104 protein-coding genes, 1 tRNA gene and 1 riboswitch (2 of these 106 running past the window's edge) are annotated in these 115,343 nt (G+C 48.6%); of the genes, 61 read left to right on the top strand and 44 right to left on the bottom strand.

Annotation, left to right across the window (positions count from 1 at the left end):
- The 3 genes in view from NC981_RS11405 to NC981_RS11395 are tightly spaced (at most 9 nt apart) and all read left to right on the top strand, a layout consistent with a single transcriptional unit that may run on beyond the window.
- Positions 1-95, top strand: partial view of a hypothetical protein gene (locus NC981_RS11405; RefSeq protein WP_348242929.1) — the 3' end only. The gene continues 1,423 nt to the left of window position 1, outside the view; the window shows 95 of its 1,518 coding nt (coding positions 1,424-1,518); the start codon falls outside the window, past its left edge; the stop codon is at positions 93-95.
- Positions 92-3,508, top strand: coding sequence for a TonB-dependent receptor (locus NC981_RS11400; protein ID WP_348242928.1), 3,417 nt, complete (start codon positions 92-94; stop codon positions 3,506-3,508). The genes NC981_RS11405 and NC981_RS11400 overlap by 4 nt, the downstream gene beginning before the upstream one ends.
- A 9-nt stretch (positions 3,509-3,517) precedes the next feature.
- Positions 3,518-5,797, top strand: coding sequence for a DUF11 domain-containing protein (locus tag NC981_RS11395; RefSeq protein WP_348242927.1), 2,280 nt, complete (start codon positions 3,518-3,520; stop codon positions 5,795-5,797).
- Here NC981_RS11395 and NC981_RS11390 read toward each other — a convergent pair.
- Positions 5,794-6,333 carry a DUF456 family protein gene (locus tag NC981_RS11390; protein ID WP_348242926.1) on the bottom strand — a complete coding sequence of 180 codons (540 nt, stop codon included), beginning with the start codon at positions 6,331-6,333 and terminating at the stop codon, positions 5,794-5,796. The genes NC981_RS11395 and NC981_RS11390 overlap by 4 nt on opposite strands.
- 10 nt (positions 6,334-6,343) lie before the next feature.
- Positions 6,344-7,186, bottom strand: a complete 843-nt coding sequence (locus NC981_RS11385) for a M48 family metalloprotease (protein ID WP_348243231.1) — start codon at positions 7,184-7,186, stop codon at positions 6,344-6,346.
- Positions 7,187-7,611: 425 nt separating this feature from the next.
- On the opposite strand from NC981_RS11385, the gene NC981_RS11380 reads away from it, so the two are divergent.
- Together NC981_RS11380 and NC981_RS11375 are read left to right on the top strand one after the other, a co-directional pair.
- Entirely contained in the window at positions 7,612-7,980 is a 369-nt protein-coding gene (locus NC981_RS11380) for a hypothetical protein (protein WP_348242925.1), read from the top strand.
- 27 nt (positions 7,981-8,007) lie between these two features.
- Entirely contained in the window at positions 8,008-8,277 is a 270-nt protein-coding gene (locus tag NC981_RS11375) for a DUF2171 domain-containing protein (RefSeq protein WP_190376663.1), read from the top strand.
- A 44-nt stretch (positions 8,278-8,321) separates the two neighbouring features.
- On the opposite strand, the gene NC981_RS11370 is transcribed toward NC981_RS11375, so the two are convergent.
- Together NC981_RS11370 and malQ are read right to left on the bottom strand one after the other, a co-directional pair.
- On the bottom strand, positions 8,322-10,013 hold the full coding sequence (locus tag NC981_RS11370; RefSeq protein WP_348242924.1) for an ABC transporter ATP-binding protein/permease: 1,692 nt from the start codon (positions 10,011-10,013) through the stop codon (positions 8,322-8,324).
- 87 nt (positions 10,014-10,100) lie between these two features.
- On the bottom strand, positions 10,101-11,591 hold the full coding sequence (malQ, locus tag NC981_RS11365; protein WP_348242923.1) for a 4-alpha-glucanotransferase: 1,491 nt from the start codon (positions 11,589-11,591) through the stop codon (positions 10,101-10,103).
- Positions 11,592-11,771: 180 nt separating this feature from the next.
- Here malQ and treS point away from each other — a divergent pair, with 180 nt between their 5' ends.
- Positions 11,772-15,029, top strand: coding sequence for a maltose alpha-D-glucosyltransferase (gene treS / locus NC981_RS11360; RefSeq protein WP_348243229.1), 3,258 nt, complete (start codon positions 11,772-11,774; stop codon positions 15,027-15,029).
- 204 nt (positions 15,030-15,233) lie between these two features.
- Here treS and NC981_RS11355 read toward each other — a convergent pair whose 3' ends face one another.
- The 7 genes from NC981_RS11355 to NC981_RS11325 all read right to left on the bottom strand — a co-directional run bounded on the left by NC981_RS11355 (position 15,234) and on the right by NC981_RS11325 (position 29,361).
- Positions 15,234-16,592 (bottom strand): glycosyltransferase family 1 protein, encoded by a 1,359-nt coding sequence (locus tag NC981_RS11355; RefSeq protein WP_348242922.1) that lies wholly within the window; start codon positions 16,590-16,592, stop codon positions 15,234-15,236.
- 85 nt (positions 16,593-16,677) lie between these two features.
- Positions 16,678-17,748 (bottom strand): glycosyltransferase family 4 protein, encoded by a 1,071-nt coding sequence (locus tag NC981_RS11350; protein WP_348242921.1) that lies wholly within the window; start codon positions 17,746-17,748, stop codon positions 16,678-16,680.
- Between the two features lie 733 nt (positions 17,749-18,481).
- On the bottom strand, positions 18,482-23,986 hold the full coding sequence (locus NC981_RS11345) for a response regulator (RefSeq protein WP_348242920.1): 5,505 nt from the start codon (positions 23,984-23,986) through the stop codon (positions 18,482-18,484).
- 186 nt (positions 23,987-24,172) lie between these two features.
- The gene (locus NC981_RS11340) at positions 24,173-26,821 is read right to left on the bottom strand and encodes a methyl-accepting chemotaxis protein (protein ID WP_348242919.1); all 2,649 of its coding nucleotides are present in this window, start codon (positions 26,819-26,821) and stop codon (positions 24,173-24,175) included.
- A gap of 258 nt (positions 26,822-27,079) precedes the next feature.
- On the bottom strand, positions 27,080-27,610 hold the full coding sequence (locus NC981_RS11335) for a chemotaxis protein CheW (protein WP_190376656.1): 531 nt from the start codon (positions 27,608-27,610) through the stop codon (positions 27,080-27,082).
- Between the two features lie 12 nt (positions 27,611-27,622).
- Positions 27,623-27,988 (bottom strand): response regulator, encoded by a 366-nt coding sequence (locus tag NC981_RS11330; protein WP_190376655.1) that lies wholly within the window; start codon positions 27,986-27,988, stop codon positions 27,623-27,625.
- Positions 27,989-28,116: 128 nt separating this feature from the next.
- Positions 28,117-29,361, bottom strand: a complete 1,245-nt coding sequence (locus tag NC981_RS11325; RefSeq protein ID WP_190376654.1) for a response regulator — start codon at positions 29,359-29,361, stop codon at positions 28,117-28,119.
- A gap of 230 nt (positions 29,362-29,591) precedes the next feature.
- Here NC981_RS11325 and hmpF point away from each other — a divergent pair, with 230 nt between their 5' ends.
- Positions 29,592-31,301 (top strand): pilus motility taxis protein HmpF, encoded by a 1,710-nt coding sequence (gene hmpF / locus NC981_RS11320; protein WP_348242918.1) that lies wholly within the window; start codon positions 29,592-29,594, stop codon positions 31,299-31,301.
- On the opposite strand, the gene tilS is transcribed toward hmpF, so the two are convergent.
- Genes tilS through ccsB form a run of 3 tightly spaced genes read right to left on the bottom strand, consistent with a single transcriptional unit; the run spans position 31,298 to position 33,701 of the window.
- Positions 31,298-32,263 (bottom strand): tRNA lysidine(34) synthetase TilS, encoded by a 966-nt coding sequence (gene tilS / locus NC981_RS11315; protein ID WP_348242917.1) that lies wholly within the window; start codon positions 32,261-32,263, stop codon positions 31,298-31,300. The two genes, hmpF and tilS, sit on opposite strands and share 4 nt — an antisense overlap.
- 49 nt (positions 32,264-32,312) lie before the next feature.
- Positions 32,313-32,705, bottom strand: coding sequence for a KGK domain-containing protein (locus tag NC981_RS11310; RefSeq protein ID WP_190376651.1), 393 nt, complete (start codon positions 32,703-32,705; stop codon positions 32,313-32,315).
- A 36-nt stretch (positions 32,706-32,741) separates the two neighbouring features.
- Positions 32,742-33,701, bottom strand: coding sequence for a c-type cytochrome biogenesis protein CcsB (gene ccsB / locus NC981_RS11305; protein WP_190376650.1), 960 nt, complete (start codon positions 33,699-33,701; stop codon positions 32,742-32,744).
- 184 nt (positions 33,702-33,885) lie between these two features.
- On the opposite strand from ccsB, the gene NC981_RS11300 reads away from it, so the two are divergent.
- From NC981_RS11300 to fabI, 6 genes are all read left to right on the top strand, one after another.
- Positions 33,886-34,905: an adenosine deaminase gene (locus NC981_RS11300; RefSeq protein ID WP_348242916.1), complete on the top strand. Its 1,020-nt coding sequence runs from the start codon at positions 33,886-33,888 to the stop codon at positions 34,903-34,905.
- Between the two features lie 106 nt (positions 34,906-35,011).
- On the top strand, positions 35,012-35,515 hold the full coding sequence (locus NC981_RS11295) for an SMI1/KNR4 family protein (RefSeq protein WP_348242915.1): 504 nt from the start codon (positions 35,012-35,014) through the stop codon (positions 35,513-35,515).
- 173 nt (positions 35,516-35,688) lie between these two features.
- Positions 35,689-35,916 (top strand): hypothetical protein, encoded by a 228-nt coding sequence (locus NC981_RS11290; RefSeq protein ID WP_348242914.1) that lies wholly within the window; start codon positions 35,689-35,691, stop codon positions 35,914-35,916.
- Positions 35,889-36,377 carry a type II toxin-antitoxin system VapC family toxin gene (locus NC981_RS11285; RefSeq protein ID WP_348242913.1) on the top strand — a complete coding sequence of 163 codons (489 nt, stop codon included), beginning with the start codon at positions 35,889-35,891 and terminating at the stop codon, positions 36,375-36,377. The genes NC981_RS11290 and NC981_RS11285 overlap by 28 nt, the downstream gene beginning before the upstream one ends.
- Positions 36,378-36,495: 118 nt before the next feature.
- Positions 36,496-36,978, top strand: coding sequence for an AAC(3)-I family aminoglycoside N-acetyltransferase (locus NC981_RS11280; protein ID WP_277881354.1), 483 nt, complete (start codon positions 36,496-36,498; stop codon positions 36,976-36,978).
- A 244-nt stretch (positions 36,979-37,222) separates the two neighbouring features.
- Entirely contained in the window at positions 37,223-38,020 is a 798-nt protein-coding gene (fabI, locus tag NC981_RS11275; protein WP_348242912.1) for an enoyl-ACP reductase FabI, read from the top strand.
- A 289-nt stretch (positions 38,021-38,309) separates the two neighbouring features.
- On the opposite strand, the gene NC981_RS11270 is transcribed toward fabI, so the two are convergent.
- The 8 genes from NC981_RS11270 to NC981_RS11235 all read right to left on the bottom strand — a co-directional run bounded on the left by NC981_RS11270 (position 38,310) and on the right by NC981_RS11235 (position 43,159).
- Positions 38,310-38,996 carry an ATP synthase F0 subunit B gene (locus NC981_RS11270; protein WP_348242911.1) on the bottom strand — a complete coding sequence of 229 codons (687 nt, stop codon included), beginning with the start codon at positions 38,994-38,996 and terminating at the stop codon, positions 38,310-38,312.
- Positions 38,918-39,457, bottom strand: coding sequence for a pantetheine-phosphate adenylyltransferase (coaD, locus tag NC981_RS11265; RefSeq protein ID WP_348242910.1), 540 nt, complete (start codon positions 39,455-39,457; stop codon positions 38,918-38,920). Before coaD ends, NC981_RS11270 begins: the two co-directional genes overlap by 79 nt.
- Positions 39,458-39,561: 104 nt before the next feature.
- Entirely contained in the window at positions 39,562-40,734 is a 1,173-nt protein-coding gene (locus NC981_RS11260) for an aldo/keto reductase (protein WP_348242909.1), read from the bottom strand.
- A gap of 31 nt (positions 40,735-40,765) precedes the next feature.
- Positions 40,766-40,948: a hypothetical protein gene (locus NC981_RS11255; RefSeq protein WP_348242908.1), complete on the bottom strand. Its 183-nt coding sequence runs from the start codon at positions 40,946-40,948 to the stop codon at positions 40,766-40,768.
- A 14-nt stretch (positions 40,949-40,962) separates the two neighbouring features.
- Positions 40,963-41,307 carry a DUF5615 family PIN-like protein gene (locus tag NC981_RS11250; RefSeq protein ID WP_348242907.1) on the bottom strand — a complete coding sequence of 115 codons (345 nt, stop codon included), beginning with the start codon at positions 41,305-41,307 and terminating at the stop codon, positions 40,963-40,965.
- Entirely contained in the window at positions 41,304-41,528 is a 225-nt protein-coding gene (locus NC981_RS11245; RefSeq protein ID WP_348242906.1) for a DUF433 domain-containing protein, read from the bottom strand. Before NC981_RS11245 ends, NC981_RS11250 begins: the two co-directional genes overlap by 4 nt.
- Positions 41,529-42,111: 583 nt before the next feature.
- The gene (locus NC981_RS11240; protein WP_348242905.1) at positions 42,112-43,020 is read right to left on the bottom strand and encodes an ROK family protein; all 909 of its coding nucleotides are present in this window, start codon (positions 43,018-43,020) and stop codon (positions 42,112-42,114) included.
- Positions 42,998-43,159: a hypothetical protein gene (locus tag NC981_RS11235; protein ID WP_348242904.1), complete on the bottom strand. Its 162-nt coding sequence runs from the start codon at positions 43,157-43,159 to the stop codon at positions 42,998-43,000. Before NC981_RS11235 ends, NC981_RS11240 begins: the two co-directional genes overlap by 23 nt.
- A 135-nt stretch (positions 43,160-43,294) precedes the next feature.
- On the opposite strand from NC981_RS11235, the gene NC981_RS11230 reads away from it, so the two are divergent.
- Positions 43,295-45,385, top strand: coding sequence for a flavin-dependent dehydrogenase (locus NC981_RS11230; RefSeq protein WP_348242903.1), 2,091 nt, complete (start codon positions 43,295-43,297; stop codon positions 45,383-45,385).
- A gap of 568 nt (positions 45,386-45,953) precedes the next feature.
- Here NC981_RS11230 and NC981_RS11225 read toward each other — a convergent pair.
- Entirely contained in the window at positions 45,954-47,021 is a 1,068-nt protein-coding gene (locus NC981_RS11225) for a glycosyltransferase (RefSeq protein ID WP_348242902.1), read from the bottom strand.
- On the bottom strand, positions 47,014-48,207 hold the full coding sequence (locus NC981_RS11220) for a glycosyltransferase (RefSeq protein ID WP_348242901.1): 1,194 nt from the start codon (positions 48,205-48,207) through the stop codon (positions 47,014-47,016). The genes NC981_RS11225 and NC981_RS11220 overlap by 8 nt, the downstream gene beginning before the upstream one ends.
- 225 nt (positions 48,208-48,432) lie before the next feature.
- On the opposite strand from NC981_RS11220, the gene NC981_RS11215 reads away from it, so the two are divergent.
- The 4 genes from NC981_RS11215 to NC981_RS11200 all read left to right on the top strand — a co-directional run bounded on the left by NC981_RS11215 (position 48,433) and on the right by NC981_RS11200 (position 51,980).
- A complete protein-coding gene (locus NC981_RS11215) occupies positions 48,433-49,467 on the top strand; it encodes a WG repeat-containing protein (RefSeq protein WP_348242900.1) in 1,035 nt (344 codons plus the stop codon).
- 66 nt (positions 49,468-49,533) lie between these two features.
- Complete coding sequence (locus NC981_RS11210) at positions 49,534-50,808, top strand: sodium:proton antiporter (RefSeq protein WP_348242899.1); 1,275 nt, start codon at positions 49,534-49,536, stop codon at positions 50,806-50,808.
- A 101-nt stretch (positions 50,809-50,909) separates the two neighbouring features.
- Positions 50,910-51,005, top strand: a complete 96-nt coding sequence (gene psaM / locus NC981_RS11205; RefSeq protein WP_058996364.1) for a photosystem I reaction center subunit XII — start codon at positions 50,910-50,912, stop codon at positions 51,003-51,005.
- A gap of 552 nt (positions 51,006-51,557) precedes the next feature.
- Complete coding sequence (locus tag NC981_RS11200) at positions 51,558-51,980, top strand: hypothetical protein (RefSeq protein WP_348242898.1); 423 nt, start codon at positions 51,558-51,560, stop codon at positions 51,978-51,980.
- 137 nt (positions 51,981-52,117) lie between these two features.
- On the opposite strand, the gene NC981_RS11195 is transcribed toward NC981_RS11200, so the two are convergent.
- The gene (locus tag NC981_RS11195; RefSeq protein ID WP_348242897.1) at positions 52,118-52,423 is read right to left on the bottom strand and encodes a hypothetical protein; all 306 of its coding nucleotides are present in this window, start codon (positions 52,421-52,423) and stop codon (positions 52,118-52,120) included.
- A gap of 651 nt (positions 52,424-53,074) precedes the next feature.
- A riboswitch (cobalamin riboswitch) is annotated at positions 53,075-53,206 on the top strand.
- A gap of 31 nt (positions 53,207-53,237) precedes the next feature.
- Between NC981_RS11195 and cobG the strand changes: the two genes are divergently transcribed.
- From cobG to NC981_RS11165, 6 genes are all read left to right on the top strand, one after another.
- Positions 53,238-54,554 (top strand): precorrin-3B synthase, encoded by a 1,317-nt coding sequence (gene cobG / locus NC981_RS11190; protein WP_348242896.1) that lies wholly within the window; start codon positions 53,238-53,240, stop codon positions 54,552-54,554.
- The gene (locus NC981_RS11185; RefSeq protein WP_348242895.1) at positions 54,547-55,176 is read left to right on the top strand and encodes a precorrin-8X methylmutase; all 630 of its coding nucleotides are present in this window, start codon (positions 54,547-54,549) and stop codon (positions 55,174-55,176) included. The genes cobG and NC981_RS11185 overlap by 8 nt, the downstream gene beginning before the upstream one ends.
- A gap of 2 nt (positions 55,177-55,178) precedes the next feature.
- Positions 55,179-55,874, top strand: coding sequence for a precorrin-2 C(20)-methyltransferase (locus tag NC981_RS11180; RefSeq protein WP_190376625.1), 696 nt, complete (start codon positions 55,179-55,181; stop codon positions 55,872-55,874).
- Complete coding sequence (cobJ, locus tag NC981_RS11175) at positions 55,862-57,277, top strand: precorrin-3B C(17)-methyltransferase (RefSeq protein WP_348242894.1); 1,416 nt, start codon at positions 55,862-55,864, stop codon at positions 57,275-57,277. Before NC981_RS11180 ends, cobJ begins: the two co-directional genes overlap by 13 nt.
- A 366-nt stretch (positions 57,278-57,643) precedes the next feature.
- Entirely contained in the window at positions 57,644-58,348 is a 705-nt protein-coding gene (locus tag NC981_RS11170; RefSeq protein WP_348242893.1) for a MotA/TolQ/ExbB proton channel family protein, read from the top strand.
- An 8-nt stretch (positions 58,349-58,356) separates the two neighbouring features.
- A complete protein-coding gene (locus NC981_RS11165; protein ID WP_190376622.1) occupies positions 58,357-58,764 on the top strand; it encodes a biopolymer transporter ExbD in 408 nt (135 codons plus the stop codon).
- Positions 58,765-58,829: 65 nt separating this feature from the next.
- Here the strand turns inward: NC981_RS11165 and NC981_RS11160 are convergent, their stop codons facing one another.
- On the bottom strand, positions 58,830-59,912 hold the full coding sequence (locus NC981_RS11160) for a hypothetical protein (protein WP_348242892.1): 1,083 nt from the start codon (positions 59,910-59,912) through the stop codon (positions 58,830-58,832).
- A 497-nt stretch (positions 59,913-60,409) separates the two neighbouring features.
- On the opposite strand from NC981_RS11160, the gene pstS reads away from it, so the two are divergent.
- From pstS to pstB, 5 genes are all read left to right on the top strand, one after another.
- Positions 60,410-61,453, top strand: coding sequence for a phosphate ABC transporter substrate-binding protein PstS (pstS, locus tag NC981_RS11155; RefSeq protein WP_348242891.1), 1,044 nt, complete (start codon positions 60,410-60,412; stop codon positions 61,451-61,453).
- A 124-nt stretch (positions 61,454-61,577) separates the two neighbouring features.
- A complete protein-coding gene (locus NC981_RS11150; RefSeq protein WP_348242890.1) occupies positions 61,578-63,371 on the top strand; it encodes an iron uptake porin in 1,794 nt (597 codons plus the stop codon).
- A gap of 72 nt (positions 63,372-63,443) precedes the next feature.
- Positions 63,444-64,403 carry a phosphate ABC transporter permease subunit PstC gene (gene pstC / locus NC981_RS11145; RefSeq protein ID WP_348242889.1) on the top strand — a complete coding sequence of 320 codons (960 nt, stop codon included), beginning with the start codon at positions 63,444-63,446 and terminating at the stop codon, positions 64,401-64,403.
- Between the two features lie 11 nt (positions 64,404-64,414).
- Complete coding sequence (gene pstA, locus NC981_RS11140; protein WP_348242888.1) at positions 64,415-65,290, top strand: phosphate ABC transporter permease PstA; 876 nt, start codon at positions 64,415-64,417, stop codon at positions 65,288-65,290.
- Between the two features lie 3 nt (positions 65,291-65,293).
- Positions 65,294-66,082, top strand: a complete 789-nt coding sequence (gene pstB, locus NC981_RS11135; RefSeq protein WP_348242887.1) for a phosphate ABC transporter ATP-binding protein PstB — start codon at positions 65,294-65,296, stop codon at positions 66,080-66,082.
- Positions 66,083-66,126: 44 nt separating this feature from the next.
- On the opposite strand, the gene NC981_RS11130 is transcribed toward pstB, so the two are convergent.
- Positions 66,127-67,512 (bottom strand): SGNH/GDSL hydrolase family protein, encoded by a 1,386-nt coding sequence (locus tag NC981_RS11130; protein WP_348242886.1) that lies wholly within the window; start codon positions 67,510-67,512, stop codon positions 66,127-66,129.
- Positions 67,513-67,786: 274 nt separating this feature from the next.
- Here NC981_RS11130 and NC981_RS11125 point away from each other — a divergent pair, with 274 nt between their 5' ends.
- From NC981_RS11125 to NC981_RS11110, 4 genes are all read left to right on the top strand, one after another.
- Positions 67,787-69,061 (top strand): hypothetical protein, encoded by a 1,275-nt coding sequence (locus tag NC981_RS11125; RefSeq protein ID WP_348242885.1) that lies wholly within the window; start codon positions 67,787-67,789, stop codon positions 69,059-69,061.
- 69 nt (positions 69,062-69,130) lie between these two features.
- A complete protein-coding gene (locus NC981_RS11120) occupies positions 69,131-69,730 on the top strand; it encodes a helix-turn-helix domain-containing protein (protein ID WP_348242884.1) in 600 nt (199 codons plus the stop codon).
- 58 nt (positions 69,731-69,788) lie between these two features.
- On the top strand, positions 69,789-70,388 hold the full coding sequence (locus NC981_RS11115; protein WP_348242883.1) for a Uma2 family endonuclease: 600 nt from the start codon (positions 69,789-69,791) through the stop codon (positions 70,386-70,388).
- Between the two features lie 114 nt (positions 70,389-70,502).
- Positions 70,503-71,045 (top strand): Dps family protein, encoded by a 543-nt coding sequence (locus NC981_RS11110; protein WP_190376613.1) that lies wholly within the window; start codon positions 70,503-70,505, stop codon positions 71,043-71,045.
- A 56-nt stretch (positions 71,046-71,101) separates the two neighbouring features.
- Here NC981_RS11110 and NC981_RS11105 read toward each other — a convergent pair whose 3' ends face one another.
- Positions 71,102-71,566 (bottom strand): GNAT family N-acetyltransferase, encoded by a 465-nt coding sequence (locus NC981_RS11105; protein WP_348242882.1) that lies wholly within the window; start codon positions 71,564-71,566, stop codon positions 71,102-71,104.
- 229 nt (positions 71,567-71,795) lie between these two features.
- Between NC981_RS11105 and NC981_RS11100 the strand changes: the two genes are divergently transcribed.
- Both NC981_RS11100 and secA read left to right on the top strand, forming a co-directional pair.
- On the top strand, positions 71,796-72,332 hold the full coding sequence (locus tag NC981_RS11100) for a diheme cytochrome C (RefSeq protein WP_348242881.1): 537 nt from the start codon (positions 71,796-71,798) through the stop codon (positions 72,330-72,332).
- Positions 72,333-72,657: 325 nt separating this feature from the next.
- Positions 72,658-75,756, top strand: a complete 3,099-nt coding sequence (gene secA, locus NC981_RS11095) for a preprotein translocase subunit SecA (RefSeq protein ID WP_348242880.1) — start codon at positions 72,658-72,660, stop codon at positions 75,754-75,756.
- Between the two features lie 74 nt (positions 75,757-75,830).
- Here secA and NC981_RS11090 read toward each other — a convergent pair whose 3' ends face one another.
- Both NC981_RS11090 and NC981_RS11085 read right to left on the bottom strand, forming a co-directional pair.
- The gene (locus tag NC981_RS11090; protein WP_190376608.1) at positions 75,831-77,015 is read right to left on the bottom strand and encodes an NAD(P)H-quinone oxidoreductase subunit H; all 1,185 of its coding nucleotides are present in this window, start codon (positions 77,013-77,015) and stop codon (positions 75,831-75,833) included.
- 245 nt (positions 77,016-77,260) lie between these two features.
- Positions 77,261-78,145 carry an AraC family transcriptional regulator gene (locus NC981_RS11085; RefSeq protein WP_348242879.1) on the bottom strand — a complete coding sequence of 295 codons (885 nt, stop codon included), beginning with the start codon at positions 78,143-78,145 and terminating at the stop codon, positions 77,261-77,263.
- A gap of 84 nt (positions 78,146-78,229) precedes the next feature.
- On the opposite strand from NC981_RS11085, the gene ureG reads away from it, so the two are divergent.
- From ureG to urtE, 6 genes are all read left to right on the top strand, one after another.
- Positions 78,230-78,862 carry an urease accessory protein UreG gene (gene ureG / locus NC981_RS11080; protein WP_348242878.1) on the top strand — a complete coding sequence of 211 codons (633 nt, stop codon included), beginning with the start codon at positions 78,230-78,232 and terminating at the stop codon, positions 78,860-78,862.
- A 181-nt stretch (positions 78,863-79,043) separates the two neighbouring features.
- Complete coding sequence (urtA, locus tag NC981_RS11075) at positions 79,044-80,363, top strand: urea ABC transporter substrate-binding protein (protein ID WP_348242877.1); 1,320 nt, start codon at positions 79,044-79,046, stop codon at positions 80,361-80,363.
- A 101-nt stretch (positions 80,364-80,464) separates the two neighbouring features.
- Positions 80,465-81,625: a branched-chain amino acid ABC transporter permease gene (locus NC981_RS11070; RefSeq protein ID WP_348242876.1), complete on the top strand. Its 1,161-nt coding sequence runs from the start codon at positions 80,465-80,467 to the stop codon at positions 81,623-81,625.
- A gap of 12 nt (positions 81,626-81,637) precedes the next feature.
- Entirely contained in the window at positions 81,638-82,813 is a 1,176-nt protein-coding gene (gene urtC, locus NC981_RS11065) for an urea ABC transporter permease subunit UrtC (protein WP_348242875.1), read from the top strand.
- The gene (gene urtD / locus NC981_RS11060) at positions 82,773-83,528 is read left to right on the top strand and encodes an urea ABC transporter ATP-binding protein UrtD (RefSeq protein WP_348242874.1); all 756 of its coding nucleotides are present in this window, start codon (positions 82,773-82,775) and stop codon (positions 83,526-83,528) included. The genes urtC and urtD overlap by 41 nt, the downstream gene beginning before the upstream one ends.
- A gap of 6 nt (positions 83,529-83,534) precedes the next feature.
- Positions 83,535-84,287: an urea ABC transporter ATP-binding subunit UrtE gene (urtE, locus tag NC981_RS11055; protein WP_348242873.1), complete on the top strand. Its 753-nt coding sequence runs from the start codon at positions 83,535-83,537 to the stop codon at positions 84,285-84,287.
- Between the two features lie 551 nt (positions 84,288-84,838).
- Here urtE and NC981_RS11050 read toward each other — a convergent pair.
- Entirely contained in the window at positions 84,839-85,330 is a 492-nt protein-coding gene (locus NC981_RS11050) for a hypothetical protein (protein WP_348242872.1), read from the bottom strand.
- Between the two features lie 242 nt (positions 85,331-85,572).
- On the opposite strand from NC981_RS11050, the gene NC981_RS11045 reads away from it, so the two are divergent.
- Positions 85,573-85,749: a hypothetical protein gene (locus NC981_RS11045; RefSeq protein ID WP_348242871.1), complete on the top strand. Its 177-nt coding sequence runs from the start codon at positions 85,573-85,575 to the stop codon at positions 85,747-85,749.
- 186 nt (positions 85,750-85,935) lie between these two features.
- The gene (locus NC981_RS11040; protein ID WP_348242870.1) at positions 85,936-86,430 is read left to right on the top strand and encodes a hypothetical protein; all 495 of its coding nucleotides are present in this window, start codon (positions 85,936-85,938) and stop codon (positions 86,428-86,430) included.
- A 290-nt stretch (positions 86,431-86,720) separates the two neighbouring features.
- Here NC981_RS11040 and NC981_RS11035 read toward each other — a convergent pair whose 3' ends face one another.
- The 3 genes from NC981_RS11035 to NC981_RS11025 all read right to left on the bottom strand — a co-directional run bounded on the left by NC981_RS11035 (position 86,721) and on the right by NC981_RS11025 (position 90,098).
- Positions 86,721-87,431 carry a microbial rhodopsin family protein gene (locus tag NC981_RS11035; protein WP_348242869.1) on the bottom strand — a complete coding sequence of 237 codons (711 nt, stop codon included), beginning with the start codon at positions 87,429-87,431 and terminating at the stop codon, positions 86,721-86,723.
- Positions 87,432-87,707: 276 nt separating this feature from the next.
- Positions 87,708-88,343, bottom strand: coding sequence for a bifunctional phosphoribosyl-AMP cyclohydrolase/phosphoribosyl-ATP diphosphatase HisIE (hisIE, locus tag NC981_RS11030; RefSeq protein ID WP_190376595.1), 636 nt, complete (start codon positions 88,341-88,343; stop codon positions 87,708-87,710).
- Positions 88,344-88,370: 27 nt separating this feature from the next.
- Positions 88,371-90,098 (bottom strand): CBS domain-containing protein, encoded by a 1,728-nt coding sequence (locus tag NC981_RS11025; protein WP_348242868.1) that lies wholly within the window; start codon positions 90,096-90,098, stop codon positions 88,371-88,373.
- Between the two features lie 99 nt (positions 90,099-90,197).
- Here NC981_RS11025 and psbZ point away from each other — a divergent pair, with 99 nt between their 5' ends.
- The 3 genes from psbZ to NC981_RS11010 all read left to right on the top strand — a co-directional run bounded on the left by psbZ (position 90,198) and on the right by NC981_RS11010 (position 92,236).
- A complete protein-coding gene (psbZ, locus tag NC981_RS11020; protein ID WP_190376593.1) occupies positions 90,198-90,386 on the top strand; it encodes a photosystem II reaction center protein PsbZ in 189 nt (62 codons plus the stop codon).
- 113 nt (positions 90,387-90,499) lie between these two features.
- On the top strand, positions 90,500-91,075 hold the full coding sequence (gene ribH, locus NC981_RS11015) for a 6,7-dimethyl-8-ribityllumazine synthase (RefSeq protein ID WP_348242867.1): 576 nt from the start codon (positions 90,500-90,502) through the stop codon (positions 91,073-91,075).
- Between the two features lie 144 nt (positions 91,076-91,219).
- Positions 91,220-92,236, top strand: coding sequence for a sulfate/molybdate ABC transporter ATP-binding protein (locus NC981_RS11010; protein WP_348242866.1), 1,017 nt, complete (start codon positions 91,220-91,222; stop codon positions 92,234-92,236).
- Between the two features lie 13 nt (positions 92,237-92,249).
- Here the strand turns inward: NC981_RS11010 and hpnJ are convergent, their stop codons facing one another.
- Positions 92,250-93,695 (bottom strand): hopanoid biosynthesis associated radical SAM protein HpnJ, encoded by a 1,446-nt coding sequence (gene hpnJ / locus NC981_RS11005; protein WP_348242865.1) that lies wholly within the window; start codon positions 93,693-93,695, stop codon positions 92,250-92,252.
- Positions 93,696-93,994: 299 nt separating this feature from the next.
- On the opposite strand from hpnJ, the gene NC981_RS11000 reads away from it, so the two are divergent.
- The 8 genes from NC981_RS11000 to NC981_RS10965 all read left to right on the top strand — a co-directional run bounded on the left by NC981_RS11000 (position 93,995) and on the right by NC981_RS10965 (position 100,266).
- A complete protein-coding gene (locus tag NC981_RS11000; RefSeq protein WP_190376589.1) occupies positions 93,995-94,582 on the top strand; it encodes a TetR/AcrR family transcriptional regulator in 588 nt (195 codons plus the stop codon).
- Positions 94,579-95,751, top strand: coding sequence for an ABC exporter membrane fusion protein (locus tag NC981_RS10995; RefSeq protein WP_348242864.1), 1,173 nt, complete (start codon positions 94,579-94,581; stop codon positions 95,749-95,751). The genes NC981_RS11000 and NC981_RS10995 overlap by 4 nt, the downstream gene beginning before the upstream one ends.
- Positions 95,752-95,784: 33 nt before the next feature.
- Complete coding sequence (locus tag NC981_RS10990; RefSeq protein ID WP_348242863.1) at positions 95,785-96,402, top strand: GNAT family N-acetyltransferase; 618 nt, start codon at positions 95,785-95,787, stop codon at positions 96,400-96,402.
- Positions 96,403-96,416: 14 nt separating this feature from the next.
- Entirely contained in the window at positions 96,417-96,782 is a 366-nt protein-coding gene (locus NC981_RS10985; protein WP_190376586.1) for a DUF5367 family protein, read from the top strand.
- Complete coding sequence (locus NC981_RS10980) at positions 96,772-96,972, top strand: hypothetical protein (RefSeq protein WP_348242862.1); 201 nt, start codon at positions 96,772-96,774, stop codon at positions 96,970-96,972. Before NC981_RS10985 ends, NC981_RS10980 begins: the two co-directional genes overlap by 11 nt.
- Before the next feature lie 9 nt (positions 96,973-96,981).
- Positions 96,982-98,133, top strand: a complete 1,152-nt coding sequence (gene devC, locus NC981_RS10975; RefSeq protein ID WP_348242861.1) for an ABC transporter permease DevC — start codon at positions 96,982-96,984, stop codon at positions 98,131-98,133.
- 2 nt (positions 98,134-98,135) lie between these two features.
- Complete coding sequence (locus NC981_RS10970) at positions 98,136-98,843, top strand: DevA family ABC transporter ATP-binding protein (RefSeq protein ID WP_348242860.1); 708 nt, start codon at positions 98,136-98,138, stop codon at positions 98,841-98,843.
- Between the two features lie 94 nt (positions 98,844-98,937).
- Positions 98,938-100,266, top strand: coding sequence for a hypothetical protein (locus tag NC981_RS10965; RefSeq protein WP_348242859.1), 1,329 nt, complete (start codon positions 98,938-98,940; stop codon positions 100,264-100,266).
- Positions 100,267-100,383: 117 nt separating this feature from the next.
- On the opposite strand, the gene NC981_RS10960 is transcribed toward NC981_RS10965, so the two are convergent.
- Together NC981_RS10960 and pds are read right to left on the bottom strand one after the other, a co-directional pair.
- On the bottom strand, positions 100,384-101,319 hold the full coding sequence (locus NC981_RS10960; protein WP_348242858.1) for a phytoene synthase: 936 nt from the start codon (positions 101,317-101,319) through the stop codon (positions 100,384-100,386).
- A 32-nt stretch (positions 101,320-101,351) separates the two neighbouring features.
- Positions 101,352-102,770, bottom strand: coding sequence for a 15-cis-phytoene desaturase (gene pds / locus NC981_RS10955; RefSeq protein WP_348242857.1), 1,419 nt, complete (start codon positions 102,768-102,770; stop codon positions 101,352-101,354).
- A gap of 593 nt (positions 102,771-103,363) precedes the next feature.
- Between pds and NC981_RS10950 the strand changes: the two genes are divergently transcribed.
- Positions 103,364-105,460: a PA14 domain-containing protein gene (locus NC981_RS10950; RefSeq protein WP_348242856.1), complete on the top strand. Its 2,097-nt coding sequence runs from the start codon at positions 103,364-103,366 to the stop codon at positions 105,458-105,460.
- Positions 105,461-105,504: 44 nt separating this feature from the next.
- Here NC981_RS10950 and NC981_RS10945 read toward each other — a convergent pair whose 3' ends face one another.
- Complete coding sequence (locus NC981_RS10945; RefSeq protein WP_190376578.1) at positions 105,505-105,600, bottom strand: cytochrome b6-f complex subunit PetL; 96 nt, start codon at positions 105,598-105,600, stop codon at positions 105,505-105,507.
- A gap of 119 nt (positions 105,601-105,719) precedes the next feature.
- Here NC981_RS10945 and aroB point away from each other — a divergent pair, with 119 nt between their 5' ends.
- Positions 105,720-106,808, top strand: a complete 1,089-nt coding sequence (aroB, locus tag NC981_RS10940; protein ID WP_348242855.1) for a 3-dehydroquinate synthase — start codon at positions 105,720-105,722, stop codon at positions 106,806-106,808.
- Between the two features lie 254 nt (positions 106,809-107,062).
- Here aroB and NC981_RS10935 read toward each other — a convergent pair whose 3' ends face one another.
- Complete coding sequence (locus tag NC981_RS10935; protein WP_348242854.1) at positions 107,063-108,664, bottom strand: ABC transporter substrate-binding protein; 1,602 nt, start codon at positions 108,662-108,664, stop codon at positions 107,063-107,065.
- 80 nt (positions 108,665-108,744) lie between these two features.
- Here NC981_RS10935 and NC981_RS10930 point away from each other — a divergent pair, with 80 nt between their 5' ends.
- Positions 108,745-109,557, top strand: coding sequence for an RNA methyltransferase (locus NC981_RS10930; RefSeq protein ID WP_348243227.1), 813 nt, complete (start codon positions 108,745-108,747; stop codon positions 109,555-109,557).
- Positions 109,558-109,571: 14 nt separating this feature from the next.
- Positions 109,572-109,886, top strand: coding sequence for a TMEM14 family protein (locus tag NC981_RS10925; RefSeq protein ID WP_348242853.1), 315 nt, complete (start codon positions 109,572-109,574; stop codon positions 109,884-109,886).
- 10 nt (positions 109,887-109,896) lie between these two features.
- Here NC981_RS10925 and NC981_RS10920 read toward each other — a convergent pair whose 3' ends face one another.
- The 5 genes from NC981_RS10920 to NC981_RS10900 form a co-directional block, all read right to left on the bottom strand.
- On the bottom strand, positions 109,897-110,550 hold the full coding sequence (locus tag NC981_RS10920) for an FHA domain-containing protein (RefSeq protein ID WP_348242852.1): 654 nt from the start codon (positions 110,548-110,550) through the stop codon (positions 109,897-109,899).
- A gap of 185 nt (positions 110,551-110,735) precedes the next feature.
- Positions 110,736-111,332, bottom strand: coding sequence for a hypothetical protein (locus NC981_RS10915; protein WP_348242851.1), 597 nt, complete (start codon positions 111,330-111,332; stop codon positions 110,736-110,738).
- 164 nt (positions 111,333-111,496) lie between these two features.
- Positions 111,497-111,586: transfer RNA gene (locus NC981_RS10910), tRNA-Ser, on the bottom strand.
- A gap of 69 nt (positions 111,587-111,655) precedes the next feature.
- A complete protein-coding gene (gene mraY, locus NC981_RS10905; protein ID WP_190377446.1) occupies positions 111,656-112,747 on the bottom strand; it encodes a phospho-N-acetylmuramoyl-pentapeptide-transferase in 1,092 nt (363 codons plus the stop codon).
- Between the two features lie 79 nt (positions 112,748-112,826).
- Positions 112,827-113,060 carry a DUF3134 domain-containing protein gene (locus tag NC981_RS10900; RefSeq protein WP_190377447.1) on the bottom strand — a complete coding sequence of 78 codons (234 nt, stop codon included), beginning with the start codon at positions 113,058-113,060 and terminating at the stop codon, positions 112,827-112,829.
- A 290-nt stretch (positions 113,061-113,350) separates the two neighbouring features.
- On the opposite strand from NC981_RS10900, the gene NC981_RS10895 reads away from it, so the two are divergent.
- The 3 genes in view from NC981_RS10895 to recJ are tightly spaced (at most 36 nt apart) and all read left to right on the top strand, a layout consistent with a single transcriptional unit that may run on beyond the window.
- On the top strand, positions 113,351-113,935 hold the full coding sequence (locus NC981_RS10895) for a PAP/fibrillin family protein (RefSeq protein ID WP_190377448.1): 585 nt from the start codon (positions 113,351-113,353) through the stop codon (positions 113,933-113,935).
- Positions 113,936-113,938: 3 nt separating this feature from the next.
- Entirely contained in the window at positions 113,939-114,709 is a 771-nt protein-coding gene (locus NC981_RS10890; protein ID WP_348242850.1) for a PD-(D/E)XK nuclease family protein, read from the top strand.
- Positions 114,710-114,745: 36 nt separating this feature from the next.
- Positions 114,746-115,343 carry the start of a single-stranded-DNA-specific exonuclease RecJ gene (gene recJ, locus NC981_RS10885; RefSeq protein ID WP_348242849.1) on the top strand. 1,700 nt of this gene lie beyond the right edge of the window, so 598 of the gene's 2,298 nt are visible here — the first part of the coding sequence; the start codon lies at positions 114,746-114,748; the stop codon falls past the right edge of the window.

Here is a 115,343-nt window from a genome sequence, read left to right as displayed (position 1 = left end):
GCAATAGCCAATCTCGCTTAGTTCGGCTTGCTCCGGGTGGATTGGTGCGAATGAATTTCGCGGTTACGCCAGCGCAACGGGAGGCGAGAAAATGAAAATCCGATCGGTTTACGCTTTCTGTCTGATTCCCTTGCTGGCGATCGTGTTCAAAGTTCCGCAAGCTGATGCCACTCCTGCTTCAGTTCAAACCCAGTCTCAACCAGCGCTAAAATTTGTTTCTCCTGCGGTTAACAATGTTCTCGACTTGCCGTCTGCAACGGTTGTGTTGCAATACCCGAAGGATGCAAAAGTTGAACTGTTTGCCAATGGTGAGCGAGTGAGCGATCGCTTGATTGGACGCACAGAAACGAGCAGCACTACGATTACACAAGCTTGGTATGGAGTTGCACTCAAAGACGGCAAGAACACCTTAACCGCTCAAACGATCGTTAATGGCGGAAAAGGTGCAACGGCTACAATCGACATACAGGTTCGGGGCGAGGCAGCTAGACTCACTGTGAGTTCCGTTGAATCGCGTATTCCCGCAGATGGTCGATCGACCGCAACGATCGAAGGTCAGGTGTTAGATGCTCAAGGCAATCTCTCAAATCGAGAAACGACTGTTACCTTATCAGTAACCGCAGGCGAATTTATAGGTACAGATGCCGACAAAGAGCAGCCTGGATTTCAGGTGAAAGCACAGCAGGGAAGATTTACCACAACTTTGAGAGCGGGACTTGAACCGAGAGCCGTGACAATTCAGGCGCGGGCAAATGCGTTAGAAGCTTTCTCGCAGCTAAATTTTGAAACCGATCTCAGACCCTCGATCGCAACGGGTGTGATTGATTTGCGCTTTGGCAGACGTGGAACAGACTACTTTGGCAGGCTGAGAGATTTTAATCCCGAAGATCGAAACAATCCTTACCGACTGGATGCACAAGCGGTAGTGTTTGCCACAGGTCGGATCGGAACCTGGTTGTTTACCGGAGCGTTTAACAATAGTAGAACGCTGAATGAAACCTGCGATTCAACGGCAAGGTTATATCGCGATATTCAACCCTGCGATCAGAACTATCCGGTTTATGGCGATAGTTCTTCGACGACTGCAATTACACCCTCACGCGATAGTTTATTCCTCAGATTTGAGCGCACTTCTCCCGTTTCAGGAGCAGGGATAGACTATGCAATGTGGGGAGATTTCAATACCGAGGAATTTGCGCGACGATCGCAAACCTTCACCGCAACAACACGCCAGCTCCACGGCTTCAAAACGAACTACAACATCGGCAATCTTCAGATCACAGGAATTTTTGCCGACAACTTAGAAGGCTTTCAGCGAGATACAATTCCACCCGATGGCACAAGCGGTTTCTACTTTCTATCGCGCCGATTGTTGCTCGAAGGTAGTGAGAATGTTTTTCTCGAAACTGAAGAACTGAATCGACCGGGAACAGTGATCGATCGACAATCCCTAAGCCGGGGTGCAGATTATGAGATTGACTACGATCGTGGCTCACTATTATTCCGTCAGCCAATTTTAAGAACCGACATTGGTGTAAACGGTGAAACACTGGTTCGCCGGATTGTTGTAACCTATCAGTACCAACAGCGTGGATCGAATAACAATCTTTACGCAGGACGATTACAGTACAACTTTGCGCGAGGACTCGATCGTGAAAGCTGGGTCGGTGCAACCTATCTGCAAGAAAATCAAGGGGTACGTCAATTTGAATTATTTGGAGCCGATGCACTACTAAGATTCGGAACATCTACACAACTGATTGCCGAATATGCTCATTCCGAAAATTCATTAGACTTAGGTAGTTCAGTTCGCGGTTCAGCCTATCGCCTTGAACTCAACAGCCAAATTGCTCAGGGTATCTTTGGGCAAGCCTACTATCGTAAAACTGATGCAGGCTTTAACAACAATGCAACAACGAGCTTCACACCCGGACAAACTCGCTATGGCGCACAAGTTTCTACCACCGTTTCTCCGACGACCAATGTTAGAGTGCAATACGACAAAGAAGACAATACTGGAATTGCCCCCCGTCCTCTCACTCTGATCGATGAATTGTTGACTCCTCGCACGGCTCCGATTCCTGGATCGCGAGTAGACAATTCTCTGACAACTATTACAGCAGGGATAGAACAACGCTTCGGAACTGCAAGCTTTAGCTTAGATTGGCTGTATCGCGATCGCCAAGATCGCCTAACTCCTGCAATCTTCTCTGGAAGCTCTGAACAATTGCGATCGCGGCTCACGTTTCCTCTGACTGAAACCTTAGCCTTCCTGGCTCAGAACGAAACAACTTTATCCTCGGGAATTGATCCAGTCTTTAACGATCGCACTTTACTCGGCTTAAACTGGCAAGCACTCCCAGGAGTTAGAGTCCAGCTTGCTCAACAGTTCTATCATCGCGGACAGTTTGCCGGTCAATCGCTGACCAATCTCAACGTGTTAGGTGAACACAAGCTATTTCGGGACACTACCTTAACCGGACGTTACACGCTGTTGGGCGGGGCAAATGGCACGAACATTCAAGCGGCGATCGGACTGAATCAAATTCTCAGAATCTCTCCTGAGCTGAGGGCAAATCTTGCATACGAGCGCGTGTTTAGTACGATTTCGAGCCGCAGTGCCGCAGGAACTATCTTCGCACAACCATTTGCAGTCGGACAAAGTGCTGCAAGCTTAGGCTTAGAAAGTGGAGATAACTATAGTATTGGGCTGGAATATTCGGATGAGTCCCGCTTTCAGGCGAGTGCCCGCTTTGAGCGTCGAACTTCCTCAGCAGGTGCAAATACTGTGATTTCAGCAGGTGCCGCCGGAAAAATTAGCCCTGCGCTCACTGCACTGTTTCAGTATCAACAAGCCAATGCCGCGAATCAAGCTTTAGTGGGACTCGATGATACAAAGACGTTAAGACTAGGACTGGCCTATCGAGACCCGAACGACGATCGCTTTAATGCTTTACTCCGCTACGAATACCGCAAAAATCCCTCAACGATTCCCGATACGATTCTGCTTGGGAGCGGCACAGGCACAACCGAAAATCTGTTTGCACTTGAAGCGATCTACGCTCCGAACTGGCGTTGGGAATTCTACGGAAAGTTTGCTCTGAGAGAGAGCACTTCGTATCTAGCGAGTGATTTAGCTGGAACCAGCACTGTTACCTTGGCGCAAGGTCGGGTGGTTTACCGATTGGGCTATCGGTGGGATGTCGCTGCTGAGGGACGTTGGATCGGACAATCGACCACAGGCTTTAACGAACTCGGTTGGGCACTCGAAGCAGGATATTATCTCACGCCAGATCTGAGGCTTTCAGCAGGTTATAGCTTCGGACGGGCAAACGATCGCGATTTTACGGGTTCGCGATCGACCAGTGGGCTGTATGTTGGCGTAACCCTGAAAGTGAACGAACTGTTCAACGGCTTCGGGTTGCAACGGTTCCCCAAACCGCAAACGCCGCCCGAACAAAAAACCGTAATGCAATCTGACGCAAAAGCCCCCTCTCAGTCTCACTAGATTACTGTTATGTCTTGCTTACTTCAACTGCTTCTAATGCTTAGAAAGCCTTCTCAACATCTTGGAAGGATAGGAACTCTTATCGCTTGTCTTTGGCTTACTGGAACGCAAGTAGCACAAGCAGAAGGCAGCCGCACACTTTATCCTTCGGGTGCAACCGGGAATCGATCAAACTTAGAGTGGCGAATGGACTCGCTCTATGGTGGGCTGTTAACACGGCGCACATTACTGAAAGTCTATGCGGTTCAAGGCGAAAATATCTTGCTTGGCTCAAGTAACACTAGGAGTAGCGCTGAAATTCTAGTATTCAACCCTGGTCGTGTTACAGGTCAGAGCGGCAGTGAAACAGTTCCAGTTTCTTCGTCGGCTGACTTTCGATGTTCTGCTCAACGCACGAACTTAGGTAATCCAGCGCGAGGACGCATTACAGACCGCACCATGGAGTTAGCAGGTCCTCAATCGATTTCTGGAACAGGGAACACTAGCGGCTATGTTCCTTGTTATTACACCGCTCCAAGAACCGGGGTTTATGATGTTGTTTTTTTTGGTCCAAATACAACCCAGGGCAACCCGGATGGATCAATCAACAACTTCAGTACCGACAATAATAGTCAAGGAAACAGTGTTGCGGCTTGGGATGTTACGGTGAGAAGCAATGACATCAATTCCACGCAGGATTTCCCTGGACGATTATTTACTTACTACTTGACACTATTTACCGGAGGAAACCGACGCTTCCTCAATTTCTCAATTTATCCCGTTACCAATGATGGCTATCAATACAGGATTACCTTACGGGGACTTGATCCAGATGGATTTGTCGTTTACGGTAACCAGGTTGGTTTCTTTGACAGCGATGGTAAGACACCGCTCTATCGTGATGTCATTGGAGGAGATGAAAACTTAGCTGACCTAGAGAGTGGGGTTAGTCTTGCTCGTCCTCAGTTTGCGACATTTCTTAATCTGCCGAATCAAGCCGCTTTATCAGCAGTGACTCGTTACGATATTAATGGAAACCAACTTCTAGGTAGCATTCCGTTAATTCCTGTCCGACCTAGTGTCAGTGATCTGAAATTTCTCGGCAAATTCAATCAAAATACGAGCGTTGTCAATCAGGGCGGAACCTTCACCTTTAACAGTTCGATCGCAGGCAACTATCAATTAGTGATTAGCCGTGATGGAATTGATTTTGATCCGACGAATCCCAATAATCGGGCGCTACGTGGAGTTATGTTTAATTTGGGGATACAATCTGTAGACTGGAATGGGCAAGATAATAGCGGCGTTGCTTTTCCAGTCGGAACTTATCCTGCTCGAATTCGAGTCCATGCAGGTGAGTATCATTTTCCGCTATTAGATGCTGAAAACAATGTCAATGGTGGTCCTACAATCGAGTTGCTGAACGAGACGAATCCGCTTGGAAGATACCAAGCTTTCTACGACGATCGCGGCTATCGAACACTCGCAGGCACAACCGTTGGCACCGTGGGTCAAGTTCTTTGCGCTGCTACGGGAACAACAAGACCTTCTCCCCCCGCCAGCAACGCGATCACCGGGTTTGATAGTCGAGGAAGCGAGCGCAGCTTTGGTGTCTCAACAAACACACCTCAGCCCAATCAGAGATGTGGAGGTTCGTTTGGAAACACCAAGGGCTTAGATATCTGGACTTATTTTCCCAGCAACACAGAAACCGCGCCTGTCAGAATCATCGACAATCCCTCTGCAAATTTACGATTGGTGAAACGTATTACTGCGCTGAATAACATTGCTTACACGGATGTGATTGATGATCCAGCAGACTCAAGCGATGATAGTTCTCGCAACTGGACAATGAACTATATTGTAGGTCGCACTGGGAAAGGCATTACTGCGGCAGATTCCGTTCCGGTTAAACCCGGTGATAGCTTAGAGTACACGATTTACTTTCTCTCAGATGGAAGTAGTGCTGCTCAGAATGTGACGATCTGCGACTTGATTCCACCGAACACAACGTTTATTCCGAATACCTTTAATACCAGCACACCGAAGGATAGCCCCACATCTGCAGGCAACTTTGGGATGCAACTAACGATCGACAGCGCCACGGTCTATCTCAGTAATGCCGATGATGTACCCGATCGAGGGCAGTTCTTTGCACCGGGAACTGCTGCTCCTTGTGGTGCAAACGGAGCATCGGTCATTGTTCCAAATGGGGCAATCATGCTGAAATTAAACAATCTTCCCCATGCCACCGCAAAGGGCACTCCGAATTCGTTTGGCTTTATTCGGTTTCGAGCGAGAGTGAATTAAGCCCACATCACCGATGACCAGGTTGACCAGACAAAGATGCCAACGGCTGCGATCGCTAACACAACTTCGATTAAGTTTCCGATCAGTGCGCCAAAGCCGATCGCGAGACTCACTTTTCCCGCCGTTTTAAGGCGTTCTGAGGCTGGGAGATTGCGGCGATAAAGATACTCACCGATAAATCCACCCAGTAGACCACCGATGAGGATTCCAGCAATGGGGCCGCCAAGCGGCAACGCAGGCAACAACCCAAAAAAGCCGATCGCCATGCCCGCAAGCATTCCATACTGGCTCCACTTACTCGCTCCTGCTTGTTTGGCTCCCCAGTAAGAGCCGAGCCATTCTACAACAGCACTCAGAATCAGCGCCACGAAGATCAATCCGAGCGGCAGTAGCGGAATGGCAAACTTTGTCACCACACACCACACTAAAATTGCTGCCAGAATTAAGCTAGGCCCCGGCACTCCGGGTAACACTGCTCCCGCAACTCCAACTAGCATTACCGCGACTAATACCCAGTACAAAATCATTAGATTCATGGTGTTTCTCCTATCTGCGGCGAACCACTTGAGCAAAGCGATCGCGCCCGTCTTCTAAGTTCGGCGGAATGCCTTGAGGAAAGGACTTTTGAATCGCCGCTTTCAAGGTCTGTAAGCGATTGCCGGGGTCAGGATGAGAACTGAGAAACTCTGGTTTTCGTCCCCCCGAACTCTGCGCCAAAATTTGCATGAGTTCGAGAATGCCTCGCGGGTCGTAGCCTGCTTGAAGCATGAATTTTAGTCCGAGTCGATCGCTTTCCGCCTCATCCTGGCGACCGTAGCGGAGGTTAACAAGCTGATTTGCAGCTTGAGCGATCGCGGCGGCTCCCTGTCCGCCATCTTCTCCACCACTTGCTGCAACTCCGATCGCGTTCACCAGAGAAACACCAAGCTGCTGTTTGGCAAGATGCTCGGCTCCGTGTCGCCCAACTACGTGACCGACTTCATGCCCTAATACGGCAGCTAGCTGCGCTTCTGAGTTCATTCGTCCTAGAAGTGCTGCGGTAATGAAGATTTGTCCGCCTGGAAGCGCAAAGGCATTGACTGTCTGGGAATCGCGCAGCAGATGGAACTCAAACGGGTAGGGCGCTTTAGCAGCCTCCGATCGCTGAACCACCCGTTCACCAACTGCATCGATGTAGTCTTGCAGCGATTGCTCAGGGAAAAGTCCGCCGTGCCGAGCTGCCATTTGCTGACGGCTTTGCAGTCCGAGCGCGATTTCTTGTCGGGGCGACAGTTGAACGCGCTGGTTTTCGCCCGTAACGGGATTGACATTCGTTGCCCCAAAGTAGCTAAAGAGACTCCCAACCGCAAACACCAGCCCTAAGATTAACCGAATTAAAACACTCACAATAGTCGTTAAAAAGATGCGATCGATGTATTTTGAAATGCTCTAATGAAATAGATCAATCAGCCTAGAGATACAGTTCCTTGTCAACTTTGAGCGCTATTAAACACATTAGATGAATTTTACGACTTGCATGGTTGCAATTACAGGTGCATCCCCAAATCAGACTATTTTTGGTACTGTTTTTGGTTGCTAGTGCTCGGTGTAGCGGCGCTTGTGCTGTTCGCGGGATTTATGATTGTGGTAATCAGCTTTGCTGCCGTGAAAGCCAGCCGAGGACAGTCGTACCGCTATCCGTTCAGGATGCAGTTTTTGCAGTGATTGTAGTTCACTTCAGACGCAGGGTGAAATTGAATCTGTCTTACAGGAGAAGCAGTGACGATCGCAGCAGCTTAGAATGCGACTCAGCTTTTATCTAAAGAGGTTAAATGATGCCTATCGTTTTATCGGCATTGCAGCGAGGGTTGCGCCGAACGATCGCAGTCGTGTCGCTCGTTGCATTGTTTACTGTATCTAACTTTGTATTTCTAAACTTACCGAGCTACGCTGCACCCCCGTCTTCGTCCTCTTCGATTAGTGCCGAAGAGCAGATCGATCGGGCGTTTGAAGAAACTGAGGCAGCAGGGATTCAAGAAGAGATCTATCAACAACGTCTGCAAGAAGGACAAGACCCTGAGAAGATGCCCGGACCGTTTAAGCGGATTGTGGATGCAGAAGGAAAGGAGGTTCCTGAAACCAGCTTGATTGAGACTTCAGTGAGCAAAGTAAGGGAACTGACCCAGAAAGTTACGGGCAAATAAACCATTTTTTATATCGAGGACACAATCGTGGACATTTCTAAAATTAGAGCAGATTTAGCAATTTATGCTGAAGGCCCTGGCGGTTTGGATGGCGCATCAGATGTGCACATCGGAACTGTAGATCAAGTTGAGGGCGGAAAGTATATCAAAATGAAAAAGCTTGATTCTCCCGATCGACAGCATCATTGGTTTCCTGTCACTTGGGTTCGGGCAGTCGATGAAAGTGCTGTGTTTTTGAACAAACGGATCGATGAAGTGCTTAAAGAGTTGATGAATGAGGCTCCGGCGGAAGTCTAGTTTTTCAGAGCGGCTCGATCGTTTGATCGGAGCCGCTCTTTGTTTCAATTGCTAACTTCTTGCGGATGTTTTAATTTCCAGGTTTTGTCCTGCGAGAATTCCAGAATGGCTTGATGATATTTTGCTAATGTCGATCGATGTCCCACACTGAGGAAAGTTGTCCCAACTCGCTCTAAATGCTCGTATAATCGCTCCTCGTTTGCTTGATCTAAAGCGCTGGTGGCTTCATCGAGAATGGCATAATCTGGCTTATTCAACAGCAATCGAGCAAAGGTAAGGCGCTGTTGTTCTCCCAGCGATAAGACATCTGACCACTCTTGTTTTGCTCCAAAGCCCCCGAAGCGATCGGCTAAATCCGCTAAATTAACTTGCTCTAATATCTGTTGTAGCTGAGCATCTTCGATTTCAAGGTCGGAGTTTGGATAAAGCAACTGATCGCGCAAGGTTCCCAACACCATGTAAGGACGTTGCGGTAAAAATAGAACCTGATTTAAATTGGGACGCACGATCGTTCCAGTCCCAGCGTTCCATAAGCCTGCGATCGCTCTTAATAAAGAACTTTTACCACAGCCACTTGCACCCATGACTAAAAGCCCTTGCTGTTTGGGAAGCTCGATTGATAAGTTTTCAACTAATGTACGTTGTCGGTTTGGAGTTTGAAGGGTTAGGTGTTCGATCGTGATGCGATCGTCTTCGGTGGTTTGAATGATTGCTTGTTCATCTACAGCATCTTTTTGTTCTAAAAATTCTGCAAAGCTGGATAGACGATTAATTCCAGCCCCAAAGGTTGTTAACGCTTGGAATCTTGCAACAACAACATTGAGCGAGAAGAACACTCGAACAAACGCGCCTTGAGCTTCAGTCACTTTACCCACTTCCATCTCTCCCGCAAAGATTGCAGGAGCAACGACTAAAGCAGGCAGAATAAACGGAATAAACTCATACGCATTCGTCAACACATTCAGATTGAGTTCCCAAATCAGCAGCCGTTTCACATTTTCAAATACTTCAAGAAACCGCGCTTTGACCTGGTTCGATTCTTGTTCTTCGCCCCGATAGAACGCGATCGCTTCAGCATTCTCGCGAATCCGCACCAAGCTAAATCGAAAATCTGCTTCTTTTTTCAGTTGCTCAAAATTCAGCCGCACCAAAGGCTTACCAAAGACAACGGTGGTTACAAGCGTTCCTGCCAGCGCATACAACACTAGAAAAATCACTAGCGGTTTAGAAATGCCCCAAAGCACCCCGCTAAAGGCAATCACCGAGAGAACCGATTCAACTAGAACCAACAAAAAGGCAAGCGACTCTTGCGTAAAGCTCCGAACATCTTCAGCGATTCGCTGATCGGGGTTATCGATTTCAGGTTTTGCGGTCAGTTCATAATAAGCCCGATCGTTAAAGTAACTATCCACAAAGCGCGTCGTTAGCCAACGTCGCCACTGTAAGCTGAGACGATCGCGTAGATAGCGATAGCCTGCAAGCAATGGCGCATAAATTACCAGAACAGCAATAAACACAAACACGGTTTGCCAGAATCGCGATTCATCACGGGCAGAAAGCGCGGAAATTAACACGCCTCGCTTGTTGTTCAGAATCACGCTCAAACCCGTGTACGCCAGCAAAAATAGCACCACACTCAGCAACAAGCCTCTTGCCTGCCACTTTTCGTTCCCTTGCCAGTAGGGTTTCGCGATCGTCCAGAATTGTCGAAAACCGCTCAAGTTCAATCGATCCATGTATGCTGTCCTAGAAACGCTGCAATTGATTTATTGATTTACAGCGTAAGCGGAACCCTGCAACTTGAAACCTTCTTGCAAGATGATTTATGACTTCAGCCGACTGTAGCAAGCGGTCATCGATCGCAGCTTTTCCGCCAGTTCATCGGTGAGCAGTTCAGAGCTTGGATATCGCCAGCGCCAATTGCCTGCATATTGGCTCGGATCATTCATGCGCGATCGTCCATCCAGTCCTAGAATGTCTTGCAGCGCTGGAATTGCCCAAACCGACACAGACGCAAACGCCATCCGGACTAATGCCCAATGAATGTTTGTCTCATCCGGAGTATAGCCAATGTACTGCGCGAAGAATTCTTTTTCGTGCGGTGTTGCTGTGTTCCACCAGCCGATCGCAGTATCGTTATCGTGTGTCCCAGGATAAACGATGCTGTTTTGAACATAGTGATGCGGTAGATGTGTGTTGTTTGCATCATCACTAAAAGCGAACTGTAGAATCTTCATGCCGGGGAAATTGAAGCGATCGCGTAGCTCCTCAACTTCGGGGGTAATAATCCCAAGGTCTTCCGCCAGAATTGGCAATTCGCCTAAACGCGCTCCCAAGGTTTCAAAAAACTCGGCTCCCGGTGCTTCGATCCATTCTCCATTGATCGCCGTTTCTTCACCGGCGGGAACTTGCCAATACGCTTGGAAGCCTCGGAAATGGTCAACTCGAACAATATCAACATACTGCAAAGTGGTTTGAAAGCGCTGAATCCACCACTCATATTTGCTTTTCTGGAGTTGATCCCAGTCATAAACGGGATTTCCCCAAAGCTGCCCAGTGGCGCTGAAATAATCTGGTGGAACACCTGCAATAAAGGTCGGCTCAAACGTGTCTCGATCGAGCTTGAAAATCTCTGGATGCGCCCAGACGTCGGCGCTGTTATGGCAAACATAGATCGAAATATCACCAATAATCTGAATGTTCTTAGCATTGGCATAGTGCCGCAACTTCATCCACTGTTCAAAGAACTTGAATTGTAGAAATTGATGAAACTGGATGGCTGGCTGCAAGGCTTCAGTTGCCGATTTAAGAGCATCAGGATCGCGTTTTGCTAGTCCTCGATCCCAGTGATGCCAATCTTTTCCAGGGTTGGCTTCAAGTAATGCCATAAACAATGCAAAATCATCTAGCCACTGGGATTGCTGCTGGCAAAAGTCCTTGAAATCAGGCTGTGGCTTGAAGCGATCGAACGCTAACTTCAGCAGTTTGGTCTTGTAAGGAATCACGCGATCGAACTCAACTCGCTCCCGTCCCCCTTCAATCGGGATCACTTCTTCGGGCTTCAGTAATCCTTCTTCGGCAAGCTGTTCCAAGCTAATCATCAATGGATTACCCGCAAACACGCTGAAATTCATGGTGTAGGGTGAATGTTCGTAGCCGGTCGGAGCCAGCGGCAAAATTTGCCACAGCGTTTGACCACTTTTGGCGAGAAAATCTACAAACTCATATGCAGATCGCCCTAAATCCCCAATGCCAAAGTCACTCGGTAAACTCGTCGGATGCAGAAGAATTCCGCTCGATCGCTGAAACATCACCCATTCTCCACGCTTGCCATCGCTGAACTTTACTAAACTCTGTGAACAAAATCATAATTCTATGGACGGAAATTGAATCACCAAAGCAATTTGTGAAGAATCAGTCTTAGGAGGATGACGAAAATTCCTAAAACCTCCTAGCGTAATACCGTAATTTCAGCAATTCTAACGGCGACGATGATGCAATCTTCAACGCTCAACTACGATCCTCAATGGTACAAAGATGCCATTATTTACGAAGTTCCAGTTCGTGCTTTCGCAGATAGCAACGCCGATGGCATCGGGGATTTTCGCGGCTTGACTGAGAAGTTGGATTATTTGCAAAATCTGGGTGTAACGGCACTTTGGGTGCTGCCCTTTTTCCCGTCTCCGTTGCGCGATGATGGCTATGATATTTCAGACTATACCAGCGTCAATCCGATCTATGGGACGATCGAAGACTTTAAGGACTTTCTAGAAGCCGCTCATGCCCGTGGAATTCGCGTCATCATCGAGCTAATCATCAATCACACTTCTGATCAGCATCCCTGGTTTCAACGCGCTCGACGTGCCCCAGAAGGCTCTGTCGAACGAGATTTCTATGTCTGGAGCAACACGCCTGAAAAATACCAAGAAGCACGAATTATCTTTCAGGACTTCGAGGTTTCTAACTGGACATGGGATGCAGTGGCTAAATCTTACTTTTGGCATCGCTTCTACTCACATCAACCCGATTTGAACTATGACAATCCGGCAGTCCAAGAAGCCGTGTTTGAGGTCTTAGACTTCTGGTTAAAGATGGGGGTCGATGGCTTGCGAATGGATGCAGTGCCCTATCTGTATGAGCGAGAAGGAACAAACTGCGAGAACTTACCAGAAACCCATGAGTTTCTGAAGAAACTACGTCAGCGCGTGGAAAAAGACTATCCCGAATGTATGCTGCTGGCTGAGGCAAACCAATGGCCCGAAGATGCTGCGGCTTATTATGGCGAAGGCGATGAGTGTCATATGAACTTTCACTTTCCATTAATGCCGCGATTGTTTATGTCGGTGCGAATGGAAGATAGTTTTCCCATCAGTGATATCTTGCAGCAAACACCAACCATTCCAGAAAACTGTCAGTGGGGAATTTTCCTGCGAAATCACGATGAACTGACCCTAGAAATGGTTACAGATGAAGACCGAGACTATATGTATCGCGTCTATGCTCAAGACAAAGACATGCGAGTCAATCTAGGGATTCGACGACGATTGGCACCGCTACTTGGAAACGATCGCCGACAAATCGAACTGTTAAACAGTCTATTGCTCTCCTTGCCGGGAACCCCGGTGCTGTACTACGGTGATGAGATTGGCATGGGCGACAATGTGTATGTAGGCGATCGTAATGGCGTTAGAACGCCGATGCAGTGGAGTGACGATCGCAATGCTGGATTTAGCCGCGCCAATCCCCACAAACTTTACTTACCGCTGATTGTAGATTCTGAGTACAACTATACAACCGTGAATGTTGAAGCTCAGCGATCGAACCCGAATTCGTTGTTAAACGCAATGCGGCGCTTGATTGCAACTCGAAAACGGTTTCATGCTTTTGGACAGGGAGAATTTCAGCTATTACACCCGGAAAATCGTAAAGTTTTAGCATTTACCCGCGCCTTCAAAGATGAGTGCATCCTAGTCGTTGCGAACTTATCTCGCTTTGTGCAAACCGTTGAGCTTGATCTCTCTGCTTTTTCTGGTTTTGTTCCGGTTGAGGTCTTTGGCAGAACACAGTTTCCAGCCATTGAGGATGCACCTTATTTTCTCAGCTTAGGAGGCTATGCGTTTTACTGGTTTAGCCTCAAACCCCAAGAAGTTGAAACGATCGTACCTTCAGAATTACCCACATTGCGATTAGTTGGAAACTGGCAAAGCGCGTTGACACAATCCACGAGTAAAGCTGCCTTGGAAACAATTCTGGTTAATCATCTAATGCAGCATCGCTGGTTCCGAGCAAGAACCCGCCCAGTGCAATCGGCTCAGGTTGTCGAGTCGATCACGATTCCGTACCAAACTCATGAAGCTCAGATGGTTTGGCTACAAGTAAACTACCTTCAAGGGCAGCCTGAAACCTACATTGTGATTGTGGCTCATGCAGATAGTAATCGAGCTTCGTCTTTGCCGGCTGAATCAATCATTGCTCAAGTTGAAGGAGACGGGGTATTGTTTGCAGCGATCGCTGATCCAGCATTCCTAGTTGGATTGCTCGAACGGTTCTCAGATGGCGATCGCTATCCCGGTCAATCTGGACAACTGAGCGTGAGCGCGATCAGACAGTTTCCAATGCTGGAAGCTTCCTTGCTCAAAGGTGAGCATAACAATACATCGATCATCTACGGTGAATCGGTAAAAACCAGTGCAGAAGCTGCTTATATTCTCAAATTGTTCCGCATTGTTGAAGAAGGCATTAACCCGGATGTTGAGATGCGGCAGTTTTTACAGTCGCGATTTACTCAAATTCCTGCCATTGTTGGCACACTCACTTATCAATCCCCTAGCAAGCCACCTTCAACGATCGCAGTTCTGCAAGAGTTTATCTCGGATGCGCGGAATGGTTGGGACTATACATTAGATAGTCTTCGTACCTATTTTGATGCAGTTACCTCCTGTGAGAATGGAGCTTGTACGCTACAAGAAAGCATTCCAGAAGCCGCCCAGACTGCGCTTGGAGCCTATCTTGTCAATATTCAACGCTTGGGACAACGAACGGCTGAATTGCACATCGCTTTAGCTTCTGATTCTGAAAACCCCGACTTTAAGCCAGAACCATTTACCTCTTTGTATCAGCGATCGATTTACCAGTATGCTCGTAATCTCGCTGGCCAGGTCTTTCTCGCATTGAGAAATGAGCTATACCAAATGCCAAACCCCCAACTCGCGCAGAAAGTTTTGGGACAATACGAGCCTTGTCTAGACCAATTCCGCAGCGTTCTGAATCTAAAAATTACGGCAATGCGGACTCGATATCACGGAGACTATCATCTCGGACAGGTGCTTTACACCGGAAAAGATTTTCTGGTGATTGATTTTGAAGGCAATACTTCGCGGAGTTTGAACGATCGCCGCATGAAGCGTTCTCCTTTACGCGATGTTGCCGGAATGCTGCACTCATTTTATTTTGCAAGCTCGATCGCGCTAAACAATGAAATTAGCAATGCAGAATTTGCGCCGGATCAATTGGAGAACATGAAGCAATGGGCAGAAGCCTGGAAACAATGGGTCAGCACCACTTTTTTGGATGCTTATCTTGAGGTCGCACAGCAGGATGGTTTCCTACCGCAGAATTCTGACGAACTGCAACGATTGTTAAATCACTACTTACTAGAAAAAGCAATCTTTGATCTAGGAAAAGCATTGACCCAATACTCTTCTCAGCTTGACATTGCTATGCTGAGAATTCTCGAACTCTGCTCGGTCTAATACCAAATCAAACTGCAATGTGACGACAGTTCAGTTTCTTCTTTAGCAATTTGAATTGACGTGAGTCTCCAACAAAGATGCGCCCTTCCCACAGGCACGCCTTCGTTGGAGACTCACGTTAAATTGATATCAGGTCGTCGCGTCTAGGGAAGCACTTCTTAGTCGAGAAAACCTCGATCGAGAACTAGCAGAAGAGCTTAGATTCTACGAAACCTTTAAAGGAATCGAATTCACCCGCGAATAGGCAACTTTTCTCGGAGCCAAAATTACGCCGTCATTCATAATCGACTCCGCCAACGATCGCCGATACAAATCACTCAACTGCACCGCAACGCCCGTCCAGCTAAAGTTCTGTTGCACCCGTTCCGATGCTCGTTTGCGTAACTTTCTCGCCCACAATTCATCATCCAAAATTCGCCCGATCGCCATTGCAAACGCGGCGGTATCTTGAGGCGGCACTAACAATCCCGTTTCTCCTGGAACCACTGTAAATTTCAAACCGCCCACATCCGAAGCCACCACAGGCGTTCCACACGCCATCGCTTCGATCGCCACCAATCCAAACGGCTCATAATGGCTCGGAATCACGCAGACATCCGCCGACGTGTAATAAAGCGGTAAGCGATCGTGCCCGACTCTTCCGGCAAAAATTACATTCCCTGCAATTCCCAATTCATTCACCAATTGCTCAATCCGTTGGCGCTCCTGCCCATCAGATTGATCAGAAGCACTACCTCCCACAATCACCAAGCGTAAATTCGTAGGATCAACAGCGTTTCGGTAAATTAACTCAAACGATCGCACCAGCGTTTCAATTCCCTTACGCGGATCGAATCGTCCCACATACAATACAACTTCATCCGTCGGCTTCAGTCCTAACTCCTGACGCGCTTGCAGTTTTGGGATCGTATGAAATCTGCCCAAATCGGTGCCACAAGGAATCACTTCAATCCGACCCTCTTGCGATACCCACGATCGCAGCATCTCTTCTTCTTGAGGACTTGTTGCCACAATACAACGCGCCTGCTCTAGAATCTGTTTCTCCACAGCCAAACGAGTGTCGGCGATCGCAGGACGATTCGGAACCGCCTGATACTTCACAGCACCCAGCGAATGATAAGTGTGAATCAATTCAACCTTGTGGGTCTTTTGCACCTCTAATCCTACCCAAGCCGACATCCAGTAGTTCGTGTGGATGAGCGGATAATGATGCTTTGCTTGGTACTGAAGAAACGATTCCACAAACTCCGGCATCCACTCAAACAACTGATCACGCGGCACAAACTTCTCCGCGCCTGCCTTCAATCGAATCGTGCGGCAATGGGGAGTATGCTGCACGATCGTCTCATCGTTCGGATTTGCTTTGCGGGTGAACAGATCCACCTGCCAACCCAAGCGAGAAAGCGCTTCTCCAACTTGGCGCACATACACATTTTGACCCCCCGCTTCTTCCCGACCCACTTCAGCCGCCGGATCACCATGTTCAGAAATCAACGCGATCGGCTGTCTCGGACTCTGCAATCGACTTTGAACCGGAGCAAACTTTTCATTGATTATAACCATTACTTCTACCTCCACAAATTTGAACAATGGTGAAGGATAAACCGTGCTTACCCTTCATCCTTCTGCGTTACGTTCTCTCCGTGGCTCAATTGAGTTGACCGACTAATTGCTCACTTGCAGGAAACATAGTCTCACCGAGCAACTGCCGATATACAGCTTCGTATCCATCGGTCATGCGCTGTACGCTAAAGTTCTCGATCACATGCTGACGACACATGGCACGATCGATCTCTGCAAGACGATCCAAAGCAGCAACACAGTCGTCGATCGTTTCACATAAAAATCCAGTCTTGCCATCTTGAACCACTTCTGGAACTGAGCCGAGGCGCATCCCAACCACGGGTGTTCCTGCCGCCATCGCCTCGACCATGACTAAACCAAACGGTTCTTTCCACGTAATTGGGAATAGCGTTGCCATTGCTTGCCCCATTAGCGTATTTTTCTCCACATGGTTCGCCTCGCCCAGATACTGAATTTGCTCACCATCGATCTGGGGCGCTAACACTTCCTCATAAAACTGACGATCGACAACATCGATCTTACCTGCCATCTTTAACGGGAGTCCTGTGCGTTTAGCAATCGCGATCGCGTGATCCGGCCCCTTTTCCGGTGAGAGCCGACCGAGAAACGCGAGATAGGGGGGATCATTCGGCTTGGCGTAAAACTTGTAGCTATCCACATCAATGCCGTTATACACCGTTGCAACACAGTTCAGACCCAAGCGCGGATCTCGCTGTGCATCAGAAATACTGACATAGGACTGCGATCGGGCATACGAGAACAGCTTTTCGTTATCCGGAGTAAACACGCCATGTAGCGTATGAACGGTTGGCGTTGTCGCAAATTGTGCAAAGGGCAAAGCCGCAAATCCCATGTGAGAATGAATAATATCAAACTCGTGCGAACGCTCATACACCTGAGCAAGTTGCAGGGACTCATACACTTGGTATTCCTTCACGGTTGGGTCAGTCCGAATCGCACGGGGATGTACTGATTCCAACTCCGCTAAGGTTAGGGAGTCACCCGTTGCGAATAATGTAACTTCATGACCTCGACGGACTAATTCATCGGTTAATAAGCTCACAACTAATTCAATGCCACCATACGCCGGGGGCGGAACGCGCTCCCACAATGGGGTAACTTGGGCAATTCGCATAAAAACCTCCTACAAGGTCAAACAGCTTGGTCGCCTCACATTTGTCAGAGACTCTCGATCATTTGCTTCCTAGGAGAGCTAAGTCAGATTTAGTCTAAAATTCAAATTCTGCCAAGGCGGTGATTCCGACTTGACAGGGTGAAAAACACCACTATCACTGCTGAAATACTACGTAAATACTACGAGGCGATTTCAGCAAAAATACTTAACTAAACAGAAAGTGTTCGGGTGGTTAATCGATGCTCAGGCATCGATTCTGATTGAAGCGACAGTTCATCTCTATGTGACACTATAGCAGGATTAGAGCCGCATCTGCTACGCAGCCTTCCTTCCGTGTTCGGATATTACGAATCTCGACACCCGACGATCGCGCGCTCGCCAGAACTCTATGCCCTTCCTTAATGACATCTAAAGTAATTCATGTCGCTTTTTCTACAAAGTTTGAGAGATATAAAATTTTGTATCGGGGCTTACTTGCTAAAAAAGTTTCACTCAAATCTGTAGACATATTCTTGAATTTGTAGGTTATCGCAAAAAAGGGGGTAGCGATCTACAGAATTAGGAATTTGTCCAATTCATTAAAAAAGACGGAGCCGTTAAAGCTCCGTCTCAGCCATAGCGATCCTACTAGAGTTGTGAGCGCTAAAAAAGTAGGGAGGAGGGGGCTGAAAAGGAACGGCACTCCACCTTCACAGCTGATTTAGGATCGCTATAGGTCGCTAGGAATCCAACCTCAACCGTTTCCAGGGCTGTTCGCAGAGATTAGCACCTCTCCCTTGAGCATCCGCTGTGCCGCATCAAGCAGCGCTTCTTCTAAGTATGGCTTGGTAAAGTAACCACTTGCGCCCAGAGAAGCTGCCATTTGGCGATGTCGATCGGCACCCCGCGAGGTCAGCATTGCGATCGGGAGATTCGACAAGTTCGGGTCTTTCTGAATTCGCGATAGCAATTCCAGTCCGTCCATACGGGGCATCTCAATGTCACAGAACACAATGTCACAGGGCAGACCCGATCTCAGTTTTTCCCAAGCTTCCTGACCGTCGCGGGCTTGCTCCACCCGATAACCGACTTTATTGAAGGTCATCGATAGCAATTCGCGGACTGTAATCGAATCGTCTACGATGAGTACCATTGGCTCGGTCTTCACTGCCGCCGTCTCAACGACAGGTTGAGCCGTTCCTTGCTCCCAGATTGGGCCTGCATCGCGACGAATTCGACCCAGTGACAGGTCAATCAGCTCCAATACATCCGCGATCGGCATAATCCGCCCATCTCCTAGCACCGTCGCACCTGCAACACCGAGCGGTTTTGGCACCGGGCCTTCAAGCTGCTTGATGACGATTTCTTGTTCGCCTAAGACTTGATCGACTTGTAGCGCTAGATAATTTCCTGCGCTTCGTAGAATCACGATCGAAACCAAGTCGTCTTCCTGATTGCCCCCGTAAACCGTTCCTCGACTGAGATGACGGTTATAGCTCAGCAATTCTCTCAATGGGCGCACAGGCAGCACTGTATCACGCCAGGTAATACAAGCTTGTCCCTCTGCATCGGTATGAAGTCGCTCTTTCGGAAGGTCGAGCATATCTTCAACGCCATCCATTGGGAAGGCAATGCGGGCACGATCGCTAATACAGCACAGCGCTTTAGAAATACTCAGCGTTAAAGGCAGCCGAATCGTAAACGTGGTTCCTTTGTTGTGGGCTGAATCGATGCTAATCGTGCCTCGAATCTCGCTGAGACTTGTCCGCACCACATCCATGCCCACACCACGCCCCGAAAAATCATCAGCTTGATCTTTCGTACTAAATCCAGGATGGAACAGCAAATCGTAAATATCGAGACGAGTTGCATTCTTTGCTTCTGCTGCCGTGATCAACCCTTTCTCAATCGCTTTCGATCGCACCCGTTCCACATCAATCCCTGCTCCATCGTCCGAGACCGAAATCACGGTCTGGTTGCCTTGGTGAAACGCTCGAATTGTGATTCGACCTGTGGGTGCTTTTCCTGTGGTGTAGCGGACTTCTGGATTTTCGATTCCATGTGTGATCGCATTGTTTACTAGATGCGTCATCGGATCGTATAAATGCTCCAGAATCATCTTGTCGATCAGCGTGTCGCGCCCTTCGATCACCAGTTCTGCTTGTTTGCCGCACTTCATTGCAATATCGCGAACTGCACGCGGCAGGCGATCGGCGGTTTGAGCAAACGGCACCATTCGCGATCGCGTCAATCCTTCTTGTAGTTGCGTTGTCACCTGCCGGAACATCCGCGTCACTTGATCCGCTTCATCGACAATAAATTCGATATCCGATGAAGACTCCCGCACTCGCACAATCAACTCGATCATTTCTTGAGACAGCGAGTGGAATCCGGTAAAGCGATCCATTTCTAACGGGTCATACTCGACTCCGAGCGAGTTGCCGTTTGCGCTCCGGTCTGAACCCCCAAACGCAACGCGGCGATTTTGACGACTTGCCAGCAACGAGCTTTCGAGCAGCGATCGCTCGTATAAATCCTGCATTCGCTGACCGACATCACTCAACTGCTGCACCTGATACAGCAGGTTATCGAGCGACTGCCGCAACCGCTCTTGGTCTTGCTCTAGGCTATTACGGTTGACTACCAGTTCCCCGACTAAGTTACTCAGATTGTCGAGTTGCTTGATCGGAACCCGCATTGTTTGTTCGTTGAATCCTCTTGCCACACGGGTTGAGCGGCGACCGGGTGGAGTGGCAGTACGGCTTGCAGCAGAGCCGCCCATCGTCATGTCGGCTTCCTCCAGCATCTTCTCTAAGTCGCCGAATTCTGCCTCTGCTTCGTGGGCTGCGGCAAAGTTGAGCGAGGCTGGGTCTGAAGCATCCCCAAGGAGCGATTCCAGGTCATCGAACTGATCGATCGCAGCGCTGGTAGGAGTGGCCTCCTCCAGTAGAGACTCTAACTCATCTAGATTGCTGGATGTTTCATCTAGTTCTGAAGCAGGTAAGTTGAGAAGATCATCGAGACTATCTGCTTCGGGTGTCGTTGGGTCGAATTGGAGGGCGGCAAATCCTGCTCCTAATCCAGCGATCGTGGCTGCTCCGAGTCCTGCATCGAGAAGCGGATTGGTGTCGCTAGTGGGTTCACTTGGCAACTCAACCTCTGCAAGTAAGGAGTCAAGCTCATCTAGGCTAGTATCACTAGAATTCGCGAAATCACGATTCTCATCTCCTAGATCTACTAAATCTAGATTAACTTCATCGAAATTAACTTCATCGAAGAAGCCGCTTTGATCAATATCCAGTGTTTCTTCGGTCAAGGGTTCTGTGCCCAACTGATCGAAGTCAAGGTTGGATAAATCATCGAGAATAAGCGATGTGTCTTCTGTTAATTCTGAATTTGTTAATTCTGAATTAGGCTCTAAGCCGCTTAGCTGTGGCTCTACATCCGGTGCGCTCAATAAGTTTTTCTGCAAGACTCCTAACTCTTGCTCCAACAAGTCTGTTTCGCCTAATGACTCAACCTCAGAAAAATCATCAAGGTTGAATGATTCTAACAAAGGCTCCGGGATCGACAAATCGGTTGAAGATTCAGCGGAAAAATCCAGCAAATCAGCGATCGGGTCTTCCAAACTTAACGAAGAATCGCTGATAGACTCAGCCCCCATGAGATCCTCAAAGCTGAGTGACTCTTCTAGCGAGGCTTCCTCGATCGACAAATCGGTTGAAGATTCAGCGGAAAAATCCAGCAAATCAGCGATCGGGTCTTCTAAACTTAACGAAGAATCGCTGGTAGACTCAGCACCCACGAGAGCATCAAAGTTGAGTGCTTCTAGCGAGGGTTCCTCGATCGACAGGTCGGTTGAGGACTCAGAAAAATCCAGCAAATCAGCAAGCGAATCTTCCAAATTTAGTGAAGCACCGTTCTCGGAGTTGGCTTCAGTATCAAGCAGAGACTCAGGTGTTGAAAAATTCAGTAAATCTGCAAAAGAATCTTCATCTTCTAAGCTTCCTAAAGATTCTGAGTTAATAGCTCCCTGACCATTTAGCGTGTTCTCTTCGTCCGTACCAAGTTCGCTAAATTCGCTGAGGCTAAGTTCGATTTCTTCGTCAAACTCGTTCCATCCGTTTAATGTCGCTTCTGCTTCAGCCTTTGGCTGATCTAAGAGATGGTCAAGTTCAAAATCCGTAGAAGAAATCTCAAATTCACTAACATCGAAAGTCGAATTCTCAATCGGAGCGTCGTCCGTAATCTCTCCAGAAAATAATGAGTTGAGGACTTCATCTTCTTGGGCATCCAAATCTAGACCGGATTGCTCTAAGTCTTGTGCCGCAAACCCCGAATTTTCTGTATCATCAGCATTGAATAAATCCGTACCCTCCACAGAAGGTTGCATTTCCGTTGACTCAAACAAACCCTCGAATTGTACGGAATTAGCACCTGCTTCTAGATTCAGGTTATCCCACGGATCAGGAACCAGTTCTGATAAACCGTTGAGCTGTGTTGCCTCGGTGAGTTCGCTTCCTAATGATCCATCAAAATCATTGTCTAAACTCAATAAATCAAAGCTGTCGAAACTTAGATCTTCAGGAGGGCTGGTTTCAAACATTCGATCGAGATTCGCTGAGTTTAATGTCTCGATCGACTCTGAAGGGTTTGCTTGATTTAGTGCCGATGGAAAATCCAGGTCTGAGTTGTCTAGCCCAGCAAATAGCTCACTCAAATCTTCTAAGGAATTGTCGCTTTTCACATCAAGCTGATTGGCAGAATCAGCTTCAGCATCTTGCGACACCCCCAGTTCATCAAAGTCTAAGTCAGATGCAGTCGTCTCCGTTACGACAACCGCATTGTCGAGTGGAACAGCACTCCCTTCAAACTCTGTTAAATTCTCAGAAAAATCTAGTAGCTCCTCGATCTCGGCCTCAGAGGTTAAGTTTGGCGCATCGAGCCCGTCCAAAAGCTCATCTTCAAATAAATCTGCTAAATCATCAATCTGGGCGTTTGCCTGAGTTCCACGCTCTTCAGAAGATTCAGATAGAAAATTTGTAAAATCATCCACCTCTGCATCTAATTCCGCACTCGATATATCAGAAAGCGCTGCAATATCAAGTACTTCCTCCTGTTCCCAAGTCGCCTCTAACCCTGGTAGCTCATCCTCAAATAAATCCGCAAGGCTGTTCAATTCCTCCATGCCCACATCAGGACCCTTTTGATTGAGGAAATCGGTTGCTCCTGGTGCTTGTTCTAAATCAGGTAAATCAAACAATCCATCCAGACTTAACCGATTTGGTGAGAGCGCATCCGACTCGTCCAAATCAAATAAGCGATCAAAATCTGAAGCCTCTGCTGTGGAGTCGTCTGCTGCAAACTCTAAAATTGAAAAATCAAGGTCGTCTGAGGAATCGCCCTCTGCGATCGCAAAGAAGTCTGCTAAGTCTAACTCCATCTCAGCCGCGCTAGTGGGCGCAGGAACCATCGCCTGTAGCTTCTGGCTGGCAGTAATTTCCTGAGCGCGTCCCGCTAAAACCAGTTCTTGAGCTTGCTTAATCTCAGGAATTAACACCTGTGCAAGATCACGATACGAATTCACAGGATTCGCGATCGCCCGACTTGCTATCTCAATTAATTGACTCCATTGCGTCACTCCGAACGCCTCGCCTAGCCCCCGTAAACCCTCACAGATGCCCTGTAGCCGTTCCCGCGCATCCAGCATTGTCTCAGCTTGCCGAAATGTTTGCAGCATCTCACGCAGTTGTGCGGGCACATCATTCTGGAAGATCACCACAAGCGTAGGATCTCCCACGGGAGATTGAGTAAAGGTCGAGCTAGAACGAACTGCCTGTTGTAGCTGAACCAGGTGCTGCTCGACCTCGGAAAATACAGGCTCTAGCTGGGTTAAAGACGCTTGTGCGGTTGCCTCGTCTAGTCCAGCAGGAGTCTGTAGCTGCTCTAAATAGCCTTTGAGCGCATCATACACTCTTAATAAAAGCGTCTCCAGTTTGTGGTCTGGCTGAATGTTGGGAGCCTCTTTAAGTACCTTGAAATAATCTTCTAAGCGGTGAGACGTTCTCTGTATGCTGTGAAAACCCAACATTGCAGCCCCACCCTTAACCGAGTGAGCTGCCCGGAAGACTTCGTTCACCAGTTCTGGATCTGCCATCATGCCTCGCAGATTCAGCAAACCCTGCTCGATCGTATTGAGGTGGTCTTTTGCCTCCTCAATGAAATAGCCCATGATTCGCTGCTGTTGTTCCGGCTGCATCGCACTGTTCCTTTGCTGTAGATGAGTAATCTCCGTCGAGCCTGGTTCAAGTTGAACGCGGAAGTCTCTGGGATGAAGATGACCCAGTGGGGATCGGTTGAGTCATCGAGGTGGGTTAACCCGGAGTGATTTTGATTGGCTTCACTGTAGCCGAAGTTCCTGGGTCGGGCGCATAAAGTTGAGCGCTTATTTACGCTCTGCGGTTTCCACGCGGAACCGTTCTACTGAGGTGAGCAAGTCGCGGGCAACACCGACGAGGTTTTGCAGTGAACCAGACACCCGCTGCGCTTCTTGCGAAGTTTCTTGTGCGGTGAGTTCCACCGATTGCATGACCTGAGCGACGTTGCGCGAAGTTTCGGTCTGCTCCACTGTATCGGCAGTAATCGATCGCACCAACGTATCAATCACGCTCGAAACCTGAATAATATCTTCGAGCGATCGTTTGGCTTGCTCTGCCAGTCGAGTCCCCTCAATCACCTGCTGGGTTCCTTCTTCCATCGCGGTCATTACGGAGCCAGTTTCACCTTGAATCTGTAGAACGATTTGCTCAATCTCTTTGGAGGCTTTAGCGGCTCGGTCTGCCAGTTGTCGGACTTCATCGGCGACGATCGCAAATCCTCTTCCTGCTTCCCCTGCCCGCGCCGCTTCAATACTCGCGTTCAGTGCAAGCAAGTTGGTGCGGGAAGCAATCTGAGAAATCAGCGCTACGATCTTAGAAATCTCTTGCGAGGATTCCGCCAATCGTTTCACTTTGCGAGTCGTTTCTGCGACGGTTTCCCGAATTTCGAGAATCCCTGCAACCGTTCGTTCTACGGCTTCGCCACCTTTCAGTGCGGTAGCAGATGCGGTTTTTGCGACTTCTTCCGCTTCACGAGCACTTTCTGCCACACGCTGAATTGAATTCGTCATCACCTGCACCGAGTTCAGCGTCACCGCCAGTTCTTCGGCTTGTCTAAGGGCATCAGAGGACAGACTGCGAGCAAACATCTCGTTTTCGGTCGAACCTTTGCTTACTTGGCGCGCTGCTTGCTTCACCTGCTGAACGATTTCGCGCAGGTTTTGAATCGTGAGGTTGAAAGAGTCGGCAACGGCTCCCAGCACGTCTGCGGTGACTTCTGCTTGCACCGTCAAATCTCCCCGCGCTGCGCCTTCTACATCGTCGAGCAGTCGAATCACTTGGCGCTGCAAATCTTCTTTTGCCTGCTCTTGCTCTTCTGCTTTACGCTGTGCTTCGCTTGTGGTTGTGGAGATGATGCGCGTCATCTGATTGAATTCGGCTGCAAGATGACCGAGTTCATCTTCGGCAAAGACCGAGGCGCGGGCGCTAAAGTGACCTTGAGACACCGCTTGAAACTGCGCTCTGAGGTCGTTGGCCGATCGTTTCATATGACGCACTGTGAGTTGCCCGACAGCAAGCGCCGCACCGCCACCGCAGACTCCCCCTGCTAACGCCATGATGATCCCCGTTGTCCGTAGTTGCGAGACGACAGCCCCATTATTCTGCTGTGCAGCTTGATTAGATGAGACAAAGCTCACAACCGCCACCGCGATTGCTGAGACAATTCCTGCGGCTCCAGCCGCGATCGCCTGCTTGGTGGCAAATGAGGCATTTTCCAGGGGAGCTAACCAACCCTGCTCAACGGTGGGTGTGGGGTCGGCAACCGGTGCATCGACCTGAGTGGTAAAGCTCGGAACCGGTTCAGCAGTGCTGGAGATGCTGAACAGTTCGTCTTCAGACAGTTTCGCACCTGCACCGTTTGAAGAGCCGAAGCCTGGGTCTTGGACAAAATCAAGGTCGGTGCTATCTGAAGCGGCTGACAGATCTGAAGAGAAACCAAAGGCACTGCCGACCGAGGGACTGGTAAAGCCGGCAGAATCTTCAGACAAGTCAAAATCGGCTAGATTGCCGAGGTCGTCAAAGTCTTCAAAATTGTCAAGAAAATCAACGTTGCTTTGGCTACCGGGAGCTACAGGAGCGCGATCGTTCGGTTCATCGTCGATCGGGGCAAACTTGCCCTGCTCAGCCGGAAAGTCAAACTGAGCCGCCGCTTGCTCATCGTAAAAACTGGGAGCTGCCATAAATAACGTATCTTCGCTGGTGTCGCGGCTTACGATCGGGCTGTGACCCAGATCTGCTTCGCTAGAGATGCCTGGGTTGGTTGAAACAGTCGTCATGCCGCTGGGAGTTGTGTGATCGTCTGCTGCGAAGACTTGATCAAAATCGTCTAGAACGCTTGAAAAATCAGTGTTTGCTGTGAAGTCTGATTGAGCGAGAGTGCCTGAAGTGTGACTGGGTGAGATCGCGAACGGATCATCTAAGCCAAAATGATTGTGCTGCTTTGAGCCGTTTCCATTTTGAAGACTTTTGTGACCGTTGTAGTTTGCCTCAAACGGATCGCTAAATAAAGCGTCATGCTCGGTATTTGCATTAAATCCGTCATCGTGTAGCACAAGGTGATCAAGCGAGTTTACATCAGAAGCGGCAAAACCATTGGACTCCCCGAATGCTGAGTAATCGGTTTCTAAGTTTGTATCACCAATGCTATCTACTCCATTTGCTGCAAACTGCCCCGCATAGGCCAATCCGCTATTGGCGTAATCGACGAACTCTGGGTCAGAGGTCAGCTTCAGCACCGATTGATACTGCTCTTGTGCCACATCATATTTCTGAAGTCCGTAGCAGTAAATGTGACCACGCAATAATCGAGCGCTTGGATCGTCAGGATAGTGATCGACTAGACGATCAACAATGCCTGCGGCTTCTTCATACTTGCCCTGCATATAGGCTCGCTCTGCCTGCTGATATTCTTGGGCAAACTCATTTCCTCGTGCCATATGCCTCCTCCTGCAAGTACGTGCTGCTCTGAAAACCGGATTTGAAACTGGGAGCAGTTAGGGTAAAGTGAAAATGATACATACTCTGATAAATTGCGGCGCAACCAATTAAAACGTTTTTCAAGCGCTCAAGTTTCTGATGTGCAGCATTAAAGTGTATCTCGAGCAGAGAACCTCTCTTGAAAGGAGAATTCCCTAGATTCTTCACAGAATCAACATATTTTTCTAAATTCAGTGTCGATCGGCTTGACACGCTCCTCATGCTGCCCACCGTGCTGATCGTAAGATCGAAACTTGATCGAGCAGCCGCAAACATTGCCCCCCTTCTTGAGCGAGAACCCATTCTCCCCGTAGAAAAGGTGCAACAGAGTCAGGAACGGCGGTTGCAGCTTGTACATGGTCAATATCAAGCCACTCCATCCCCAGAATGCGATCGACCGCTAAGCCCAGCATAATATCTTGATCTTCGATCGCGATCACTGAAATTTCTGGGCGATCGGTGTTGAGTGCTGCCGCATCGCCTAAAAACTGCCCCAAATCTGCCACCCAAACCACTCGACCTCGAACATTCAGCGTTCCGAGCAGGAGCGGCGAAACATTGGGAACAGGTGTAATTCGATCCGGTGAGGGAGAAAGCACTTCGCGAATTCCAGTTGCAGGCAAAGCAAATTCAGCCCCCGACGGTGTATAGAAGCGCAAATGCAACTCACCTTCAGGGCTTTCTAGCTCTTGAAATTCGGGCGCTTGATCCTGCCCTCTTCCGGTTAAGAAATCTGGACTTCCTACCATTACCTCTATTTCCTAACTACGCAACAATTGTTTCACCGTACCCACGAGTTCGGTCGGCTGAAAGGGCTTGGCAATATAGGCATCTGCGCCCTGCTTCATGCCCCAATAGCGATCGAACTCTTCTCCTTTTGAGGAACACATCACGACAGGTACTTTTTGAGTCTTTGGATCTGCTTTAAGCCGACGACAGACCTCGTACCCATTCATTCGAGGCATGACGATATCCAACACCACTAAATCGGGACAGTGCTTCTCAATGTGTTCCAAGGCTTCTACGCCATCGGTCGCGATCGTCACGGCGATTCCACTGCCTTTGAGTAGATTCGTAATCATTTCTCGCTGAGTGACGCTATCTTCCACGACTAAAACTGTACTCATAACCCCCTACCTGTGAGCTTGGCTGAACCGATGACGGGAGGGACTAAGCCCCGTTTACCTTGAATCCTTACTAAATAAAGTACCCGCAAATCTTGAAATAATCTGATTTACTGCAAAAACAAGTATTTTTACGAGGGATTTAAACGAAGCTCTGCTTCTAAAGCATCCAAAATTTGCGCGGTTGTTGGAATTGGGTCAGGTTGTCCAATCCCAATATATTTTTCAAGCAGCATCAGAATTTCATGTTCTCCAAACGGTTTGGTTAAATAATCAGTTGCCCCTACCATTCGCGCCCGCACCCGATCGATAAATCCATCTTTGCCGGTCAACATGACGATCGGGGTGTGCCGAAATGCGGTCGATTGTCGCAGCATGGCACAGAGTTCATATCCATCTAGCTCTGGCATTGCAATATCGCACAGAATAAAATCGGGCTTGAGTTGAAACACCAAACTCAAGGCACTCAGTGGATTTTCGATCGTCGTAATTTCGTAACCATTGCGATTTAGCATTAATTCTACTGCCTTCCCAATCGTTGGGCTGTCATCAATGCAGACGACTTTAGGAGCCTTGATCTGCAAAGACAGTTCCGAAGCAGGCTGTGAGGGTGAAACGGCGTGGTCGGCCTGTAGCCAACCGCGCTGAAGATACGGATAGACTGCCCGTGCAACCGTAGAAATATCACGATTCAGATATCGAGCGATTTGGCGAATGGAAGTTTGTCCGTCCAGGTAGCGATCAAGTGCTTGAAACGTGGCTTCGGGAAGTGCGGCTTTAAGTCTTGCTGCCTCTGCAATCAAGAGACATTGATCCGGAGAATGAAGCTGTGGATGGAGCTGTTTCCACTCTTGAATCTGCTTCAACATTTTCATCGCTAGGGGTGCAATTTCCAGCGTTAGCAGTTGAGGGGTCAGTGGATTTCCTAGCTCAAACACAAATGAGCCTTGATGGAGACTGAGCAAATCAAACAGCGTCTCCTGCACCATGCCTCGGAGAATACTGCGCCCTTGAGCGGGTGTGACGAGATGATTTTCTAGTAGTGCCCAAAGACAGCCGTACTCTGGGGTGTTGAAGGTCGCGATCGACGATGCCGGAATTTGGTCGATCGTGGCTTCTAAGCGATACCGATGTAAATAATCGCGTAAGCGGGATAAATCCGACTCTGTTTCTCCGGCATAAACGATCTGACCGTTGAGAAAAAAGACAAACCAGGACGGATAATGATCAACGCTACTGTGCCGAAGGTGACGACGATTGAGCGCACCAGACGATTGCGGCGAGTAAGCCTCAACAAATAATTCACCCGTGCGCTGACCGAGTTCGATCAGTTGCAGAATACTTCTGATATCAATTTCGCTTAACTGTCCTTGCATGAAGGGATGCCATAGGTCGGGGGACGATCGACATTCACAATGCAGCTAAATTGAATCTGCGTGAATTGACCCCACATTGTATCCGCTAATGCTGGGGCGTATCGAATTTTTTAAAGATTCGGTTTTTTGGGGTATCGAGTGATCAAAATTTTTGATCAGATGGGTAGAACGCAGCCAGTTCGGGCACATTAAGCGAAGCATTGAGCATCGATTAGAAGAGGGCTATTAGTGTGCTGTATCTAGCAGAAGTGGTTCAGAAGAAAGGCGGAATCATGGGCGGTGGCAAGTCTGAACTGAAGTTACTGGCTTGTCAGCGAGCAGAGCAAAATTGGAGCGCGATTACCGCAGAGGAGATTATTGCTGCGGATGAAGCGAGTAAGTTTGGCTCTGGGACGCTCTTGCTCGTCGATTTGACTGGCAATAAGCAGGTACAGCGGGTTCAAGAAGCAGGTCGCCCGATCGCCAACATTCTGCAAACGTTTTCACGGCTGCAAGACAAAATCAAGACTAAAGAAGTCGAAATCGAGCAGTGGAACGAGTCGCTGACGTACCAGAGTCAGGAATTGACCCGCCGGGAAATGGAAATGGAAGCGCGGCAGGAGGAGCTAAAAATCCTGGAGGCTGAATGCCAGCAAATAGAGCAGCAGCGCCAGGAGTTTGAAGCAGAGCGGGAAGAATTGGCGCGCCAACAGCAGGAGCTAGAGCGCAATCGCCAGGAATTAGAGGGGGCATGGGAGCAGTTACATGGACAAAAGCGCCAGTTAGAAGAGCAACAAGCAGAATTATTCGGGGCTTGTGTTTTGGATGAAGCGAAGGCACAGGAACTTTATCAATGGCTCGATCGCTTAGTCGAATCTGGGACATCGCCTGAAGCGATGCAGCAGTGCCATGAGCTACTCAACTATCAGCAAAGTCTCCTAACTCATCACTGGCAGACGCTAGAAGAGCAGCGGCATTCGGCGGAACAGATGCGGCAAGACATTGACCAACAGGCACATCATCTGGCTGAGCAGTGGCAAGCCTGGGAGCAGGCACAAGTGTCTCTTGAACAAGCCAAAATCGAGCTAGGAACCCAGCATTCTCTTTTGCAGAGTCAGCAGGAGTTTGCTGGACTGCTCAGAGCACAGATTGAGTATCAGACTCAGTTGCACCAGCAACTTCAAAACATGGTTGAAGGGGTCGATAGTGACGCACCGATCATCGATGTGCAAGCGCTGGAAACTATGGATCTTGGAGAACTGCGATCGGTTGTGCAAGGAATGCAGCGTGAGTTTGATCAGTCCTCGCAATTTGTGCATCATCAGGATGAGGAGCTTCGGCTGAAAGAGGAGGAGATTCAGGCACTCAAAGACAAGATTGCTCAGGTGAATGAGTTCGATCGCATGAGCCTTGAAACGGAGCTAACCGATGAGCAGGATGCTTATGAATTTCTGCATCAAACTTTAGTCGGTCAGCGCCGCAGTTTAAGAGAAAAAGAGGCAATCTTGCGCCAACATAAAGCGGTGCTCGTGCGGCGCGGTGGAGCAGAACCCGATAGAGAACGCGAACTAGATTTTTCGATCGTCTTTTCCCAAATTGAAGCACAGCGCCAAAAGCAAGCTGAAAAATTACAGCAAATCGAAGCACAGATTCAAGAGCTTGAGCTAAAGACCCAACAACTTCAGCATCAAGTCAATGAGCAATCGGGTAATCAAGATGCCAAGCGCAGCGAATTAGAGCAAATTGAAGCGGCATTGCAAGTCCAAAGAGTGACAGCGGCGGAACTTGCGGGTAAAGCTTCGCTGTACCAAGAGATGCTACAACCGGTTCAAGATTCGATCGCTGCAATGGGGCAGCACCTTGAAGCGATTGCACAGTCCGGCGGACAACATCACGTGATTGGGGAAATGAAAGCAGTGATTGCGAACCTGACTCAGAGTCCGCAGTATGCAGTGGCTTAAGAAATCTGGCTGAGACAAATGAAGTTGCCACGGACTTGCGCGATCGTCGTTTTGATCAATGGATCGGTGCGCGATCGGTTTGGCGCAGCGATCAATGCAACCAGTTTTTCAACTTGCTCAAAATTGGGATTGAAGTTGAGCGATCGCACTAAAAACTTCCGCATCACTCGGCGCTGGAGGGCAATTGGAGCCTGACGCAAAACTTGACGATTTAAACCATCAGGTGAAATTGCTTGTTCGTAGATTTCATGGGCAGCATTCTCTAAATACTCGACTTCTGCGGAGAGAAGTTCGATCGTTTGGGCTAAGTGTTGCTCGGTTTGAGGATTAAAATACGTTTTTAGATAGGGAATAAGTTCCTGTCGAATTCGATTTCGAGCATAAGTCAGATCCGAGTTTGTGCTGTCTTCCCAAATTTGAAGATGACGATCGCGGCAGAAGTCACCGGTTTGAGATCGGGTCAATTCCAATAGTGGACGCACTAGCGTTTGAGTTGAGCTGAGCGATCGTGTCCAATGAAGGGATTGCAATCCGTCGGCTCCGCTGCCGCGAATTAAGTTGAATAAGAGCGTTTCAGCCCGATCGCTTGCCGTATGTCCCGTGACGATTGCGCTTTTGCCTGCGATCGATTGAAGCTGAGCATAACGCCATTCTCTAGCAGCCGCTTCGCTGCTGGGCGCAGAGTCAGCAGTCTTTAGATAAAACGGTAGGTTCCACTGTTGAGCTAGGGTTGCTACATACTCGGCATTAGCTTGGGAATCAGAGCGCCAGCGGTGATCACAATGCGCGATCGCGAGTTGCCAATTCCAGCGCGATCGTAAATCTACAAGCAGTTGAGCAAGGCAGAGTGAATCTTGTCCGCCAGAGACGGCAATGACGATCGATTGATTTTTGTGTAAGAGGTAGCGTTGGCGAATTGTGCGATGAATTTGAGCATGGAGCGGTGTCCAAGATTGCGTCATATAGCTAGAGAGACGCTAGAGACGCGATTAATCGCGTCTGTACGGAAGATTAGTAATCGTCTTCGGCAGCGTAAATATCGTCAATATTTCTGGGGCGGAGTCGATCGGTGAGCGGTTCAGGCTTGCCCAAAGGCTCAGGCTGCCGAGCAGAAGAGCGCTCCGGTAATCGTTCTTGGGGTCTAAGCGGCGCAAATTCTAACCGGATTCGGACTCTACCTCGTTGCCATCCTGCACCAGAAGTGAGCCGCAGCGCCTCGCACTCTAAGCCTTCATCAAACCAAGCTTCACAATCTTCTGACCAATCGCTTGAGTTATCGCTGACGGCTTGTGCCAGCTCATCTAGAAATTCGCTGACTTTGAAAGTCGGATTGCCCATCAAAACGCGACCGCGATCGACGAACAAGACTTCATCTTCATTCATTGGGGTAAATCCATTATCCATGTCGCTTTTCTATCCTCGCTCCCGTTCTCTTGTGCATTATAAGAACCATCCGTAGCTATGGAGTCCTTTACCGAGCAGATTCACGCCCAAATAGCAAACCCAAACCACGACGAAGCCGACTGCGGCGAGAATTGCAGGTCTCCGACCCTGCCAACCTTTGGTGATCCGGGCATGAAGATAAGCTGCAAACACAAGCCAGGTAATGAACGCCCAGGTTTCTTTTGGATCCCAACTCCAGTACGATCCCCAAGCTTCGTTTGCCCAAACGCCGCCTGCAATAATGCCGATCGTCAATAGCGGAAAGCCTAACCCAATGACGCGGTAGCTGATGTTATCTAAGGTGTCGGCTAAGGTCAAGCGCTGAGGAGAAAGGGTTGTGCGCTCTAAAACGGCAGTTCCGCCAGAGTTCGCATTCATTTCTTCTGAGCGGTGCAGTTGGTAGGATTTTTCGCGGTAGCTGCCCGTTCCGATCGAGCTTCCTCGGAGTTCGATATTTTGTCCGCGAGTAATGACGAGAAAGGCGATCGCCAGTAACGATCCGACCATCAGCGTGGCGTAGCTCAACATCATGACGCTGACATGCATCATTAACCAGTTGGATTTCAAAGCCGGAACCAGAGGGGCAGAGGCTTGCATCGTGTCGGGTAGAGTGAGGGCTGCAAATGCCGTAATTGCCATCGCAACCGGAGCCGTAACAACTCCAACCAGCTTACTTTTGCTCATGTTCTCAGCGATCAGGTGCATCGTAGTAATGCCCCAAACCAGGAAAAAGAGCGATTCATAAAGATTGCTCAGGGGAAAATAGCCCGCTTCGATCCAGCGAGCAGCAAGCAGCGTCGCGGTTGAAAGATTGGCGATCGCCATTCCTGCGGTGCCTAAAGCCGATGCGTAAGGAATCTGTGGAAAGGCTGCACCGACCCAGTAAATCAGCATCGTGGCAAATAAAACGGCAAAGGATAAGTTATCTAAAATCCCTTGAAGCGCAACCAAATCCATTTGTGTTTCCCTTCGAGTAAGTGTCGGTCTCCTTACTATTGTATAAGCCTGTGGAGCGAGAAGGGTTTTACCGGTAGCTGTACTCAGGGTGTAAAAAATCGATTTTGGTATTACAAAGAGCCTGTCAAGTTGAGAATGACAGGTCAGAATAGGAACAATCATCAGAATTGATACAGAGGTTTCCGTGGCTTTATACGCAGAATTGCATCGTCACTTAGGCGGCTCGGTTGTCCCTCGCATTTTGTGGCGCTATTTAGAACGCAGCGAATCGGAATTAATCGATCGCTTTTCCGCTTATGCTGAATTTGAAGATTTTTACACTCGTCCGCGTAACACGCTCGATGAGTATTTGGAACTGCATACGATCGTCGAAGGTGTGCAAACGGCTGAGGCGTTGCCCTATTTCATCTATCGCTTGATGCGGGGCGCGTACATTTTCGAGAATTTGGCGTACTTGGAACTTCGCTATACGCCTTATTTGCGAACGAATCCGAACTTGGATCAGTCGCATCGCATCGAGCAGATGACCGAAATTGCTCAGATTGTCGGTCGTGCCAGTCAGTTAAAAGAATATCCGATCGTCAGCAGTCAGATTCTCTGTATGCACTCGAAATTGCCGTATGAGGTGAATCGAGCGATCGTGGATTTAGCGGCTCAGATGCCGGAGTATATTTGCGCGATCGATTTGGCGGGCGGTGATTCGTATTATGGGGAACGGTTGGAGGAGTTTATCGGGCTGTTTGAATATGCGCGATCGCTCAATCTCCATACAACTTGTCACCTGTACGAAACGGAAGGCAATTATCCCGAACTGCTACCGTTTTTGGATCGGATCGGGCATGGCATTCAAATTCCGCTCCGTTACCCACATTTGCTGGGAGAAGTAGCGCAACGAGGTCAGTGCTTAGAAGTCTGTCCGACCACTTACCTGAAAACGGGGACGCTTCAGGAAGTTCGGCAACTGAAACAGGTGTTTGATCAGTGTTTTGATGCAGGCGTGGATATTGCGATCTGTACTGATAACGCGGGTCTGAATGATGTGCGGTTGCCGTTTGAGTATGAAACGCTGCTGACTCAGGATGTGATTGGGTTTGAAGAGTTGGAGGTTTGTCAGGATGCGGCGTTCCGTCATGCGTTTGCGTGGCAATATGCACAACGTCCGGCATCGTTGATCGATCGGCTTTTGAAGTCTGAAGCGAGTTAGAAGATTGGGAAGATGGGGAGAAACACTCTCCATCTTTTTCATTCTGCTCTGATTGCTAGTACAGCTTATCCACGGTGGATATATTAAATGAAACCCCACTAATTGTATGCAAAGAATCAATTTCCAGGGCATTACATTTATTTCTGACGCAACACTATCTACTGTTTCTATCAAGGAATTAGAAGCTATCGAAGCGCGACTAGGATTTACGTTTCCAGGAGATTATCGAGCATTTATTAGCACTTTAGGTTTTGGGGAAACCGAGTTTCATGTACAAGCATTCCCACCTCTAGATCAAAATTTATTTGAGCCACGTGATCGGCTGGCTGAGTTCTGGTTCTGGGGTAGAAGCTCACAGATTTTGACACAAACTCATGCAGTGGAATGTGTGGGATTTTTTGGCAGTGCTGATGGGGATACCATTCTCTTTCACCCGCTTGATCGAAATCGGTGGTATATCCTTCCACATGAAGAAGAGGAAGCTATCTTAGTGCAGTCATTTCAGGAGCTTAGTGCGTATTTTTTACAGCGTTATGATGATTTACAGGCTCCTTACGAATTTGAACCGTGGTCAGATATTAATATTCATGCTGCAACACAAGATAGCTGAATTTAGGTTGTATCACGCCGCACATAGTAGATAGTTCTAGTGGGTTTATAACAATCGTTGAGAAAGGATTAGCGATCGCATCCGCTACAATCAGGCTACAGCTTTGAGCCACGATCGCAATTCGCTGAACTGCTCAGGAAGTACAATTGAGCTAACTTGTTTGGAGAATCATCATGAGTCCTCGATTGCAGCAAGTTCTGGCTGAAATTGCTCAACTCACATCCGAAGAACGATCGCAACTAATCGAGCAAGTTCAGCAGATGCAAACCCTTGAAGCGCAGCCTAGAAAATCTTGGCAGGATTTAGAAGGAGCCGCGCCGAATTTGCTCAATGGTGAAGATGCTCAAGCTTGGATTAATCGAATCCGCGATGAGTGGGACGATCGCGAACAGCAGTTCTGAAAACAATATATGTCACGCAATTTGAGCAAGCTTTCAACGGCGCAACCCAACTTTTCTTAGACACAGCCCCAGCCATCTATTATATTGAACGGAACTCTAGTTACTTTGCGATCGTTCAACGTATCTTTCAAGGCGTACAAAATAATACCTTTCAAGCTGTTACCTCGCCAATCACTTTATCAGAATGCTTGATCTTACCAACACGCCAGGGTTTGTTAGCACTGCAACAGGAATTTAACGCAGCAATTGTGAACGGGGAGAACACAATTCTTCAGTCAATCGATGCAGTCATAGGACGAAAGGCAGCAGAATTGAGAGTGAAATATAATTTGAAACTGCCAGATGCTCTCCAAGTTGGGACAGCTATCGTGGCTGGGTGCTATGTTTTTCTTACAAATGATTCAGCCTTAAAGCGAGTTCAGGAATTGAGAGTGGTGGTCATCGGAGATTTAGTAATTTGAGGGGCAACAGAACCCTGATCTTCATTCATCCCATCCCAAAGCTCAGACAGGCACTCCCAATGTACTGGCGAGTTAGGAATTAGAGAAATTCTTTTGTGCTGCAGTTTAGGAGGTGTACTTGTCTTTACAATCCCGTTTCAGCATTCACCAAATCGCGCCCGACGACGTAGCTTTGTTGGAAGCCATGTTGACAATCTTTGGCGAAGCCTTTAATGAAGTGGAGACCTACAGCGGGAATCGACCTAGTGTGACTTATCTCAAGCGTCTGCTCAACAGCGGCTACTTCATTGGGATCGCTGCTGTGCAGGACAGCGAAGTTGTAGGCGGTATCGCAGCCTATGAGTTGATGAAGTTCGAGCAAGAGCGCAGCGAGATCTACATCTATGATTTGGCTGTTGCCGCAATTCATCGTCGTAAGGGTATCGCGACAGCATTGATTCGGGAGCTTAAGCAGATCGCCCAAGACCGAGGAGCATACGTTATTTTCGTGCAGGCAGATATCGATGATGAACCCGCGATCGCGCTGTACACGAAATTGGGCATTCGCGAAGAAGTGCTTCATTTCGACATAGCAGTTGAGGATGGCAATGGCACTGCATAATAACTGCATAACAATTGAGATGTAGCGGGTTTTGAATCAGCGTTGCGGAGATAAATTAAGAAATCGCATCTTCTACAATCAATCTACGGTCTTAAGCTATTCATGCCGTAAATCTCCACGTTTCCTCGATTCAATCGAGTGCTTCGCTTCATTGCACGAGTTTGAGTTCTATCCGAATCGATCAGTTCAATTATGGCGTGTCAGATTCTGGTATCCTCATAAATGCTTACCACGGTAGAAGACCATGCTAGACCTGACTGGAAAAAACGCACTTGTAACGGGAATTGCTAACAATCGCTCGATCGCATGGGGCATTGCTCAACAGTTACACAAAGCAGGCGCAAACATTGGAATTACTTATCTACCCGACGAAAAAGGCAAAGCAGAAAAGAAAGTCGCAGAACTGACCGAATCCTTGCAGCCGAGTTTATTTCTGCCGTTAAATGTGCAGGATGAGGCTCAGATCGAATCCGCATTTAACACCGTGCGCGACAAATGGGGCAAGTTAGACATCCTGATTCATTGTCTTGCCTTTGCCAACAGAGAAGATTTATCTGGAGACTTCTCCAACACTTCGCGCAGTGGATTTTCTCTTGCACTCGATGTCAGTGCTTATTCGCTGATCCAGCTTGCCGGAGCCGCAAAGCCCCTGATGACCGAAGGCGGTAGCATTGTCACCCTAACTTACCTGGGTGGCGTAAAAGTGATTCCGAACTACAACGTCATGGGAATCGCCAAGGCTGCCTTAGAAATGAATGTGCGTTATCTCGCATCAGAACTCGGTCAGAACAATATTCGCGTGAATGCTATCTCGGCAGGCCCGATTCGCACGTTGGCTTCTTCTGCGGTCGGCGGCATTCTCGATATGATTCACCACGTCGAGGAAGTTGCGCCACTGCGTCGGACTGTGACTCAGATTGAAGTTGGTAACACGGCAGCGTTTCTCTGTAGTGACTTGTCGAGCGGTATCACCGGACAAGTGATTTACGTCGATGCGGGCTACGAAATCATGGGAATGACCGGATCAAAAGCGGCGGAGTAATCAAGCTCTGAATTAATATCAGTGCACTCACCAAATTCTAGAATTTGGTGAGAATCATTGCGATCGAACTCATGAACCCAGCCGTTTTTCCAAACTGTGATCGAATCCGTCGAAGCCCTTTCCGACCTGTTTGGAGACGAGGAATGATACCCAGTCAATTTGGTATGAGAGCGCTGCTTTTTGGTAAGGGCTTTCGTCGTGCCCTGAAGAAACGAGGAAGCCAAAGAAGCAGAGATCGTTTTCATCGACATGGGAACGCACGCCGAAGCGGACTAACAGGCTCGATCGCTTACTGCACCTTACGATCGCCCACATTCCCCTTCGGCTTCGGAATCGATGGCGGCTGCGGTTGGTTGATGTGCAACTGAGCGCGACCGTTTCGCACAATTCGCAGCATTTCGCTCATCTGCGTTTCCATATCGCGTAAGACCTTATCGGCGTACTCGTCTGCACCATTTTGGACATCTTCGCTTTCTTCGATCGCCAAGCGTCGCATTTCCTCTAAATCCTGCTGCGCTTGTCTTCGCATCTGTTCGATTTGCGCCAGAGTTTGCTGCTGCACCGCTTCACACTCATGCTGTACCGCACTGCGAATTTGCTGCGCTTCTTGCTCGGCTCGCTGAATAATTCCAGTTTCATTCAACATCAGAGCGGCGCGGCGTTCTGCCTCTTCGACAATCTCTTGAGCGTACTGCTCCGCCTGATCCAAAATCTCATCACGGTGCTGCGCGATCTCCACCGCTTCGTGAAACGCCTCTGGTAAGCTCAACCGCACCAGATCTAACTGATCGAGAAATTGTTCCTCGTCGATTAGCGTCCGACGAGACAGGGGAATCCGGGGGCTATCGAGAAGCATTTCCTCTAGCCGATTCAGTTCTCGTTGAATATCGAGACTGCCTACTCGCTGAACGTCGTGGCGACGATCGCTGGGGTTGGCTCCGTCTGGGGTGATGCTGGGTGGGTCTTGGCGTAACATCGGTAAATATCTTCGGCGACGTGGGTAGGAACCAGGTGATCGATCGATCCGCCAAAGCGGGCGATTTCTTTGACCACACTGCTGCTGAGGAAGCTGTGCTCGTTCGAGGTCGCAAGAAATACGGTCTCGATCTGAGTCGATAGCGTCTTATTCGTGTGTGCCATTTGCAACTCCATCTCAAAATCTGAGACAGCGCGTAATCCTCGAATCAGGGCGCTCGCTCCCCGCATTTGAGCGTAAGTCACAGTTAACCCTTCAAAACTATCGGCTTCAACGTTGGAAAGGTGGTGAGCCGCGATCTTAATTTGATCGAGGCGCTCTTGAACGCTAAAGAGCGGGGTTTTGTTAGGATTTCGCAACACGGCAACAATGACGCGATCGAACAATAGCGCACCTCGCTTGATAATGTCGAGATGTCCGTAGGTAATCGGGTCAAAGCTGCCGGGGTAGATGGCTATCACAAGAAAAATTCAGTGTCTGTACTGAGGGCAATAAAACGAATCTACTTACTTTACCTCGCCGGAAAAAGTTTGAGCCGTTTAATTTAGAAGAAATTTTTCAATGGTTATTGCTCGGATAATCGCTTGACGGCTTCACCGCCTAGCAGTTGGTGGGTTTCGTGCAGTAATTCTGGGATGCGATCGGCAAAGGGACTGGCAGCTAAGCAGGGTCGCAGGGCTGCGATGTCGATTTCATTCACCCGCGCTCCCGGAAACCAGTGGCTGCCTTGACCGAGCAAGTTATAGCGCATTTTGGCGTAATCGACCAAATCGTAAGCGATCGCTAAATTTCGTAACCATAAAATCGTGTGCAGATTCAGCCGTCCGGGAGTTTCGTCAACTGTGGGTAATCCAGTTTGCCAGCGTTTTACCCAATCGGCACCGAGACGATCGATTGCCGCTTGCTCTAGTCGCTCAAGAATCGGGGGGAGGAGTTCATCGGCACGATCGAGCAGGTCTAAGGTTTTCAGGTGTTCGTCGAAATCGCTCGGTTTTGCGGCTCCGATGCTGAGGGTGTGGACTTGCGGATGGCTCAGACAGAAGAGATTGTTAAACACGATCGGGGAAAGCGGCGCACAGAGATCCACTAAGCGCTGGGGTGGATTGTAGAGGTTGCCGCCTTTGTTGGAGGGGCTGATGATGAAAACGCCCATATCGTGACGGGTTGCGGCTTCGATCGCGCTCCAGTTTTGCTGATTGATGTAGTACCAGTGCAAATTGACGTAATCGAACTGATCGGTTTCGATCGCCTGGGTAATTATGTCGGTTGATCCGTGCGTGGAAAATCCCACCGATCGGACTTTTCCTTGGTCTTGTAACTTTCGCACGACTTCTAGGCAGCGCAGCGCCTGTTCTAGCGTTTCTGCATTGTTAATTCCATGCAACCCCAAGAGATCGACGTAATCCAGTTTGAGGTATTTGAGCGATCGTTCAAATGTATGGCGAAACGATGACGGATCTGCCATCGGCACGACTTTAGTTTGGCAAATCAGCTTTTCGCGGGGGATTTTTGGCAAGATTTGACCCAACTGCATCTCCGAAGAGCCATAGCCGCGAGCGGTTTCGATGTGATGAATTCCTAACGCGAAGGCTCGTCGAATGGTGGCTTCTAAGTTTGCCTGATTGTCCGCTGGAACTTGATCGCGAGGGACATCTTGCCATTTGTATTGATAGCGCATTCCCCCGCATGAAAATACAGGCATCTGAAGTTCAGTGCGTCCAAAACGTCGGTACAGCATGAGCGATCGCGTCAAAAGTGAAGGTCAGATTCTATCCTAGCGGGTTGAAAAAGATTCTTTGGTGCTGGGTGGTGGCTGCACTTTGCAAGAAGAGGAGGGCGATAGACTTGCCCTTGTCTGCCTCTAATCGAAACGGTTGGATAAACTGAGGACGTAAAAGTTGTTTCACCCCTGGAATTAGTGATCGTTGATCGCGGGCAAAGCGTTGTTTCATGAACTACTTTTGAATTAGGTTTGAGAATTGCTGATTTCGACAATCGCTTCTCCTTGCCTGAGTTGTTCTAATGCTGGTGGAAGAGCAGCGCTCAGTAGAATTCGGAGGTTTCGATTAGTCACGTTGCCACAGGTTAGCCATAAAATCTGTGGTGGTGTACCGAGACGACAAACTAAATCAACAAAATCGCTATCTTTTGTCAGAATGATGGTCTCAGAATTTCGTGCGGCTTCAAAAATTTCGATATCTTTCGCATCACGTAGCCCTAGTTCTTTCAAGGAAACTGCTTCGACTTCAAAGGTTTGATTTAGCCAATTTGCAAGAGTCGGAGGAAGTTGAGCATCAATCCAAATTCTCATGCTGTGAGTCGAGGGAAATCAGTACGTCGGGCGGCAAAGAGCAGACAAGCTTGGATGTCCTCAGGTTCTAGATCGGGGAAGTCTTCTAAAATTTCTGTGCTGCTGACATTCTCGGCAAGCATTTCTAGAATGTCACTGACTCGGATTCTCATGCCGCGAATACAGGGACGACCGCCGCACTGTCCAGGCGTTTGGGTAATGCGATCGAGGAGAGGATTCATAGATGTTTTGTGATCGGGGTTCTTTTATTCTAGAAGTGGAAGCGCGTGCTGCTCCGCATATACCGCAAGGGTCGGCATTCGCAGCGGCGCAGTTTTCCACATTAAACCGATTTCTTCGGGCGTAAGTCCATAAGCTTGATTGATCAGATCTGAAAGTTGGCGTTCGAGTTTTTGGGCTTCGATCGTGCGTGTTTGTATCGGAATTGCGTATTCGTTATAGGCTTCGGTGACTTCTTTTATGTCTGCAATGCTGAGGCGATCGCTGCTTTTTGATCGTCACTGCTATCTTTAATCGGAACATTTCCACTCAAAACAGCAACATTCCTACTTTAAGCAAGACTATTCCCACTTCAAGCAGCAACATTCGTGTTCAGAAGCGAAACATTCCTACTTTGAGCAAGACTGTTCCCCCTTCAAACAGCAACATTTGTGTTCAGAAGCGAAACGTTCCTACTTTGAGCAAGACTGCTCCCACTTCAAACAGCAACATTCCTGTTTTTAACGCAATTTGTCTCAGTTGACGCACCAATCTTGCTGCTGAAAGCCCCAAACGGCTCTAAAAAAGCGAAGAGCAAACCCTATCCTAACGGGTCGAACTTAATTCCTCGGTGCAATATCGGTCGAGCGCTAGTTTCGCGGCTCCAACCATTCCTGCTCGATTTCCCAATTCTGCTCTCAAAATCCGTAATCCTTCCCGCGAAGTAGGCATGACTCGCTGTTCAATTTCAGCGATCGCACTCGGTAAGAAAAACTCCGCACTCGCGCTCACACCGCCCCCGATGACGATCGCTTCTGGTGTCAGCACATAAACTAAGCTCGTCAATCCAACACCCAAATCGCGCCCATATGATCGCCAAAACGAGAGCGCTTCCGGATCGCCCGATCGTGCCAATTGCCCTAATTCGTCCGGTGCTTTTCCGGTGCGTCGGCGAATTGCTCCGATCGAGAGATGCTGCTCTAGCGATCCACGATTACCACTATTGCAGAGCGTACCATTCGCATCGAGACTAATCAGCCCTAGTTCACCTGCTGCACCGTTGTGCCCGATAAATAGTTCACCATTGAGCATAATCGCTCCGCCCACTCCCGTTCCCAACGTCAGCAAAATGAAATTGCGAAACGATCGCCCCGCTCCTAACCAAGCCTCTCCCAATCCGGCACAATTGGCATCGTTCGCGGCGATCGTGGGTCGTCCGGTTTTCGCTTCTAACCAATCCGCTAGCGGCACATCGACCCAATCCGGTAGATTAATCGCAATTCGCGCAATGCGTCCCGCTGCATCGGTCGGCCCTGGCATTCCAACCCCGATCGCCAAAGCCTCTCGATTCGGATCAAGTTGCTCAATTGCCTCAACGATCGCAGCGAGAACGGCTTCGGGAATTGCAGGCTGCGGAGTCGGAATCGAACACGATCGCAGACAGGTGCCATCGCTCTCAAACTGCCCTAGCTTAATCGCCGTTCCACCGAGATCAATTCCTAGAACCTGCTTCATCCTGTGTGACTTCCCATGCCTGCGCCACCTTTTCACGCCACCAATAGCGCTGCTCAACTTCTAGCAGCGTATCATCTTCCATCACTTCTGCTAATGGTGGGATAGATCTGGAGACGGGGCGCGGACTAGGATAATTCATTGGGCAGATCCAATCTGGCGGCTTCAATCATGAATAATGAGATGTGAAGTTTCTGAAGTTGGTATCAGGAGTAGCTTGTTTTCCCTCAATTTTTCAATCCGCTTTCGTTCTTATTTCGGAGTTTAGAACCCACTCATGAAAGAAATTCTTTATCTCGAAGTTCCTACCCCTGATACCAATGCTGTGATTCAGTGGCTACACACGGATTATCACCCCGATCGCGGCGAAAAAACACAAACTCCTGCCGGAATTCGGCTAACTTTGGGCGGTGAGCTTTCAATTTTTGTCTGGTCGCTTCAGCGATCGACTTATCTTAAAGTCTTTCGTACAGGCACGATCGCCCACGAAAAACAAATTATTAATCACTTTGTCAGCGCGATTAGAACACAGTTTCCAAACCTTTACCCCGAACCGCCAAACCTTGATCTATCGCAACACTCCATTTTTGAGGCATTAGCACCGTACTATCCCAAAACCGTAGAGCTCTTTAAGAAAATTCCGAACGGGGAATATGATCTCAATCGAGTTTACTGGTGGGAACAGCGCTGGCGTGAGGGAGTCCGGGCACCGCAGACTCCTAAGCAAGTTGTGTTTGTGACCGATGATGGCAATATCTCGCCTGCAAAGACTGCGTTTGATCTGGTCTATGTTGGCGGGGCATTGGGAATTGTTCATGCAGCAGTAATGGCGAGACTAGGCTATCGCGTGTTGCTGCTTGAGCGGATGCCCTTTGGACGGATGAACCGGGAATGGAATATTTCGCGCGGTGAGTTCCAGAGTTTGATTGATCTGGGATTGTTTACCGCAGCCGAGTTCGATCGCGTGATTGCCAATGAGTACGTCGATGGGTTTCACAAGTTCTTCGATGCGAATAATCCACCGCAAGCGAAGGCAAAAATTCTGCACACGCCTACGGTTCTAAACGTTGCGATCGATGCTGAGAAATTCCTCAAACTCTGCGGCGATAAACTCCGCGAAGCAGGCGGCGAGATTTGGGATGAAACTGAATTTCAACGCGCTGACATCAGCCGCAATCAAGTGACTATTTATGCAACGCATCTTCCAACCCAAAGCGACAGACAAATCACCGGACGATTGTTAGTCGATGCCATGGGAACGGCTTCGCCGATCGCGTGGCAATTAAACGGTGGACGGGCGTTTGATAGTGTCTGTCCAACCGTTGGCGCAGTAATTTCAGACGGCTTTGATCCAGCAGTGTGGGATAGTCACTATGGCGATGTGTTGAACAGTCACGGCGACATTTCACGCGGACGGCAATTGATTTGGGAACTGTTCCCAGCCGAAGGTAAAGAACTGACGTTTTATCTATTTCACTACCATCAAGTGCATCCCGAAAACCCTGGATCACTGTTGGAAATGTATGAGGACTTTTTCACGATTTTGCCAGAATATCGGCATTGTGACATGGATAAGCTGGTCTGGAAGAAGGCAACCTTCGGCTATATTCCTGGACATTTCAGCACCAGTAGCCGCGATCGGACGGTGGCATTCGATCGGCTCATTGCGATCGGTGATGCTGCCTCCTTGCAATCGCCGCTAGTGTTTACCGGATTCGGCTCACTGGTGCGAAATCTTTCCCGCTTGACTCAGTTGCTCGATACAGCACTCAAGCATGATTTGTTAACGAAACAATATCTGAATGCAATTCGAGCCTATCAAAGCAATATCTCTGTCACCTGGATGTTTTCTAGGGGCATGATGGTTCCGACCGGAAAATCCTTGCCACCGCAGCAAGTCAACTCGATGTTGAATACATTCTTTGATGTGTTGGCGACGCAGCCGCCTGCGATCGCAGATGCGTTCATCAAAGATCGCGTCACCTGGACAAGATTCAACAGGATGGCGATCGTTGCGGGTTGGAAGAATCCATCTCTCTTGCTCTGGATCTGGCAAATGGCAGGCGCAAAAGACTTATTACGCTGGACAAGAAGCTATCTTAGCTTCGGGGTAAATGCTTTGATTAGCTGGATTTTGAGCGGCTGGTTTCCGAAATTGCTGTTTCAGGTTCAACCCTGGTTAGAGCCAAGATTTCCGGCTTTGTGGCTGTGGGGATTATCGCAAAGCTATGCGCTCACCTATGGTATGGGTAAACCCGACTTGATGCCGAGATTTAAGCTATCGAGACCGAGAACTGCGATCGGCATCAATCCGCGATCGCGCTTAGAGAGCCGAGAACCAGAAGCCGGAAATCGTCAGGTTAGCTAACTAAACAGCTTCTAGAGTGGGGAGATGCTGGATCTTCTCACTCTCTGCTTAAGTAACTGGCACAAAGTTCAACGGTGCGATGATCAAGGTGTTACCGATCCGACCCCTGCCGATTGGGGATTAGTACTTCGTCCACGATCGCTTGCCCTTCAAAGCGCATTGGATCAAACAAAGGATTCGCTGGTCTGAAGTTTTCCAATTCTGCGGATGAGTGGTGAACTCCAAAGAACTTGAATAATAGATGAAACATTTCCCCGTCCCTCCAATTCATTCATCTATTAGCTAGTGATGTTCTATCTTGTTTTGTGACTGTTGCAATTCCGTTCAAGATTCGATTTTGAGCATTAATTCTCGATTCTCTATTAATTTGTAAATTAACGTCAGTTCGATACAAGTCTTGGCCGCGTTTGGATCTGCGGGTAGCCCCCTAAATCCTCCACGAGTGGGGGACTTTGAAGCTTAGAAGGCGCTTAAATTTGGGGAATCGCGATTCTCTAAGTCCCCCAAAATGGGGGATTTAGGGGGCAGAGCGGCTCAAATCGAAGCGAAAAAACTCATCGAACTGACGTTAATCCTTCGGGCGAGAAACCCGAAATCTAGGCGATCGTGCCTTCCCTCTCAATTCCTGCCAAAGTTGCTCATATTGTTTGGTCATTGCTTCAACCGTGTAATTCGACAGTGCCATCTGTCTGGCTTGTTGCCCCATTTGCAGACGTAGAGGGCCATCATCTCGCGATCGCATTAAAGCTTTTACCAATCCATCCACATCGTTCTTTTCGATCAACCATCCCGTTACACCATCAATCACCGCTTCGGGCATACTTCCAACTCGTGTAGCAATCACCGGACGAGCCGCTAACATGGCTTCGACCATTGCTAAAGGAAAGCCTTCTGAGCGAGATGGCATTGCTACCACATCGAATTTTGATAGATACGATCGCGGACTGTCCACCCAGCCTAAAAGCTGAACTCGCTCTTGAATACCTAGATCAATTGCCAGTTGTTCTAAGTTCGATCGCTCTGACCCTTCACCTAAAATTACCGCATTGATGTTCTCAGTTTGAGCGATCGCTTTCAATAAAATTTCATGCGCTTTCATTGCATCTAATCGCCCGATGCTTCCGACGATCATGGTTTCTGCTGTGACTAATTGAGCTTCTCCTAAATCCGGTACACCATTCGGAATCGAGATTACTGAATTGCGACCGAGCGCGTAAAAGTCCTCCATGCGTTGAGCGCTCTTCTTTCCTACGGCAACATGAGCATCAAGCCGCAAGGATAGAAATCGAGTGCGCCAAAGCTCGATCGCATCAGTCGTTCTGAGCGGTAATTGATCCACTCGAACCGCTCTGGCATTTGGAATCATCAATGCGGCTGTTAGACCGATCGCACAAGCCCAAGGTGTACAGCAATTGATGTGAATGATATCGGGCTGCAATCGAGCGAAGGTTAACCAATGCGAGAAAAGTGTTTTAGGCAGAATAAATTTAGGACGATCATGGGCAATTGCATTCACCACAGTCTCAGAAACACCGACTACAGTTACGTCTGCCGATGTAGTTGCAACTAAATGACCTAAGCTAATTTCTGCACCACCAATTCCTTCCGAATCAGTGTAGACCACAACTTTAAGCATGAGACAACACCGATCGATAGATTGCAAGATGAGCTTCGGCGATCGTTTTCCAGTTGAACTGATGCACGAATTGATACCCTTGTTGAGCTAAGCGAAATCGCTCTGATGAATCTTCAATTAGCTCTAACAGTGCATGAATTAGTGCATCAGAATTACGCGACGGAATCTGTTTAACTAGGCTAGTTAAGGTTGAATCCGTCGATCGAGTTGCAATCACAGGTAATTGATGTGCCATTAATGCTAGTAATGAGCCGCTTTTCAAGGTCACACCATGATTAAACGGTAGCACTCCGATATCAGCACCCGACAGATAAACAGAAGCAACCTCCCCCGGAACATAGCCTGTCATGTGAACTCTATCATTGAGTTGCAGCTCAGAAATCATGCTTTCTAGCTTGTTCCAATACTGTTTAGCCTCTGCTCCACGCAATGCTAGGCTTTCAACCCCACCTATTAAAATCAATCGCGCTTGAGATTGCTGCTGCACTACGATCTGAAAAGCCTTGAGCAATGTTTCCAAACCTTTCACCGGATGCAAAAATCCGAAGAACGCGATCGCAGTCACATCCTCAGACCAACCACAGTTCTCTAATAGCTTTTGTCTTGCAGTCTTACACGCAGTCACATCAATATTTGCACCGATTGGAATTCGATGTACTTTTGCATCGGGGAGACGATCGACAATTACTTTTTCAGCCTCAGCATTCGTTGTGATAATTGCAGCACTTTGAGTTAGCAAAAAACCATCTTCACGATCCCACCATTGCTGCTGTTGACCCCACTGTTTCAAGCTCTCTAACAGTGCAGATGGAATCCATTTCGGCTGCCATTCCCACCAGCCATATTCGTGGGCAGTGGTGATGATCGGTTTATGCCATCCTGTAGCCCGAAGTACGATCGGTAACAGAAAGATGGCTCGATCGAATCCATAAGTCCCTGCTGCGTGTTGAATGTGCAAGAGATCCGCCTGCGTTTGATGAACCGCTTGCACCAGTGCAGGTAGATTCTGTAAATTCCAGTCCTCTACAACGCCTAAGACGCTTGGATCGTTGGCAAGTTTAGCGGCTTCAGTTGTCGTTAAAACAATAGTATTGATCGACAGTTCTGATCGCAGTCGTGCCGTATAGTGAGCCACCCCACAGCGATCGGGTAAATAAGTTCCAGCAATCAAAGCAACTTTAGGCATTTCCAATATCACGAACATCCTAGTTAGCGATATTAAATTTGCTACTTCAGATAAAGCGCAACTACTTTACGGCATAGCCACTAGATCGAGGCTTGAATACAATCCCCGTCGCAATACTTGATCGCGGCAATAGTTTTAGTTTAGCGACGATCGACTTTCACCTAGTTTTAATGTTCAAACTGTTGTTCCTCGTTACACTTAAGCGTATGTGTTACTGATATTTCGATGATGTTTCGCCTCTTTTTGCTTGCGGCTCTCAGCTTGGTAACGATCGAAGCTTGCACGGCTCCTCCGAGAATTGCAATCGCACAACGCGCTATCGCTGTCACACCCACTCCACTTGCGATCGAAAATCAGTTTGATAGCGCAAGTGACTTCGCTGAAGGTGCAGCGTTAGTGCAGTTCGGACGAGAATTTCGCTACATCGATCACGCTGGGAGATTAACCGTTACGCCAAAAATCGAGCTTGAAGCCTACGCACCGTTTTCTGAAGGATTAGCGATCGTCAAACTCGGCGGTTTATTTGGTTATTTGAATCGGCAGGGTGAGTTCGCGATCGAGCCAAAATTTGAGCAGGTGTCAAAATTTCAAGAAGGACTGGCTGCCATTCGCGTCGATCGACGCTACGGATTTATTAAGCCTACAGGTGAGGTAGTGATCCCGCCGAAATTTGAACTGACCTCCGGATTCTCTCAAGGACTCGCAGCCGTAAAATTGGGCGCAAAATATGGCTACATTGACCCAACTGGACAGATCAAAATTGAGCCAAAATTCGATGATGCTTGGCGATTTTCTGGGGGATTAGCGGCGGCTCGAATCGGTCAAAAATGGGGCTACATCAACCAAAACGGTCAATTTGTCGCCCAACCTCAATTTGATGGCGCGTTTAATCTTTCCGATGCAATGGGGCGCGTCCGAGTTGGTGAGCGTTGGGGATATGTCGATTCCAGGGGAAAAGTTGCGATCGCACCTCAGTATTCATTCGCCTCTGATTTCTCTAACGGTTTAGCCTTAGCTCAAAGCAATCAAAAATGGGGCTACATTGATAAATTCGGCAAATTTGTAATCGAGCCAAAATACGAATTTGCTGCAAGCTTTCAAGAAGGATTTGCCCCCGTCAAAATTGGGGACAAGTGGGGCTACATCAACCCAACCGGAAAGATTGCGATCGCGCCTCAGTTTGAAGAGGCAGGCGCATTTCACGAAGGATTAGCGCGAGTCAAACTTAACGATAAATGGGGCTATATCCCTAAGCCCTGAGAAAGACGGCGAATCTATCAGCAGACGAATAGGACATAACCAGATGCCCCATTAGAGTAAAGACGAATGCAATGTGGGAAAGCACCTGTGGATGTTTATATTCTTGATTTATTAGTCATCGGCTTACTGCTACTAATGGTAACGCTGGGAGCAGGATGGATCGCCCGCTTACCGCTCTCTTATGCACTAATTTATCTACTTGTTGGTATCATTTTAAGCCCGTATGGTTTTAATCTGGTTCAGGCTCGCCCAGACGCAAATTTTTTAGAGCGAGTGACGGAAATAGTTGTCTTGATTTCGCTCTTTAGCTGCGGACTCAAAATGAATCGTCCAATGCAATTTTGGGCTTGGCGATCGACCACGCGATTAATCGGTTTATTAATGCCGATCACGATTTTTTCAATTGCTGCGATCGCGCATTTTATTCTCAAATTAGACTGGGGATTAGCCATTCTTTTAGGTGCAATTCTTGCCCCGACTGACCCGGTTCTCGCCGCAGAAGTACAGCTCGAAGACCCCCACGATCGCGATGAATTGAGATTTGGTATCACTTCCGAAGGTGGATTAAATGATGCGCTGGCATTTCCGTTTGTCTACTTTGGTATTCACTCGATCGAAAAAGGCAATTGGCGCAGTTGGTTTCGAGAATGGCTCATGATCGATGTGGTGTGGGCAATTTTTGCCGGATTAGCGGCTGGTTTTTTGGTCGCAAAAGCGATCAAATGGATTGATAAAAAACTCGAACGCTTTCGGACTCCCGATGATTTGATGGAAGATTTCGTCGCTCTCAGCGCCATTCTCATCACCTATGCCGTGACTGAGTTAATCAACGGATATGGCTTTTTAGCAGTCTTTATTGCAGGAATCGCCATGCGAAGACGACGGAATACCGAGTACACAAAAAATCAACTCCACTTCATCGAACGGTTAGAAAAACTATCAGAAATCGGAACCATTCTCCTGCTCGGCTCGATGCTGCGATTCCAACCGATGCTGAAATATGCGGGCGATGCGTTTCTAATTGCCTTTAGCTTAATCTTTGTGATTCGCCCATTAGGAACTTGGATTAGCACGATCGGCTTAAAGGCTCATCCCGCAACGCGCTGGCTTTATGGCTGGTTCGGAATTCGCGGAGTCGGCTCGATTTACTATCTCGCCTACACGTTCGGTCATGGACTGAAGGGTGAAACGGGTGAACAAATCGCCTGGATTACCTTTTGGACGATCGTCATTTCCGTCCTGCTGCATGGCGTAACTTCAACCCCCCTAATGCGCTGGTACGAGCGTAATGTCGAACACAACCCAACTTTAGAGCAACATCCCGCCCAGCACGAAGCTTAATCGGGACACGCTCTGTTGCATCTTGTTACGAACTACTTCCCGAAATGTGCATTTTCGTTCACATTGAGGAACGATACCCTGAGATAAGGAGTTTTCACACAATGTCTTTATCCGATACTCAAGTTCTGGTTGCACTGGTCGTGGCTCTCATTCCGGGAGTCCTCGCATTTCGGTTAGCCACTGAACTGTATAAGTAGGTTCCGAATCAGTAGGTTCCGACCAAAGCAAGAAACTCGCCTTGATGGTGAACAGGCAAATCGTTAAAAGAAAACTGTCAATTCAGTGCTCATTTTTCGATTCAGCTAGTAAACTATCTAGGCGAGTTTCCTGCCTAAATGGGTTCTTTCCAAGCAGGTAGGCGAACATATCGCGATCGAAAAGCACAAAAAAGCGCCATTCAAGACTGCGAAAAAATTCAAAGCTTTTCTCTCAGTTTTCAGTTCTTTTTTGTTGTAACTGTGCTTAGTTCACTCGTACTTCTTGATTTTGGGTGCCAGATTTGTAATCTTGAATAAGCTCTACTGATAATCAAATTTTGAAAGTCAATCCTTTGATGAATTAAAGTTTGATATTCTTCCCGTTGAATCGGTGAGAAATTTTGGTCAGTCTCTTATCCAAGAACATCGAACTCAGTTAAGTTACAGGGATTCACGTTAAAAGTGAAACCTAAGCGTGAATACTTCTGGATGAAAGTTTTTTGTGCTTGAGTGACTTTCTTTTGCTATCTGCTATCACACGTTAACGAACCCATGAATGCACTTCCTCTTCCACAGCCGCCTGAATCTCCCAAGCCTCGCCGCTCTCGACAGTCTGCACGTCGCGCCCGTCCGCAGCCTGTGCAGTCAGCCAGCAGACATCGTATTTTAGCGGCTGAAGCGATCGCGAAACTGGGTGTAAATGCTGTCATTTCTAGCGCCGCGATCGCGGCATTGGTGCAGCTTATTCCTCAGAGCATCAGCCAGCAGACAAAACTCAAAGAAATTCAAGCGGAAGTCCAGATCGCTGAGACGCGAGTGACTCGCTTGAAAGCAGACTTTAACCGCTATTTCGATCCGCAGCAGGCAACCGCGATCGTTCAGGAGCAAACGAATCGTGCAGACCCGAATCAGCGCTTGATTGTGTTAGATGGTGCAGAGTCCCCCAAGCAAGCGGCTCCCGCTCAAAATCCTTAGCGATTCGCAACTCTGAAGCCCCAACAGAATTCGATTGAATGTCGAGGTCAGCTTGATTTCGACGCTTTTGCATGAAAAAATCGCATCCTCATATCAAGGATGCGATGCCCGATTTTGCTTAACGCTTTGCTTAACGCCTAGAGCGAAGAAGCCGTAACTTCCGACTCTGAAAGCATTGCCCCAGACTCAATGACACAAGGAAAGGCGCTGGTAAATGAGTTTCCGCCAGCGCTGGTCGTGCTGCGCGATCGGGCAAATGCTACTTCAGGATGCCAGGGGGCGACTTCCCATTCTGGTTCAAAAATTGGAGTTGCCAGAGAACAAGATTTCCAGGTACTTTGAACGGCGACATTGAGTTGATTACAGTGTCCACCGCGCCGTCCTTCAGGAGAATAGAATCGACAGTGGCGACAGATTGAGGTCAAGGCATCGTTATTGTTCATGTTCTCGGACAGGTTAGAGTGCGAATGTGAAACAGCAGGACTACTTCTTATGAAGTATTTTGGTTTGTTACTGAGTGAAATCAATTAAGAAATATTGAGTAAGTTGCCTATACTCAATACCGATTAGAACGATTAACCGGGGTTCACAACTACTGTGTTTCTGATTCTTATTGTTAAGCAGGTTCGCAGGAATGTGTGTTTATAAAAACCTTGAAAATCGTTGCTATATCTCGCTTCTAGCAATCAATTGCGAAAATGGAGTTTCATATTGATTTTAGATTTCGGGGATCGCTTTAAACCGTGAAAAATAATTGTTTAGAGCTGTACAAAGGCGAACTAGAAGTGCAAAAACGGGATGGGGATCAGAGAGAAACACATAGCAAACTCACTTATTACAAATCAGGCTTTTTGAAGGTGACGAAACAAGAAACCTGTTTTTAGCGTCACTTTTTGATTGCGCCCTACAATAAGTATCCCCAGCAGAATCGCTGTACTCCTCTAGCAAGAGTTAGAAATCGGGATCGCTGAGTAGAGAGTTTACAAATGAACGCAACTATGAATTGAAAAACAACGATCGCGATCGCTACAATCTGTAAAAACTTCTAAATTTGTCAATTTTCAGTTTTCTTAAGAAAGAGGTAACGATCGGAATGCGAGTGAATTGAGTGTGATATGCTGCATTGGCTTAGGATTGGGAAAGTCCGGTCAGATTCCGGCACTGTGGCGCAACTGTGATGAACAAGGGTTCGAGTCAGAATGCCAGTCTTGAGCAGTCTGTTTAATTCTCTGCGACCCACGGAGAAGGGGCATATTCATGAGTTGGTTGGCTGCATCAAATCCCTGTCCAGGCTTGTTTTATGGCACCGCTGCTCAAGACGGAACGTTGATTCGGATTCGCGTTCCGGGCGGTTGTATAAGTCGTGATCAAGCAATTGCGATCGTCGAAATTGCCGATCGCTGGCAGACTTCCAGGGTTCAAGTGACAAACCGCGCGAATCTTCAGTTTCGAGCGCTGCGATCGATTCCAAGTCCCGAAGTGTTTAGCACGCTGCAATCGGTCGGACTTGCATCTCAGAATCCACACCTGGATCACCTCAGAAATATCATGGCAAGCCCAACGGCAGGAATTGATCCAGCAGAGTTAATCGATGTGCGATCGCTAGTTCAGGCAATTGATACTGATCTTCAGAACACGCCTGAATTGATCGGACTGCCGCCTAAATTTAGTATTGGAATTGATGGCGGTGGAGCGATCGGGATTGGGGCGAGATCCGAATCAGTTTGGCAGCATCGGTACAATGAGATTCAGCTTTCTGCGGTGACGTGCGATCGGTTTAAGTTGACGCTGGGGAGCAATCGGCGATTCTATGAGACAGGTGTGCTAATCAAAAAGTCAGATTGTGTGGCAGCGATCGCAGCGCTGACGCAAACGTATCTCGCCTATGTGCAGCAGTCCCAAAGTCAGAAAAAGCCGCGTCTGCGTGATTTATTAAAAGATTGGGGGATTGAATCGTATCTTGAGCGCGTTCCGTTTCAGTTTGAGCGTGATTCAGATGCTTCGATTTCGCCTGCTCGAACACGAACAGAGCTAACGCAGTATTTAGGCATTCAACCGCAGCGCCAACCCGGACGGGCTTATATTGGAATTGCGCTCAGACTGGGGTGGATGACGATCGCTCAGCTTCGAGGCTTGATTCAACTGGCGGAAACTTACGGTTCTGGAGAATTGCGGCTCACCCCCTGGCAGTCTATTTTGCTTCCCGACGTGGCGATCGACCAGACAGCAACGGTGCTCGACGCGATCGCAGCGCTTGAGCTTTCCACCGATTTGAGCAATTCTACAGTGGTTGCCTGTGCTGGAAAACCAGGCTGTGCAGCCTCAGAAACTCACACTCAAGCCCACGCATTAACCTTGATCAACCAATTAAACCATCCTGTTAACATTCATGTTACTGGCTGCCCAAAACGATGCGCTCAACCCAGCCCCGCAGAATTCACGCTGCTGGGAACAACTGTGCAAGGCTCTGAAGCTTATGCTTTGTTTGCAGGCGATCGACCCCTCAGCGATCGTCCGATTCTCGCAAGTGAACTTTCGACGATCGTAGAGTTAATTAACACGCTACATGATTGATTACATTCGTAACGGTGACGATATCTACCGCAAATCCTTTGCCATTATTCGCGCAGAAGCTCGACTCGATCGCTTACCTGCTGATCTGGCTCATGTCGCAGTCCGGTTAATTCATGCTTGCGGGATGACTGATTTGGCTGAAGATATCGAGGCTTCTCCGGATGCAGTGGAAGTGGGGCGATCGGCGCTTGCGATCGGTGCTCCGATTCTGTGTGATGCTCAGATGGTGGCAAATGGCGTGACCCGCAAACGCTTACCTGTAGATAATCAGGTAGTCTGTACGCTCAATGATTTGATGGTTCCAGAACTTGCACGATCGATCAACAACACGCGATCGGCTGCCGCTTTGGAACTTTGGAAACCCATATTAGGCGGAGCAGTCGTAGCGATCGGCAATGCTCCGACAGCGTTGTTTCGGTTGCTGGAGTTGTTAGACGAAGGTGCGCCAAAGCCCGCGCTGATTTTAGGGTTTCCGGTGGGATTTGTCGGAGCCGCAGAATCAAAAGCGGAACTCGCGGCAAATAGTCGGGGTGTTCCTTTTATCACGCTGCACGGGCGGCGGGGTGGAAGCGCGATCGCAGCGGCAGCGGTAAATGCTTTAGCAAAACAAGAGGAGATATAAATATGACAGGTCGGCTTTATGGCATTGGCATTGGCCCTGGAGATCCAGAACTACTCACAATGAAAGCGTTTCGGGTGCTGCGATCGTCCTCCGTCGTGGCTTATCCGATGTCGGATAGTGGGCGCAAATTGGCACGATCGATCGTGGCGGAATATCTCCGACCCGAACAAATCGAAGTGCCGATGTATTTTCCGTTTAAGCTCGAAGAATCAGCACAGCCTTACTACGATAAAGCCGCAGAAACGCTGGCAGAACATTTAGAAGCAGGGCGTGATGTGGCGGTGCTGTGTGAAGGTGATCCATTCTTTTTTGGATCGTTTATGTATCTGTACAATCGCTTGTCCGATCGATTTCAAACTGAGGTGATTCCGGGTGTGTCTTGTGTGATGGCAAGCCCAGCGATTTTAGGAACGCCTTTAACTTACCGCAATGATGTGTTTATGGTGGTCTCGGCCATTCTTCCTGAAGAAGAGTTAGCATCGCGGTTATCAGTCGCTGATGCTGCTGCAATCATCAAACTGGGTAAGCACTTCAATAAAGTTGTCAGTGTGCTGAAGCAGTTGGGACTGTACGATCGTGCCAAATACATTGAACGTGCAACCATGCCCGATCAGCGCGTTGTGCCGATTGATCAAATGAATCCGGCTGAAGTTCCTTATTTCTCAATGATTGTAATTCCGAGTCAATGGCAGCCTTAACTTCTTCTACGATCGCAGTAATTGTCTTGAGTCAAGCCAGTATTCCGATCGCTCGTCAGATTGTGAATACTTTCCCGAATGCAACTTTGTACGGCTTAGAACATCGGACTCATGGAGCCGATCGCGCCTTTACTCAGTTCGGGGAAACCGTGCGCGAATTGTTCAGTCAAGGGACTGCGATCGTGGGAATTTGTGCTGCGGGAATCTTGATTCGCACCGTTGCACCTCTGTTAAACAATAAATGGCAAGAACCACCTGTGCTTGCGATCGCAGAAGATGGTAGCGCAGTGGTTCCCTTACTGGGTGGCTTGCAGGGCGTGAATGATCTAGCGCGTCAAATTGCTGCAATTTTTGAAGTTGCGCCCGCAATCACCACGAGCGGAGACATTCGATTTCGCACGGCATTGCTCGCTCCACCCAAGGAATATCGCTTGCTCAATCCTGATGATGCAAAAACTTTTCTAGCGGATTTACTCGCAGGAGCGACCGTTAAGATTGAGGGCGATGCGCCTTGGCTGGTGGAGAGTCAGCTACCGATCGCGCCTGATGCCCGATTAACCATCAAAATTACAGAACAAGGGGACGGCTCCGCTGAGCCGAAGGGCAGCGCAGGTCGCGCAGATTGTTTGGTTTATCAGCGAACTTCAATCAAACGGCTTGCCATTGTTGGCACAGGTCCCGGCTCAGCCGAGTGGATGTCTCCTCAAGTTAAAGAAGTGCTGCGATCGGCAACTGATTGGATCGGTTATCAAACCTATTTGAACTTGGTCGAACCGCTCCGCACAACACAGCGCCTTCATGTCTTTGATAACCGTGAAGAGCTAGAGCGAGCAGCACTGGCGCTAGATTTGGCAGCAGAGGGGCGATCGGTTGTGATGGTGTCATCCGGCGATCCGGGCATTTATGCGATGGCGGCAGCAGTGTTTGAGGTTCTAGAGCGCGACCAGAAACCGGACTGGAGCGCGATCGACCTTCAAGTTTGCCCCGGAATTTCGGCGATGCAAGCGGCAGCCGCTCAAGTGGGCGCACCGTTGGGACATGATTTCTGTGCGATTTCGCTCTCAGACATTCTCAAACCTTGGGAAACGATCGCTGATCGCATCGCTGCCGCCGCTCAAGCAGACTTTGCGATCGCCTTTTACAATCCCGTTTCTAAAACGCGTACTTGGCAGCTTGACAAAGCGAAAGCTTTATTGCTGAACTCTCGATCGCCTGATACTCCGATAGTTCTTGCTCGAAATCTCGGTAGACCCGGACAACAAACTCAGGTAAAAAAACTGGGAGATTTAGCGATCGACGATGCCGATATGAGAACCGTGATTTTGATTGGATCAAGCAAGACGCGAGTGATCGATCGTGCAGACGGCGGCGTTTGGGTCTATACTCCACGTCGTTATGATTGATCTGTTAGACAGTCTTGATATTGACTTGCGGAAACGGATGCGAGTGAAGCAGTGCTACTTCAGCAGGAGATATGCGATCGCTAACCTTGTCATTCTTCGATTTAACGCCGTTGCATTCACGCAACGTTGTTTATTATTGTTCTTAACTAGAATTTCGATTGTTCATTACGCTGCCTTAACCTGGTTGAACGGATGTTTCCGATAAGCTAAACAGGAGTTTGCTTTGTGTTGATTAGATCTCTTACGTGAATCTCAAGCGTTCATCAAATTCGATCGAGCCTTCACGCGAGAAGTTCACTTTGTTCGACAATCTGCATTTCTTTGACAACTTTCCCGGATCAGTTCAGTACGCCAGTTCAGTACGTTATGTCTAATCTCTACGAAGTTCTTGCAAAAGGCGGGCCGATCATGATCCCGCTCGTCGGCTTGTCTGTTGCAACGTTTGCTTGTGCGTTTGAACGATCGACGTTTTGGATTCCTTTACTGCGGACTGAGGCGAAGCTTGCCCACGATGTTCTAGAAGCCGCGAAATATAGCTTAGTTGATGCACGAACGATCGCAGAACGGTCTGAGTCGCCGATCGGACGCTTTTTGCTGGCTCCGCTCAAGCTGAATCAACCAACTCCCGAAACTTTTCGCCTCGCCCTCGAAACCGCAGGCGATGAAGAGCTTGCCAAAATGCGAAAAGGCGATAAATTGCTTGAGAGTACGATCGCGATCGCGCCACTGCTCGGACTGTTGGGAACCGTGACCGGTCTGATGATTACCTTTGCCAACTTAAATGTAGGCGGTGGGGCTGCTTCTGCCGAATCCACCACAAAAGCCGCCGCCGGAATCGGAGAAGCCTTAACGACTACGGCGGGCGGTATGGTCGTGGCAATCATCGCGCTCTGTATCTTCCGAGTCTCGGTGACGCTGCAAGCCAAACAAATCGACTATTTTTCTAAGGTTGGCAGCGAGTTGGAATTGATTTATCGTCAATATTGGTACGAACCTGCGATGAATGAGCTTGCGCGAGTAGAAATGGCGGGGCGTTCTCAGCAGACCGATTCGACTGGACTCCCAGTTTAAGGTAGATTATGAGATTCAAGAATCAGCACAAAGGATCGCAAATGCCAGAAGTCAATCTCGTGCCGATGATGGACGTGATTATGACGATTCTGACGTTTTTTATTATCGTGTCGATGACGTTGACGAATTTTCAATCGGTAGATGCAACGCTACCGAGTTCGGAAAAAGGCGCGAACAAAGAAGCACCTGCTGATCCGTTAGTGATTGGAGTAACGAGAACAGGTCAAGTCGAAATCAATCAAGGTACAGTGACAGAAACGCAAATGGCTGAACAAGTCGTTTCGTACTTTCAAAAGAATCCGAAAGGAACGATCGTTTTGAAAGCCGATAAATCTTTGTCGTATGAACAGGTTGTGAAAACGTTGGGAGTGCTGCGGGATGTTGGAGGCGATCGCGTTTCGTTAGCGATCGAGTAATGGTCGTAGAGAAAGGGGAAACACGTTTTGTATTTCCCCTTTTATTATTTTATTAACTGGTTCTATTAACTGGCCGGATTTTTCAACCACGTTACCACGATCGTTCCGCCTTGATCTTTAGTCGGAACCAAATTCATGTAGAACGTGATGTTGTCTTTTTTCAGCTCATAAAGCTTGCCGCCGCCGTACTGACCTTTTGGCGTGACTTGAAACGTTCCAGCCAGTCCTGCGGTCGAAATCGTGTTATAGAATACCTCCGGTGCCTGACCCAGAATCAGAGTCGGACTGCCATCAATCCCCGATCGCGTTTCTGGAATAGCTCCGCTCTGCAAATCCGCTTCATTCAACACTTTGAAGAACAGTTGCGGATTTGCAAAGTGTTCGGGTCTAGCATTCGTTTCAGGATTGTCAGAGCGATCGACTTGGGGTGCAAGCTCGGTAATCAGATTGTAATAATCTTCAGGAATATTGACTGATCCTTTTAGCGTTGCCAAATCTGCAACTTTACTGTCACTCACAAGCACAACAGTAGTCAGCTCATCCTTGAATAGATGCAGAAATAGCGTTTTCTTGTCGGGAGTCGTGACGGTATAGATCTTTTTGTCAGCGCTCTCTTCGTCTGGAGTTAAGGTAAATCCTTTCGCCTTCGGTGCAGAAAGATAGAATGCTGCAACCGTAGACAAATTCGCCGTCGCAACCCGGCAGTTTTCACCCAGCCCTAGACCGAAACAGTTCGGAGTCGAGGGATTGTAGTGTGGAAAGTCGGCAGCCGTTGCGGTGTCTGCTTTGGTTGAGGCTCTGGTTTCCGTTTGGGGTGCTTCGGCTGTTGCTTGCGGCTGGGGCAACTCGCTGGCTGATTTCTGAACGATTGGATTAGTATTGGGTCGATTAATTTTCGGAAGCGCAGGTCTACTTGGTTTTGCAGCCGCGATTTTCGGAGTTTTTGTCGTGTTAGCTTTTGTCGTGGGCAGTTGCGTAATTTTAACCGGAGCTTCCTTATCTTCGGGTGGCTTTTCGCTGGCTTTGGGAAACGGCATAAACAGGACGATCGCGTGTAGTCCTAATGCTGCAAACAGCATTGGTCGAATAAAGCTGCGAACGGCTGCCGGAAGTTGAGAAAGGGACGGGATCGAGAGCGTCTTTATCATAAGGTCGGATGGCGCATGAACTAAGGGCAGGATGAGATGTTCTCGCTTTTCTAAACTTGGATCGCAATTTGTATCCGAAGCATTTCTGCTGTGATACCAGATTGATTTGTGGATGCGACAGATTCTCGCCCCCTAAATCCCCCATTCTGGGGGACTTTGAATATGATCTGTCGCAATCTATGTCTAATTCGGTATGAGATCTAAATCCAAAAGATGCCTACATGTTTAAAGTGTTATTTTTGCTTGTCCTACCAGAATGCAAAAGCAACAGTGTCATCATATCAAACTCTGTCCCAAAACGGATTTTTTAGCCGAGCTTCTTGTAGTATCACTGGTATCATTCCACTATTGTGGGTAGCGTTGCATTTTCATTAACCTAACTTTTAACTAGATTTAATTTTCTGTTATCGTTCTGTTTGCCTTCATTTAACTGCCAGAGTTGTAGGGTTGTTTTTGTTACTTCAATTGACACTTGATCGCGCAAGGACGAGGACACCATGACACTCTCTAGAAAAGCTCTCCGCCGTGGAGCGATCGCGCTGTTTGTGGCAACTGCGATCGCGCTTTCCCCGGTTCTATCGGCGATCGCTCAGTCCAGAGCCACAATTAACGGTGCAGGCGCAACGTTCCCGGCACTGTTGTATGAGCGCTACATCTCGGAATTTAAGAAAAAAGAGCCGAACATTACGGTCAACTATCAAGCGATCGGAAGCGGCGGTGGAATCCGCCAGATGCTAGCAAACGTGATTGACTTCGGTGGCAGTGATGCCGCCATGACCGACGAGGACATGGCGAAAGTTAGTCGCGGTGTCATCTTGGTTCCGACAGCAGGCGGCGCAGTCACACCAATTTATAATGTTCCCGGTGTCAATAGCCTGAAACTTTCGCGGGAAGTGTTACCCGAAATTTTCGCAGGGCGGATTACCAAGTGGAACGATCAGAGAATTGCCAAAGACAATCCTGGAGTGAATCTGCCGAATTCAGACATTAAAACGGTGGTGAGAGCCGATAGTAGCGGCACAACGTTTATTTTCACAAATCATCTTAGTGCGGTGAGTCCTTACTTTAAGGGTCGCGTCGGTGTGGGAACGGCTCCAAAGTGGACAACGAATCCGCTTAGAGGTCGAGGAAATCCTGGGGTTGCAGCGTTGATACAAAGAACACCAGGTTCGATCGGCTATGTCGAATATTCTTATGCGAAGAAGAACAACATCGCAGTTGCAGCAGTGCAGAATCAGAAAGGCGACTTCTTGACTCCTTCGATCGAGAACACCAACAAAGCATTGTCTACGGTAACCTTTCCCGCAAACTTCCGCGTGTTTGAGGGCAATCCCGCCGATGGCTATCCGATTACAGGATTGACCTGGATGATGGTGTACAAACAGTACAACGACCCACAGAAGTCAGAAGCAGTGAAGAAATGGGTTGAATATGTCTTGACTGAGGGACAGAACCTTAACGCAAGCTTAGACTTTACTCGGATTCCGCCTGATGTGGCACAACGGGCACTTCAGCAAGTGAGAAGCGAAGTGAAGCCCTAGAAAGTTTGAACTTAAAGGCTCTGAAACTGCCGTAAAGCCGCTAGAACTTTGATCTATGATCGATGCGAGTTCTAGCGATTTAGAGCGGCTTGCCCGATTTACTTGTGATGTGAGGATTAGTTCCATGTTTCGCCTATTTTGGTATTCCCTTGTGTTGTCGCCTACATTGATAGGCGCGGTAGCACTTTCCGCGACGGCTCAATCTCTAGGTCAAGAGCGCGTCACTTCAGTCAATGAAATCTGGGCTCAACCTAATGCGATCGAAGGACAGGTGACTTCGGTGTCTCAGTTGTCTGATGTTCGACCTACAGATTGGGCATTTCAAGCTTTGCAATCTTTAGTTGAGCGGTATGGCTGTATCGCCGGATATCCTGACCGTACCTTTCGCGGCAATCGAGCATTAACCCGCTTTGAATTTGCAGCAGGACTGAGTGCATGTCTCGATCGCGTCAACGAACTGATTGCCGCATCAACTTCGGATTTGATGAAGAAAGAAGATCTTACAGCCCTGCAAAAACTACAAGAAGAGTTTGCCGCAGAGTTAGCATCACTGCGCGGAGCGGTGGATAGCTTAGAAGCGCGCACCACTACCCTAGAACGGCAGCAGTTTTCGACGACCTCGAAACTGACCGGAGAAGTAATCTTTTCGGTCAGCCAAGCCTTTGGTGCAGATCGAGCCGTCAATTCTGACCAGCAGCGAGTGATTGATGCAGCCCTCACACCTGCAGCACGAGAAGCAGCGCGAAATAATGCAATCACCGGATCGCCAACCAACCCTGATCGTGGAGTTCGCGAGAATACAATTTTTGCCGATCGGGTACGGCTTGCGTTTGATACGAGCTTTACCGGACGCGATCGCTTGAGAACCCAACTGCAAGCCAGAAACATTGCTGCGTTCAGTGGCACCGGGGCGACCGGAATCACAGGCACAAACATGACCCGTTTGGGCTATGACGGCAGCAACAGTAACTCGATCGAGCTTCGACGCTTAGAATATCGCTTTCCGCTCGGCGATCAAACCACTGTATTCATCGGAACGGGAACGAATGACGGCTTAGAGTTTAACGATTCGATCCCGACGCTTAGCCCGTTTGAATCCAGTGGGAGCGGTTCAATTTCGCGGTTCGGTCGGTTCAATCCGATCTACCGCACCAGCACTGGAACCGGGATCATCGTGAACCATCGATTAGGGCGAGAATTTACGCTGGGTAATCAATTCACCCTTTCGCTCGGTTACTTAGTGCCGACTGGAGATGCTCAAGATCCGGGTCTCGATCGTGGATTATTCACCGGAAGTTATGCGGCGATCGCGCAGCTGGTGTATCAGCCAACTCCAAACCTGGGGATTGGTTTCACGTATGCGAATGCGTACTACAACACGGGTTCTGGAGTGACAGGCAGTACCGGGAGTAGTTTTGCGAACAACCCCTTTGGCAGTAACCAAACGATTAATTCGGCTGGAAACATTCCGACCAGTACGAATCAGTTTGGACTACAAGCCAACATTCGGCTTAATCCTGGTCTAACTCTGGCAGGTTGGGCAGGGTTGACCGACGCAAGAGCGAGACGCACGATCGGAACTGGAACAACGGTTCGAGAAGACGATCGAGCAACGATCTTCAATTGGGCAGTGGGTCTAGCATTTCCTGACCTATTCAAGGAAGGCAGCTTGGGTGGAATCATTTTTGGTATGCCGCCGAAAGTAACCAGCAGTGACTTTGGCTTGGCGACACCCACTGCCGTTTCTGCTCGTCGAGAAGATCAAGATTCTTCCTATCATTTGGAAGTTTTCTACCGCTATCGCCTCAACGACAACATTTCGATCACACCGGGCGCATTTGTGATTTTCAACCCAGAAGGCAATTCTGCGAACAATGCGATCTACGTCGGTACGATCCGAACAACGTTTACGTTTTAGCTTTCACACCTCACTGCGGGGACACTTCCATTTAGGGTGTCCCTTTCTTTATTCCTCTCAATCTTCAGCATTATGGCAACGATTCCATCTCAGTCGAGAAATATTCCAGAGTCGATCGAGGGCGGTAACACCGCTTGGATTGATTTAGGCTTTACCTGGAGCTTGCGAATTTTATCGCTCAGCGCGATCGCACTTTTGCTCTGGATGGGCTGGATTATTTTTAACGCTGCACTCCCCGCGATTCGACAATTCGGATGGGGATTTATGATGCGGCAGGAATGGGATGTAAATCAGCTTCAGTTTGGGGCGCAAACTTACTTATACGGAACGATCGTCACTTCTGCGATCGCGCTTTTATTCGCAGTTCCGATTGGAATCATGGTGGCAATTGTCACTAGCGAGAAATTTCTGCCGGGATGGTTGCGATCGACGTTAGGATTTTTGATCGAATTGATTGCCTCGATTCCCAGCGTGATTATTGGCTTGTGGGGCATCTTCGTGCTGATTCCATTGATGAAACCGATTCAATCCGCATTACATCAACAATTGAGTTGGATTCCCTTATTCGGAACTGATACCTTTGGCCCCAGTATGCTGGTGGCGGGAACTATTCTTGCGGTGATGATTTTACCTACGATCGCTGCAATTAGCCGAGATGTAATGTTAGCGATTCCCCAAGATTTACGCACCGCATCTCTTTCACTAGGGGCAACTCGTTGGGAAATGATCACAACTGTATTAATTCCAGCAAGTCTATCGGGAATCATTGGCGCGATCATGCTGGCGTTGGGACGGGCATTGGGCGAAACAATGGCAGTAACGATGGTGATTGGTAATTCGGATCAAATCAGCTTATCGTTGCTAGATGCAGGAAATACGATTCCGTCAATTCTTGCAAATCAGTTTCCCGAAGCATTAGACGAATTGCATATTGGAGCGTTAATGTATTTGGCGTTAATGCTGTTTGCGTTAACCCTAGTAATTAACATGATTGCAAATTCGATCGTCAAAACATTCGGCTTAAAACAATAGATTTTAAAACAATGAATGCAGAGCAACCGTTAACGAAACCCCTAGCGCTCGATCGCCGGATTTTTAGCCATGCGATGAGCGCGATCGCGGTTCTTTTCACAGCACTTGCACTCTTGCCGCTCCTCTCGGTTTTGCTGGAAATTCTGCGTCAAGGCTTACCGAATCTGAAGTGGGAAGTGTTTACAAATCTACCTGCCCCGGCTGGCGATACCAGCGTTGTCAGTGGATTTGCGAATGCGATTCAAGGAACAGTGCTAATGGTGAGTATCGCAACGGCTTTTAGTATTCCGTTTGGAATTGCGATCGCTATCTATCTTGCTGAAATTGGTAAATCTGGTGCAATTGCTCAAACAGTCCGGTTTGTGTTGTCAATTCTGAGTGCAGTTCCTTCGATTGTGGTTGGTGTATTTGCTTACGCTGTGATCGTTCTCGCTACAATCTTTGGCTATCGCGGATTCTCAGCATTAGCGGGGGCGTTTGCGCTAGCGGTAATCATGTTACCGATCGTCGTTCTCTCGACCGAAGAAGCTTTGAAGCTTGTTCCCAATCATCAACGATTAGCCTCAGCAGCACTCGGTGCCAATTCAATTCAAACGGTGTTTAAGATTGTATTGACAACCGCATTACCGAGTATCACAACCGGAGTATTGTTAGCGATCGCTAGAGCCTCTGGTGAAACCGCTCCGCTCATTTTCACGGCCTTGTTTAGCCAGAGTTGGGTCGAGGGTCTTCTTAATCCTGCACCTTCGCTCTCGGTGATGATCTACAACTATTCGAGTTCTGCTTTTCCCGAACAAACTCAGCTTGCTTGGACAGCTTCACTGGTGCTGCTCGGTCTTGTGACTGTCACCAATCTTTTGTCTCGTCTGATCACCCGGAAACGTTAACCTATGACTTCTACTTCTCAGTCCGAACTTGCGCTTTCAGCCCAAAATATGGATGTGTTTTATGGCGATCGTAAAGCCTTATCGTCCGTCTCGATGGCGATTTATCCCGGACAAGTCACCGCGATTATTGGTCCGTCCGGCTGTGGTAAATCAACCTTTATCAAAGCGCTAAATCGGATTGGCGAACTCGAAAGCGAGATGCGAGTGAAGGGACAGGTGCAATTTTTTGGTCAAGATATCTACAGTCCTCGCGTCAACCTGAATCGACTGCGGCGGCAGATTGGCATGGTGTTTCAAAAGCCAAACCCATTCCCCATGAGCATTTACGATAATGTCGCCTATGGGGTGCGGGTGTTTAGTCGGGTTTCGCGATCGCGTCTTGATGAAATCGTTGAAACCGCACTTGCAGACGCAGCCTTGTGGAATGAGGTCAAAGATAACCTGAAAAAATCAGCCCTCAGCTTATCCGGTGGACAGCAACAACGGCTCTGTATTGCGCGGGCATTGGCAGTGAAGCCGAAAGTTTTGCTAATGGATGAACCCTGTTCGGCGCTTGATCCGATCGCCACCATGAAGATCGAGGAATTAATCAGCTCATTGCGGAAAGAATTCACGATCGTCATTGTCACCCACAATATGCAGCAAGCGGCGCGAATTAGCGATCGTACAGCCTTTTTCAGCACCGACGAAAGCCGCATCGGTCAACTGATTGAAATTGACAATACCGCTAAAATTTTTAACGGCGCAGCCCATTCCCGCACTCGCGATTATGTCGAAGGGCGATTTGGGTGAGCCTTAGCCCGTCTTGGCTGCAACGCCCTTATACAGATGAGCGGTCAAGAGGGCGGAACATTTCCTCCAGCGTAAGGCTTGGGCTGGACGTGCAGTTTCGGTACGATCGCATCATACAATCGATTCGAAATCGCACCATTCGCACTATCGGTTAAGTGAATTGCATCTTGGAACACTTCACCCTGAGCAGTATTCAAGCCCTCAACGAGATTCAGCGTTGAAATTCCAGGTGTATCGCGCTTCACTTGCTCGATCGCGCCTTGGAGCTTGCCGTAACCCGCTTGAATCTGCTGGGGATAGCGCGAACCTAACTGATCCAAAATCTCTTTTTCCCGTCCGGCAGGCTTTCCGGCGCGAGTAGACACTTCAGGCTGAAGCGCAACAAAGAGCGGAATTTTAGCAGCCGTCGCCAGACGTGAAACCTGTTGAAGATTATGGCGATAGCGATCGGCGCGGCGTTCTAGTTCTTTAGTATCCGTCGTTAATCGCTCTTGTACAGGGTCTTCAACCGGAGGAATTAGCTGCTTGAATGCAGTATGAGGGCGAAATATCCAGTATTGAATCCCCTTCACTAAATAGAATTGCTGGAAGAAATCGTTAATTTGATTGCCCCAGCTTGTCATCAAATGCCGAGGCGCACTTTCTAACAGCGCTTCTACTTGGGGAACATCCACCCCATCCTGAACGCTGGGAAGCAGCAAATCAGAGTAGCCATTGATCAGGACGATCGCATCAGGTTTGTAAGGCAACACCTCAAACGCTAATTGTGCTAACTCATTGCCTGACACATATCCTGGAACGGCTGCATTAATCACGCGATAGCGAGTTTCTCGAATTCGGGGCGGCAGTTTCAGTGCCTTTTCTAGCTCATCGGCAAAATAGGGCAGCGTATCGGGGCGAAACTTATTCGGGTTGGCTTTTTGGGCGGAAACTTGTTGGTTGAGACGGGACTCAAGCTGAGCCGCGATCGTCGCTTGATTGTTAGAGCTGAGTTGTCCAAACGCGGCTGAACCACCAAGCAGGAAGATTCGCACTTCATCTTTAGGTTTATCGGGGCTGATTGGCTGATCGGCTCTAAAGCCTTGCTCGTTAATTTTCCAGGCTGAATTTTGCTGATTGCCAACGAGCCGATAGCCCAGAACAGGGCTGCGTTTTACAGTCAGTTGTCCATGATCTGGAAGTCCATCGAAGGGGTTTCCCTGCTGATCGAGAAACTTGAGCCGGTAAGCTGTGAGATTTAGGGGTTCGCCTTCAAAGGCGTTTAATTCTGCGGTTTTTCCTGTAGCGCCCACAATTAGACGCAGCAACAGTTCTAGCCCCACCAAAGCGAGTGGAATCGACAGAAAAATCCACCGTTTTGGAAACGCCTTTTTCTTCTGATATAGCGAACGGCTAGACCAGGAAGACTTTCGGCTATGCCTAAAAAACATTGACAATTTCCTCTTTCTACGATCGCACTAGGTTAATTAGAACTCGTATTAAACCCGATAGATGTACCAGAGTTGAACATTCAGAGCAGCACCCATTCGATAATTGACGGTTAAAGTTGATTCGATCTCACCTGATGATTTTTCAATACTTTAGGACAGAGTTCAAGTCTGTCTGCAAAACTGCACAGCTTTAGATATCGGTTTCAAATTCCTATTACCATACAATGAAGTCGCACCGAATTTGCTGATATTTTGGAATCTTTGAATAAGATTTGTGGTTGACAAGTTGATCGTCAAATCGGGAATTCTAGCCAGGAAAATGAGTGAACTTCCCGATATGAGTGAGTTAACGCTTGAGCAATGTTATGCGCTATTAGAGTTAAGTCCGGGAGCTTCGATCGTTGAGGTTGATGCTGCCTACTCGAAAAAGGCATTGGAGAAAATACAGCAGGGTGCAAAGCAAGAAAAAGCTTTGCTCAAAGTTGCTTATGAGCAAATAAAAGAGCATCTCTACGAAACGGCTCATCAATCTGAATCAGACTCTTTAATGAATCAAATTGTAGAGTTTATACAGCGCCTCCACCCGGAGCCGTTTCACGTCAAGATTCAAGCTGACACACTTCAAATCTTTTTCAAAACTAATTCAAATCATGACTATGGCAACCAAATTTATCAGCAGATCCGCACCTTAGAGCTACCTGGAATTAAAACGATCGTGATCTACGGAATGCGATCGTCAAAGCTCGTAAGTTGGAAAAAACAGTTCACGATCAATGCAGTTTCTCCGGAGGATTGTGATCCGTATTCATTCAAGAATCGGTATGTGTTGCTTTTAGCATTTCCGGTGGCGATCTGCTCTGCAATTCTGTTTCAATCGCTTGGCTTCACAAAAATATTGTTATTTCCATTACAGCTTTGGGTGCATGAAGTCGGTCATGCCACAGTCGCTTGGTTTTCTGGACGACGCGCTTTACCGCTACCGTTTGGTTGGACAAGTGTGTTGCTAGAGCGATCGCTGTTTGTTTATTTTGGAATGTTGCTGCTGTTGGGCTTACTGTTCTGGGCAGGTTGGAAAGAGAAAAAGCGATCGACGATGTTGTTTGCGGTGATTTGTGCGATCGTACAGTTTGTGATGACCTGGATACAGACGGCGGATCAGTTTGAGATGTGGCTTGCCTTTGGTGGCGTGGGTGGTGAGTTTTATCTCAGTGCTTTAATGATTGCTGGCTTTTATTTTCAACTTCCGAACGATTGGCGATGGGACTTTTGGAGATATCCCTTAATTATCGTCGGCGCGAACACATTCTGGGGAGCCTTCTCAATGTGGCAGGACATCCAGAAAGGCACACGCTCAATCCCTTGGGGGTCGCTTCTACTCGGAGAAGATATAGGTGATATGAATACACTCAGCGAAGTGTACAACTGGAGCGATAAAACAATCATCACAACCTACAACACTTTAGGCAATGTTTGTTTGATTGCTTTGATTAGTCTTTACGTCTTTTTCTTGATCAAGCATCGTCGCTGGATTGTTGGTGCCTTCGGCTAGTGCTTCGCACAGTGATCACCAGCAAACCACTCTGATACAGTGAAAGCAAGATGTTTGATCGCGCCTCATATGACCGACTACACGCCAAAAATCCGAGAATTAATGCGATCGCGTAACCTCGCTACCTTTCGAGCCTTGCGCGATCGTACAGGTCTGACCGAAAAGCAGCTTGCCAAACTGCGGCAGGGTCAACTGCAACAATTACGTTTAGAAACACTCACACAATTTGCAGCACGCTTAGAGATTTCTTTGAGTGATCTGCTTTCATTGTTTGATCTGATTCCAACGAACACCCTGCAGAAAGAATACGATCGACTCCAAATTCAACTAACAGAACAACGCGAAACATTACTACAGGACTTCCAACAATCTAGCCTGCAAACCTTAGAACCTTGGTTAATCCAATGGTCGGCAGCCGCTTATGCAGCCCAACAAAATCCTCAAGCGCCTGCGGTGAAGCTTCTACCATTGTTGCGCCCGATCGAACAACTGCTACAACAATGGGGCATTGAGCAAACTGCGATCGTTGGTTCTGAAGTTCCTTACGATCCGCAGCAACATCAACTCATGGGCGGTGCGGCTGAACCTGGCGATCTGGTTCGCGTTCGGTATGCGGGGTATCGACAGCACGATCGACTGTTGTATCGCGCCAAAGTGAGTCTGATTTAACAGTACAGAAATTCTACTCCAGAATAAACTTATCCCAATAGCATCCAGGAGTCGCACGATGGTGCAAACCAAGCGCAAATACACCGTAGAAGAATACTTGGAAGCCGAGGCGCAATCTGATGAGAAACAAGAATACATTGACGGTGAAATTGTTCTGATGTCGTGTGAATTTCCAAATCACAACAAAATTACAGGCAATCTTCACACTGAGTTAAATGTTGCTCTAAGGAGTTCACCTTACGGTATTTTTGTAGCGGCTCAACGATTGTGGATTCCTAAAAAGCGAATTTATACGTATCCAGGCATTATGGTCGTCGCTCAACCTCTACAACTTCAACCAGGTCGGCGCGATACGATTACAAATCCTTGCTTTATTGCAGAAGTATCATCTAAATCAACTCATAGCTATGATAAAGACGAGAAATTTACTGCTTATCGCACTATTCCAGAGTTTCAGGAATATCTATTAATTGATCAATATACAATTCATGTCGAACACTATGTCAAAAGCGACGATCGACGCTGGATTTTAGTCAATCACGACGATGAAAATACCGAAATCTCACTTTCGTCTGTCCCCTGTCAATTTGTAGTATCTGACCTCTACAACAAAGTCGATTGGACTGAGCCACAAGAAGAAGCAAGCGAACCCACCTAAAACACTCTGAAGACGGAATTGACAAACCCCTCCTTCCTTCCTTCGACTGATGCCCCCATAACAGAAATTTGGTGAACTAGCAGAAGAAACCCGATAAGGTAAAAAGTGATTGTCATGCGTAAAATTAACATCGGCTTAACTGACGAACAGCGCCAAGGCGTATGCGAAATGCTGAACCGCGACCTGGCAGATGAAAACTTGCTTTTGATTAAAACAAAGAAATATCATTGGGATGTCACAGGCCCTGAATTCCGCTCCCTGCACCAAATTTGGGAAGAGCAGTACACCATCCTAAACGAGGCGATCGACCAACTTGCTGAGCGCATTCGTCAATTGGGCGAATACCCGGTTGGAACAGCGGCTGGCTTCATCCAATACGGCTCACTTCAAGAACATACGGGTGAAGTTCCTCCTGCCTCAACCATGGTCGAAAACTTGGTTGACGATCACGAGACAATTATCCGCAACTTGCGCGAACACATCGATCGTTGTTCTGAAGAGTTCCACGATGAAGGAACGGCTGACTTCCTTACCGGAATGATGGAACAGCATGAAGAAATGGCATGGATGCTGCGATCGTTCATTCAAGGCAAGCGCGTTGAATCCGACAACGTAACCCCGAACGAAGTGAAGTTCCCCGCAGGTGTTGCAAACTAACTTCTAAGTTTGTGAATATTCGCCCCCAGCGTTCTAACAACACTGGGGGCTTCGCTTTACCTGCCAATATCACATTCGACTTCAGGTGCAGGAGTCGGCAACACTAATGGCTGATTGAAATACACCATTGTGGTTGTCTGATTGATCTCAAATCCGATCCGCTTATAAAACTCTTGCTGATTCGTCGTCATCAAGTACAGCCGCTCGACCTTTGATACGTGCGGATGACTCAATACAGTTTGCACTAACTTGCGTCCGAGACCTGCTCCCTGATAATCCGGATGCACGACGACATCCCAAATCGTAGCGCGGTAAACTCCATCCGAAGTCGCTCTCGCAAACCCAATCAGACGATCGTGATCCCACGCTGAAATCACCGGATCACTATTTTTAATCGCGATCGCTAAATCTTCGAGCTTGCGATCACCCGCCCAAAATGCGGCAACTTGAAACAAAGCCTGAAGCTGAACCAGATCGACCTGACTTTTGCGATCGCAAAGCTGAACGTGACTGCAATCCATCGTGAAAATTCCTGAAGTTGAAGGTGAGGTTGTGTGTGATCGAACAGGGATCTCTGACGATTCTCATGCCGATCGCACTTTGACCGCAGAAATCTTCTCGATTATTCTATGAATTGCTTAGAGATCACATCGCACTGATGTTAGATTCCGAAACAAATTAAGTCCAGCATAAGTCGATGTCTCTACAGCAGAAAAACAAACTCACCCGGATTCACGTCAGAATCACCGTATGCCAAACTCATCTCAGTCTAAACCGCGTCGGATTCGTAGGCGTTCTCCGGTCATTCTCATCCTGATTTTGCTGATCTGGAGCCTAATTTTAGGCTGGGGACTGGCTCAAGCTGTAGAAAAACCTCAATCGGCCGAAATCGGAACCGTTGATGTCGTTTCAGGCAATCTCCAGCTTGCACAGCAAACGTATCTCCAAAACTGCGCGACTTGTCATATTGGCATTCCTCCCGCCGCTTTGCCAACCCAAACCTGGCGCGAATTGCTCCGAGACTCGCAGCACTATGGCGCAACCCTGACTCCACTGGTTGAGCCGGAACGATCGCTCGTCTGGACTTACCTCAGAACCTTCTCTCGCCAAGCCCTCGAAGACGAGCGCATTCCTTACCGTTTTGGCGAATCGAAACCATTTAAGCTTCTGCATCCGAAAGTTGAGATTTCGCGATCGATTTCCCTCTCTAGCTGCGCCACCTGCCACCCCGGAACGAATCAGTACAACTTCCGTAAACTCACCCCAGATTGGGAAAACGCACCTTAAATTTGAGGTGCTACTCTGAGCGATAAGCAAAGTAGCACAGAAGCTTCAAGGACAACGGCTGCGACGTTACATCAAGTTGACCGGATTAAGCGCGATCGCAAAGCGTTGAGCGTAGAACGTCCTGTAGAAGTTGCCACTTTTACCTAAAGATCCTCTCACCACTCGCGAATTACGGTTTTCCCCCGATGCCATTGCCCGTTCAGGTTTCGATCTGAGTGATAGGATTGGAATACCTTTATCGGGATCGGAATAAATGTGCAACTCTGCACGTTTTGGTCGATCGCACCCCCACACCCACATTCAGAAGCTCTGATTTTCCCCTGTCATGCTTAAATCTCTCCTGGGCGACCCCAATCAACGCAAGCTCAAGAAATACAAACCCCTGGTCAATGAAGTCAATCTTTTAGAAGAAGAGATTGAGCCGCTCTCAGATGACGCATTGAGAGCCAAGACCACTGAATTCAGAGAGCGACTCGCCAAGGCAAAGAATAGAGACGAAGAAAAGCAAATTCTCGATGACATTCTGCCGGAAGCGTTTGCGGTCGTGCGTGAAGCGGGCAAGCGGGTCTTGGGAATGCGGCACTTCGATGTGCAGCTAATCGGCGGTATGGTGCTGCACGATGGACAAATCGCTGAAATGAAAACCGGGGAAGGAAAAACCCTAGTTTCGACGCTGCCTGCTTATCTCAATGCGCTGTCTGGAAAAGGCGTTCACGTCGTCACGGTGAACGATTACCTGGCAAAGCGCGACGCGGAATGGATGGGACAAGTTCACCGCTTTTTGGGCTTGAGCGTGGGGCTAATTCAGCAGAACATGAGTCCGATCGAGCGTCAGAAAAACTACGCTTGCGACATCACTTACGCCACCAACAGCGAATTAGGATTCGACTACCTGCGCGATAACATGGCGACTGCGATGGAAGAAGTCGTGCAGCGTCCGTTTAACTACTGCGTCATCGACGAAGTGGATTCGGTGCTGATCGATGAAGCCCGGACTCCGTTGATTATTTCGGGTCAAGTTGAGCGCCCGACTGAGAAATATATGCAGGCGGCAGCAGTGGCACGATCGCTTAAACGCGATGATCATTACGAAGTCGATGAGAAGCAGCGTAATATTCTGCTCACAGACGAAGGGTTTATCGCCGCAGAACAAAATCTGGGTGTTTCTGACTTATTCGACCCGAATGATCCTTGGGCGCACTATGTTTTTAACGCAATCAAAGCAAAAGAACTGTTCATCAATGATGTGAATTACATCGTTAGAAACGGCGAAATCGTGATTGTAGATGAATTTACCGGACGAGTCATGCCGGGTCGGCGGTGGAGTGATGGACTGCACCAAGCGATCGAAGCTAAAGAAGGAGTCGAGATTCAAAACGAAACTCAGACCTTAGCGACAATCACTTATCAAAACTTCTTCTTGCTTTATCCGAAGCTTGCGGGGATGACCGGAACCGCGAAGACCGAGGAAGCGGAACTTGAAAAAATCTACAAGCTCGAAGTCACGCTGGTTCCAACTAACCAACCGCGCCGCCGGATCGATTTGTCGGATGTAGTTTACAAGACCGAAGCAGGCGATCTGAAAGTGTTTGCGCGGGAATGTGCAGAAAAATCGGCTCAAGGTCGTCCCGTTCTCGTTTGGGCGATGAACCTAGAAGCATTGAGTAATCTGTCTCAATTGCTTGATGAACAAGGACTTGCCCATAATCTCTGTCCGGGTCTGCCTCAAAGCAGCGATCAAGCGAGAGAAATCGTGCGGCAAGCGAAACATCCCGGCATGATTACCGTGACCAACAGTTACGAAGTTTACCGGATGATTCGTCAAGCGGTTCCTGAAGGTGAAAACGGACTGTTTGTGTTAGGCATCACCGGAAAATGGAGCGCGATCGCGCTTGAATGCGAGGAAATGCACCGCACCGGTCGCCCAGTCCTGGTCGGAACCACCAGTGTTGAGAAGTCTGAACTACTGTCTCAACTGCTGCAAGAATTGAACGTTCCTCACAACTTGCTGAACGCAAAACCAGAGAACGTAGAGCGGGAATCTGAAATCATCGCTCAAGCAGGTCGGACAGGCAAAGTGACAATCGCCACCAACATGGCAGGACGCGGAACCGACATCATCTTGGGCGGTAATTCCGATTACATGGCGCGCCTGAAAATTCGCGAATACTTCATGCCGCGAATTGTCGAACCAGAAGACGACGATGACTTTTCGGGGATGGGCTTTGGCGATTCGCGAGGCGGCGGACAAGGCTTTGAACCCGGACGCAAGATCAAAACCTGGAAAGCCAAGTCTGACATTTACCCGACCGAACTTTCCCAGGAAACGGAGCAGGCATTGAAAGATGCGGTTCACTTTGCGGTGCAACAATACGGGGAACGCAGTCTGCCAGAACTGGAAGCCGAAGACAAAATCGCGACCGCAGCCGAAAAAGCTCCCACGAACGACCCGGTAATTCAAAGCTTGCGGGAAGTGTATAAGCGGATTCGTGTGGAATATGATGCCTACACCGATCGCGAACACGAAGAAGTTGTGAAACTCGGTGGACTGCACGTCATTGGAACAGAGCGCCACGAATCGCGGCGGATTGACAACCAACTGCGGGGACGAGCCGGACGGCAGGGCGACCCTGGATCAACCAAGTTCTTCCTCAGTTTGCAGGATAACTTGCTGCGGATTTTCGGGGGAGATCGAGTTGCGAACATGATGAATATGTTCCGCGTTGAGGAAGATATGCCGATCGAGTCGAAGATGCTGACGCGATCCCTCGAAGGCGCTCAGAAGAAGGTGGAAACCTACTACTACGACATTCGGAAGCAGGTGTTTGAATACGACGAAGTGATGAATAATCAGCGTCGAGCCATCTACGCTGAACGTCGTCGAGTGCTAGAAGGACAAGATCTCAAAGAGAAAGTGATTGAATACGCAGAACGCACGATGGATGACATTGTGGAAGCGTATATCAATCCCGAACTGCCGTCAGAAGAGTGGGAACTCGATAAGCTCTTGAGCAAAGTGAAAGAGTTTGTTTATTTGCTGAGCGATCTCGAACCCAAAGATCTTGAAGACATGAGCCTGGGTGAGCTGAAAGCGTTCTTACACGAGCAGGCTCGAATTGCTTATGACCTGAAGGAAGCGGAAGTCGATTCTGTGCAGCCGGGATTAATGCGTCAGGCAGAACGATTCTTTATTCTCAATCGGATTGATACCCTGTGGCGTGAACACCTGCAGTCAATGGATGGCTTGCGGGAGTCTGTTGGCTTGCGGGGTTACGGACAGAAAGATCCGCTGATTGAGTATAAGAGCGAAGGCTATGAGTTGTTCTTGGAAATGATGATCAATATTCGTCGGGATGTGGTCTACTCGCTGTTCCAATTCCAGCCGCAGCAACAACAGCCACAGGTTGAAGTTGAAGTCGTTTAAAGCGTATTGATAGCAAAGACGATCGCAGTTCTCAAACCGCGATCGTCTTTTTTGAGCAGATTTGCTTGATGAATTTAACGATCGACCGATCCCATAACCAAATCGATGCTCGCCAAAATCACAAAAATATCAGCAACTTTACAGCCTTGAATTAACTGAGGCAGCAATTGCAGGTTGTTGTAATCTCCGGGGCGAATTTTCCAACGCCACGGAAACACATTGTCATCGCCAATGATAAATATTCCCAGTTCACCTCGCCCCGACTCTACTCGAACATAGTGTTCGCCTTTGGGGATTTTGAAGGTTGGCGCGATTTTTTTGGCAATAAATTGATAGTCGAACCTATTCCACTCGGATTTTGCTCCGGATTCGATTCGTTTTACTTCTAGGTTTTCGTAAGCTCCACCTGGTAGCGCCTTTAGAGCTTGCTTGATGATTTTGATCGACTCTCGCATTTCTCGGATTCGCACCGCGTATCTAGCAAAACAATCGCCTGCCGTTTCCCACTGAATCTCCCAATCTAATTCGTCATAGCATTCATAGTGGTCAACTTTGCGTAAGTCCCATTTCACACCCGAAGCCCGTAACATTGGTCCTGTCACGCCCCAATTGATTGCGGTTTCGCGTGTGAGGATACCAACGCCCTCTGTGCGTCGTCGGAAGATTGGATTATCCGTCATCAATCGTTCGTACTCATCCAGAGTTGGCGGTAGATAGTCGCAAAAGTCCGTACATTTATCAACCCAACCGTAGGGTAAATCTGCTGCAACGCCTCCCACACGGAAATAGTTGTGATTGATCATGCGATAGCCTGTGACGGCTTCAAACAGATCGAGGATGAGTTCACGATCGCGCAGCGTCGGAAAAAATAATGCTTGTGTGCCTACATCGCCGACAAATGGACCTAACCACAGTAAATGATTCACAATGCGAGTGAGTTCCAACATGATCATCCGAATGTAACGGGCACGTTTCGGAACTTCGATCTGCGCGAGCTTCTCAACTGCATTCACGGTGACAGCTTCGTTAAACATTCCACCGTAATAGTCCCATCGGCTCGTATAGGGAATAAACATCGTCGTGGTGCGGTTTTCAGCGATCTTCTCCATGCCGCGATGCAGATAGCCAATCACGGGTTCACAATCGACCACATCTTCCCCATCTAACGTGACAATGATCCGAAAACAACCGTGCATTGCTGGATGGTGAGGTCCCATATTGATCACCATCGGTTCTGTTTTGGTTTCGATCCAGCCCATAAGTCGAACTCCTGATGTTTATTCTGATACCGAATCAATTTATTAATGCGACAGATCCTTCGCCCCCTAAATCCCCCATACTGGGGGACTTTGAGAATCCGAAACAGATTGGCTTGAAGTCCCCCACGCGTGGGGGATTTAGGGGGCTTCCAAGATCTGTCGCACTCAAAAATCAATTTGATATGACTATCAAAAATTGAGGGTGCGATCGTCTTGTAGATTCTTCCGCTTTTTGTAAATTCTTCCTATGAGTTTTGAATCATTTTTGGTGTGATACCCAATAGCTTTTTACAGTGCCGATTCAAGTGACTTTGATCCACAAATCCGACCTGCTTTGCAACTTCTGCGATCGGTAATCTTCCTGCAATGAGCAATTCCTTTGCTCGCGCCCGAATCACGAACTGATGCGGTGTCACGCCAGTGGATTGTTTGAACAACTGTGAGAAATAGTGCGGACTCATTTTTGCGATCGCAGCCAGTTCACCCAAGCTCAAATCTTGATCTAAATGAGCCTGTATATAATCGACAACGCAACGTAAACGGGATTGAGATAATCCGTTTGTATAGTCTCGAATTAAGGGTCGTTGTGCTGAATAATGCTGTAGGAGATGAACGATGAGCGCATTTGATAGTGATTCAGCATATAGGCGACTTGCGGTGCCATCACGCTCTAGAGCCGTTTTTAGGGAGAGTCCAATGTGATAGACCAGCGGATCATTCAACGCGAATTGCGGTAATAGTTCAGTTTGATCAGTCGCCTGATCAACAGCTTGAGCAAGCTTAATCGAATCAAATCCAAAGAACATCACGCCACCCCAGTCAAACCAGCGGCTTCGACAACCGATCCGGGCGGGAACCAATACCATATTGCCGTTCGCGACCTGTTCCCGATGAAACTTGCCATCAACCGATCGCTCTGCAATCTGTGACTGATTGGTATGCGTAAAAATTGCTAACGTATGCTGCAAAGAAAAAACTTCAGTCGTTTCTCCGGGCGGCATATAGTCATAGCCAAAGCAAATTCCATCCCACCCTGCTGCAAGACTTGTCAGTTGAGGCGATCGCGCAAAAATTCGCCGATAGCCTGCTTCTCCTTCTCTTGCAAAGTCGATTGTGAGTGCATTGCTCATAGCGCTAACTTAAGAGTTTCTTTCACCGTAATCCAGAGCGATCGTGATAAGTCATTAAGATCAGCAAAATTTTAAGAAACTCTCATGACACACACTCTGGTTTCTACTGCCTTTCGCGTTGGAATTGCGGGACCTGTGGGTTCTGGTAAAACCGCACTCGTTGATGCACTCTGTAAAGCAATGCGCGATCGCGCTCAAATCGCGGTTGTCACCAATGATATTTACACCCAAGAAGATGCCAAGTTCCTGGTGCGATCGCAAGCACTGACTTCCGATCGCATTCTCGGAGTCGAAACTGGGGGCTGTCCACACACGGCAATCCGTGAAGATGCGTCGATGAATTTAGCCGCGATCGACCAGCTTGAGCAGCGATTTGAGAACTTAGAGTTAATTTTTGTCGAGAGCGGCGGAGATAACTTAGCGGCAACCTTTAGCCCTGAATTAGTTGACTTGAATATTTATGTGATTGATGTTGCAGGCGGCGACAAAATCCCCCGCAAAGGGGGGCCTGGAATTACGAAATCTGATCTGCTTGTAATTAACAAAATTGATCTTGCTCCCTATGTGGGCGCAGATTTAGACGTGATGGAGCGAGATGCAAAACAAATGCGGGGAGAAAAACCGTTTGTGTTCACAAATCTCAAAACCTGTGTAGGACTAGATACCGTGATCGACTTTGTAGCAACCTACGCAGGGATGAACCTGAAGCAAAAATAACAAAACAATCCTTAAAAAGTAATCTTGTATACAATTTCCTGAAAACCCAAGCCCTAGTATTTCAGAGTTATTACTTAAAGCTTGAAACCGCGATGATTCTGCGACTCGCTCCTCCGCAGAAGCAATCTCGATTGGGATTGTTGATCGCCTGAGCTTGGATCAACTCACTACACCTTTGGACATGACAAAATCATTTGGACGGCGCGAATTTATTATCCTTGGCTCTACGGCGGCAGGAAGCGTTCTGTTAAAGTCTTGTGGCGCTCCGCCTCAAACGGGAACAACGTCTGCCAATGCTCCCGCAGCTTCTCCCGCAGCGAATACGACTGCATCGGGTAACACGATCAAAGTTGGTATTCTGCACTCGCTGTCTGGCACGATGTCGATCTCTGAGAAGAGCGTCGTCGATGCAGAACAACTCGCGATCGAAGAAATCAACAAAGCGGGCGGTGTGTTAGGTAAGCAAATCGAAGCCGTCGTCGAAGATGGCAACTCCGATTGGCCTACCTTTGCTGAAAAAGCGAAGAAATTGATCGATCAAGACAAAGTAGCAACGGTGTTTGGCTGCTGGACTTCTGCCAGCCGTAAAGCGGTTCTGCCTGTGTTCGAGTCGAAAAAGCACTTGCTTTGGTATCCGGTGCAGTACGAAGGACAAGAATGCTCGAACAATGTGTTCTACACGGGCGCGGCTCCGAACCAACAAATTGAGCCTTCGGTGGAATGGCTGCTGAAGAACAAAGGTAAAGACTTCTTCTTGGTGGGTTCAGATTATGTGTTTCCGCGCACGGCAAACACGATTATCAAAGCCCAGCTTGCAGCATTAGGTGGCAACACCAAAGGCGAAGACTACATTCCGCTCGGTAACACCGATGTCAAACCCGTAGTAGACAAGATCAAGCAAGCTCTGCCGAACGGTGGCGTGATTTACAACAGCTTGAACGGTGACACCAACGTTGCCTTCTTCAAAGAACTGCAAGCCTCTGGCTTGACTCCAGATAAGTATCCGTCAATGTCGGTCAGTATTGCAGAAGAAGAAGTCAAAGCGATCGGGGTCGAATATCTCAAGGGACATTACGCCGCTTGGAACTACTTCCAAACCGTAGAAACGCCCGCCAGCAAGAAGTTTGTCGAAGCATTCAAGGCGAAATACGGCAGCGATCGCGTGGTCAACGACCCGATGGAAGCGGCTTACATTATGGTTTACCTGTGGAAGCAGGCGGTCGAAAAAGCCGGAACTGCTGACGATCTTGCAAAAGTGAAAGCCGCCGCTTACGGTCAGACCTTTGATGCACCGGAAGGCAAGGTGACAATGAACTCGAACCACCACTTGTCGAAGTTCGTGCGGATCGGTGAAGTTGCACAAGACGGACTCTTCAAGATCGTATCCGAGACTAAGGATGCGGTGAAACCTGTGCCTTGGAACCAGTTTGTGACAGAAACGAAGGGCTTTGCGTGCGACTGGTCTGATCCGGCGAAGGGCGGAAAGTTTAAGACCACTTGATGAGTGGGGAGTAGGGAGTAGGGAGTGGGGGGAGAAGTCAGTTTTTTCCCCGCTCCCTACTTTCTACTTTTAGGGAACACGATTTAGACACGGAGAAAGCTTTGCTGTCAGGACTTTTAAACGGGATCTTCAGTGGTGTTAGCGTCGGCTCGGTGTTGTTGTTGGCAGCATTGGGACTGGCGATCGTCTTCGGGCTGATGGGCGTGATCAACATGGCTCACGGGGAGTTAATGATGCTCGGTGCTTACACAACCTTTGTGGTGCAGAATGCGCTCAGACCAATGGGTGGATTTTGGTTTGATATCTACATCTTTGTAGCTCTAATTGCGGCGTTTATGGTTACGGCGCTGTTTGGCATTGTTCTAGAACGGGGCGTGATTCGATATTTGTATGGGCGACCGCTTGAAACATTGCTGGCGACTTGGGGCGTGAGCTTGATTCTGCAACAGTTGGTGCGGAGCGTGAGTTGGCAATTAGTCACGCTGGTGGCGATGTTCTGTGTGCTGTTTTTTGGCGCATTGTGGATTCTGGCACGTCGTCCGAACTATGAGCAGATTCGCGGCTGGTCGATCGCAATTCTGCTGCCGCTATCGGCTGCCATCGCAATTGTCACGGGCAACACGGTCGGACAAATCTATGGGTTAGCCGTCACTAAACCTTGGTTTGGCGCACAGAACGTCGATGTCACCGCTCCGCGTTGGCTGCGGGGGGGATTGTCGATCGCGGGAACACAGCTATCGTATGCGCGAATTTTCATTATTGTGTTGACGATCGCGGCTGTGTTCGGCGTGTATTGGTTCTTGAACAAAACGTCTTGGGGTTTGAGAATTCGGGCGGTGACTCAAAATCGCAGTATGAGCGCTTGTCTTGGAATTCCGACTCAGAAAGTGGATGCGCTGGCATTTGCGCTGGGATCAGGACTGGCAGGAGTTGCGGGCTGTGCGGTGAGCTTGTTGGGATCAGTCGGGCCAAACACGGGACAGAACTATATTGTGGATACGTTCATGATTGTGGTCGTGGGTGGCGTTGGAAAGCTGGTCGGCAGCATTATTGCAGCTCTCGCGATCGGCACTGCTAACTACATCATCGGATCGAATGTGTTAGTCGATATGTTTAGCTTCTCTCCGCAACTGTCTGAATTTTTCAAATTTTTCTCGACGATCAGCATGGCAAAGGTGATGGTGTTTGCATTGATCATTGTGTTTCTGCAATTCCGTCCGGCTGGGCTATTTCCGCAGAAAGGACGAACCGTGGATGCTTAGGGAGAAGTTGACGTGAATAAAGAAGCGCCTTGGTGGAAGCAGCGATCGTTTTTAATTGAAGCGGGACTCGTCGTGGTGATCGCGCTCGCGCTCATTTACATTGTGCCGAATTTGCTGGTCGGCATTGGGCAAGGGTTTCGAGTCGGATTGTTGGGGCGGTTTTTAGCGCTGGCGATCGTGGCTTTAGGAATCGATTTGATTTGGGGCTATACCGGAATTCTCAGTTTGGGACACGGCTTGTTTTTTGCGCTGGGTGGCTATAGTTTGGCGATGTTTTTGCAGTTGCAGATTCCGGCTGGACAGTTACCCGACTTTTTTACACTGTATGGTGTGACTGAGCTTCCGGCGTTTTGGCTGCCGTTTTACTCGCTGCCGTTTACCGTATTTGCGATCGTGTTGCTGCCTGCGATCGTCGCGGCGGTTCTTGGTTATTTGGTGTTCCGTAACCGGATTCGCGGCGTTTATTTCTCGATCCTGACGCAAGCGGCGTTGATTGTGTTTTTTAACTTCTTCAACGGTCAGCAAAAGCTCATCAATGGTACGAACGGCTTGAAAACCGATACGACAACCTTTATGGGTCAAACGGTTGGCGATCCGCCGTTGCAGTGGGCGTTTTATATCCTAACCGTTTGGCTCTTAGTCGGGGCTTATGCGCTGTGTCGGTGGCTGACGAGCGGCAGGTTGGGAAGGCTATTGGTTGCGATTCGAGATGATGAACCCCGGCTGAGATTTTCTGGCTATAACCCGACTGTGTTTAAGGTGCTGGTGTTTGCGGTTTCTGCTGCATTAGCAGGGGTTTCGGGGGCATTGTTTACGGTGCAGTCTGGGATCATTTCACCAAAAGCGATGGATATTGCGTTTTCGATCGAGATGGTGATCTGGGTTGCGGTTGGGGGTCGTGCAAGTTTAGTCGGCGCGATTCTGGGCGCATTGATTGTCAACTTCGCGAAAAGTATTCTCAGCGAACAGTTTCCGCAGTTCTGGTTCTTTTTCCAGGGCGCATTGTTCCTGATCGTGGTGACGGTGGTACCGGGCGGACTGATTGGATGGCTGCGTACCGATGGAGTAGAGCTAGTTCGATCGCGGTTCTTGGGCAAGCGCAGATTAATGACTTATCCCAGCTTAGAAGAAGATCCGGAAGTGCAATATGAGCGAGAAAATCTTACAAATCGAAAATCTGACGGTTAGTTTTGATGGCTTTAAGGCAATCAATAATCTCAACTTTGATCTCGATCGTGGCGAGTTGCGCGTTGTAATCGGGCCGAATGGAGCCGGAAAAACGACGTTTCTTGATACGATCACGGGCAAAACGCAGCCGACGGTTGGAACGGTCTATTTCAAAGGGCGCAATACCAAAGGGTTGAAAGAGCATGAAATTGCTCGGTTGGGTGTCGGGCGCAAGTTTCAGACTCCGCGTGTTTATCTCAATCTCACGCCCCGCGAGAATTTGGAACTGTCTTGCACTCGCGATAAAAATTTGTGGAATGCGATCGTCGGTAAGCGTCCGGTTGCAGAACAGCGCACTGTATCGGGATTGCTGGAGACGATCGGGCTTGACCTCAAAGCCGATATCAAAGCGGCATTACTGTCTCACGGTGAAAAGCAACGCCTAGAGATTGGAATGCTCGTCGCTCAGTCACCGGAATTGCTGTTAGTCGATGAACCGGTCGCGGGACTCACCGACGAAGAAACCGAGAAAGTCGGAGATTTACTTTTAGCGCTGGCTGAAAGTCATTCGATCGTCGTGATTGAGCACGATATGGAATTCGTTAGACAAATTGCTCGGAGAGTGACGGTACTTCATCAAGGCAGTGTCTTATGTGAAGGCACAATGGACGAAGTACAGAACGATCCGCGAGTGATTGAGGTTTATCTGGGTCAACAAGAAGATCACGCTGCTTAGAACACTATGAGCTACACGAACACCACGCTAGAACCAATGGAATTCAGCACAGCAGCGCCAACGCTGCAAGTTTCTGATCTGAATGTGTATTACGGAGAAAGCCATATTCTTCGTGGCGTTGATATGACGGTGCAGCCGGGCAAAATGGTTTGTCTCATCGGGCGAAATGGGGTCGGTAAAACGACGCTGCTGAAGTCGATCATGGGATTGCTGAAACCCCGATCGGGGTCGATCATGTTCGCTGGAGAACCCGTCACCGCGAAGTCTCCGGATCAACGCGCTCGTCTCGGAATTGGCTACGTTCCACAAGGGCGAGAAGTGATTCCGCGCCTGACGGTGAAAGAGAATCTGATTCTCGGACTCGAAGCGCTCCCGAAGCGGAAGAAAACGGCTGAGATTCCCGATGAGATCTTTGAACTGTTTCCGGTACTGAAAACGATGCTGTGGCGGATGGGCGGGGACTTGAGCGGCGGACAACAGCAGCAACTCGCGATCGCGCGTGCCTTGATGGGTCAGCCGCGATTGCTGGTGCTGGATGAACCGACCGAAGGGATTCAACCGTCGATTATTCTGGAAATCGAAGCGGCTGTGCGGCGGATTATCGAAACGACTGGGATTTCGGTGTTGCTGGTGGAGCAGCATTTACATTTTGTGCGCCAAGCGGATTGGTACTATGCGATGCAGAAAGGTGGAATTGTGGCATCGGGTTCGACTGAAGAACTGAGTAAAGATGTGGTGCAGCGATTTTTGGCGGTTTGATTTTGGTAGGCGTTTGATCCTGGGGGTTTTTTGCTTCGTTGCGTGGTGGGTTGCCCCCTAAATCCCCCACGAGTGGGGGACTTTGAGCCATAGAGCGAGGTTTCGGTTTTTTAGAGCAAGGTTTTGATTTCTTAGACTCACGTTTCGGTCTTTTAGAGCAAGGTTTTGATTTTTTAGAGCAAGGTTTTGATTTTTCACAGCAAGGTTTCGGTTTTTTAGAGCAAGGTTTTGATTTTTTAGAGCAAGGTTTTGATTTTTCACAGCAAGGTTTCGGTTTTTTAGAGCAAGGTTTTGATTTTTTAGAGCAAGGTCGCTGTAAACGATCGCAAGTGTCCTGTCCAAAAAAGAAACGCTCCTACCGCGAAGATAGGAACGCTCTCATACTAAATCAGTCTGTTAATGCTACAGATCTTTCGCCCCCTAAATCCCCCATTCTGGGGGACTTTGAGAATCCGAAACAGATTTAGGCTTGAAGTCCCCCACTCGTGGGGGATTTAGGGGGCACGACTGAGCATCAACGAAGCGAAAAAATCCGTCGAACTAACGTTAGATTAAGCGGGTGTCGCCTCCAATTCTGCGCTAGTCTCAGCCGCCTCTTTCTTATTGCGACGCACAAACTGTTGCTTTAGTTGATCCACGACAATCTTCATTCCAGGCTCATCGTCATGCGATTTGACCGCATCATAGACTTTCAGCGCTGCAACATACGCTTCACTGTGGGCAGCAAGATAGGTGTCATCGACCAAGCTATGCAGTTCGGTTAATGCCATCAACACAGAATAGAGATCCTCAACCAAGCGAATATCTTTCTGCATTTCCTCAACGTTGAACGATCGCGGTAAACAGTCCGTATGTTGCTGCGCGGCATCCAAACAATTGAGCATGAAGCCGCGACCCCGATCGCCCGTTTTCGGCAGGCTCTTGCGTTCCTCTTTCGACAAATGCACCAGAAAGGGCATCGCTTGTTTGATCGTGTCGATCGCGCTCATGATCTGCTTGCGGTCTTCGGCGCTTAAGGTGGCACTGATCCGATTGGTTGTCATATTTAATACTTTTGAACTCGATTAATATCTAAGTAGCTTAATTGATTAGCGATCGTCGAAGGGTTGAGACACCCTGAAATCGCTTCTTTGGTTCGCTTCGCTCCGAAGCCGTATATATTTCCTTTTACCCATACAATTTTTACGCAGATTTACAGAGGTTGCGAAGCAAAATCTCGCTTAAATGGCAGTAGCCGCCACTCAGCACAGGGGTGGCGAGTTCTCTACGATGAGCAATTAAGTCTATGAACACAACAACAGCACCCACGATCGCACCGTCTCCAAAAAGACGATCGACGATCGCAAAACTGGGAGTCGGAGCGATCGTGGGTGCGGTCATGTTAGGTGCGGTGCAAACAGAATCTGCGATCGCGCTTTCTTACGATCCCACACCCACCACCTTTGCGACGGGTCTCAACTAGCCTTATGGCATCGGGGTTGCCAGCAATGGCGATGTGCTGGTCGCGAATTTTAACGGCAGTACCGTGAGACGCTTTAACAGCGCTGGCACCTCCCTGGGCAACTTTGGCTCCGGTTTCAACGGTCCTGTTGGCATCGGAGCTGTCAGCAATGGGAATGTGTTGGTCTCGAATGCTAACAACAATACCATGAGTCGCTTTAGCAGCACTGGCATCCCCCTAGGCAACTTTGGCTCCGGTTTCAGCATTCCTGTTGGCATCGAAGTTGCCAGCAACGGGGATGTGTTGGTCTCGAATAACAACGGTATCGTGAGTCGCTTTAACAGCGCTGGTGCCTCCCTGGGCACCTTTGGCTCCGGTTTCAGCGGTCCTTGGGGTATCGTCATCGACAGTAGTGGCGATGTGTTGGTCTCGAATTTTAACGGCGGTACCGTAAGGCGGTTTAGTAGCAGTGGTACTTTACTGCAAACTCTCACTGGCTTGAGCAACCCCGCTAGCATGGCGATCGCGAGCAATGGGGATCTCTTGGTCGCAAACTACGGTGCTAACTCCGTTTCTCGCTTTGCGGTCGCGACTCCTGTGCCCTTCGGCTTCACACCGATTTGGGGATTCCTGTCGCTCGGCATTCGTCCATTGATCAAACGCTTCAAGCCCCGCAAGCTGGCAACAGAAGCGGCAAAGTAGACGGTTCGTTTCGGGGTGAGGGAGGCAGGTTGCTTGCAGTTCTTCGAGTCGCAAATTCAACTTGCCCCCGAACTGCCGCTTGAGCATCCTTGACGCTAATACGACGTGATACCCAATTGATTTTTGAGTGCGACAGATCTTGGAAGCCCCCTAAATCCCCCACTCATGGGGGACTTCAAGCCTAAATCTGTTTCGGGTTCTCAAAGTCCCCCAGTATGGGGGATTTAGAGGGCGAAGAATCTGTCACATTAATAAATTGATTCGGTATGAGAAGCTCTATCGAACTCACGCTAACGCGACATCTCAACACGATCGAACTCCGTCTGTCTCACGTCCGCCTGCTCTAATTTCTGCAACGAACTCAGCGCCAAAAATCCAAATCCCACTTTTGCCGCGACATCGAGAATGGTATAAAACGCCGTCTCAGTTGTGCTGTTGATGACGTTAATTCCAGTTCTGGCAAGAATCCACACGACCGGATACAGCGACCAAATGACTAAATGTACGGTAAGCAAGCGGTTAAACACAGACTTCGATCGTGGATAAGTGTCGATCGCTTGATTACGATAATGCTTCAACAATAAATACGCCAGTCCCAAATAAAAACCACAACTGACGATATACCAAAGATTTGTAATCGGCTTCGGCGAAATCGCCGCCACAAACCCCGTCGCAATCATCAACACATCCGCCCCGATCATGCTGGCGAGAATAATCGGTTTCGTTTTGCCCAAATAGCTCAGTAACACGAGCGTCAACGGAGTCGAGAATGTCCAGGTGATATAGCGCACCCAAAAAGTGGGACGATCGAAGATCACATTAAACCCTTGGCGCTGCGTCATTGCGAGATATAGCACTGCTGCGATCGCGCAGATAAAGAAGTTCAGCACATAAACGATTTGCCAGCGATCGTTTTTCGCTCGTTCTGCTCCAAATCCGAAAAAGATTGCTCCTGCGGTCATACTGAGACAACCGAGCCACAGCCATGCTTGTTGTGTCATTGCGCCCTACTCTGAGAATGGTTTATCAACATCAGTTCGACGGATATCTTCGCTTCGTTCCTGCTCGGTCGTGCCCCCTAAATCCCCCACTCGTGGGGGACTTTGAAAGCTAGGGAACTCCTCAGCCTGAGACATTGCTGTTCTCTAAGTCCCCCATTCTGGGGGACTTAGGGGGCAACCCGCAGATCTAAACGTAGCCAAAAATTTGTGTCGAACTCACATTTATTAGAACTGTAGAGCGTGTTTAACTGAAATACCTCTGACCGACGAATGACGTTATCGCCGTTCTTGCAGCTTGCGATACACCGCTTTGAGATCGACATTGTGATGAGCCAGCGCCACCAGCGTATGGAAGAACAAATCTGCGGCTTCTCCGGCGATCGCCTCTTTGTCATCGTCTTTACAAGCCATCACGACTTCTGCCGCTTCTTCTCCGATCTTTTTGAGAATTTTGTTATCCCCGCCTGCAAACAATGTGCGGGTGTAAGAACCCTCGGTTGGATTGTCGCGACGATCGCACACCACCCCAAACACTTGCGACAACGTATCCGCAGGCGGCGGTGTAACCTTGCCATCGACTTGATGAAAACAGCTTCGCTCTCCGGTGTGACAAGCAATATCCCCGATTTGCTCAACCGTGACGAGTAGCGCATCACTATCACAGTCGTATCGAATCGCTTTCACCTTTTGCGTGTGTCCTGAGGTTGCGCCTTTGTGCCAGAACTCTTGGCGCGATCGACTCCAAAACCAAGTCTCTCCCGTAGAAAGCGTTTTCTGCAAAGATTCCTGATTCATCCACGCCATCATTAACACGGTGCCATCGAGGTAGTCCTGAACGATCGCAGGCACTAAACCACGATCGTCATATCGAATTGCATCGGTGGGAATTGAATCAGCAAAAATTGGAGCCATATAGGAGTTGTGCAATCAGGGCATTTTTCAGTTTAGCGGGTAATGTTCGGCTAGATACTGTTCGGCAGTAGCGCGATCGCGAATCTCACCGTCCAAGGTCGCCTTCAGCAACTCTTCAAGCATCAATTTGAACTGTTTACCGGGTTTGTAGCCGATCGCTTTTAGATCTGAACCATCAAGCGGTGCTTTCACCTGTAACCAAACCGTGAAATATTTCCAGATCGCTCGACGCAGCGATCGCGTTCCTCGTGCCGCCACCAATCCCAGCGTTTCAGAATCAAACGGCTTCAACAACTGCACGAACTGACTGGGTTTCTTACACTGCGGTAATTTTTGCCCGATCGTTTGCTCAATTTTGCAGAGATGAGTTAATCGCTGAATCGCATCCTGCGGTAGCTGTAGCGTTTGAGCAACGATTGCGCGGTCATCGATTCTCGCAATCAGCACCTCTAATAACAATTGCCAATGCGGAATCGAAAAATCATATCGCTGGAACCGATCCGCCCATTTCAACTGTTGCCAAAGTGCGCGATCGAGCTTCAATTGTGGATGAATGCAAACCAACGCATCGAGATCGGCTAACTTTTGGATCGCCGCTTTCCAATAAGCCGCTTGCAAAATGTACTTCAGTTCCGACCTGAGCCGACTTTGCAACGCTGGAACAGGACGATTGCGAAACTGATAAACTCCGGATGCGATCGCATGACGAATATACATTTCCGTTTGCGGCTCAATCTCAAATCCCAACCGCACCGCAAACCGCACGGCTCGATAAATTCGGGTGGGATCTTCGATAAAACTATTCGGATGTAAAACGCGAATTTGTTTCGATCGTAAATCCGCCACACCTCCAAAGAAATCGAGAAGTTCTTGCGATGCCTCTGGCGCACGGGTACGTGTTCGTGGCTCCGTCAATCTCAACGCCAACGCATTGATCGTAAAATCCCGACGGTAAAGATCTTGTCGAATTGAACTCGATTCGACCTCCGGATTGGCGGCTGGATACAAATAAAATTCAGTCCGCGCTGTAGCAATATCAATCCACAGCGAACCCAACTCCGGATCATTGTGCCAAAGTACTGCCGCCGTTTGAAACTTCCCGTGAATCTCCAGTCGGGCTTGCGGGTAAATCGCCTGAAGTGCTTTCGCTAACTCAACTCCCGCCCCCACATCCGCCGATCGATGAAACCCATCCACCACCAAATCAATATCGCTCAAACTGACTTCAGCATCCGGATCAGCAAGAAGCAAATCCCGCACCGCTCCTCCAACTAGATAAAGATGCCATCCCCGCGCTTCTGCCGCTTGAGCCGTGATCGTCAAAATCTTCTGAAACGGCAGCGCCAGCCGCTCTAGTTGCAGCAATTTCGGCGCAGCTTGAATCTGTCGCAGCACATCGGTTCTGGTCACAATCCCCACCAATTGCCCCTGATCGATCACCGGAAGCCGCCCGATATCATACGTTCCCATCAGCGCTTGAATCTGGGACATTGGCGTATCGGGCACGATCGTTCTCACCTGCGTCACCATCACCTTCTCCACAGGCACCTGCTTCAATCCGTGATGCGCCGCCAACTCCACATCCCGTCGTGAAACGATCCCCACCAATCGATCGCCCTCGACAATCGGCAATCCCGAATGTCCGTAGCGCAACAGCAGCTTTTGTGCCTCCTCGATCGTCGTCTCCGGCCGAATCGTTCGCACCGGCGACGACATCAACTCGCGGGCAGATTGCTCTGGATTGATATGAGGCATAGAATCGCGTCCGCCTTTTCTGATAACGTACTATTCAGGACTTTCGATCGCGTCTTAAGAACATTGAGACACTAAAAACGCTGTTTTAGGGAGAGACACATGACCTTTATTTTCCAGCTAGCGCTGTTGGCACTGGTTCTATTCTCGTTTGTGATGGTCGTTGGCGTTCCGGTCGCTTATGCAACGCCGCAAAACTGGGATACCTCCAAGAAATTGCTTTATCTTGGTTCGGGCATCTGGTTCATTCTAGTGATTACGGTCGGCGTTTTAAATTATCTTGTGACCTGAGTTCTGCATCGACTGGGGAAGAATTCAGGCTTCATCCCCAGTTTTTTCAGTTCATTCTGTAGAGTGTTGTAATGACTGCGTAGCTATCGCGTCTTGGGACTCGGACTAAAACAATGACTATTTTTGAAGGAACGTTCGCTCAGAGTGAGTCACTACGGTTTGCGATCGTGGTCGGTCGCTTTAATGATTTGGTGACAACGCGCTTGCTCGAAGCTTGTCAAGATTGTCTGAAGCGTCATGGCATTGATGTTAATCCCCAGGGAACGCAAGTCGATTATGCCTGGGTTCCGGGCGCGTTTGAGGTGCCACTGGTGGCGCGTCAATTTGCGCTCTCCGGTCGCTACGATGCGGTCATTTGTCTCGGTGCGGTGATTAAAGGACAAACGCCACACTTTGATCATGTCTCGGCAGAAGTCTCGAAAGGAATCGCGGCGGCAGGATTTCAGACGGGCGTTCCGGTGATTTTTGGAGTGCTGACCACGGATACGATGCAGCAAGCGATCGAACGCGCTGGAATCAAGAGCAATCTCGGTTGGGAATACGCCATGAGCGCGATCGAGATGGCAAGCTTGATGCGGCAAATCCGCGCAGGAGGAGAAATGCCGTCCGCGCAGTCCAGCATTACCGCAGCTTCGATTCCGCAGGCGACGCTCTCTCCAGCACACAGCGAGAGCCAGAACGCGCACTAAACAAGTTTGGATTTAAACACAATTCAAGGTGTCTCATCGGAGATACCTTTTTAATTTTGCGAGGTCTTAGAAAACGATCGCAGCTTTATGCTATAAAACTACAGTAATCTTGTCGGAAAACCGGGATTCCTTGAGGTCATTGCTGTGGGTATCGTAGTACAGGACGTTTCTAAACGCTTTGGGAGCTTTCAAGCGGTCGATCAGGTCAGTTTAGAAATTAAGAGTGGTTCGCTGGTGGCGCTGTTAGGCCCGTCAGGGTCAGGCAAATCGACGCTGTTACGCTTGGTATCAGGCTTAGAAAGTCCGGATTCCGGTCGGATTTTTCTCACTGGCGAAGATGCTACCGATCGCAGCGTCCAAGACCGCAACATTGGCTTTGTGTTCCAGCATTACGCCCTGTTCAAGCATCTGACTGTACGGAAAAACATCGCCTTCGGCATGGAGATTCGCAAGTATCCTCCTGATAAAGCGAAAAAGCGAGTCGAGGAGCTACTGGATCTGGTGCAGTTAGGGGGAATGGGCGATCGCTATCCGTCTCAACTCTCTGGCGGTCAACGGCAACGAATCGCCCTGGCTCGCGCTCTAGCCGTCGAGCCGAAAGTGTTATTGCTCGATGAACCGTTCGGAGCGCTCGATGCCAAAGTGCGGAAAGATTTGCGGGCTTGGCTGCGACGATTGCACGATGAAGTCCATGTCACGACCGTATTTGTGACGCACGATCAAGAAGAAGCGATGGAAGTCGCAGACGAAATCGTCGTGATGAATAAAGGCAAGGTTGAGCAAATCGGAACGCCTGCGAATGTTTATGATCATCCGGCGACTGCGTTTGTGATGAGCTTTATTGGCCCTGTGAATGTGTTGCCAAGTTCGTCGCGAATTTTCCAAAATAACGGCTTTGACTCCGCACATCCTGAAATGTTCTTGCGTCCGCATGATGTCGTTGTAGAAACGTCTCCGAATGGTTCGACGGTTTCCGCACGAGTCACGCGATTAATTCACTTAGGTTGGGAAATTCAGGCAGAATTGACGCTGGATGATGGTCAAGTGGTGACGGCGCATTTAACCCGCGATCGTTTTGATGAGTTGAATCTTTCGCCCGATCAGCGCGTTTATGTCAAACCCAAAGACGCGAAGTCCTTCCCGCTGTACTACTCCATTTAGGTGAGAGCGGCTCTCAAGAATGCACAGACTGCTTCTGAGCTTGGGCACGACGCTCTTTCAGGTAATCAAAGAATTCACGACCTTCTCGTAAGCGTCGAATCAGCATTTGGCGATCGCTCAGCATTTCCCGCACAATCGGGACGATTGCTTTCGGTCGAAAATAGAAGCGACGATACATCTGCTCGACCGCAGCTTCAATGTCTGCACTCGACAGCGAGGGATAATGCAAAGTTGAGGTTTGAATGCCTGAATCCGTCACCATTGCGGCATCGCTGAACCAGCCGTTCGCTTGCGCTTGGGCAAACAGTTCAGTCCCCGGATATGGAGCTGCGATCGACACTTGAATTGTATGCGGATTGATTTCACAAGCAAATCGAATCGTTTCTTCGACTGTTTCAGGCGTTTCGATCGGCAGCCCGATAATGAATGTGCCATGTACGGTAATGCCTAAGTCATGGCAATTCTTCATAAACTGTTTTGCGACTTCGAGCTTCACACCTTTGCGGATATTATTGAGAATCTCTTGATTACCTGACTCAAATCCAACCAGCAGCAACCGTAAACCATTGTCTCGGAGTTGCTTCAAGGTGTCGTAGTCGAGATTTGCACGAGCGTTACAGCTCCAAGTCAGCTTCAAGCGCTTCATGTGTTCGCTAATCGCGATCGCTCGATGCTTGTCAATGGTGAAGGTATCGTCATCAAACATGTATTCGCGCACACGATCGCCAAAAATTGCTTTCGCTTCCTCCATTTCCCGCCCAACGACATCAGGACTCTTAGCGCGGTATTGATGTCCGCCGATCGTTTGAGGCCAAAGACAGAACGAGCATTTTGCAGGACAACCGCGACCCGTATAGAAAGAAATGTAAGGATGTAGCAGATAGCCGATGAAGTATTTGTTGATATCGAGATCACGATCGTAAATCGGGAGAACGCTCGGCATCTGATCCCAATCGTGAATCAGGGCACGATCTTTGTTGTGGTGAATCGTACCAAACTGATCCCGATAGCTCAGACCATCAATCTGATCCCAAGGTTTCCCTTCTGCGAGTTCTTTGCAGGTGTAGTCGAACTCATGCCGACAGACAAAATCAATAATCGGGTGCTGCTGTAACGTTGGCTCTGGTAGCACGGCAACATGAGCGCCAATCAGTCCGACTTGAGTGCCAGGATTTTGTGCTTTGATCGCGGCAGCAACTTTAGCATCATTTGCAAGTGTTGGCGTGCTGGTGTGCATGATCACCAGTTCGTAGTCTTTAGCGATCGCTAAGATATCTTCAAGCGTTTGATGATGAGGGGGTGCATCTACAAGACGGCTTTCTGGAACGAGAGCAGCAGGTTGAGCGAGCCAGGTTGGGTACCAAAATGAAGTGATTTCTCGCTTTGCTTGATACCGGGCACCTGCACCGCCATCAAACCCATCAAAGGAAGGTGGACTAAGAAATAAAGTCTTTTTCATCGCCGCTTCGCACCTCAAGTTGATCACACTATCGAGAATAGTAAGCGAATCTTTTGACTTGGGCAATCTTCGAGCGGATTTAGGAGCGATCGTCTAAAGAAGATGCAGTTTGCATCTCAAACAATTTTCTAAAGGGGGTTTACAAACAGAAATTTATGAGACAGAATTTATAACAAGCGTTCGATATAAATAGAACGATCGAGCGAGGATCATCAAAGAACAATTGCAGAAGACATCGGGGGTTTCTCAATGTTTAACCAGTAAAATATATCGAATGTTCGATATCTGAATTCACCTGTATGCCTAAGGTTGTTGACCACGATCGCTATCGCAAGGAACTGTTAGTTAAGTCGTTTGATCTGTTTGCAGAGAAAGGATATGCCGCGATCACAATGCGGCAAATTGCTCAAGGGTTAGGTGTTTCGACTGGAACGCTGTATCACTACTTTCCGAGTAAGGAGGCATTATTCGAGCAGTTACTAAAAGAACTATCTGAGTTAGATATTCGCAATTTTTCGACTCGGTTAGAAGGAAAAGACCTTGCAGAGCAAACTCAGGCTGCATTTGCAATATTTGAGGAGCATCGAGACTACTTTCTAAAACAAACATTGCTGATGACAGACTTTTACCAACATCAGCAACGAGAAGGAAAAGAAGTCAGCGAAGTCTTCAGACGGATTTGTGACCAAGCTGAAAAGATCATGTCTGAAATGCTTGGAATTGATAATCCACAAATCTTGCTCTTCATGATGAGCGTTGTTGATGGATTATTACTGCAAGAACTTTATGGACATCGAAAGATTGATTATCAAGCACAAGCGAAATTGTTATCGGAAATGCTAACGCTGTACTTAGAGAAACACAACCTGAAACCGAAAAAGCCATGAGTCTTGACATCTTTCTGAAACCTAAGAATCGTCTTTGGATTGGAATTGGGATTGCTACACTGATTACAGGTGGAACGTCATTTTATGTTGTTTCTCAATTCACTCCGAAGTCTGCCGCTCCGCCTGTCGAAACCGCTCCAACTGTTAAGAAGATTGCTGCCTTGGGACGACTAGAACCTGGATCTGAGGTGATTCGGATCTCGGCTCCGATCGCGCTTGATGGCGATCGCGTAGCCCAGCTCCTGGTTAAGCAGGGCGATCGGGTTGTAAAAGGTCAGGTGATTGCAATTTTAGATTCGCGTGATCGCTTGCAAAACGCCTTGGAGCAAGCCCGCGAACAGGTACGAGTTGCCCAAGCCAAGCTTGCCCAAGTCAAAGCAGGCGCAAAGACGGGAGAGATTGAAGCCCAGCAAGCCGCGATTACTCGCTTGCAAGCCGATCGCCAGGGTGAAATTGCAGTTCAAGCCGCAGAAGTCAAACGTTGGCAATCTGAAGCCAGAACCGCACAAGCAGAGTTCGATCGATTCAATAAGCTCTATCAGCAAGGTGCGATCGCAGCTTCTAACTTAGATAGTAAACGTCTTGCACTTGACACAGCACAATCCCAACTGAGACAAGCCCAAGCGAAACAAAGTCAATCTGCGAATTCACTCGAAGCACAGTTAACCGAAGCAAGAGCTACATTAGATCGAATTGCAGAAGTGCGCCCTGTGGATGTTCAAACTGTTTCAACTGAGGTAAGTAGCGCGATCGCAGCAATGAAACGTGCTGAAACAGAGTTAGAGCAAGCCTACATTCGTGCGCCGATGGCGGGTCAGATTCTCAAAGTTCATACCCGCAGTGGCGAAAAGATTAGCGACTCTGGCGTTGCAGACTTAGCGCAGAATGATCAGATGGTGGCAGTGGCTGAAGTTTATCAAAGTGATATTGCCAATGTGAAAGTTGGACAGGCAGCAACAATTACAGGGCAAGCCTTTACCGGAGAACTGCAGGGAACTGTTTCTGAGATTGGATTGCAGGTGGACAAGCAGAATGTGTTTAGCAATCAGCCCGGAGAAAACCTCGATCGGCGGGTCATTGAGGTAAAAATTCGCTTAACTCCAGAAGCAAGCAAGCGAGTTTCGAGCTTAACTAATTTACAAGTTCAAACCTCAATTCTGCTGAACTAACGGATAACGAACGTTCGATTTAAGGAGAAAGAGATGGACATTGTTAAGTTGAACCCGTCAGAGTTTGCGATCGCATCGAATCAACTCGCAGCCGCTTTTAGTCAAGATCCACTTATTGGGCAGTTTTTACCCGAAGAAAGTACCGCAAAGCAAACGGCTCTAAAGCAAATCAGTCAAGCCATGCTCAATTATGGGCAATCGTACAACCAGATCTATACGACTGCCGAATATCCCAAAGGAGTTGCAATGTGGCTGCCTCCGGAGGCTGCTCGAATTACCCTATCTCAACTGTGGCAAGTCGTGACATCAGGATTGCTCTTTGTCCCGTTTTATCTGCGTTGGGATCGCATTCTTGATTTTGCTTCGTTTATCGGTACAGAGATTCGATTGCACGATCGCACCGCTTCAGAACCGCATTGGTACTTAGCGATGTTAGGAGTGTCGCCTGAATGTCAAAGTCAAGGCATTGGTGGACAGTTACTTCAGCCCGTTTTGCAAGAAGCCGATCGTACAAAACTACCTTGCTATCTAGAAACCTCGACCCCAGGCGGAGTGCGATTTTATCAGCGTCATGGCTTTGTGATTGCTCATCACGGAACCTTTGCAGGCTGTGATTACTGGGCAATGAAACGTTCACCTCAAGAAGCATAACGGAGGAATTCACAATGCTGTTTTTAGGAGTTGGGTTTCTGATCTGGCTTGTGGCAACGATCGCGTTCCGTCTGATCGGGCAGTACCTTCTTGATCCATCCAACAGTGCACTATCGATTGGATTGTTTTTAGCGACAACGATCGCAATGCTGATTGTGGTAACAGGAGTTTATGCTTGGCAGCAAGTGGATGCGATCGCACGTCCCAAAGTTGCATTGCTGATTGCTTTACCGGGAATGCTACTCGATGTTGGAAGTGTCTTATTCTTTCCATCAGTCTTTCCAAACATTGATCCAAGCGCAAATGTTTTATTTGCTGGCTTAATGTTATGGGGCTATTCATCGATTCTCGGAGCGAGTTTTCTATCCTATGAGCGTTAAGACTTTTTCAGTGTGGATACGTTTTGTGCGGATGCAGGTTTCGCCGTGGCTAACACTGATTCGAGCAGGGTATCAAGCGCTTCGGGGATGTTCCTACGCTCGTACTCACCTCATGATGTCGATTGCAAAACTCAATTTGCTGACAGTCTACGATTTGCTCGATGACTTAATCCGCTATCCACCGTATTAGGACTGTGAGATGCCTCGTAAAACACCACTGGCTTGGTTCCAGTTAATGAAAGAGAAAGCCCGCTTAATGGTTGCAATCGCGGGAATTGGCTTCGCAGATATGCTGATGTTTATGCAGCTTGGCTTTCAAGATTCGCTGTATGACAGCGCGACAGTGCCACATCGGTTGTTGCAAGCGGATTTGGTAATGATTGATCCACAGTTCAAAAGCTTAGCTTCCTTCACACCGTTTTCGCGGGAGCAGCTTTATCAATCGCTGAACAACGATCGTGTTCAATCCGTCAGTGCGATCCGGATTGCAATGGGACAATGGAAAAATCCCGAAACTCGCTTAACTCGAAGCATTCTGATTTGGGGAATTGAACCAGATGCACCGAGCTTTAAGCTGCCCGGATTGCAAGCGAGCTTAGAACCACTCAAGCTATTAAACAATGTTGTGTTCGATCGCGTCGGTCGTCCTGAATTTGGCGCGATCGCAGATACTTTCCAAAAGCAAGGCACGGTTACGACTGAACTTAATCAGCAAGTGATCCAAGTGAGCGGACTCGTCACTATGGGCGCATCCTTTACCGCAGATGGAAATGTGTTCATGAGCGATTCAACTTTCCTGAAGCTCTACAACGATCGACAAGCAAACAAAATCGATATTGGACTGATTCAACTCAAACCAGACTCAGATATCAAAGCAGTTCAGGCGCAACTGAGTGCAAACTTACCCAATGTAAAAGTGCTGACTCCTCAAGAGTTTGCAGCGATCGAACGGAACTACTGGGAAAGTCAAGGAACAATCGGATTTATCTTCGGAATTGGTGTAGTTGTAGGCTTTATTGTTGGAACAGTGATTGTTTATCAAATTCTCTACACTGATGTTGCTAACCACCTACCTGAATATGCCACATTGAAAGCAATGGGATATAGCGATCGCTTTTTGCTCAATGTTCTACTTCAAGAAGCACTAATTCTCGCTGTGCTTGGCTTTATTCCAGGCTTTGTGGTTGCGGTTGGACTCTATCAAATTACCTATGCTGCAACCTTGCTCCCCATTGCCATGAATACCAATCGTGCCATTACGGTGTTTGTTCTTACTGTTGTGATGTGTTCGATTTCGGGCGCGATCGCAATGCGAAAATTCCAAGCTGCTGATCCTGCGGATATTTTCTAATCATGCAACCTGTTATTTCTGTTAAAAACCTGAACCACTACTTTGGTCAAGGCAATCTGAGAAAGCAAGTTTTGTTTGATATCAATCTCGATATTTATGCAGGCGAGATTGTGATCATGACGGGTCCTTCTGGTTCGGGTAAAACTACACTGTTAACGCTTTTAGGCGGCTTGCGATCGGCTCAAGAAGGCAGCCTCACGATTCTGGATCAACAAATTCGAGGAGCCACAAAACAACAATTGTCGCAACTCCGCAAAAACATTGGTTACATCTTCCAAGCGCATAACTTAATGACGTTCTTAACCGCAAAGCAAAATATCAGAATGTCGCTGGAATTGCACGATCGCTATCTCCATCAAGACTTGGATGCGATGGCGATCTCAATGCTCGAAGCCGTTGGACTCGGACATCGAGCAGACTACTATCCTGACGGACTCTCTGGCGGTCAAAAACAGCGAGTCGCGATCGCTCGTGCCTTAATCAGTCATCCAAAAATTGTGCTTGCCGATGAGCCGACTGCTGCACTCGATAAAAAGTCAGGTCGCGATGTGGTTGAACTAATGCAGAAACTTGCAAAAGAGCAGCACTGTACGATTTTGCTCGTCACGCACGACAACCGCATCTTAGATATTGCCGATCGTATTGTCTACATGGAGGATGGACATTTAGTCAGCGATGGGAAAAGCGCGATGAGTATGACATCAGCCTGACAAAGAAGTCTGGTGGGGTTGCAATACCTTCCAGAATTGAGGCAAACACGATTGTATCTCAATAGAGCAAACACATAGATTGATGTTCCTGTAAATGTTCACGTCACTTAGATTACAGTCGTATCTCCTCCGTTCTTTATTTCCGATTCTCTTACTTGCAAGCCTCACTACAGCTTCAAAACCTGCTCTTGCAAACTGTGCTGGCTACGGTCGCCCACCCGAACAAGTCAACCTTGAAGTTAGACAACGCGCCAATCAACTTAAAAATGATCCCAATCAGTTCTTTGGGAAGAAGATGTTAGAGACGATCGCAGAGCGCCGCATTACGCTGACTCCGGCTTTCGATCGTTTAACTGGACTCGAAAAACGACAAATTCTCAACACCTTACAGTTAGAAGGCTCGACCTATGAAGTTTACACAGCCGATGGGCGATTAGTCTCGGCTCAATATGATGGCTGTACTCGAACGCATCTAATGACCGAGCGCGATCGCTATAGCTGGTATCTCAATCGTCCCCCCGTACAGATGCCTTTACCAATGCTGCGTGATGCCTTACGGAACCCAGGGCAACCCCGCTGGCGTAAAGTCAACCAAAGTATCCATCCTGAAGACGAACGCAGAGCGAGGTTTAAGTTCTGGGAAACTGTAGGCTACGCTAGGGCAAATCAAGGCTGGTGGATTGCTTGGGTTCCTGAAGGGGGCTACTTTGAAGTGGCTGTTCGCAATGCTGATGATCTCAACCAACTCAAGCCTTACCTAGCTACTGCATTTCGCCAGTACCGCTATGTCGTGTTAGCAACGGACGGAACACCGCTTTATGACACACAGAAAGCATTAAACAATGCCTGGATCTCTCTACTTGGTAAAACGTCTGCGCCTGCAGGATGGCAGGTTCGCCCATGCGATCGTGAAGCTCCCTTTTTGTGCGCCTACCGCAATCAAGTGTATCTGGGCAGCGTCGAACTCCAGCGCTGGACATACGACAAGTCTCCGATCTTGCAGGCTCAATTTGACAAGCTTGGCTTAGTTCCAGGACTGTTTACTTACAGTAATCCGAATGATAAAGCAAAGGTACTAACAGCATTGAAAGCTGTAATCGCAGATTACTACAAAACCATTCAAGCCGATCGAACTTCAACTTACGGCAAAGCTTACAAAGTTCAGGTACAATCCCCCGAAGAAGTTAAAGTCGGTGCTCTACCCGGATTAAGGTATGGCTTTAAGGGAATCGATCAGTCTGGAAAGGTTCGAGAAAAGTACGTCAGTTACATGGCGTTTGATAGCAATTTGAACACCATCGTCACGGGATACGACCCAGCGGCAGCGAGCAGTGTGTTCAAAGAGCTGAGCAGCTTAGAGCAGTTTGAGCCTCACTTAAAGACGATCGTTGAGAACCTCAAACTATCTGAAGGCGATCGCTAGCTCTAAAACTCTTGTTCCCTTTGGGAAAGGTTATGGCAAGCCCGGAATTCTTCAATTTTGGGAAAAACTCAAGTTCATGCCAGCGATCGCACCTCGTTAATTGTGCGATCGCGATCGTTATAGTACCTTCGCTCTCAGCCAAGAAATCGGCAGCAGCGACAACTTCCGCATTCCCGGCACATATGCCCGACGATTGAAGTTGTCGTAGTTGTTGTTCTCGATCGCATTCAAAATCCGGCTATACAGCATCAATGCCGACCAAACGGGCCAACGCGCATCTTCATTCAGCGTAGCGATTCCCCGCTCTGCCTGCGTGTAAAACTGCCGCGCCCGCTCAATCTGAAACTGCATCAGCGCTTTCCAACGATCGTCGTTCACGCCCTTGAACAAATCATCTTCGCCATACCCAAAGCGCCGCAAGTCCTCAAGCGGCAAATAAATTCGACCCCGTCGCGCATCTTCACCCACATCGCGCAGAATATTCGTCAACTGTTTTGCCACACCGAGCGCGATCGCATCATCCAGCGCTGAATATCCCGGCTCTGGGCAATACCAAGGTGCAGAAGTATCCGGTTCGGCGAGTCCCATCACTGAAGTAGACATTAGCCCAACGGTACTCGCCACTCGATAGCAATAGAGATAAAGATCGTCAAACGTCTCATAGCGACTGCGATAGAGATCCATCCGTTGTCCCGCGATCATGTCGCGGAACGGCTGAATCTCGATCGGGAATCGCTCCACCGTGTCTACCAGTGCCACATCAAAATCATCTTCCGGGTAGCCCGCAAAGATTTTTTCGAGTCGTGTTTCCCACTCGTCCAGGGTGTCCATCGTGGCGGACTTGCCGTTGAAGCCATCGACTAACTCATCGGTGCGACGACACCAGACATAAATTGCCCAGATCGCACGTCGTTTTTCAGTCGGAAATAACAAGGTCGCCAAGTAGAAAGACTTGGTGAAGTGTTCCATCAATTGGCGGCACTGTTCGTAAGCCTCATCGACAGAAGCCAGCGATCGTACATAGGAGGAGGGTTGTTCGGGCAATTGCAGCATTCGTTAGAACAAATGGAAGGGTTGACAAAGCGCTAATTGCTACTGGTGACTAAGCGTTTCGGCTCAGTCGGGGTAGAGACAGGCGCGTTCGTAATTGCCTGCGCTGTCAGCTTACCAGAAAGGACGGCACCTTCCATACTCCCCAGATACTGTTGCATCGTGTAGCTCCCCGAAAGATAGAAGTTTTCAATCGGAGTCATTTGCTCTGGTCGATAAGCCTGTCGCCCCGGTGAAGCGGTATAGACCGATCGCGGCGTTTTCACGACTTTGTATTTCCGCAGCTTGGCAGGATCATCTCCGGTCAGGTGCTGCGGGAATAACCGCTCTAGCTCCTTCATTGTGGCTGCGATGATTTCTTCGTCGGATTTGTCGATCCAATCTTTTGCGGGAGCCAGAACAAATTCCAGCATCGAGCGATCGGGATCTTCATAGGCTTTGCAGGTAATGCTCATGTCGGCATACACGCTCAGCAAGTCCGATCGTGAGAATAAAAGCTGATCGATGTCGGTGAGTTTGCGATCGAACCACAAGTGCAGATTGATCACAGGAACGCCTTCTAACCCTTCGAGCTTTTGGAAGAAGGGCACCGCTTTCCAAGGTTCTGGCATCAAGACCTTCATCACATCGACCGACATTGCCGAAACATAGCGATCGGCGGTAATCACTTCATCGGGCGCACCATCCAGTCCGCGAATCAGGAAGCCGTTTACCGTATTGTCATCGTTTAACAATATTTGCTTGAGCGGTTTTTTCAGGTGAACTTCCCCACCGTTAGCAACGATGTGATCCACGATCGGCTGACACAATCTTTCCGTGGGTGATCCGTCGAGAAAAGCAATTTTCGAGCCGTAGCGCTCTTGCAAGAATTTGTTCAGCGCCGTCAGAATAATCGTCGCTGAAACTTCATCAGGGTTAATAAACGTCAGCGCTTTCGAGGCAGCGATAAAAATATCAGAACTAACGCGCTCTCCGATGCCTTGTCGCCGCAGCCATTCGAGTAGGCTGTATTTGTCCATGTCTTCGACATACTTTTGACCCCTGAGCACACCGGGCCAAAGTCCGAGCGCAAATCGGAGCTTTTGCTCCCAGGTCAACATATCGTTATTGTTCAGAATCGACATGATGACGTTAAACGGAGCCGGGATATCTGGAACTTTGAAGTAGGAGTAAGTCTCTGGCTTTTCCGGCTGGTTGAAAATCAGCGCGTGTTCTTTCCACTGAAGTCGATCGAGAATATTCAGTTCTCCCATTAGTTGCAGCATGTTTGGGTAAGCCCCAAAGAAAGCATGAAGTCCGGTTTCGTACCAATCGCCGTCTTCATCTTTCCACGCTGCGACTAGACCACCCAAGACATCGCGACTTTCCAGCACGATCGGCGTGTGTCCAGCATCCACTAAATATTTCGCACAGGATAATCCTGCTAAGCCGCCCCCGGCGATCGCTACTCGCATGTAGTCTGTTCACCTAACTTGTGATCGACAATTCGCTCCCAATTATACGTTGCGAACCGTTACATTTTTTAGACTTTGTGCAAAAACTTAGGCGCGGTTGGGTAGAGCGTCAGCAGAAATGATCATCTCACCCAAGTTAGATTCATCGGCGATCGGGGAAGACTTAGCCAGGTTTGACATTGAGTTCAGAAAAGTCTAGGAGTTGCGCTCTACCAAGATTTGCATCTGTTAAGTTCAACGTTAATCTGCGTTTTGCTAGAAAGTAAAAATAGTCACTCACATAAAATTAGCTGGTCTAGGATACGGAGAAGTTTCAATCAGAACTATTACAGCTTCACCACTTAAGTTGCTTGCTTACTCTTTCGCACTAGGCACTTCAACTTTGTACTTCTTCTAATGTGTGAAGCGAAATGATCTGATTGTTTGAGTTCGTTTTGTTACCTCAACTGAGTTTCCACATAGATGTCCTGGCTGATCGCCAGATGTGTTTCAAGGCTGTCACTCAGGCTTGCTTCTGACTGTGCCTGATTACAGGTTTAAAGATCCCGGTAAAGCTTGCGCCCAGTTCGCTCTCAATTACACAGGAATTCATAATGGTGTTAGACCCATCTCCCAATCTCAATCGGGATATTGGCAGCTTTAGCCTGTCTGCAAATCCAACCGCCGCGCTTATGAGTGATCCAAATCCTGATGCGTTGTTTCCATCGATGAATGTGGTGGCATCTTCGAGTTCTACCACCTATGGTGCGATGGGACTCAAGGCGGAATACTTCAATGACACCCATCTAGAGCAGCGATCGATCACTCGCACTGATCCGACGATCGATTTCAACTGGGGCAGGAGTAGCCCAAATTCGGCGGTGAATGCCGATGATTTTTCGGTGCGCTGGACAGGGGAAGTTACCCCACTGTATTCCGAGCCTTATACTTTTTCGGCAGATGCAGACGATATGATTCGCGTTTGGATCAATGATCAACTGCTGATCGATCGCTGGTACAACCCGACCGAGCACAATTCAACCATCGCTCTCGATGCGGGGCAAAATTACAGCATCCGAGTCGAATATGCAGAATTCGGGGGAGATGCGTCGGTCAAACTCCAGTGGTCAAGTCCGAGTCAAACCGAGGAAGTGATTCCACAAAGTCAGCTACGATCGCCCCTGATTAGCACGAATACCAATCCGGGTGCAGCCTTATCGAGCGATCCACAAGACATCAATCTCGATGACTTCACTCCGATTAATGGCGCTTTGAGTCCCGATCACCCGGCTGATTTTTATCGGTTTACCCTAACTGAACCCACACCGATTAACATCAGCATTGGAAACTTAGCTGCTAACGTAGATCTGAAACTGCTCAATGAGCAGGGCGATATTATTAGCACCTCTGCCAATGATGGAACCATGATCGAATCGATCGCTGCTGTTCTGAGTGCTGGAACTTATCTGCTGCAAGTGTTCTCTGGTCAACCTGTAGACACAAGCTATGTCATGACGACTGCGATCGCCAACACGATTCGAGAACGGGCAAGACCAGCAGATACGTTTATTGACTCGATCGGCATGAACGTGAATCTGCGCTATACGGGGATTAGTTATCATGACCGTTACGCCGATGTCTTCGAGCCGCGTTTACGAGAATTGGGCATTCGCCATATTCGCGATGGTGGAAACAAGCCAGAAGTGTTCACTAAGCTGCGACGACTGGCAACGTTTGGAATTAAGTCTACGCTGATTATCGATCCGCGACTCGGCGGTACACCCGACAACGTTGTACAGCAAATCAAACAGGCATTACCAGGAATTGCGGCTGTCGAAGGCCCAAACGAGTGGGATGCTAGCGCTGAAACGATGCGCTATGAAGGCAAGCCTTTCCCGGATGGGCTGCGGGAGTATCAGGCAGATTTGTATCGTGCGGTAAAAAGCGATCCGGCGACCGCTCATCTTCCAGTGCTCGTTCCATCGATGGCGCAACCAGAGAACGGGCAACGAGTGGGATCACTGGCTGAATTTAGCGATTTCGGTAATATGCACAGCTATTCAGGCGGACGAATTCCGGGATTTGATTTCGATCGTCGCTGGCTTCCATTGACCAGAGAGTATTCTGGCAATCAACCGATTATCGCGACGGAAACGGGATATCACAATGCAGTGAACGATCGTGAAACGGGTCACAAAGCGGTGACTGAGCAAGTGTCAGCGAAATACATTCCGCGAACGTTCTTGGAGTTTTTCAATCGTGGCGTGAATCGGACGTATCTCTATGAATTCATGGATCAGCGTCCTTTACCGGATGCTGAAAATAACTTTGGCATTATTCGTGCCGATGGAACCCCGAAACCTGCGTTTTATGCGCTGCGAAATCTGATTCGCATCCTAAAGGACACGCCTGGAAGTACCGCAAGCGGAGGGCTTTCCTATTATTTCAGTGGAAATGTGAAAGACTTGCGCCACACGCTTTTACAAAAGAGCAATGGGGAGTTTTATCTGGTGATGTGGCTGAATTCTGAAAGTACCGAGACGCTAAAAACTCAGCGAGTCACCGTGAATTTGCTAACGCCAACCCAGGAAGCTGCAACCTTTTTACCGAATCGATCGCCGAATGCAACTGCCACGTTTGCGACCCCAAGTCGCATCACGATGGATGTGCCCGATGCACCAATCATCCTGAAAGTGGTGCCAAAAGCTTAGAGGGTCAATTTGGGGCTGTACAACTTGTATCGCCCCAAAGAAACCTAGATCAGCTTGATTGCGCGGAAAGTAAAGAACAGACCATAAGCAAGCGCGATCGCGCCACCGACAATCAAGAAATAAGCAATGACTGCGGACATAAATTGTGTCTCCTAACCTCTCTAACAAAACTATACAAAAAAACGGAGGGCGTTTGATCGCTTCATGCGGCTCGATCGCTTGATAAAATCACTCCAAACGCTGTTTTTGAGAGCGACTCATGCCGTCTGTTATTCCCGTTACACTACCCCAAAACTCTTACGACATCGCGATCGCGTCGATTAACGAAATTGGCGATCGGATGCAAACTTTGACCAAGCTCGGCAAAAAAGCGCTAATTGTCTCGAATCCAGTGATTTTCAAGCATTATGGGCAAACGGTGATCGATGCGCTGATGCAAGCAGGCTTTACGGTGAGTTCGTGCATTTTGCCGGCGGGGGAGCGATACAAAACCCCGGCAACGCTGCAAAAGATTTATGATGCGGCGTTAGAGAATCGGTTAGAACGATCGTCGGTGATGGTCGCGTTAGGCGGCGGCGTGATCGGAGATATGACGGGGTTCGCTGCGGCAACTTGGCTCCGGGGAATTAACGTGGTTCAGGTGCCAACGACGCTCTTGGCGATGGTGGATGCCGCGATCGGCGGAAAAACCGGAGTCAATCATCCAAACGGGAAGAACCTTATCGGAGCTTTTCATCAGCCCCGACTGGTCTTGATTGATCCGCAAGTTTTGAAAACGCTGCCTTCGCGGGAGTTCCGCGCCGCGATCGCCGAAGTGATCAAATACGGGATCATCTGGGACGCGGAGCTATTTGAGAAACTAGAGCAAGCGAAGCGATTAGATCAGATTCGCGCTGTCGGAGATGATTTGGTGTATGAAATGTTGGTGCGATCGGCGCAAGCGAAGGCGCACGTGGTCAGCAAAGACGAGAAAGAATCAGGATTACGGGAAATTCTCAATTACGGACACACGATCGGACACGCGATCGAAAGTTTAACGAATTATCGCGTGGTCAATCACGGAGAAGGCGTTGCGATTGGCATGATGGCGGCGGGATTGATTGCGGTTGAAATGGGACTCTGGGATCGAGGAGAGTGCGATCGTCAAAAGGTTCTGATTGAAAAAGCGGGTTTACCAACTCGAATTCCGGAGGAGTGCGATCGGTCGAAGATTCTGCCAACGCTGCAAGCTGATAAGAAAGTCAAAGATGGAAAAGTCCGCTTTGTTTTACCGCGACAAATCGGAACGGTGATTGTGACGGATCAAGTTGAACCGGATGTGATCCAGTCTGTAATTTCTCAGATGTAGATTTAATGTGAATTCGACGGATCGCTTGCTTCGTTTTTATCGGCTTCTTGCCCCCTAAATCCCCCACGTGTGGGGGACTTTGAAGGATAGAAAATCTCTTAATCTTAGGAAGTCTCCTGTCTTTAAGTCCCTCAGTCATGGGGGATCTAGGGGGCACAAGCTGACTAAAACGGAGCGACAAACGATTTTGTGTGTACAGAGTAGGAATGGGGGATTTAGGGGCAACTCGGCTCGAATCGGAAAAACTCATCGAACTAAGCCTTTTTCATCGTTCCAAACGGAACTTTCTGAGTCACTTCTAGCGTTGCATCTTGAATATTTTTCTGCACAAATAGAACATCCTTGTTTTGCCAAAGCGGAATGAAGGGAACATCTTTTGCCAGCGCATCTTGCAGTTGTTCAAACATCTGCCGACGCGCCTCTGGATTGCGTTCTTTGCGGCTTTGATCGATTAATTGATTCACGCGATCGCTGTAATAATACGATCCCTGCAACGCGCTCGATCCCTCTTCACAGCCCTGATTCGGTGAGCCTTTTGCACATTCCATAAACGGCTGAATATAGTTATCTGCATCCAGAAAATCAGGTGTCCAGTCCAGCAAAAAGATCGGATATGCGCCTTTGTCGAGATTTCTGTAAGCGGTGACGGATTCAACACTGTTGAGTTGAAGCTGCATCAAATTACCGAGATATTTTTGCACCACTGCCTTTAAGGTCACGGCTGCAAGCTGATCGTTTGAGATGTTCGATCGATACCAAAATTCAACCTTAAGCGGATTCGATTCTGAATAACCCGCTCTTGTAAGTAAATTTCGCGCTTTCTCAATGTTGCGATCGCCATATTCCTTAAACACGGGCTTCTGTTCCCGTAAGCTGCTCGGAATCAAACTATATAAAGGCTCAACTTGTCCTTGAAAAATCCGACTCTCTAAAATTGGACGATCCATGATGGCGGCGATCGCTTGTCGCACCTCCAACTGATCAAGCGGCGGAGATTTCATATTTAAAGTGAGATAGTCGATTCCACTGCCCGATCGCTCGATCATTCTCCAAGTATTGTCGCCAGCGTTTTCTCTGAGATTGCGGATTTGTTCGAGTGCAAGTCCCTGGTAAGCGACATCGATCGCGCCTGTCCGAAACGCATTAAATAAGTTCGCTGGACTTGAGAAAAACTGAACGTTTACACCCCGATTTGCAGGTTTATCGCCCCAATATTGCTCGAACGCATCGAGAACGATCGAATCAGTCCCAAACTTCGCTAATTTGTAGGCTCCAGTTCCCACAAAACTTTCAGAATTAAACGATCCTTTCTCGATTTTGTAGGCTTTGGGAGAAACCGCACACGCACCTGAAAATGCAAGCAGAGCAGGAAATCCAGCAAACGGCTTTTTCAACTTAATGCTTAACTGATCTTCACCCTGTGCCGAAATCGAATCCACGGCATCAGCTAGCAAAAATGCAGGCGAACCCCCATTTTGAATAAAGCGCCGCAATGAAAACTCCATTGCTTTTGCGTTAAATGGCTCACCATCATGAAATACAATTCCACGCCGCAACGGAATCGTATACGTCAACTGATCCGCACTCACTTTCGGTAATGCTGTCGCTAACTGCGGCTCTAACTCACTCGTACCCGGTTTATAGCGGTAGAGTCGATCGCCTAAGTTATACAGGAGATTTCCGGCAAAAATACTATACGCATCTGCCGGATCAAGGGTGCTGATACTGGCAGTCGTCCCGATCGTAATTCGCCCATCATTCTTCGCCATCGGTTCAGGCGTAGACCGAGTACAGCCGATCACGACAGAAAAACACAGAACGCAGAGGATCAGCGATCGCCAAAGTTCTCTCAGCATGACAGCAGCCCAAATTGAGTTTTTTGAGTGTACCAGGAATTCAGCGACGCACTAAAATTCCTTTAGTGTCGGAAGAGAAGATGATTACCAGTCTGCAAAATCCACTGATCAAACAATTACGAAAGCTGCATCGCGCTAAAGAACGGCGAGAACAACAAGTCGTTTTACTTGAAGGAACGCATCTGATCGAGGAAGCAAGCGCGATCGGCTTATTTTTTCTCACCGTCTGCTGCACCGAAACCTGGCAGCACCAGCATCCGGATTTGTTTGCATACCTGCAACGACGATCGCAGCGGCTTGAACTCGTTACTCCGGAAGTGATCAAAGTGACCGCCACCACCGTAGAACCTGATGGAGTTGTAGCAACCGTTGACCGCTTTCACACTCGTCCCGTCGAATTTTCTCAATTGGGTCTAGTTCTCGAAACGATTCAAGACCCCGGCAATTTAGGCACGATTATTCGCACGGCTGCTGCCGCAGGAGTGGAAGGACTCTGGCTGAGTGAAGACTGTGCCGATATTGAAAATCCGAAAGTTTTACGATCGTCTGCTGGACAATGGTTTCGCTTACCGATGTCGATTCGCTCGGACTTAAAGGCGGATTTAGCGACAGCCAAATCTCAAGGAATGCAAATCATCGCAACCGTTCCCACAGCGACCCGGAGTTATTGGGAAATTGACTTTTCTCGACCTAGCGTGATTTTGATGGGAAATGAAGGCGCAGGGCTATCAGCCGAATTGCTGGAATTGGCAGAGGTTCAAGTGACAATTCCATTAGTAGCAGGGGTGGAATCGTTAAATGTAGCGATCGCGACTGCATTAATGCTATACGAAGCACGACGGCAATATCAGGCATCTGCCTCTACAGTGAAGGAACCGTTTTTAGACAAATAACTAGATTAATCACAATGCTCTGGACAATTCTCATTGCCCTCTACGGATTGTTGGTCGGGATCGGCGGCATCATTGGCTATATCAAAGCGGGAAGCCGCGTTTCTCTCATGACAGGATTAGGAAGCGCTGTTGCGCTTGGAGTCGCTGCCTACGCCAATTCAGGGAATCGAGTCCGAGGGTTGCTTGTTGCTATCTTAATCGCGATCGCACTCACAACCTTTTTCGGCTTGCGCTGGAGAGAAACTCGTAAATTCATGCCTGCCGGACTCATGATGCTACTGAGTGCCGTCGCCGCGATCGCATTTGCGGTTGGAGTTGCTAATCGTTAGACCTGCCACCCTACATCTGAAACAGAAACGCAACCTTATCGCCTTTACCCAGTGAGATGCGATCGCCCGCTCTCAGCCGGTGGCGATTACCCATCGGCAGCGGTGAGTTATTGATATAGGTTCCATTCGAGCTACCCACATCTTCAATGTAGTAAGCATCGCCCTCCACTCGAATATCTGCATGAATCCGCGACACGATCTCAGAATTGGGAAACCCAGAGACATCAATATCCGGGGGAATGCGATCGTTAGGCTTACCGATGTGAATCACCGTCAAACTCGGCGGAATCTCGATCTCGGTACTCGTCTGTAAGTTCAGCAATCGGGCATAACTCTGCTGAAGTTGGGTGACTGAATTTGATTGTGGGATTGACGCAGGAGCGGCTTCGGCTTGAGTGGGAAGCACGATCGGATCAGGTTCGATTAACGCATCAGGAATTACCGGATCAGGAAGTTTCTGCGGATCAGAAGATTCAGGAGTCGATAGCATAGAAGCGTTCATAGATTTCAGGTTAAAGCCGCACTGTCCACAAAAGCTGGCATCGGCTTGGATGGTCGCAGAACAGTTGGGACAAGCGATCGTCGCAGGCAAAGGGGTGTAACAAGACTCACACTGCACCGCGCCGTCTGGATTGGGATGATTGCAATTTGGACAGACAATCATTCGAGCATTCCATTCAAAATTGAATTGATCATATCTGCCAAATGCTTAGCAGAGGATGACCCTTGTGATAAATACAAGCTGAACTCTCAGATTACGGTTAGTTTGCAATCTACCTGTAAATCTATACAGGAGCGATCGCAGCATCGTTTGACCCGTATGAGCCGATGCTGCGATCGCTCCAAGAATCAGGAGGTTTGTCTTCTTCTACTGCTCAAGCCAACTAATCCAGCAAGCCCTAAAGCGCCTAATAGTCCCCAGTTGCCGCCAGAGTCTTGATTGCTCCCTGCGGTCGAAGTGTTAGCACCCGCAGGAGAAATCGTGGTTGCACCTGTATTTCCGCTTGGGTCAGTCGTTCCTGCCCCAGAAACACCTCCGGTTCCAGTCGTCCCTGTTGTCCCAGTGCCTGTTGTCCCAGTCGTTCCCGTGCCTGTCGTTCCTGTACCTGCTGCTCCGACACCTGCACCTGTTGTATCTGTACCTGCCGCTCCAGTTCCAGTCGTCCCCGAACTTCCTGTCGTTCCGGTTCCCGTGGTTCCGGCTCCGGTCGTTCCCGCAGTTCCTGAACTTTCAGTTCCCGTGGTTCCGGTACCTGTTGTTCCAGTTCCTGTAGTGCCAGTCGTTCCCGTGCCTGTCGTTCCGCTTGTAGAGCCAGCAGTGCCATTTCCTGACGAGCTACCCGAACCACTGCTTTGAGCTACAGCAGGTAATCCCAATGGCAAGGTTGCAAGACCGATCGCTAACGCACTCGCAGACAGAATTTTAGACAAATTCGATCGTGTCATATTTTGTGCCCTCTAGGTTAAAGATGCTTTTTCAAACGAAGATACGAAAATCTACGCTTGATCCATCTCATTCTCGATAATTCGTCGATTGTCGCCTCTGCCTAAAGCAGTAGTACGCGATCGAGGGCGCACATTGTTGTTAGAGATAAGTTGTTAGAAATAAACGGAGAGAGAGGGATTCGAACCCTCGGTACGGTTCAAGACCGTACAACAGATTAGCAATCTGCCGCTTTCGACCACTCAGCCATCTCTCCAGAGTGATGAGCCACTATTATAACAGATTTTAGTGACTCGATCATAGTTTTTGTGCGGAATTAAACTTTTTAGTGAATCACGAGACTGAAACCAGCGAGTAGTGCGGCGATCGCATAGAACCAGCCGACAACCTGAGTTTCTGTCCAGCCCGTCAATTCTAGATGATTGTGGAACGGAGACATCTTGAACAGGCGTTTACCCACTCCGTTAGCATCTTTCGTTGCTTTGAAGTATGCGACTTGGGCAATCACCGAGAGCGTTTCGAGGAAAAATAGACCACTCAAAATCAGCAAAGCAAACAGCGAATTTGTCAATAACCCAACTGCCGCTAATGCGCCGCCTAGCGCCAGCGATCCCGTATCGCCCATGAATACTCGTGCCGGATTCCGGTTATGTACCAAGAATCCAAGGCAACCACCGCTCAAAGCAGCGCAAAAAACCGCCAGATCAGGATGACTTGGAAAGATCAGCGCCCCCAAACCGAGAAACGCGATCGCCACCGTTCCACCCGCCAAGCCGTCCATGCCATCGGTCAAATTCGTTGCATTGCTTTCTGCGACTAACACAAAGCCAGCCAGCACCCAAAAGAGCGCTCCCAACGGCAACATCAAACCGAACGGCAGGGCGATCGTCGTCAGGCTAGAATTTGTCACCATCAACCAAAGACAGAAAGCAACGGCAAAAGAGATTTGCAACCCCATCTTGGTTCTAGGGGAGATGCCTTTGTTCGACTTGCGGCGAATAATTTGCCAATCATCGAGAAAGCCGATCGCCGCATAAGAGAGTGTCAGGGCTGAAACCGCAATCACATTGCCGGAAAATCCAGAGAGATACAGTGCGATCGCGACTGCGACTGGAACAAAGAATGCGCCTCCCATCGTCGGAGTACCAGCTTTCTTTAGATGGGATTGTGGCCCATCTTCGCGAATAATCTGTCCCGCTTTGAGCGCTTTGAGAAATGGAACCGCCCAGAAACCGACTCCTGCGGTTGCCAGTCCACTCATCCACATGGGGAAGGTTAGCGATGTGTTCTGGCTCCAAGCGCGACCACTGGTTTGATCGAGTGCGATCGCGGCGATGGTCATGCCGATCGTTAATACAAGGAACAATCGCGTTCCTGAAAAGTTTAAGGCTCTTCCTGTAAATAGTTTCGCGTCCACAAGCTTTTCATCTCACTCCGCACAGTACACCACATTCATTAAAGGACTAGGTTCTTTAGAGAACCTAGTCCAGCATCATCTAATCTTCTAAATCGAGGTCATCATCGTCGTCGGTGTCAAAAGTACCACCGTCGTTTTCCATCAGTTCGTTAATTTCTTCCTCATCATCAAGGTAGTCGAAATCTGCATTGTCGCGTGCTAACAGTCGTCCGCTGCTTTCAAGCCAGTCGAGAATTGACGACTCTTGCTGCATTGGAATGATGGCGGCACGCTGATTTCGAGTTTCTTGACGTAAGGACGGATTGTGAGTCATTGAGGGTTTATAGCTCCAGCCGTAAAGGAATTCTAATGCTATCTTAGATCGACTAAAACACCCAGAGTCTACCACTTGCGGTCACTCTTAGAGTGGATTTTTGCTTGAATTAGAGCAATAGGCTTGATTCAGCTTTCTTGCTTAAGATTCAAAGCATTCTCTACATTTTTCTGAAAATGTCAAGTATTTTTTCAAAGAACGATCCAGGCAACTGTAAGAATATTTCTCCAAACTGAGACACAGCTATGGAGAGCGATTAGGATTAAGTCTATTTACTCCAGGAGCGTGCCATGATCGGGAAGGCGGCTTTACTTGAAGTGATTGCAGGAAAGAATCGCGGCATTCTTGCCGATGAAGCGCAAAAACAGGGAATTTTAGCGGCGATCGCACAGCTTGAGGATCGCAATCCAACTCCACGACCGCTCGAAGCCCTGAGTTTACTCGATGGCAATTGGCGCTTGCTTTATACAACCAGTCGCGGGATTTTGGGGATCGATCAATTTCCATTCTTAAGGTTGGGGCAGGTGTATCAATGTATTCGCGCTCCGGAAGCGAAGCTGTATAACATTGCAGAGGTTTCGGGGTTGCCGTTTTTAGAGGGAATTGTTGCCGTTGTGGCGCGGTTCCGTCCTCGGACAGAGCGGCGAGTCGAAGTGAAGTTTGAGCGATCGGTCATTGGGTTGCAGCGGCTGATCGATTACCAGTCGCCCAACTACTTTATTCACCAGCTAGAATCCGATCAGAAGTTCGCCGCGATCGATTTTAGTATCGAGAGCCGAGATCAGCAGGGTTGGCTGGATATCACGTATCTCGATGAAGACTTGCGGATCGGGCGTGGCAACGAGGGTAGTGTGTTCGTTTTAACCAAAGAGTAATCGATGCGGCTTTCTCAAGGTCATCTCAATTTATTGGAACTCTGTCCACGCAAATTTCAGCACACTTATCTAGAGCAGTTGGGATCGCCAAATTCTCTGGAGCAGCAAGAGCAGCTCTTAGCGGGGAGCCGGTTTCACGCGTTGATGCAGCAGTGGGAGATGGGGTTACCGATCGCGCCCTTTCTCCAGGAAGACCCGCAATTGCGGCAGTGGTTTCATGCGTTTACCGCAGCCGCTCCGCAAATTCTCCAGATTCACGATCCCTTGTTTCGAGAAAGTGAACATTTACGGATGCTGGAGTTTCGCGGGCATATTTTGACGGTGGTGTATGATTTGCTAATTCTGACCGAGCAGGAAGCACAGATTCTCGATTGGAAAACCTATCCGAAGCCGTCTAGAAGTGATTTGTCTCAAAGCTGGCAGTCTCGCTTGTATCCCTTTGTGCTGGCTGAAACGAGCGAGTATGCACCGGAACAGATTTCGATGACTTATTGGTTTTTTCAGGCGAATGGAGAAACAGCGCAGAGCTTGAAGCTTCCCTACAGTTCCAGGCAGCATGAGGAGACGCGGCAGACGTTGACGCGATTGTTGGATCAGTTTGGGATGTGGCTCGATCGCTACGAAACACAGGGCGAGTTTTTCCCTCAAACTCCCGAAATTGTGGAGTCTTGTGCGGACTGTAGCTTTGCGATTCGGTGTGAGCGATCGGCTCAAGATTCGGTGAGTTCTAACCCGTTTCGCAGCCTTGCAGAGATTCAGGAAGTTCCTATTTAAGAGGTAGTATTTATGTATCTATTTCTTGGTTAACTTATGGGTGATCCGGTTCTGCAATGGCAAGTTTATGGTGATTCTGAGGTTCCAGAAGCGTTTGTGCAAGCGGTGAAGCAACAGGCTCCAGGAATTGAAGGACGCTATTTACCTCAATTGCTGTGGCAGCGTGGCATCCGAGAGGTAGAACGATTAGCGGGGTATTTGTTTGCAGCAAGCTATCAACCGACGAGCGCGATCGCATTCGGAAAAGAAATGCAGTGGGCAGTACAGCGATTAGTGCAGGCGATCGAGCGGGATGAAACGATCGCAATCTGGGGGGATTTCGATGCCGATGGAGTTACTTCTACGGCGGTTTTATGGGACGGTCTAGGACAGTTCTTTCCGCAGCATGAAAAGCTGTTCTACTACATTCCAAATCGCTTGACTGAATCACATGGACTATCCAAGACGGGAATTGATCAACTAAAGCACGTTCACTTGATAGTGACTTGCGACACGGGCAGTACGAACCTAGATGAGATTCAGTATGCTCAAAGTCTTGGAATCGATGTGATTGTGACTGATCATCATACTTTGCCAGAATTGCGTCTGCCTGTGATTGCGATCGTCAACCCGCGATCGCTGGATCAAAATCATC

This window comes from Leptolyngbya sp. DQ-M1, from assembly GCF_039962505.1.
Taxonomy (GTDB): domain Bacteria; phylum Cyanobacteriota; class Cyanobacteriia; order Leptolyngbyales; family Leptolyngbyaceae; genus Leptolyngbya.
The sequence above is the reverse complement of the archived record's forward strand: the minus strand, read 5'-3'. Positions and strand labels throughout refer to the sequence as shown.

What these genes read in the sequence shown, in the direction of transcription:
- NC981_RS11400 (WP_348242928.1), top strand. Translation starts at nt 92, where the DNA reads ATGAAAATCCGATCGGTTTACGCTTTCTGTCTGATTCCCTTGCTGGCG.
- NC981_RS11395 (WP_348242927.1), top strand. Translation starts at nt 3,518, where the DNA reads ATGTCTTGCTTACTTCAACTGCTTCTAATGCTTAGAAAGCCTTCTCAA.
- NC981_RS11390 (WP_348242926.1), bottom strand. Translation starts at nt 6,333, where the DNA reads ATGAATCTAATGATTTTGTACTGGGTATTAGTCGCGGTAATGCTAGTT.
- NC981_RS11380 (WP_348242925.1), top strand. Translation starts at nt 7,612, where the DNA reads ATGCCTATCGTTTTATCGGCATTGCAGCGAGGGTTGCGCCGAACGATC.
- NC981_RS11370 (WP_348242924.1), bottom strand. Translation starts at nt 10,013, where the DNA reads ATGGATCGATTGAACTTGAGCGGTTTTCGACAATTCTGGACGATCGCG.
- treS (WP_348243229.1), top strand. Translation starts at nt 11,772, where the DNA reads ATGCAATCTTCAACGCTCAACTACGATCCTCAATGGTACAAAGATGCC.
- NC981_RS11355 (WP_348242922.1), bottom strand. Translation starts at nt 16,592, where the DNA reads ATGGTTATAATCAATGAAAAGTTTGCTCCGGTTCAAAGTCGATTGCAG.
- NC981_RS11350 (WP_348242921.1), bottom strand. Translation starts at nt 17,748, where the DNA reads ATGCGAATTGCCCAAGTTACCCCATTGTGGGAGCGCGTTCCGCCCCCG.
- NC981_RS11345 (WP_348242920.1), bottom strand. Translation starts at nt 23,986, where the DNA reads ATGCAGCCGGAACAACAGCAGCGAATCATGGGCTATTTCATTGAGGAG.
- NC981_RS11340 (WP_348242919.1), bottom strand. Translation starts at nt 26,821, where the DNA reads ATGGCACGAGGAAATGAGTTTGCCCAAGAATATCAGCAGGCAGAGCGA.
- NC981_RS11335 (WP_190376656.1), bottom strand. Translation starts at nt 27,610, where the DNA reads ATGGTAGGAAGTCCAGATTTCTTAACCGGAAGAGGGCAGGATCAAGCG.
- NC981_RS11330 (WP_190376655.1), bottom strand. Translation starts at nt 27,988, where the DNA reads ATGAGTACAGTTTTAGTCGTGGAAGATAGCGTCACTCAGCGAGAAATG.
- NC981_RS11325 (WP_190376654.1), bottom strand. Translation starts at nt 29,361, where the DNA reads ATGCAAGGACAGTTAAGCGAAATTGATATCAGAAGTATTCTGCAACTG.
- tilS (WP_348242917.1), bottom strand. Translation starts at nt 32,263, where the DNA reads ATGACGCAATCTTGGACACCGCTCCATGCTCAAATTCATCGCACAATT.
- NC981_RS11310 (WP_190376651.1), bottom strand. Translation starts at nt 32,705, where the DNA reads ATGGATAATGGATTTACCCCAATGAATGAAGATGAAGTCTTGTTCGTC.
- ccsB (WP_190376650.1), bottom strand. Translation starts at nt 33,701, where the DNA reads ATGGATTTGGTTGCGCTTCAAGGGATTTTAGATAACTTATCCTTTGCC.
- NC981_RS11295 (WP_348242915.1), top strand. Translation starts at nt 35,012, where the DNA reads ATGCAAAGAATCAATTTCCAGGGCATTACATTTATTTCTGACGCAACA.
- NC981_RS11290 (WP_348242914.1), top strand. Translation starts at nt 35,689, where the DNA reads ATGAGTCCTCGATTGCAGCAAGTTCTGGCTGAAATTGCTCAACTCACA.
- fabI (WP_348242912.1), top strand. Translation starts at nt 37,223, where the DNA reads ATGCTAGACCTGACTGGAAAAAACGCACTTGTAACGGGAATTGCTAAC.
- NC981_RS11270 (WP_348242911.1), bottom strand. Translation starts at nt 38,996, where the DNA reads ATGTTACGCCAAGACCCACCCAGCATCACCCCAGACGGAGCCAACCCC.
- NC981_RS11260 (WP_348242909.1), bottom strand. Translation starts at nt 40,734, where the DNA reads ATGCTGTACCGACGTTTTGGACGCACTGAACTTCAGATGCCTGTATTT.
- NC981_RS11255 (WP_348242908.1), bottom strand. Translation starts at nt 40,948, where the DNA reads ATGAAACAACGCTTTGCCCGCGATCAACGATCACTAATTCCAGGGGTG.
- NC981_RS11250 (WP_348242907.1), bottom strand. Translation starts at nt 41,307, where the DNA reads ATGAGAATTTGGATTGATGCTCAACTTCCTCCGACTCTTGCAAATTGG.
- NC981_RS11245 (WP_348242906.1), bottom strand. Translation starts at nt 41,528, where the DNA reads ATGAATCCTCTCCTCGATCGCATTACCCAAACGCCTGGACAGTGCGGC.
- NC981_RS11240 (WP_348242905.1), bottom strand. Translation starts at nt 43,020, where the DNA reads ATGAAGCAGGTTCTAGGAATTGATCTCGGTGGAACGGCGATTAAGCTA.
- NC981_RS11235 (WP_348242904.1), bottom strand. Translation starts at nt 43,159, where the DNA reads ATGAATTATCCTAGTCCGCGCCCCGTCTCCAGATCTATCCCACCATTA.
- NC981_RS11230 (WP_348242903.1), top strand. Translation starts at nt 43,295, where the DNA reads ATGAAAGAAATTCTTTATCTCGAAGTTCCTACCCCTGATACCAATGCT.
- NC981_RS11225 (WP_348242902.1), bottom strand. Translation starts at nt 47,021, where the DNA reads ATGCTTAAAGTTGTGGTCTACACTGATTCGGAAGGAATTGGTGGTGCA.
- NC981_RS11220 (WP_348242901.1), bottom strand. Translation starts at nt 48,207, where the DNA reads ATGCCTAAAGTTGCTTTGATTGCTGGAACTTATTTACCCGATCGCTGT.
- NC981_RS11215 (WP_348242900.1), top strand. Translation starts at nt 48,433, where the DNA reads ATGATGTTTCGCCTCTTTTTGCTTGCGGCTCTCAGCTTGGTAACGATC.
- NC981_RS11210 (WP_348242899.1), top strand. Translation starts at nt 49,534, where the DNA reads ATGCAATGTGGGAAAGCACCTGTGGATGTTTATATTCTTGATTTATTA.
- psaM (WP_058996364.1), top strand. Translation starts at nt 50,910, where the DNA reads ATGTCTTTATCCGATACTCAAGTTCTGGTTGCACTGGTCGTGGCTCTC.
- NC981_RS11200 (WP_348242898.1), top strand. Translation starts at nt 51,558, where the DNA reads ATGAATGCACTTCCTCTTCCACAGCCGCCTGAATCTCCCAAGCCTCGC.
- NC981_RS11195 (WP_348242897.1), bottom strand. Translation starts at nt 52,423, where the DNA reads ATGAACAATAACGATGCCTTGACCTCAATCTGTCGCCACTGTCGATTC.
- cobG (WP_348242896.1), top strand. Translation starts at nt 53,238, where the DNA reads ATGAGTTGGTTGGCTGCATCAAATCCCTGTCCAGGCTTGTTTTATGGC.
- NC981_RS11185 (WP_348242895.1), top strand. Translation starts at nt 54,547, where the DNA reads ATGATTGATTACATTCGTAACGGTGACGATATCTACCGCAAATCCTTT.
- NC981_RS11180 (WP_190376625.1), top strand. Translation starts at nt 55,179, where the DNA reads ATGACAGGTCGGCTTTATGGCATTGGCATTGGCCCTGGAGATCCAGAA.
- cobJ (WP_348242894.1), top strand. Translation starts at nt 55,862, where the DNA reads ATGGCAGCCTTAACTTCTTCTACGATCGCAGTAATTGTCTTGAGTCAA.
- NC981_RS11170 (WP_348242893.1), top strand. Translation starts at nt 57,644, where the DNA reads ATGTCTAATCTCTACGAAGTTCTTGCAAAAGGCGGGCCGATCATGATC.
- NC981_RS11165 (WP_190376622.1), top strand. Translation starts at nt 58,357, where the DNA reads ATGAGATTCAAGAATCAGCACAAAGGATCGCAAATGCCAGAAGTCAAT.
- NC981_RS11160 (WP_348242892.1), bottom strand. Translation starts at nt 59,912, where the DNA reads ATGATAAAGACGCTCTCGATCCCGTCCCTTTCTCAACTTCCGGCAGCC.
- pstS (WP_348242891.1), top strand. Translation starts at nt 60,410, where the DNA reads ATGACACTCTCTAGAAAAGCTCTCCGCCGTGGAGCGATCGCGCTGTTT.
- NC981_RS11150 (WP_348242890.1), top strand. Translation starts at nt 61,578, where the DNA reads ATGTTTCGCCTATTTTGGTATTCCCTTGTGTTGTCGCCTACATTGATA.
- pstC (WP_348242889.1), top strand. Translation starts at nt 63,444, where the DNA reads ATGGCAACGATTCCATCTCAGTCGAGAAATATTCCAGAGTCGATCGAG.
- pstA (WP_348242888.1), top strand. Translation starts at nt 64,415, where the DNA reads ATGAATGCAGAGCAACCGTTAACGAAACCCCTAGCGCTCGATCGCCGG.
- pstB (WP_348242887.1), top strand. Translation starts at nt 65,294, where the DNA reads ATGACTTCTACTTCTCAGTCCGAACTTGCGCTTTCAGCCCAAAATATG.
- NC981_RS11130 (WP_348242886.1), bottom strand. Translation starts at nt 67,512, where the DNA reads ATGTTTTTTAGGCATAGCCGAAAGTCTTCCTGGTCTAGCCGTTCGCTA.
- NC981_RS11120 (WP_348242884.1), top strand. Translation starts at nt 69,131, where the DNA reads ATGACCGACTACACGCCAAAAATCCGAGAATTAATGCGATCGCGTAAC.
- NC981_RS11115 (WP_348242883.1), top strand. Translation starts at nt 69,789, where the DNA reads ATGGTGCAAACCAAGCGCAAATACACCGTAGAAGAATACTTGGAAGCC.
- NC981_RS11110 (WP_190376613.1), top strand. Translation starts at nt 70,503, where the DNA reads ATGCGTAAAATTAACATCGGCTTAACTGACGAACAGCGCCAAGGCGTA.
- NC981_RS11105 (WP_348242882.1), bottom strand. Translation starts at nt 71,566, where the DNA reads ATGGATTGCAGTCACGTTCAGCTTTGCGATCGCAAAAGTCAGGTCGAT.
- NC981_RS11100 (WP_348242881.1), top strand. Translation starts at nt 71,796, where the DNA reads ATGCCAAACTCATCTCAGTCTAAACCGCGTCGGATTCGTAGGCGTTCT.
- secA (WP_348242880.1), top strand. Translation starts at nt 72,658, where the DNA reads ATGCTTAAATCTCTCCTGGGCGACCCCAATCAACGCAAGCTCAAGAAA.
- NC981_RS11090 (WP_190376608.1), bottom strand. Translation starts at nt 77,015, where the DNA reads ATGGGCTGGATCGAAACCAAAACAGAACCGATGGTGATCAATATGGGA.
- NC981_RS11085 (WP_348242879.1), bottom strand. Translation starts at nt 78,145, where the DNA reads ATGAGCAATGCACTCACAATCGACTTTGCAAGAGAAGGAGAAGCAGGC.
- ureG (WP_348242878.1), top strand. Translation starts at nt 78,230, where the DNA reads ATGACACACACTCTGGTTTCTACTGCCTTTCGCGTTGGAATTGCGGGA.
- urtA (WP_348242877.1), top strand. Translation starts at nt 79,044, where the DNA reads ATGACAAAATCATTTGGACGGCGCGAATTTATTATCCTTGGCTCTACG.
- urtD (WP_348242874.1), top strand. Translation starts at nt 82,773, where the DNA reads ATGAGCGAGAAAATCTTACAAATCGAAAATCTGACGGTTAGTTTTGAT.
- urtE (WP_348242873.1), top strand. Translation starts at nt 83,535, where the DNA reads ATGAGCTACACGAACACCACGCTAGAACCAATGGAATTCAGCACAGCA.
- NC981_RS11050 (WP_348242872.1), bottom strand. Translation starts at nt 85,330, where the DNA reads ATGACAACCAATCGGATCAGTGCCACCTTAAGCGCCGAAGACCGCAAG.
- NC981_RS11045 (WP_348242871.1), top strand. Translation starts at nt 85,573, where the DNA reads ATGAACACAACAACAGCACCCACGATCGCACCGTCTCCAAAAAGACGA.
- NC981_RS11040 (WP_348242870.1), top strand. Translation starts at nt 85,936, where the DNA reads ATGAGTCGCTTTAGCAGCACTGGCATCCCCCTAGGCAACTTTGGCTCC.
- NC981_RS11035 (WP_348242869.1), bottom strand. Translation starts at nt 87,431, where the DNA reads ATGACACAACAAGCATGGCTGTGGCTCGGTTGTCTCAGTATGACCGCA.
- hisIE (WP_190376595.1), bottom strand. Translation starts at nt 88,343, where the DNA reads ATGGCTCCAATTTTTGCTGATTCAATTCCCACCGATGCAATTCGATAT.
- NC981_RS11025 (WP_348242868.1), bottom strand. Translation starts at nt 90,098, where the DNA reads ATGCCTCATATCAATCCAGAGCAATCTGCCCGCGAGTTGATGTCGTCG.
- psbZ (WP_190376593.1), top strand. Translation starts at nt 90,198, where the DNA reads ATGACCTTTATTTTCCAGCTAGCGCTGTTGGCACTGGTTCTATTCTCG.
- ribH (WP_348242867.1), top strand. Translation starts at nt 90,500, where the DNA reads ATGACTATTTTTGAAGGAACGTTCGCTCAGAGTGAGTCACTACGGTTT.
- hpnJ (WP_348242865.1), bottom strand. Translation starts at nt 93,695, where the DNA reads ATGAAAAAGACTTTATTTCTTAGTCCACCTTCCTTTGATGGGTTTGAT.
- NC981_RS11000 (WP_190376589.1), top strand. Translation starts at nt 93,995, where the DNA reads ATGCCTAAGGTTGTTGACCACGATCGCTATCGCAAGGAACTGTTAGTT.
- NC981_RS10995 (WP_348242864.1), top strand. Translation starts at nt 94,579, where the DNA reads ATGAGTCTTGACATCTTTCTGAAACCTAAGAATCGTCTTTGGATTGGA.
- NC981_RS10990 (WP_348242863.1), top strand. Translation starts at nt 95,785, where the DNA reads ATGGACATTGTTAAGTTGAACCCGTCAGAGTTTGCGATCGCATCGAAT.
- NC981_RS10985 (WP_190376586.1), top strand. Translation starts at nt 96,417, where the DNA reads ATGCTGTTTTTAGGAGTTGGGTTTCTGATCTGGCTTGTGGCAACGATC.
- NC981_RS10980 (WP_348242862.1), top strand. Translation starts at nt 96,772, where the DNA reads ATGAGCGTTAAGACTTTTTCAGTGTGGATACGTTTTGTGCGGATGCAG.
- devC (WP_348242861.1), top strand. Translation starts at nt 96,982, where the DNA reads ATGCCTCGTAAAACACCACTGGCTTGGTTCCAGTTAATGAAAGAGAAA.
- NC981_RS10970 (WP_348242860.1), top strand. Translation starts at nt 98,136, where the DNA reads ATGCAACCTGTTATTTCTGTTAAAAACCTGAACCACTACTTTGGTCAA.
- NC981_RS10965 (WP_348242859.1), top strand. Translation starts at nt 98,938, where the DNA reads ATGTTCACGTCACTTAGATTACAGTCGTATCTCCTCCGTTCTTTATTT.
- NC981_RS10960 (WP_348242858.1), bottom strand. Translation starts at nt 101,319, where the DNA reads ATGCTGCAATTGCCCGAACAACCCTCCTCCTATGTACGATCGCTGGCT.
- pds (WP_348242857.1), bottom strand. Translation starts at nt 102,770, where the DNA reads ATGCGAGTAGCGATCGCCGGGGGCGGCTTAGCAGGATTATCCTGTGCG.
- NC981_RS10950 (WP_348242856.1), top strand. Translation starts at nt 103,364, where the DNA reads ATGGTGTTAGACCCATCTCCCAATCTCAATCGGGATATTGGCAGCTTT.
- NC981_RS10945 (WP_190376578.1), bottom strand. Translation starts at nt 105,600, where the DNA reads ATGTCCGCAGTCATTGCTTATTTCTTGATTGTCGGTGGCGCGATCGCG.
- aroB (WP_348242855.1), top strand. Translation starts at nt 105,720, where the DNA reads ATGCCGTCTGTTATTCCCGTTACACTACCCCAAAACTCTTACGACATC.
- NC981_RS10935 (WP_348242854.1), bottom strand. Translation starts at nt 108,664, where the DNA reads ATGCTGAGAGAACTTTGGCGATCGCTGATCCTCTGCGTTCTGTGTTTT.
- NC981_RS10930 (WP_348243227.1), top strand. Translation starts at nt 108,745, where the DNA reads ATGATTACCAGTCTGCAAAATCCACTGATCAAACAATTACGAAAGCTG.
- NC981_RS10925 (WP_348242853.1), top strand. Translation starts at nt 109,572, where the DNA reads ATGCTCTGGACAATTCTCATTGCCCTCTACGGATTGTTGGTCGGGATC.
- NC981_RS10920 (WP_348242852.1), bottom strand. Translation starts at nt 110,550, where the DNA reads ATGATTGTCTGTCCAAATTGCAATCATCCCAATCCAGACGGCGCGGTG.
- NC981_RS10915 (WP_348242851.1), bottom strand. Translation starts at nt 111,332, where the DNA reads ATGACACGATCGAATTTGTCTAAAATTCTGTCTGCGAGTGCGTTAGCG.
- NC981_RS10900 (WP_190377447.1), bottom strand. Translation starts at nt 113,060, where the DNA reads ATGACTCACAATCCGTCCTTACGTCAAGAAACTCGAAATCAGCGTGCC.
- NC981_RS10895 (WP_190377448.1), top strand. Translation starts at nt 113,351, where the DNA reads ATGATCGGGAAGGCGGCTTTACTTGAAGTGATTGCAGGAAAGAATCGC.
- NC981_RS10890 (WP_348242850.1), top strand. Translation starts at nt 113,939, where the DNA reads ATGCGGCTTTCTCAAGGTCATCTCAATTTATTGGAACTCTGTCCACGC.